99 protein-coding genes and 1 pseudogene (2 of these 100 running past the window's edge) are annotated in these 112,261 nt (G+C 67.1%); 54 read left to right on the plus strand and 46 right to left on the minus strand.

The features are described 5' to 3' along the window. Positions 1–866 carry the 3' portion of a carbonic anhydrase gene (locus ACLB1G_RS17070; protein ID WP_491628428.1) on the plus strand. Its footprint begins 247 nt before the window's first position, so the window shows 866 of its 1,113 coding nt (coding positions 248–1,113); its start codon lies off the left edge, out of view; the stop codon is at positions 864–866. A 6-nt stretch (positions 867–872) separates the two neighbouring features. Here ACLB1G_RS17070 and ACLB1G_RS17075 read toward each other — a convergent pair whose 3' ends face one another. From ACLB1G_RS17075 to tsaE, 3 genes are read right to left on the minus strand one after another with little or no spacing between them, the layout of a single operon-like run. Continuing rightward, positions 873–1,715: a D-hexose-6-phosphate mutarotase gene (locus ACLB1G_RS17075; protein WP_491628429.1), complete on the minus strand. Its 843-nt coding sequence runs from the start codon at positions 1,713–1,715 to the stop codon at positions 873–875. 14 nt (positions 1,716–1,729) lie between these two features. Further along, positions 1,730–3,193, minus strand: a complete 1,464-nt coding sequence (locus tag ACLB1G_RS17080) for an N-acetylmuramoyl-L-alanine amidase (protein WP_491628430.1) — start codon at positions 3,191–3,193, stop codon at positions 1,730–1,732. Beyond that, positions 3,157–3,642 carry a tRNA (adenosine(37)-N6)-threonylcarbamoyltransferase complex ATPase subunit type 1 TsaE gene (gene tsaE, locus ACLB1G_RS17085; RefSeq protein WP_491628431.1) on the minus strand — a complete coding sequence of 162 codons (486 nt, stop codon included), beginning with the start codon at positions 3,640–3,642 and terminating at the stop codon, positions 3,157–3,159. The genes ACLB1G_RS17080 and tsaE overlap by 37 nt, the downstream gene beginning before the upstream one ends. A gap of 91 nt (positions 3,643–3,733) precedes the next feature. Between tsaE and queG the strand changes: the two genes are divergently transcribed. Further along, a complete protein-coding gene (queG, locus tag ACLB1G_RS17090; RefSeq protein WP_491628432.1) occupies positions 3,734–4,840 on the plus strand; it encodes a tRNA epoxyqueuosine(34) reductase QueG in 1,107 nt (368 codons plus the stop codon). Here queG and ACLB1G_RS17095 read toward each other — a convergent pair. From ACLB1G_RS17095 to ACLB1G_RS17115, 5 genes are all read right to left on the minus strand, one after another. Continuing rightward, on the minus strand, positions 4,829–7,879 hold the full coding sequence (locus ACLB1G_RS17095; protein ID WP_491628433.1) for a sensor histidine kinase: 3,051 nt from the start codon (positions 7,877–7,879) through the stop codon (positions 4,829–4,831). The genes queG and ACLB1G_RS17095 overlap by 12 nt on opposite strands. A 69-nt stretch (positions 7,880–7,948) precedes the next feature. After that, entirely contained in the window at positions 7,949–8,137 is a 189-nt protein-coding gene (locus ACLB1G_RS17100) for a hypothetical protein (RefSeq protein ID WP_491628434.1), read from the minus strand. Beyond that, positions 8,127–8,399, minus strand: a complete 273-nt coding sequence (locus tag ACLB1G_RS17105) for a BrnT family toxin (RefSeq protein ID WP_491628435.1) — start codon at positions 8,397–8,399, stop codon at positions 8,127–8,129. The genes ACLB1G_RS17100 and ACLB1G_RS17105 overlap by 11 nt, the downstream gene beginning before the upstream one ends. Positions 8,400–8,454: 55 nt before the next feature. Then, a complete protein-coding gene (locus ACLB1G_RS17110; protein ID WP_491628436.1) occupies positions 8,455–9,042 on the minus strand; it encodes a response regulator transcription factor in 588 nt (195 codons plus the stop codon). A gap of 10 nt (positions 9,043–9,052) precedes the next feature. Continuing rightward, complete coding sequence (locus ACLB1G_RS17115) at positions 9,053–11,059, minus strand: sensor histidine kinase (RefSeq protein ID WP_491628437.1); 2,007 nt, start codon at positions 11,057–11,059, stop codon at positions 9,053–9,055. Between the two features lie 129 nt (positions 11,060–11,188). Here ACLB1G_RS17115 and ACLB1G_RS17120 point away from each other — a divergent pair, with 129 nt between their 5' ends. Next, on the plus strand, positions 11,189–12,175 hold the full coding sequence (locus ACLB1G_RS17120) for a TRAP transporter substrate-binding protein (RefSeq protein WP_491628438.1): 987 nt from the start codon (positions 11,189–11,191) through the stop codon (positions 12,173–12,175). Between the two features lie 286 nt (positions 12,176–12,461). Here ACLB1G_RS17120 and ACLB1G_RS17125 read toward each other — a convergent pair whose 3' ends face one another. Together ACLB1G_RS17125 and ACLB1G_RS17130 are read right to left on the minus strand one after the other, a co-directional pair. After that, positions 12,462–13,850, minus strand: coding sequence for a TRAP transporter large permease (locus ACLB1G_RS17125; RefSeq protein ID WP_491628439.1), 1,389 nt, complete (start codon positions 13,848–13,850; stop codon positions 12,462–12,464). After that, positions 13,847–14,482 (minus strand): TRAP transporter small permease, encoded by a 636-nt coding sequence (locus tag ACLB1G_RS17130; RefSeq protein WP_491628567.1) that lies wholly within the window; start codon positions 14,480–14,482, stop codon positions 13,847–13,849. The genes ACLB1G_RS17125 and ACLB1G_RS17130 overlap by 4 nt, the downstream gene beginning before the upstream one ends. Positions 14,483–15,105: 623 nt before the next feature. Between ACLB1G_RS17130 and ACLB1G_RS17135 the strand changes: the two genes are divergently transcribed. The 3 genes from ACLB1G_RS17135 to ACLB1G_RS17145 all read left to right on the plus strand — a co-directional run bounded on the left by ACLB1G_RS17135 (position 15,106) and on the right by ACLB1G_RS17145 (position 16,743). Beyond that, positions 15,106–15,624, plus strand: coding sequence for a methylated-DNA--[protein]-cysteine S-methyltransferase (locus tag ACLB1G_RS17135; protein ID WP_491628440.1), 519 nt, complete (start codon positions 15,106–15,108; stop codon positions 15,622–15,624). Continuing rightward, positions 15,600–16,502 carry a site-specific tyrosine recombinase XerD gene (gene xerD, locus ACLB1G_RS17140; RefSeq protein WP_491628441.1) on the plus strand — a complete coding sequence of 301 codons (903 nt, stop codon included), beginning with the start codon at positions 15,600–15,602 and terminating at the stop codon, positions 16,500–16,502. Before ACLB1G_RS17135 ends, xerD begins: the two co-directional genes overlap by 25 nt. A gap of 70 nt (positions 16,503–16,572) precedes the next feature. Beyond that, on the plus strand, positions 16,573–16,743 hold the full coding sequence (locus tag ACLB1G_RS17145; RefSeq protein WP_491628442.1) for a hypothetical protein: 171 nt from the start codon (positions 16,573–16,575) through the stop codon (positions 16,741–16,743). A 48-nt stretch (positions 16,744–16,791) separates the two neighbouring features. Here the strand turns inward: ACLB1G_RS17145 and ACLB1G_RS17150 are convergent, their stop codons facing one another. Both ACLB1G_RS17150 and ACLB1G_RS17155 read right to left on the minus strand, forming a co-directional pair. After that, positions 16,792–19,908, minus strand: a complete 3,117-nt coding sequence (locus ACLB1G_RS17150) for an efflux RND transporter permease subunit (RefSeq protein WP_491628443.1) — start codon at positions 19,906–19,908, stop codon at positions 16,792–16,794. A 3-nt stretch (positions 19,909–19,911) separates the two neighbouring features. Next, positions 19,912–21,114: an efflux RND transporter periplasmic adaptor subunit gene (locus ACLB1G_RS17155; protein ID WP_491628444.1), complete on the minus strand. Its 1,203-nt coding sequence runs from the start codon at positions 21,112–21,114 to the stop codon at positions 19,912–19,914. Between the two features lie 216 nt (positions 21,115–21,330). Between ACLB1G_RS17155 and ACLB1G_RS17160 the strand changes: the two genes are divergently transcribed. Further along, a complete protein-coding gene (locus ACLB1G_RS17160; protein WP_491628445.1) occupies positions 21,331–23,394 on the plus strand; it encodes a putative bifunctional diguanylate cyclase/phosphodiesterase in 2,064 nt (687 codons plus the stop codon). Here the strand turns inward: ACLB1G_RS17160 and ACLB1G_RS17165 are convergent. Continuing rightward, positions 23,391–25,664, minus strand: a complete 2,274-nt coding sequence (locus ACLB1G_RS17165) for a glycoside hydrolase family 31 protein (RefSeq protein ID WP_491628446.1) — start codon at positions 25,662–25,664, stop codon at positions 23,391–23,393. The genes ACLB1G_RS17160 and ACLB1G_RS17165 overlap by 4 nt on opposite strands. Positions 25,665–25,800: 136 nt before the next feature. Next, entirely contained in the window at positions 25,801–26,814 is a 1,014-nt protein-coding gene (locus ACLB1G_RS17170; protein ID WP_491628447.1) for an endonuclease/exonuclease/phosphatase family protein, read from the minus strand. Positions 26,815–26,852: 38 nt separating this feature from the next. Between ACLB1G_RS17170 and ybaK the strand changes: the two genes are divergently transcribed. The 8 genes from ybaK to ACLB1G_RS17210 all read left to right on the plus strand — a co-directional run bounded on the left by ybaK (position 26,853) and on the right by ACLB1G_RS17210 (position 32,520). Then, a complete protein-coding gene (gene ybaK, locus ACLB1G_RS17175) occupies positions 26,853–27,344 on the plus strand; it encodes a Cys-tRNA(Pro) deacylase (RefSeq protein WP_491628448.1) in 492 nt (163 codons plus the stop codon). Positions 27,345–27,405: 61 nt separating this feature from the next. Further along, positions 27,406–28,011, plus strand: a complete 606-nt coding sequence (gene plsY, locus ACLB1G_RS17180; RefSeq protein ID WP_491628449.1) for a glycerol-3-phosphate 1-O-acyltransferase PlsY — start codon at positions 27,406–27,408, stop codon at positions 28,009–28,011. A 91-nt stretch (positions 28,012–28,102) separates the two neighbouring features. After that, positions 28,103–28,750, plus strand: coding sequence for a DsbA family oxidoreductase (locus ACLB1G_RS17185; protein WP_491628450.1), 648 nt, complete (start codon positions 28,103–28,105; stop codon positions 28,748–28,750). A gap of 105 nt (positions 28,751–28,855) precedes the next feature. Beyond that, positions 28,856–29,914, plus strand: coding sequence for a sensor domain-containing diguanylate cyclase (locus ACLB1G_RS17190; RefSeq protein ID WP_491628451.1), 1,059 nt, complete (start codon positions 28,856–28,858; stop codon positions 29,912–29,914). Between the two features lie 22 nt (positions 29,915–29,936). After that, positions 29,937–30,227: a DUF427 domain-containing protein gene (locus ACLB1G_RS17195; RefSeq protein ID WP_491628452.1), complete on the plus strand. Its 291-nt coding sequence runs from the start codon at positions 29,937–29,939 to the stop codon at positions 30,225–30,227. Continuing rightward, positions 30,228–30,971, plus strand: coding sequence for an AAA family ATPase (locus tag ACLB1G_RS17200; RefSeq protein WP_491628453.1), 744 nt, complete (start codon positions 30,228–30,230; stop codon positions 30,969–30,971). Further along, entirely contained in the window at positions 30,964–32,199 is a 1,236-nt protein-coding gene (locus ACLB1G_RS17205; RefSeq protein WP_491628454.1) for a metal-dependent hydrolase, read from the plus strand. The genes ACLB1G_RS17200 and ACLB1G_RS17205 overlap by 8 nt, the downstream gene beginning before the upstream one ends. Positions 32,200–32,340: 141 nt before the next feature. Next, the gene (locus ACLB1G_RS17210) at positions 32,341–32,520 is read left to right on the plus strand and encodes a hypothetical protein (RefSeq protein WP_491628455.1); all 180 of its coding nucleotides are present in this window, start codon (positions 32,341–32,343) and stop codon (positions 32,518–32,520) included. Here ACLB1G_RS17210 and tsaD read toward each other — a convergent pair. Beyond that, positions 32,517–33,557: a tRNA (adenosine(37)-N6)-threonylcarbamoyltransferase complex transferase subunit TsaD gene (gene tsaD / locus ACLB1G_RS17215; protein WP_491628456.1), complete on the minus strand. Its 1,041-nt coding sequence runs from the start codon at positions 33,555–33,557 to the stop codon at positions 32,517–32,519. The genes ACLB1G_RS17210 and tsaD overlap by 4 nt on opposite strands. A gap of 190 nt (positions 33,558–33,747) precedes the next feature. On the opposite strand from tsaD, the gene ACLB1G_RS17220 reads away from it, so the two are divergent. Beyond that, entirely contained in the window at positions 33,748–34,074 is a 327-nt protein-coding gene (locus ACLB1G_RS17220) for a Rieske (2Fe-2S) protein (RefSeq protein ID WP_491628457.1), read from the plus strand. Between the two features lie 3 nt (positions 34,075–34,077). On the opposite strand, the gene ACLB1G_RS17225 is transcribed toward ACLB1G_RS17220, so the two are convergent. Further along, complete coding sequence (locus tag ACLB1G_RS17225) at positions 34,078–35,136, minus strand: 3-deoxy-7-phosphoheptulonate synthase (RefSeq protein ID WP_491628458.1); 1,059 nt, start codon at positions 35,134–35,136, stop codon at positions 34,078–34,080. Positions 35,137–35,218: 82 nt separating this feature from the next. Here ACLB1G_RS17225 and ybiB point away from each other — a divergent pair, with 82 nt between their 5' ends. From ybiB to ACLB1G_RS17300, 15 genes and pseudogenes are all read left to right on the plus strand, one after another. After that, on the plus strand, positions 35,219–36,214 hold the full coding sequence (gene ybiB, locus ACLB1G_RS17230) for a DNA-binding protein YbiB (RefSeq protein ID WP_491628459.1): 996 nt from the start codon (positions 35,219–35,221) through the stop codon (positions 36,212–36,214). A gap of 151 nt (positions 36,215–36,365) precedes the next feature. Continuing rightward, entirely contained in the window at positions 36,366–37,574 is a 1,209-nt protein-coding gene (locus tag ACLB1G_RS17235; RefSeq protein WP_491628460.1) for a BaiN/RdsA family NAD(P)/FAD-dependent oxidoreductase, read from the plus strand. A 136-nt stretch (positions 37,575–37,710) separates the two neighbouring features. Further along, positions 37,711–37,923, plus strand: a complete 213-nt coding sequence (rpsU, locus tag ACLB1G_RS17240) for a 30S ribosomal protein S21 (protein ID WP_008451879.1) — start codon at positions 37,711–37,713, stop codon at positions 37,921–37,923. Between the two features lie 130 nt (positions 37,924–38,053). Continuing rightward, positions 38,054–38,503: a GatB/YqeY domain-containing protein gene (locus ACLB1G_RS17245; RefSeq protein WP_491628461.1), complete on the plus strand. Its 450-nt coding sequence runs from the start codon at positions 38,054–38,056 to the stop codon at positions 38,501–38,503. A gap of 108 nt (positions 38,504–38,611) precedes the next feature. Further along, positions 38,612–40,408: a DNA primase gene (dnaG, locus tag ACLB1G_RS17250; RefSeq protein ID WP_491628462.1), complete on the plus strand. Its 1,797-nt coding sequence runs from the start codon at positions 38,612–38,614 to the stop codon at positions 40,406–40,408. Positions 40,409–40,620: 212 nt separating this feature from the next. Further along, on the plus strand, positions 40,621–42,864 hold the full coding sequence (gene rpoD, locus ACLB1G_RS17255; protein WP_491628463.1) for an RNA polymerase sigma factor RpoD: 2,244 nt from the start codon (positions 40,621–40,623) through the stop codon (positions 42,862–42,864). Between the two features lie 569 nt (positions 42,865–43,433). Further along, positions 43,434–44,432: a helix-turn-helix transcriptional regulator gene (locus tag ACLB1G_RS17260; protein WP_491628464.1), complete on the plus strand. Its 999-nt coding sequence runs from the start codon at positions 43,434–43,436 to the stop codon at positions 44,430–44,432. 134 nt (positions 44,433–44,566) lie between these two features. Then, positions 44,567–45,310 (plus strand): hypothetical protein, encoded by a 744-nt coding sequence (locus ACLB1G_RS17265; RefSeq protein WP_491628465.1) that lies wholly within the window; start codon positions 44,567–44,569, stop codon positions 45,308–45,310. A 309-nt stretch (positions 45,311–45,619) separates the two neighbouring features. Continuing rightward, the gene (locus tag ACLB1G_RS17270; protein ID WP_491628466.1) at positions 45,620–45,742 is read left to right on the plus strand and encodes a hypothetical protein; all 123 of its coding nucleotides are present in this window, start codon (positions 45,620–45,622) and stop codon (positions 45,740–45,742) included. Positions 45,743–45,782: 40 nt separating this feature from the next. Further along, on the plus strand, positions 45,783–46,343 hold the full coding sequence (locus ACLB1G_RS17275) for a response regulator transcription factor (protein WP_491628467.1): 561 nt from the start codon (positions 45,783–45,785) through the stop codon (positions 46,341–46,343). 91 nt (positions 46,344–46,434) lie between these two features. Continuing rightward, complete coding sequence (locus ACLB1G_RS17280; protein WP_491628468.1) at positions 46,435–47,337, plus strand: GlxA family transcriptional regulator; 903 nt, start codon at positions 46,435–46,437, stop codon at positions 47,335–47,337. A 105-nt stretch (positions 47,338–47,442) separates the two neighbouring features. Further along, positions 47,443–49,584, plus strand: a pseudogene (locus ACLB1G_RS17285) (xanthine dehydrogenase family protein molybdopterin-binding subunit). 113 nt (positions 49,585–49,697) lie between these two features. Continuing rightward, positions 49,698–50,153 (plus strand): (2Fe-2S)-binding protein, encoded by a 456-nt coding sequence (locus ACLB1G_RS17290; protein WP_491628469.1) that lies wholly within the window; start codon positions 49,698–49,700, stop codon positions 50,151–50,153. Beyond that, the gene (locus ACLB1G_RS17295) at positions 50,150–50,689 is read left to right on the plus strand and encodes a hypothetical protein (RefSeq protein ID WP_491628470.1); all 540 of its coding nucleotides are present in this window, start codon (positions 50,150–50,152) and stop codon (positions 50,687–50,689) included. The genes ACLB1G_RS17290 and ACLB1G_RS17295 overlap by 4 nt, the downstream gene beginning before the upstream one ends. A gap of 284 nt (positions 50,690–50,973) precedes the next feature. Beyond that, positions 50,974–51,909 (plus strand): polysaccharide deacetylase family protein, encoded by a 936-nt coding sequence (locus tag ACLB1G_RS17300; protein ID WP_491628471.1) that lies wholly within the window; start codon positions 50,974–50,976, stop codon positions 51,907–51,909. A gap of 4 nt (positions 51,910–51,913) precedes the next feature. On the opposite strand, the gene ACLB1G_RS17305 is transcribed toward ACLB1G_RS17300, so the two are convergent. From ACLB1G_RS17305 to ACLB1G_RS17395, 19 genes are all read right to left on the minus strand, one after another. Then, positions 51,914–53,545, minus strand: coding sequence for a flavin monoamine oxidase family protein (locus tag ACLB1G_RS17305; protein WP_491628472.1), 1,632 nt, complete (start codon positions 53,543–53,545; stop codon positions 51,914–51,916). 195 nt (positions 53,546–53,740) lie between these two features. Beyond that, entirely contained in the window at positions 53,741–55,168 is a 1,428-nt protein-coding gene (locus tag ACLB1G_RS17310) for a chemotaxis protein CheW (protein ID WP_491628473.1), read from the minus strand. 1 nt (position 55,169) lies between these two features. Then, entirely contained in the window at positions 55,170–57,620 is a 2,451-nt protein-coding gene (locus tag ACLB1G_RS17315) for a methyl-accepting chemotaxis protein (protein WP_491628474.1), read from the minus strand. Positions 57,621–57,881: 261 nt separating this feature from the next. After that, positions 57,882–58,235, minus strand: coding sequence for a DUF192 domain-containing protein (locus tag ACLB1G_RS17320; protein WP_491628475.1), 354 nt, complete (start codon positions 58,233–58,235; stop codon positions 57,882–57,884). Continuing rightward, positions 58,226–59,965 carry an apolipoprotein N-acyltransferase gene (locus ACLB1G_RS17325; RefSeq protein WP_491628476.1) on the minus strand — a complete coding sequence of 580 codons (1,740 nt, stop codon included), beginning with the start codon at positions 59,963–59,965 and terminating at the stop codon, positions 58,226–58,228. Before ACLB1G_RS17325 ends, ACLB1G_RS17320 begins: the two co-directional genes overlap by 10 nt. Next, positions 59,962–60,516, minus strand: a complete 555-nt coding sequence (locus ACLB1G_RS17330) for a hypothetical protein (protein ID WP_491628477.1) — start codon at positions 60,514–60,516, stop codon at positions 59,962–59,964. Before ACLB1G_RS17330 ends, ACLB1G_RS17325 begins: the two co-directional genes overlap by 4 nt. Positions 60,517–60,526: 10 nt before the next feature. Beyond that, positions 60,527–61,234, minus strand: a complete 708-nt coding sequence (locus tag ACLB1G_RS17335; RefSeq protein WP_491628478.1) for a TadE/TadG family type IV pilus assembly protein — start codon at positions 61,232–61,234, stop codon at positions 60,527–60,529. Further along, positions 61,231–62,037, minus strand: coding sequence for a tetratricopeptide repeat protein (locus tag ACLB1G_RS17340; RefSeq protein WP_491628479.1), 807 nt, complete (start codon positions 62,035–62,037; stop codon positions 61,231–61,233). Before ACLB1G_RS17340 ends, ACLB1G_RS17335 begins: the two co-directional genes overlap by 4 nt. 9 nt (positions 62,038–62,046) lie before the next feature. Further along, positions 62,047–62,916 carry a type II secretion system F family protein gene (locus tag ACLB1G_RS17345; RefSeq protein WP_491628480.1) on the minus strand — a complete coding sequence of 290 codons (870 nt, stop codon included), beginning with the start codon at positions 62,914–62,916 and terminating at the stop codon, positions 62,047–62,049. Positions 62,917–62,928: 12 nt separating this feature from the next. Next, on the minus strand, positions 62,929–63,789 hold the full coding sequence (locus tag ACLB1G_RS17350; RefSeq protein WP_491628481.1) for a type II secretion system F family protein: 861 nt from the start codon (positions 63,787–63,789) through the stop codon (positions 62,929–62,931). Next, on the minus strand, positions 63,782–65,779 hold the full coding sequence (locus tag ACLB1G_RS17355) for a TadA family conjugal transfer-associated ATPase (RefSeq protein ID WP_491628482.1): 1,998 nt from the start codon (positions 65,777–65,779) through the stop codon (positions 63,782–63,784). The genes ACLB1G_RS17350 and ACLB1G_RS17355 overlap by 8 nt, the downstream gene beginning before the upstream one ends. A 3-nt stretch (positions 65,780–65,782) precedes the next feature. Continuing rightward, positions 65,783–67,132 carry a type II and III secretion system protein family protein gene (locus tag ACLB1G_RS17360; RefSeq protein ID WP_491628483.1) on the minus strand — a complete coding sequence of 450 codons (1,350 nt, stop codon included), beginning with the start codon at positions 67,130–67,132 and terminating at the stop codon, positions 65,783–65,785. A 4-nt stretch (positions 67,133–67,136) separates the two neighbouring features. After that, positions 67,137–68,153 carry a Flp pilus assembly protein CpaB gene (gene cpaB / locus ACLB1G_RS17365; protein ID WP_491628484.1) on the minus strand — a complete coding sequence of 339 codons (1,017 nt, stop codon included), beginning with the start codon at positions 68,151–68,153 and terminating at the stop codon, positions 67,137–67,139. A gap of 12 nt (positions 68,154–68,165) precedes the next feature. Next, positions 68,166–68,357 carry a hypothetical protein gene (locus ACLB1G_RS17370; RefSeq protein WP_491628485.1) on the minus strand — a complete coding sequence of 64 codons (192 nt, stop codon included), beginning with the start codon at positions 68,355–68,357 and terminating at the stop codon, positions 68,166–68,168. An 18-nt stretch (positions 68,358–68,375) separates the two neighbouring features. Beyond that, positions 68,376–69,053 carry a hypothetical protein gene (locus ACLB1G_RS17375; protein ID WP_491628486.1) on the minus strand — a complete coding sequence of 226 codons (678 nt, stop codon included), beginning with the start codon at positions 69,051–69,053 and terminating at the stop codon, positions 68,376–68,378. Continuing rightward, complete coding sequence (locus tag ACLB1G_RS17380) at positions 69,041–69,853, minus strand: hypothetical protein (protein ID WP_491628487.1); 813 nt, start codon at positions 69,851–69,853, stop codon at positions 69,041–69,043. The genes ACLB1G_RS17375 and ACLB1G_RS17380 overlap by 13 nt, the downstream gene beginning before the upstream one ends. After that, positions 69,853–70,653, minus strand: a complete 801-nt coding sequence (locus ACLB1G_RS17385; protein ID WP_491628488.1) for a hypothetical protein — start codon at positions 70,651–70,653, stop codon at positions 69,853–69,855. Before ACLB1G_RS17385 ends, ACLB1G_RS17380 begins: the two co-directional genes overlap by 1 nt. Next, the gene (locus tag ACLB1G_RS17390; RefSeq protein WP_491628489.1) at positions 70,638–72,020 is read right to left on the minus strand and encodes a pilus assembly protein TadG-related protein; all 1,383 of its coding nucleotides are present in this window, start codon (positions 72,018–72,020) and stop codon (positions 70,638–70,640) included. The genes ACLB1G_RS17385 and ACLB1G_RS17390 overlap by 16 nt, the downstream gene beginning before the upstream one ends. Positions 72,021–72,060: 40 nt before the next feature. Beyond that, complete coding sequence (locus ACLB1G_RS17395) at positions 72,061–72,324, minus strand: Flp family type IVb pilin (protein ID WP_491628490.1); 264 nt, start codon at positions 72,322–72,324, stop codon at positions 72,061–72,063. Positions 72,325–72,867: 543 nt separating this feature from the next. On the opposite strand from ACLB1G_RS17395, the gene ACLB1G_RS17400 reads away from it, so the two are divergent. From ACLB1G_RS17400 to gudD, 6 genes are all read left to right on the plus strand, one after another. Continuing rightward, positions 72,868–73,890 (plus strand): OmpA family protein, encoded by a 1,023-nt coding sequence (locus tag ACLB1G_RS17400; protein ID WP_491628491.1) that lies wholly within the window; start codon positions 72,868–72,870, stop codon positions 73,888–73,890. A 79-nt stretch (positions 73,891–73,969) separates the two neighbouring features. Next, the gene (locus ACLB1G_RS17405) at positions 73,970–74,221 is read left to right on the plus strand and encodes an AbrB/MazE/SpoVT family DNA-binding domain-containing protein (protein ID WP_491628492.1); all 252 of its coding nucleotides are present in this window, start codon (positions 73,970–73,972) and stop codon (positions 74,219–74,221) included. Next, positions 74,215–74,535, plus strand: a complete 321-nt coding sequence (locus ACLB1G_RS17410) for a type II toxin-antitoxin system PemK/MazF family toxin (protein ID WP_491628493.1) — start codon at positions 74,215–74,217, stop codon at positions 74,533–74,535. Before ACLB1G_RS17405 ends, ACLB1G_RS17410 begins: the two co-directional genes overlap by 7 nt. 88 nt (positions 74,536–74,623) lie before the next feature. Beyond that, positions 74,624–75,712 carry a histone methylation protein DOT1-like protein gene (locus tag ACLB1G_RS17415; protein ID WP_491628494.1) on the plus strand — a complete coding sequence of 363 codons (1,089 nt, stop codon included), beginning with the start codon at positions 74,624–74,626 and terminating at the stop codon, positions 75,710–75,712. Positions 75,713–75,744: 32 nt separating this feature from the next. Next, complete coding sequence (locus tag ACLB1G_RS17420; RefSeq protein WP_491628495.1) at positions 75,745–76,788, plus strand: LacI family DNA-binding transcriptional regulator; 1,044 nt, start codon at positions 75,745–75,747, stop codon at positions 76,786–76,788. Positions 76,789–76,886: 98 nt separating this feature from the next. Then, positions 76,887–78,221 (plus strand): glucarate dehydratase, encoded by a 1,335-nt coding sequence (gene gudD / locus ACLB1G_RS17425; RefSeq protein WP_491628496.1) that lies wholly within the window; start codon positions 76,887–76,889, stop codon positions 78,219–78,221. On the opposite strand, the gene ACLB1G_RS17430 is transcribed toward gudD, so the two are convergent. Beyond that, the gene (locus ACLB1G_RS17430) at positions 78,218–79,099 is read right to left on the minus strand and encodes a LysR family transcriptional regulator ArgP (RefSeq protein WP_491628497.1); all 882 of its coding nucleotides are present in this window, start codon (positions 79,097–79,099) and stop codon (positions 78,218–78,220) included. The two genes, gudD and ACLB1G_RS17430, sit on opposite strands and share 4 nt — an antisense overlap. 86 nt (positions 79,100–79,185) lie before the next feature. On the opposite strand from ACLB1G_RS17430, the gene ACLB1G_RS17435 reads away from it, so the two are divergent. Next, a complete protein-coding gene (locus ACLB1G_RS17435; protein WP_491628498.1) occupies positions 79,186–79,788 on the plus strand; it encodes a LysE/ArgO family amino acid transporter in 603 nt (200 codons plus the stop codon). A gap of 241 nt (positions 79,789–80,029) precedes the next feature. Further along, complete coding sequence (locus ACLB1G_RS17440) at positions 80,030–82,318, plus strand: putative bifunctional diguanylate cyclase/phosphodiesterase (protein WP_491628499.1); 2,289 nt, start codon at positions 80,030–80,032, stop codon at positions 82,316–82,318. Positions 82,319–82,377: 59 nt separating this feature from the next. Here the strand turns inward: ACLB1G_RS17440 and ACLB1G_RS17445 are convergent, their stop codons facing one another. Continuing rightward, complete coding sequence (locus ACLB1G_RS17445; protein ID WP_491628500.1) at positions 82,378–83,700, minus strand: NRAMP family divalent metal transporter; 1,323 nt, start codon at positions 83,698–83,700, stop codon at positions 82,378–82,380. Positions 83,701–83,888: 188 nt separating this feature from the next. Between ACLB1G_RS17445 and ACLB1G_RS17450 the strand changes: the two genes are divergently transcribed. Further along, positions 83,889–86,147 (plus strand): TonB-dependent receptor, encoded by a 2,259-nt coding sequence (locus ACLB1G_RS17450; protein WP_491628501.1) that lies wholly within the window; start codon positions 83,889–83,891, stop codon positions 86,145–86,147. A 178-nt stretch (positions 86,148–86,325) separates the two neighbouring features. Next, a complete protein-coding gene (locus tag ACLB1G_RS17455) occupies positions 86,326–88,035 on the plus strand; it encodes a methyl-accepting chemotaxis protein (RefSeq protein WP_491628502.1) in 1,710 nt (569 codons plus the stop codon). A gap of 13 nt (positions 88,036–88,048) precedes the next feature. Here ACLB1G_RS17455 and ACLB1G_RS17460 read toward each other — a convergent pair whose 3' ends face one another. Beyond that, entirely contained in the window at positions 88,049–90,136 is a 2,088-nt protein-coding gene (locus ACLB1G_RS17460; protein ID WP_491628503.1) for a TonB-dependent receptor plug domain-containing protein, read from the minus strand. 149 nt (positions 90,137–90,285) lie between these two features. On the opposite strand from ACLB1G_RS17460, the gene ACLB1G_RS17465 reads away from it, so the two are divergent. After that, a complete protein-coding gene (locus tag ACLB1G_RS17465; protein WP_491628504.1) occupies positions 90,286–91,422 on the plus strand; it encodes a sensor histidine kinase in 1,137 nt (378 codons plus the stop codon). Then, entirely contained in the window at positions 91,419–92,213 is a 795-nt protein-coding gene (locus ACLB1G_RS17470; protein WP_491628505.1) for a LytR/AlgR family response regulator transcription factor, read from the plus strand. The genes ACLB1G_RS17465 and ACLB1G_RS17470 overlap by 4 nt, the downstream gene beginning before the upstream one ends. A gap of 20 nt (positions 92,214–92,233) precedes the next feature. Here ACLB1G_RS17470 and ACLB1G_RS17475 read toward each other — a convergent pair whose 3' ends face one another. From ACLB1G_RS17475 to ACLB1G_RS17485, 3 genes are all read right to left on the minus strand, one after another. After that, positions 92,234–93,877: a sensor histidine kinase gene (locus tag ACLB1G_RS17475; RefSeq protein WP_491628506.1), complete on the minus strand. Its 1,644-nt coding sequence runs from the start codon at positions 93,875–93,877 to the stop codon at positions 92,234–92,236. Positions 93,878–93,985: 108 nt separating this feature from the next. Further along, positions 93,986–94,396 (minus strand): type 2 periplasmic-binding domain-containing protein, encoded by a 411-nt coding sequence (locus ACLB1G_RS17480; RefSeq protein ID WP_491628507.1) that lies wholly within the window; start codon positions 94,394–94,396, stop codon positions 93,986–93,988. Between the two features lie 15 nt (positions 94,397–94,411). Further along, the gene (locus ACLB1G_RS17485; RefSeq protein ID WP_491628508.1) at positions 94,412–95,629 is read right to left on the minus strand and encodes a porin; all 1,218 of its coding nucleotides are present in this window, start codon (positions 95,627–95,629) and stop codon (positions 94,412–94,414) included. A gap of 302 nt (positions 95,630–95,931) precedes the next feature. Here ACLB1G_RS17485 and argJ point away from each other — a divergent pair, with 302 nt between their 5' ends. Genes argJ through ACLB1G_RS17500 form a run of 3 tightly spaced genes read left to right on the plus strand, consistent with a single transcriptional unit; the run spans position 95,932 to position 98,446 of the window. Then, positions 95,932–97,170, plus strand: coding sequence for a bifunctional glutamate N-acetyltransferase/amino-acid acetyltransferase ArgJ (argJ, locus tag ACLB1G_RS17490; RefSeq protein ID WP_491628509.1), 1,239 nt, complete (start codon positions 95,932–95,934; stop codon positions 97,168–97,170). Further along, entirely contained in the window at positions 97,170–98,042 is an 873-nt protein-coding gene (locus tag ACLB1G_RS17495; RefSeq protein WP_491628510.1) for an ATP-binding protein, read from the plus strand. The genes argJ and ACLB1G_RS17495 overlap by 1 nt, the downstream gene beginning before the upstream one ends. Beyond that, on the plus strand, positions 98,039–98,446 hold the full coding sequence (locus ACLB1G_RS17500) for an NUDIX domain-containing protein (RefSeq protein WP_491628511.1): 408 nt from the start codon (positions 98,039–98,041) through the stop codon (positions 98,444–98,446). The genes ACLB1G_RS17495 and ACLB1G_RS17500 overlap by 4 nt, the downstream gene beginning before the upstream one ends. Before the next feature lie 24 nt (positions 98,447–98,470). On the opposite strand, the gene ACLB1G_RS17505 is transcribed toward ACLB1G_RS17500, so the two are convergent. Beyond that, a complete protein-coding gene (locus ACLB1G_RS17505) occupies positions 98,471–99,448 on the minus strand; it encodes a VirK/YbjX family protein (RefSeq protein WP_491628512.1) in 978 nt (325 codons plus the stop codon). 336 nt (positions 99,449–99,784) lie between these two features. On the opposite strand from ACLB1G_RS17505, the gene ACLB1G_RS17510 reads away from it, so the two are divergent. The 5 genes from ACLB1G_RS17510 to ACLB1G_RS17530 all read left to right on the plus strand — a co-directional run bounded on the left by ACLB1G_RS17510 (position 99,785) and on the right by ACLB1G_RS17530 (position 103,971). After that, entirely contained in the window at positions 99,785–101,398 is a 1,614-nt protein-coding gene (locus ACLB1G_RS17510) for an ATP-binding protein (protein WP_491628513.1), read from the plus strand. Further along, positions 101,388–101,996, plus strand: a complete 609-nt coding sequence (locus tag ACLB1G_RS17515) for a response regulator transcription factor (protein WP_491628514.1) — start codon at positions 101,388–101,390, stop codon at positions 101,994–101,996. The genes ACLB1G_RS17510 and ACLB1G_RS17515 overlap by 11 nt, the downstream gene beginning before the upstream one ends. A gap of 64 nt (positions 101,997–102,060) precedes the next feature. Then, complete coding sequence (locus ACLB1G_RS17520) at positions 102,061–102,813, plus strand: hypothetical protein (protein WP_491628515.1); 753 nt, start codon at positions 102,061–102,063, stop codon at positions 102,811–102,813. A 100-nt stretch (positions 102,814–102,913) separates the two neighbouring features. Further along, on the plus strand, positions 102,914–103,231 hold the full coding sequence (locus ACLB1G_RS17525) for a hypothetical protein (RefSeq protein WP_491628516.1): 318 nt from the start codon (positions 102,914–102,916) through the stop codon (positions 103,229–103,231). After that, positions 103,231–103,971, plus strand: coding sequence for a DUF4386 domain-containing protein (locus tag ACLB1G_RS17530; protein WP_491628517.1), 741 nt, complete (start codon positions 103,231–103,233; stop codon positions 103,969–103,971). The genes ACLB1G_RS17525 and ACLB1G_RS17530 overlap by 1 nt, the downstream gene beginning before the upstream one ends. Positions 103,972–104,002: 31 nt before the next feature. On the opposite strand, the gene ACLB1G_RS17535 is transcribed toward ACLB1G_RS17530, so the two are convergent. Further along, positions 104,003–104,851: a glycosyltransferase family 2 protein gene (locus tag ACLB1G_RS17535; protein WP_491628518.1), complete on the minus strand. Its 849-nt coding sequence runs from the start codon at positions 104,849–104,851 to the stop codon at positions 104,003–104,005. A 47-nt stretch (positions 104,852–104,898) separates the two neighbouring features. Here ACLB1G_RS17535 and ACLB1G_RS17540 point away from each other — a divergent pair, with 47 nt between their 5' ends. The 3 genes from ACLB1G_RS17540 (at position 104,899) to ACLB1G_RS17550 (ending at position 108,923) form a co-directional block, all read left to right on the plus strand. Further along, positions 104,899–106,137, plus strand: coding sequence for an O-antigen ligase family protein (locus ACLB1G_RS17540; protein WP_491628519.1), 1,239 nt, complete (start codon positions 104,899–104,901; stop codon positions 106,135–106,137). Then, positions 106,134–107,180, plus strand: a complete 1,047-nt coding sequence (gene waaF, locus ACLB1G_RS17545; RefSeq protein ID WP_491628520.1) for a lipopolysaccharide heptosyltransferase II — start codon at positions 106,134–106,136, stop codon at positions 107,178–107,180. Before ACLB1G_RS17540 ends, waaF begins: the two co-directional genes overlap by 4 nt. Positions 107,181–107,321: 141 nt before the next feature. After that, on the plus strand, positions 107,322–108,923 hold the full coding sequence (locus tag ACLB1G_RS17550) for a sensor domain-containing diguanylate cyclase (protein ID WP_491628521.1): 1,602 nt from the start codon (positions 107,322–107,324) through the stop codon (positions 108,921–108,923). Between the two features lie 172 nt (positions 108,924–109,095). Here ACLB1G_RS17550 and ACLB1G_RS17555 read toward each other — a convergent pair whose 3' ends face one another. The 3 genes from ACLB1G_RS17555 to ACLB1G_RS17565 all read right to left on the minus strand — a co-directional run. Beyond that, positions 109,096–109,908, minus strand: a complete 813-nt coding sequence (locus tag ACLB1G_RS17555) for a hypothetical protein (RefSeq protein WP_491628522.1) — start codon at positions 109,906–109,908, stop codon at positions 109,096–109,098. 120 nt (positions 109,909–110,028) lie between these two features. Next, positions 110,029–111,804 carry a methyl-accepting chemotaxis protein gene (locus tag ACLB1G_RS17560; protein ID WP_491628523.1) on the minus strand — a complete coding sequence of 592 codons (1,776 nt, stop codon included), beginning with the start codon at positions 111,802–111,804 and terminating at the stop codon, positions 110,029–110,031. 126 nt (positions 111,805–111,930) lie between these two features. Then, a protein-coding gene (locus ACLB1G_RS17565; protein ID WP_491628524.1) for an arsenic transporter crosses the window boundary here: on the minus strand, positions 111,931–112,261 show its 3' end. Its footprint extends 950 nt past the window's final position; only the last 331 of its 1,281 coding nucleotides appear in the window; the start codon falls outside the window, past its right edge; it ends in the stop codon at positions 111,931–111,933.

Raw genomic sequence — 112,261 nt, forward strand, 5'->3', positions numbered from 1 at the left:
TGTCCGAGCGCGAGCGCGAACAGCAGGCTGAGGCCGAGCTGTCGGCCCGCATCGCCGAACGGCTGGCCATCATGCGCGCCAACCAGGCCGCGCGCGTGGCCCAGCAGGCCAAGGCCAAAAAGGCCGCCGCCGCCGCCGAGGCGGCCAGCGCCGCCGCAGCAGCAGCGGCCGCCGCCAAGCCCAAGGTTTACAGCGACCGCTGGTCCTACGAAGGGGACACCGGCCCGGCCCACTGGGGCGAGATCAACCCGGCCTGGGCCAAGTGCGGCAGCGGCAACCGCCAGTCGCCGATCGACATCCGCGACGGCATGAAGGTGGACCTGGAGCAAATCGTGTTCGACTACCATCCCTCGTCCTTCAACGTGACCGACAACGGCCACACAGTGCAGGTCATGGTCGGCGGCGGCAATTACCTGACGGTGCAGAACCGTACCTATGAGCTGGTGCAGTTCCACTTCCACCGCCCGTCCGAGGAACGCATCAACGGCAAGATGTACGAGATGGTGGTGCACCTGGTGCACAAGGACCTGGAAGGCAAGATCGCCATGCTGTCGGTGCCGCTGGAACGCGGCCGCCAGCAGCCGGTGGTGCAGACGGTGTGGAACAACCTGCCGCTGGAGAAGTTCGACACCCTGGCGCCCAACGCCGTGCTCGACCCCATGGAACTGCTGCCGCAGCGGCGCGACTACTACACCTACATGGGATCGCTGACCACGCCGCCCTGCACCGAGGGCGTGCTGTGGATGGTGATGAAGGAGCCGGTGCAAGCCTCGCCGGCCCAGATGGCGCTGTTTGCGCGCCTGTATCCGATGAACGCGCGCCCGCCGCAGCCGGGTAACGGCCGCATCATCAAGGAATCGAACTGAGGGCGTTCAGCCCACGCTGATGCGGGTGGCGCCGCGCCAGCTCTGGCCGGCGCCCAGCGGGCGCTGGTCGCAGATGGCCGGCTCTATGCACACGAAGCGCAGGTATTCGTCGTCGGCCAGGTCCACCAGGGCTGCGGCGTCGGCCTGGCCCGGATTCCACACCACCCAGTTGACGAAGCCCTGCTGGTCCAGGCGCAGCGTGGCGTCGGCCGTGTTCAGGGTCAGGTTGGGCGTGGCCTGGTACAGGCGGTCGTGCTTTTCCAGGAAGTGCAGGGCGGGGAAATCCTGGGTGCGCGTGTTCAGGTGGTGGTCGGTGTACTGCACGTGCTGCAGGCCGCTGATGCTGGTGGCGGCCAGCTGGCCGACCTCGTAATAGGTGTGCAGGGCGCAGCCGAAATCGAAAGCCGTGTCGCCGGTGTTGCGCACCGTGTAATCCATGTCCAGCGCGTCGCCGTGCAGGGTGAAGCGCAGGCTCAGGGCGAAGGCGTGCGGCCAGGCTGCACGCAGCTCGTCCGGGACGTCGGCCGGGGCCAGTTCGAACTCCAGCCACGATTTTCCCCCGTCGCCGCCGCTGCCGGCCAGGCGCCAGGTCGACACGCGTGCGAAGCCGTGCCGCAGGCCGGGGCCGCGCACGTTAAATTGCGGGAAGATCACCGGCACGCCGCCGCGTATGGCCTTGCTGCCGTCCAGCGGGGTCTGGCGGCTGACGAACAAGCGCTCCTTGCCGTCCGCCGTCTTCCACGACAGCAGGTGGGCGCCGAAATGCGATACCGTGATTTCGGCGCCATCGGCGGCCGTCAGGCGCACCGCGGACAGCGCGCCGTATTCCGTGTTGCTTGCTTCTGCCATGTCTTCTCTCTCTCTCAAGTCAGCCGGTTCTTTGCCAGCGGTGGATTTTTCGCGAAGTAGCGCCGTATGCCCTTGACGATGGCGTCGGCGATCTGGTTCTGGTAGCCGTCATCGAGCAGCTTGGCCTCTTCCTCCGGGTTGGAAATGAAGGCGGTCTCGATCAGGATGGAGGGAATGTCGGGGGCTTTGAGCACGGCGAAGCCGGCCTGCTCGACCGCGCCCTTGTGCAGCCGGTTGATGCCGCCGATTTCGCTCAGCACGGCCTTGCCCAGCTTCAGGCTGTCGTTGATCTGGGCCGTGGTGGACAGGTCGAACAGTACGCTGGCCAGCTGGCGGTCATGGTTTTTCACGTTCACGCCGCCTATGGTGTCGGCCAGGTTTTCCTTGTCCGCCAGCCAGCGCGCGGCCGAGGACGAGGCGCCCTTCTCGGACAGCACGAACACCGAGGAACCGCGCGCGGTCGGCTGCACGAAGGCGTCGGCGTGGATGGACACGAACAGGTCGGCCTGCACCTTGCGCGCCTTTTCCACCCGGGTGCCGAGCGGCACGAAGTAGTCGCCGTCGCGCGTGAGCATGACGCGCATGTTGGGCAGCTCCTCGATCTTGCTCTTGAGGCGCTTGGCGATGGCCAGCACGATATCCTTCTCGCGGCTGCCGTTCTTGCCGGCCGCGCCGGGATCCTCGCCGCCGTGGCCGGGATCGAGGGCGATGGTCAGCATGCGTACCAGCTTGCCGTTTTTACTGTCGGCGGCGCGCTCCACGGCCTGCAGCTCGCGCTTGATCTCGGCCCTGGGGTCGGCCTTGGCATCGGCCCTGGGATCGGGCTTGAGCTCGGACTTGAGTTCATCCAGCGTGGGCTGGGGCGCGGCCGCCAGGCGCTCGGCCTCGGACGGCTTGAGCGGCAGGTCGGCCTTGGGCAGGCCCGGCGGCGGCTGCTGGCCCGGCGCCGCGCCGGGCGCCGCCACGCCGTCGCCGGACCAGTCATGCTTTTCTATCATGGCTGCCAGCGGGTCGGCCGGCTTGACCGGATACAGGTCGAAGATCAAGCGGTGCTTGTATTCGCCGGCCGGGGCCAGGGTGAACACCTGCGGCTTGACCTCTTCCTTGAGGTCGAACACCAGCCGCACCACGTTGGGCCGGTTCTGGCCCACCCGCACCTGGCGGATGTAAGGATCGTTGGACTGTATCTTGGCCACCAGGCTTTTCAGGGTGGGATTGAGTTCCAGTCCCTCGATATCGACCACCATGCGCTCCGGATCCTTGACGATGAAGTGGGTTGCCTTGAGCACGCTGTCGTTTTCCAGCGTGACGCGGGTGTAGTCGTCGGCCGGCCACACGCGCACGGCCAGGATCTGGGCCGCCCAGGCGCGGGCCGGCGCCAGCAGCGACAGCAGCAGGGTGGCGCCGGCCTTGAGGACGGTGCGCCGCGATCGTTGCGCGCTCACGGCTGGGGGACGAAGTGGAGGCGTTGCAGGCATGACTGACCCAGAGCGGTGGACGCCCACAATTCTACATCACGGCCATGGCCCGCGACGCTCAGCTGGATGTCCAGGTCGGGCGGCGGCAGCAGCATCCCGGCCTTTTCCGGCCACTCGACGATGCAGATATTGTCGCCGTCGAAGTCTTCGCGGAAGCCGGCGTCCAGGAATTCCTCCGGGCTGCCCATGCGGTACAGGTCGAAGTGGATCACGTTGACGGCGCGCCCGTCCAGCTGCACGCGGTAGGGTTCGGACAGGGTATAGGTCGGACTCTTCACGGTGCCGGCGTGGCCGGCCGCATGCAGCAGGGCGCGCGTCAGGGCGGTCTTGCCGGCGCCGAGGTCGCCGTGCAGGTGTATGGACATGCCGGGCGCCAGTGCGCGCGCCAGGGCGGCGCCCAGGGCGGCGGTGCGGGTTTCGTCGTGGAGGTGGGCTGTAAAATGCTGCATCGAATAGAATACCGTCTGTCTGTCCAATCCGGCGCGCGCGGCGCGCTGGTTCTGCCTGTAACCGCCGCATTGTAACCGCCCGTCCGCGACCATGTCCTCGTCCCTCCCCAATTTAACCGAACTGGCGGCCCGCATCAAGCGCTGGGGCGTGGAGCTGGGCTTTGCCGAACTGCGCATCGCCGACATCGACCTGTCCGCGCACGAGGCCGGGCTGCAGGCCTGGCTGGACGCCGGCATGCACGGCGAGATGGACTACATGGCCGCCCACGGCATGAAGCGGGCCCGTCCGGCCGAGCTGGTGCCGGGCACGGTGCGCGTGATCAGCGCCCGCATGGATTACCTGCCGCAGTCGCTGCCGCCTGAGTGGAGGGAGCGCGAAAGCGCGCGCCTGGCCGATCCCGGCGCGGCCGTGGTATCCATCTATGCGCGCGGGCGCGACTACCACAAGGTGCTGCGCGCCCGCTTGCAGCAGCTGGCCGACCGCATCCGCGCCGAGGTGGGCGAATTCGGCTATCGCGTGTTCACCGACTCGGCGCCCGTGATGGAGCTGCCGCTGGCGGAAAAGGCCGGCCTGGGCTGGCGCGGCAAGCATACCTTGCTGATCAGCCGCAGCGCCGGCTCCATGTTCTTCATGGGCGAGATCCTGGTCGACCTGCCGCTGCCGGCCGATGCCGCCACCGGCGCCCACTGCGGCCAGTGCAGCGCCTGTATCTCGGTGTGTCCGACCCGGGCCATCCTGGGACCGGGGCGGCTGGACGCGCGGCGCTGCGTGTCCTACCTGACCATAGAACTCAAGGGCGCCATTCCGCTCGAGCTACGGCCCCTGGTCGGCAACCGCGTGTACGGCTGCGACGACTGCCAGACCGCCTGCCCGTGGAACAAGTTCGCCCAGCGCGCGGCGCTGCCCGACTTCGAGGTGCGCAACGGCCTCGATGGCGCCTCCATGCTGGAGCTGTTCGCCTGGAGCGAGGAAGAATTCAACCGGCGCATGGAAGGCAGCGCGATCCGCCGCATCGGCCACCAGCGCTGGCTGCGCAATCTCGCGGTCGGCCTGGGCAATGCGGCCGCCTCCGGGGCGCGCGGCGACGCCGCCATGCTGGCGGCCCTGCGCGCGCGCCTGGACCACCCCTCGGAACTGGTGCGCGAGCATGTGGCGTGGGCGCTGGCCTGCCACCTGGACCCTGCTTCAGCCGAATAGCTTGCGCAGCCAGGAGCTGCCGGCGCCATCGTAGGCAATGGCGGCCGGCACCCCCAGCGTGACCGCCGTGCCGCCGTCCGCACCGGCGCCGAACTCGAACTGGGCGCCCAGGCGCCGCGCCCGTTCGCGCATGCCCTGCAGATCCCAGTGGCGCACGCCGTCAGCGCCGGCCGCCGCGCCTGCGCCATGCGCCCCGCCCGTGTTGCTTTCCCCAGCACGTCCATCACTGGCCACCGTCACGCGGAAGCGCTCCACGCCATAATCCAGGCTGACCTCGACCCGGCCGGCGCCGGCGTGGCGGAAAGCGTTGCGCAGCGCCTCGCGGGCGATGGCGCACACTTCCTCGGCTGCCTGCGGCTGCAGGCCGGTGTGCGCACCTTGCACCCGCAGCAGGAAGGCGGTGTCGGGATGCTGCTCGCGCAGCAGCTGGCTTTCCATGCCCAGGGCCTGGACCAGGTCGATGCCGCGCCCCTCGCGCAAGCCCTGCGCCTGGGCGCGGCCCTCGGCCAGCACCTGGTCGGCCTGGTCCAGCAGCGGCTCCAGGCCGGCGCGCGCGCCGCCGTCTTCCGGCAGCACGCTGCCATAGGCTTGCAGGCGCAGCACCAGGCCCTGCACGGCCTGCAGCAGGCTGTCATGCACGGTGCTGGCGCTGCGGTCGCGCTCCGACATGCGCGCCAGCAGGCGCTCGTTGACGCGGCGGGTGGCGGCGCGCAGGCGGGCGCGGTACAGCGCGGCCAGCAGCAGCGCCGCCGCGGCCGCACACGGGATGCGGAACCACCAGGCCTGGTGCCAGGCCGGCGCAATGCCGAATTCCAGCAGCGCTTCCGGCCCCATTACGCCATCCTCGTTGGCGGCGCGCACCCGGAAGCGGTGCCGGCCCGGCGCCAGCCCGGTGTAGTAGGCGGTGCGGCGCGCGCCGGCCTCCTGCCAGCCCTCGTCCACGCCGTCCAGTTGGTACTGCACCCGTATGTGCTCGGGCCGGCCCAGGCCGGGCGCGGCGAAGTCGATCTCGATGTTGCGCGCCAGCGGCGGCAGCTCCAGGCCGGGGCGGGCGCCGAAAGCCAGCGCGCCGCTGGACAGGCGCTTGACCTGCGCCATAGGCGGCACCGGGTTATGCCGCAGGGCGGCGCTGTCCAGGGTGACGATGCCCTCGGTGGTGGCGGCCCACAGGCGGCCGTCGGGCTGGGCGGCCAGGCTGGCCAGGCGCAGGTCGAGCGCGGCCTGGCCGGGGTAGCCTTCCACCACGTCGTACAAACGGTAGCGCAGCGGCGTGCCGGGATGGTCGACGGCGGCGCGCCAGTCGTCGCGGCGGATGTGCACCAGGCCCTTGCCGCCGTTCAGCCAGCGGTCGCCGTCGGCCGTCACGGCCAGGCCGCTGACGTTGCGCAGCACCTCGGGCTGGGCGGCCGCCAGCAGCTGGAAGCGGTCCTGGCGCAGCACGGCCAGGCCCTTGACGCCGCCCACCACCACCTCGCCGCCCTGGCTGAAGATGCCGGTGACATAGCCGGCTTCGGACACGTCGTAGCGGGTCAGCCTGTCGTTGTCGTAGAAGTTCACGCTGCCGTCGCCCGAGCCCAGCCACAGCTGGCCGGGACCGGCGGCGGCCAGCAGGAAGATGCGCGGCGGAAGGTTGTAGTCCTTGCGCGACTTCCAGCGCCCATCTTCCCAGGCCTGCAGCCCCAGTTCGCCGGACACCATCCACAGTCGCCTGCCGTCGTCCACCAGGCGGTACACCTGCAGGTCCATGGGCTTGCCGTCCGGTCCCGGCGGCAGGGCGATGGTGGTGGTCTTGCCATCCTTGCGGCGTTCGATGCTGCGGCGGGTGGCCAGCAGCAGTTCGCCATCCAGGCCGGGCTGCACCAGCTGGTAGCGGCCGTGGCGGTCGGGCAGGGGTGCGGCGCCGGGCCGCAGCTGCCAGGCCTGTTCCGATTGCAGGTCGGCGGCCCACATGCGGCCGTCGCCGTCCAGCGCCATGCTCAGCATGTTGCTGGGGTTGGGCAGGCGCACCGGCAGCAGGGCGTTCTCGCGCAGCCGTTCCAGCCCGGTCTGGGTGGCGATCCACAGGTTGCCCTCGCGGTCCTCCAGCATGGCGGTGGCCAGCAGCGAACCCATTTGCAGCGGCTGGTCGAACTTGTCGCTGGCCATCAGCGAGGGTCGCAGTTCGCGCTCCTGGCGCTGGCCGGCCCTGGCCATCAGGCACAGGCCGCGCGGACATTGCAGGGCCCACAGGTTGCCGTCGCGGTCGAACTGGCCGGCCCAGCGCGATTCCTGCTGGTTGTAGCGTTCGGCGCGCGGCTGCGGGGTGGCGCTGGCGATAGCGGTGGGCTGGGGCACCAGGCGCAGGCGGTCCGGTTCGGCCAGCCACAGACGGCCGTCGGGAGAGGCCAGCAGGGTGGCGCGGCTGTGCCGCATGCCGGTGTCGATAAAGCGGCCGCTGGCGCGGTCCAGGCGGAACAGGGTGTCGCTGCCGGACACCCACAGCTGGCGGTACTGGTCGACCAGCACGGTGGTGGTGGCGCCGGACGGCAGGCCGCGTCCCTCGGCGATCTTCGTCCAGGCGCCGTTCAGATAGTGGTGCAAGCCATACGGACCGGCCGCCCACAGGCTGCCGTCGCCATCCACCGCCAGCGACTCCACCGGCCCGATGGCTGAATCCAGGGGCGCCAGCTGTTCCAGCTCGCCGTTGGCGTGCAGCACCGAGACGCCGCCGCCGATGTAGCAGATCAGCAGGTCGCCGTTGGGCTGGGCCAGCAGGGTATAGATGCGCGGACGCGGCAGTTCGGCGCCGTCGCCGGTGACGTAGCGCTCGAAGCGCACGCCGTCGAAGCGGTACAGGCCGACCGGAGTGCCCAGCCACAGCCAGCCGTCCGGAGTCTGCGCCATGGAAGTGATGGACGGCGGGGCGCCATCGCGGGTGCTCCAGATGGTGTGGTTGAAGTCCTGCAGCCTGGTGGCGGGATTCAGGGCGGCGGCCGGCCGCGCCAGCGCCAGCAGCAGCGCCAATCCAGCCAGAAGAAGCAGACGTAGTGACAAGATCATCCCGCGTAGTGATGGACACGCCGCCCATTATAGGCAAACTCGCCCATCGCGAGACCGTTCACAGGTGTTTCAAGGTTTTACGGCAAGCTTGCGCACGAGCTGCGGGATCAGGTGGTGCTCACCGGGCCGGGTGATGACGCATTTGGCAAAATAAGCGTCGACGGCAGCGTGGTCCCTGACGTCATAGGGTTCGTCATCGTCCTGGACCACTTCCTCGGGCGCCAGTGCGACCAGCCCCTCAATTTGCTCATCGGTCAAGTTGCGTGGATCTGAAATATTTGCGGCTTTCATATCGTTCTCCGTAACGGCAGGAAATGACACGGGTGGAATCGCCAATTTGCTGCCAGACCAGCACCACGACTTTACCCTTGAACAAGCCCATGCTGCGCAGGCGCTGCTCGTGGGGCGTGAAATCCGGGGACGTCAGCATATCGGAATCGAACACGGCGTCGAGTTCTGCGAAATCGATGCCGTGTTTCCTGAGGTTCTCGCGCCGCTTGTTTTCGTCCCATATCAGCATCCAGCCATGGTGTCATTCCATGCTAGGCCGCCTACTGTGATAAATCAAGCAAGCCTTACTTGAGCAGGCCGGCCAGCTCGACGGCGGTCTTGACCTGCATCTTGTCGAAGATGTGGGCGCGGTGGACTTCCACCGTGCGCATGCTGATGCCCAGCTGGTCGGCCACCACCTTGTTCATCTTGCCGGCCAGGATCAGGTCCAGCACTTCGCGTTCGCGCGCCGACAGGGTGGCCAGGCGCGCGTGCACCTGGGCCATCTCACCGGCGCGGCGCGATCCGGCCAGGCCTTCCTGGACCCGGTCCATCAGCTGGTTGTCGTTGAAGGGCTTCTCGAAAAAGTCGAAGGCGCCGCGCTTGAGGGTGTCCACCGCCATCGGCACGTCGCCGTGGCCGGTCAGGAAGATCACCGGCATGCGCTGGGTCAGCCCGCGCGCGGCCAGCTGGTCGAACACCGCCACCCCGTTCATGTCCGGCATGCGCACATCGAGCAGCACGCAGTCGCCGTCGGTCTCGAACTGGCCCAGCTCCACGTGCGCCAGGAACTGCAGCGCGCCGTCGTAGGTGCGGGCCGGAATGGCGCGGGTCGAGGCCAGCCAGGCCAGCGAATCGCGCATGGCTTCTTCATCGTCGACGATGTGCAGCATAGGGGTCTCCTTAAAGGACAGCGACGGCGGCGATGGCCGGCAGCGTGAATGTGAAGATGGTACCGCCTTCCGGGTTGGCGCGGTGGGCCAGCGTGCCGCCGTGGAATTCCAGCGCGCTGCGGCACACGTTCAGGCCCATGCCCATGCCCTCGGCCTTGGTCGAGAAGAAGGGCGAGAACAAGCGCTCGGCCACGCCCTGCGGGATGCCGTGCCCCTGGTCGATCACGGCCACCGTGACCTGCTCGGTGGCGGCGTCGTGGCTGGCCACCACGCGCAGCAGGCGCCGCCCGACGGGCGCATCCTGCATGGCTTCGATGGCGTTGCGGGTCAGGTTCAGCAGCACCTGTTCCAGCATGGTGCGGTCGGCCGACACGTCCGGCAGCCCGGCCGGGATCTCGGCGCGGAATTGCACATAGGCCTTGCGCGCCTGCAGCTCGATCAGGGTGCGGATATCCTCCACCAGCGCCGCCATGGCGATGGCCTGGCGCTGCGGCTCGCGCTTCTGCACGAATTCATGCACGCTGCGGATGATTTGCCCGGCGCGCCGGGCCTGGGCCCCGGCCTGCTCCAGCGCCGGCTGGATGGTGGCGGCGGCCAGCGTGCCGTCGCCCTCGCGGGCGCGCGCCAGCAGGTTGAGGGCCCCGGTGGTGTAGCTGGAGATGGCGGCCAGTGGCTGGTTCAGCTCATGCGCCAGCATGGAGGCGATCTCGCCCATGGTCGACAGGCGCGCCGCCGTCTGCAGCTTTTCCTGCTGCTGGCGGTTCAGTTCCTCGACCCGCCTGCGGTCCGAGATATCGAGGATGGAGCCCATCCAGCCGGTCTGCTTGCCATCCTTGTCCACCAGCGGGGCCTCGAACACAAGCACCGGCACGCGCTCGCCGTTGGGGCGCTGGAAGATGGTCTCGAACTGCGGCTCGGCGCGCCCGGCCAGCACTGAGGCGAATCGCTGCTCGTATTCGGCCATGGCTTCCGGCGCCCAGTAGGGCATGGGTGGCAGCTTGCCGACGATTTCCTCGGCCGGATAGCCGACGATGTGGCAGAAGGCCGGGTTGACATAGGTGATGCGGCCATCCAGGTCGCGTGCGCGCAGGCCGGTCACCAGCGAATTTTCCATCGCGGTGCGGAACGCCATCTGCTGGCGCAGCGCGCTTTCGGCCGCCAGTCGGCGCGAGATGTGGCCCCACAGCGCCAGCAGGCTCCATAGCAATCCCAGCGACAGCACGATGACCGAGCCGACCAGCAAATTGGGCAGCAGCTTCGGTTCGCTCTTGACGCTGTCGGTGACCAGGGTGACCGAGGCGCCCGGCAGGTCGAGCGCGCGCTTGTGGGTGTAGACGCCGTGGCCCGGCCCGGCGGCGGCGCGCCGCGCCAGCACCCTGTCGTCGCGGTCCACCAGCGAGACCTGGTTGTCCTGGGCGAACCACCACGGCACCATCTCGTCCAGCAGGGCGCTGGTCTGGTAGGTGGCCACCAGGGTGCCCAGGTAGTCGGCGCCACGGTACAGCGGCACGTGGTAATCCATCAGCACCGCCGACGGCGCCGCCGCCTGGTCCGGCGTCTGCGCCTCGGGCTGGGTGTAATAGGAGCGTTTGGTCTCGCGCGCCAGTTCGGCGGTGGCGCGCGAGGCGGGGCTGAGCTCCACCGGCAGGTTGTCGCTGCCGGCCACGACCTTGCCCTGCGGGTCCAGCCAGGTCACGCGCAGCAATTCGTGGCCGTTCTTGAGCAAACGCGCCATGCGTTCGCGCTGGCGCTCGCGCGGCAGCGTGCCGGCGCCGATTTCCAGCGCCAGCGCGCGCAGGCTTTCCTCGTCGCGCCCGAGCTGGAAGCGGATGGTCTGTTCCACCCACAGGGTATCGGCGATCAGCTGTTCCTGGCGCTCGTTGCTCTCCATCTGGCGCGCCTGCCATGGCAACCATATCAGGATGGCCAGGAAAAACAGCACCAGCACCATGGGCAGCAGCCAGCGCAGCGGATTGCTCATTTTCAGGCGGCGCAGCAGGGTAGGCGGTTTGGTCATGGGCGCTCAGGGTAAAGCGTGGCAGGGGCGCTGCCATTGTGGTTATCCACAGTTGCCGACCTTGCGGCGAGTCGTGAGAATCCTTCAGGATAGAACAATAGTGTAGTTGAAAACCACCATGGAGACCTCATGAAACTGAAAGCCACCCTGCTCGCCGTCGGCGCCGCCCTGAGCCTGAACGCCTTTGCGCAAGCACCCATCGTCATCAAATTCAGCCACGTGGTGGCGGCCGACACGCCCAAGGGCCAGGCCGCCGAGCGCTTCAAGCAGCTGGCCGAGAAAGCCACCAATGGCCGCGTCAAGGTCGAAGTCTATCCGAACAGCCAGCTGTACAAGGACAAGGAAGAACTGGAAGCGCTGCAGCTAGGCGCGGTGCAGATGCTGGCGCCCTCGCTGGCCAAGTTCGGTCCCCTGGGCGTGAAGGAGTTCGAGGCGTTCGACCTGCCGTACATCTTCCCCTCCAAGACCGCGCTGTACAACGTGACCGAGGGCGAGATCGGCAAGAGCCTGCTGAAGAAGCTGGAGCCGAAGGGCATCACCGGCCTGGCCTACTGGGACAATGGCTTCAAGGTGATGTCGGCCAACCGTCCGCTGCACAGCGTGGCCGACTTCAAGGGCTTGAAGATGCGCATCCAGTCGTCCAAGGTGCTGGACGCGCAAATGCGCGCGCTGGGCGCCAATCCGCAGGTGCTGGCCTTCTCCGAGGTGTACCAGGCCTTGCAGACCGGGGTGGTGGATGGCACCGAGAATCCGCCGTCCAACATGTACACCCAGAAGATGCACGAGGTGCAGAAGCACGTCACGGTATCCAACCATGGCTACCTGGGCTACGCGGTGATCGTCAACAAGAAGTTCTGGGACGGCCTGCCGCCCGACATCCGCGCCGCCCTGGACAAGGCCATGAAGGAAGCGACCACCTTCGAGAAAGCCATCGCCCAGCGCGACAACGACCTGGCGCTGGAAGAGATCAAGAAGGCCGGCAAGACCACCATCTACACCCTGAGCGTGAAAGAGCAGGCCGAATGGCGCAAGGCCCTGCTGCCGGTGCAGAAGGACATGGAAAGCCGCATCGGCAAGGACCTGATCTCCGCCATCAACAAGGAAGCGGCCAAGTAAGTCAAGGCGCTCCAATGACAACGGCAGGCTGCGCGCCTGCCGTTTTTTTTGCGCCGCGTTGCCGCGCCGTTATCGCGTGCCCACCGCGGTGTCAGGTCACCGCGGTGTCAGATCTGCCAATGGTACATGGGCCTGCCATGATAAGCGGACTCATGTACCAATGGCAGATCTGACACCTTGGGTGGACACCTTGGGTGGACAATAAGCGGACTCATGTACCAATGGCAGATCTGACACCTTGGGTGGACACCTTGGGTGTGGACACCCTGGGTGGACACCAGCGAGGCTACATCAACCCCATGGCTTTCGGCAGCCAGAGCGACAAGCCGGGCCAGTAGGTGACGATCACCAGGAACACGATCATGGTGATCAGCCACGGCATCACGGCCACCGTCAGCTCCGAGATGCTCATCTTCGAGATGCCGCTGGCCACGTACAGGTTCAAGCCCACCGGCGGGTGGCACAGGCCCACTTCCATGTTGGCGTCGATCATGATGCCGAAGTGGACGGCGTCGATGCCGAGCCGGATCGCGGCCGGGTGCAGTATGGGCGCCATCACCAGGATGATGGACGAGGGTTCCATCACGTTACCGGCAAGCAGCAGCAGTATGTTGGTGAAGAACAGGAAGCCGGCCTGGCCCAGGTCCTTGGCCAAAATCCAGTCCGCCATCGCCTGCGGAATGTTTTCGTGCGCCATCAGGAACGAGAACAGCACGGCGTTGGTGATGATGTACAGCAGCATGGCGCTCAGGCTGGCCGATTTCTTCAGCACTTCGGGCGTCTTGGACAGGGGCATGTCCTTGTACACGAACACCGAGATGATGAAGGCGTACACGGCGCTCATGGCGGCCGCCTCTGTCGGCGTGAAGATGCCCTTGGTGATGCCGCCGATGATGATCACCACCAGCATCAGCCCCCACACGCTCTTGCGGAAGGCGGTCCAGCGCTGGCCCCAGCCGGCCTTGCGCATGCGCGGGTAGTTGTTCTTCTTGGCCAGCACCCAGGTGGTGCCGCACAGCATGACCGTCAGCAGGATGCCGGGGAACAGGCCGGCAAGGAACAGCGCGCCTATCGAGGTGTTGGTGGAAATCGCGTAAATCACTTTCGGGATCGACGGCAGCATCAATATGCCCAGCGAACCGGCCGTGATGATGACCCCGGCGCCGAACTGCTTGGGATAGCCCTGCTTGACCATGGCTGGCAGGATGATGGAGCCGATCGCCACCACGGTTGCCACCGAGGAGCCGCACACCAGGGCGAACATGGCGCAGGCGATGATGCCGGCCAGCGCCAGGCCGCCGTGCCAGTGCCCGATCAGGCTGGTGGCGAAGGCGATCATGCGCTTGGCCACGCCGCCATGGGTGAGGAAATTGCCGGCCAAAATGAACAGCGGGATGGCCATGATCTCGAATTTCTCGATGCCGCTGAACAGCTTGAGGGCGACCGCCTCCACCGGCACCTGGGTCAGCAAATACATGAACATCAGCACCGTCAGGCCCAGCGCGATGGAAACCGGGATCCCGGTCAGCATCAGCAAAATCAGCAGGGCAAACACGATGCCCACCTTGCCGCCCAGGATGCACAGGCCCAGCAGCAGCCCGGCCAGCACGGCCAGGATGGTGCCGGCCTTCTTCTTGGTCCAGGCGGGGATTTCCGGCATGGTCACGGTGCTCATCGCGCACCTCCATGGGCCGGCGCGGCGGCAAACAGGTCATCCTCGTCGTCATCCAGGCCATCCACGTGGGCTTCGTTGTGGTGCGGCAGCTCGCCATGGCGCAGGAAGGTCCAGCCGACCTGCATGAAGCGGAAGCACATCAGGTAGGACCCCATGGGCACCACGGAATAAATGAACCAGGTCGGCCACTCCAGGTCCGGCGTGGTCGGGCCTTCGGGCACGTCGGTCACGTCCCAGCCCAGCAGGTGGAAGACGGCGTAATGCATGCCGTTTTCCCACACGAAGCGCAGGCCCAGGGTGCCGATGATGCCGGTAAACAGCATGCCGCACACCAGGGCCAGCATCACGGTGGCGCGCCGCCAGTCGGCCGGCAGCCGGTTCACCAGCACGTCCACGCCCACGTGCACGCCCATGCGCACGCCGTAGGCGGCGCCGAACTTGGCCATCCACACGAACATGATGATGGCCAGCTCCTGGGCCCATTCGAAGTGCAGCGATAGCAGGAAATCTTGCACGAAAGGAATCGGCAGGCCTGTTCCATAACGGTGCACGACGGAGAAGAAGATGAGCAGCGTGGCGCCTCCCATCAGGAAGGTGATGATCCACTCTTCCAGGTGATCCAGCAATTTCATGAACATGGTTTGTCTCGCTATGTTGTTGAACTCCGGTCAGACGCCGGGCTTGCCGCTAACATAACAGCTACGTAACCATGGGCAATTAGGGGTAGTACTAGGTGTGGTTTTTGCTGCATCGCAGCAGATATATCTCCCATTACCACAACTTATGACTGCTGGCGAGAGGGTTTTTTTTGCCTCCGTACGGCTCTCTCAAAAGGCGCAAAAAAATGAGAAAAACGTAAACAGATGCGCTATGATGGCGTCGCTTTCAGGGAAATACAGACGAGAACAAATCACCGCCCGGAAGCTCGCCGCACAGAATTGTAGGTGGGGAGTGTGTAGAAAACGGTTGTCAGAAAACCGGCATATATTGAGGAGACACACGTTTTACAGAATGTCGTTGCGATAGCGACTGCAGGCCGCCATAAGCGCGCTACGGGAGCAGGCAAACGACCGGGAACGTGAAGCAGGATTGAAAGCGCATCGCGAGATGCGCTTTTTTTTATGCCTGCGCCGTACAATAGCCGCTGGAAAGCCACCGCTGCTGTGGCTTGCATGCAACAAGTAAACGCAACATGTTGGTGCAAGAATACAACAGTGGCTAAGTGCTAAGTCCTATTTTGGTGCATACAACTGTGATGAAAATACAACGGGATCAGGAGTACGCGGCCATCGTGCCGTTGCCATTCGGAAAACTAGGCGTGCGGACCGCAGGCGATGTGGTGGCCGAACTGGCCTATCTGCCGCCCGATGTGGCGGTGTTGGCGCCGCGCGACGCACTGGCCGAGCGCGCCGCGGCCCAGGCTGAACGCTACTGCCTGAACCCGGACTACATATTCGATCTGCCGCTGGCGCGCCACGGCACCGCCTTCCAGCAAAAGGTGTGGGACACCTTGCTGAGCATTCCGCGCGGCGAGGTGCGCACCTATGGCGAGCTGGCCCGGCACCTGGGCTCGGTGGCGCGTGCGGTCGGCCAGGCCTGCGGCGCCAACCCTTTCCCGCTGGTGATACCCTGCCACCGGGTCACGGCCGCGGACGGCCTGGGCGGCTTTGCCAACAGCGACGATCCCCACGGCTACCTGCTGGGTGTGAAGCGCTGGCTGCTGGCCCACGAAGGTTCGCGCGAGTACGCATGGCAGCAGACGACCTTGCTCTGATCGACGAGTTCTGCGACAGCCTGTGGCTGGAGGACGGCCTGTCGAAAAACACCCTGGCGGCCTACCGGCGCGACCTGGGCCTGTTCTCGCACTGGCTGGCGCAAACGCGGCCCCAGGTGGGCGGCCTGCTGGGTGTGACCCGGCCCGACATCCAGGCCTACCTGGGCGCACGCGCCGGGCAGGGCAAGGCCACCTCGGCCAACCGGCGCCTGTCGGTGTTCCGCCGCTTCTACCAGCTGGCCCTGCGCCAGAACAAGGTCAGCGCCGACCCCTGCCAGGCGGTGGCGGCGGCGCACCAGCCCATGCGCACCGTGCACACCCTGAGCGAGGCCCAGGTCGAGGCCCTGCTGGCCGCGCCCGATATCGCCACGCCGCTGGGCCTGCGCGACCGCACCATGCTGGAACTGATGTATGCCAGCGGACTGCGGGTGTCGGAACTGGTGGCCCTCAAGACCCTGGAAGTAAGCCTGAACGATGGCGCGCTGCGCATCACCGGCAAGGGCGCCAGGACCCGCATGCTGCCCTTCGGCGCCCAGGCCCAGCAATGGGTGGAGCGCTACCTGCGCGAGGCCCGCGGCCAGATCCTCAATGGCCAGGTGGACGACGCCCTGTTCGTCACGGCGCGTGGCGGCGCCATGACGCGCCAGATGTTCTGGGTCGTGGTCAGGAAGCACGCCCAGCGCGCCGGCATCACGGCGCCGCTGTCGCCGCACACCCTGCGCCACGCCTTCGCCACTCACCTGCTCAACCACGGCGCCGACCTGCGCGTGGTGCAGCTGCTGCTGGGCCACGCCGACATTTCCACCACCCAGATCTATACCCACGTGGCGCGCGAGCGCCTGAAGCAACTGCATGCGCAACATCATCCGCGCGGCTGAAAAACTTGCGCCGTTCACGACTGCGTCATAATGTGCGGTAAGCAGCATCCATCCACCATAGGGGTTTTCCATGGCAAAAACGAATTTCCAGTATGAAAAGCGCCAGCGTGAGTTGGAAAAGAAACGCAAGGCCGATGAAAAAGCCAGGCGCAAGGCGGAGCTGAAGAACAATCCGCAGGCCGGCGAAGAGCCGGGAGAGCCCGAGGAACAGGGCGCAGGGACGGCGCCGCAGGAAGAATAAGGGAGTGCCATATCGTCCCCGCCAGCGCGGGGACGCCTCAGGCAATCTTCAGGCCGCTTCCGGTCGGGAGGGCTGCGCCTCGGCCGGCTCCGCGTGGGGGGCCTTGCCGAGGTAGCGCTGGGCGCGCCGGCCCAGGTTGTCCAGATAAGTGTAGGCCACCGGCACCACCACCAGCGTCAGCAGGGTGGAGGTCAGCACGCCGCCGATCACGGCGCGGCCCATGGGGGCCTGGGTCTCGCCGCCGTCGCCCATGCCGATGGCCATCGGCAGCATGCCGAACACCATGGCCAGGGTGGTCATCAGGATGGGCCGCAGGCGCACCTGGCCGGCCTCCATCAATGCTTGATACTGGGTCATGCCGGCGCGCTGGCCGTGGTTGGCGAAGTCCACCAGCAGGATGGCGTTCTTGGTCACCAGCCCCATCAGCATGATGAAGCCGATCACGGAAAACACGTTGAGCGTGCTGCCGGTGGCCAGCAGCGCCACCAGCACCCCGATCAGCGACAGCGGCAGCGACATCATGATGGCCACCGGCTGCAAGAAGCTGCCGAACTGCGAGGCCAGCACCAGGTAGATGAAGATCACCGCCACGCCCAGGGCCGTGATGGCGCCCGACATGGTTTCCTCCATTTGCTGGGCGTTGCCGGCCACGTCGAAGCGCACCCCGGCCGGCAGCACGATATCCTTCATGGCGCGCCGCACGTCGGCGTCCACGTCGCCGCTGGGGCGGCCCTGGGTGCCGGCGTACACCGCCACCCGGCGCTGCAGGGCCTGGCGCTTGAGCACCTGCGGGCTGAACGAGGGCACGAATTCCACCACCTGGCGCAGCGGCACCATCATGGGCTGGCCGTCCGGCCCCAGCCTGCTCGAGGCCAGCGACAAATCGGCCAAATCGGCCACCTTCTGCCGGCCGGACTTGGGCAGCTGCACGTTGACGTCGTAGTTCTGTCCATCGTCGGCCAGCCAGTGGCTGATGGTGTCGCCCGCCACGAAGGGGCGCAGGGCGGCGCCGACCTGCTGCACCGACAAGCCCAGATCGCTGGCCAGCTCGTTGTTGATCTTGACCGTGGTGGACGGGCTGGCGCCTTCCTGGCTGTATTCCAGGTCGACCAGGCCGGGGATCTTGCGCATCTTGTCCATCAGGCGGTGCGCCACGTCGTCCAGCTGGGCTTCGTTGGTGCCCAGGATGGCGATGAAGATGGGCTTCTGGCCGAACGCCAGCGTGATGCCGGGAATGGAGGCCAGGCGCTCGCGCACGGCTTTTTCCAGCTCCTGCTGGCTGCGCTTGCGCAGCTTGCGGTCGGTCAGCTTGAGGTCGACCTGGGCCGTGTTGCGGCCATCCCAGGTGCCGGCCACGGTGGCCATGCTGTCGATCTCGGGGAAGGCCTTCAAGGCTTGCTCGACCTGACGGACCTTGCCGTCCACGTACTCCAGGCTGGAGCCGACCGGGGTCTTGAAGTGGATGTTGATCCAGCCCTCGTCGGTTTCCGGGAACATTTCGCCGCCGATCTTCGGCACCAGCAGCAGGCTGCCGGCAAACAGGGCGAAGGCCAGGGCCAGGGTCAGCTTGCGCCAGCGCAGGGCCAGCGCCAGCACGCCGCCGTACCACACGTGCAGGCGCTCGACGCCGCGCTCCAGGCTGGCCATGCAGCGGCCCAGCCAGGGCACATACTTGAAGCGGTCCTTATCGGGATCCGGCCAGACCGAGGACAGCATGGGGTCCAGCGTGAAGCTGACGAACAGCGACACTAGCACCGCCACCGCCACCGTGATCCCGAACTGCAGGAAGAAGCGGCCTATGATGCCCTGCATGAAGGCCACCGGCACGAACACGGCCACGATGGCAAAGGTGGTGGCCATCACGGCCAGGCCGATCTCGTTGGTGCCATCCTCGGCGGCCTGGCGGTGGCTCTTGCCCAGGCCCAGGTGGCGCACGATGTTCTCGCGCACCACGATGGCGTCGTCGATCAGCAGGCCTATGCACAGCGACAGCGCCATCAGGGTCAGGAAGTTCAGCGTGAAGCCGAAATACTTCATGGCGATGAAGCTGGCCAGCACCGAGATCGGCAGGGTCAGGCCGGTGATGATGGTGCTGCGCCAAGAGTGCAGGAAGAAGAACACGATCACCATGGTCAGCACGGCGCCTTCCAGGATGGTCTCCTTCACGTTATTGAGCTGGCTTTGCACGCGTTCCGACTGGTCTTCCAGCACGCGCAGGTGGATGTCGGACGGCAGCGACTGCTGCAGCTCGTGCGCCACGCGCTGGATGCCGCGTCCCACTTCCACCACGTTGGCGTCCTGCACCTTGGTGATTTCCATGCTGATGGCGCGCCGGCCGTTCAGGCGCGAGATCGATAGCTCCTCGGCCTCGCCGTCCACCACGGCCGCCACCTGCTCCAGGTAGACCGGGCCGCTGGCGCGGCGCGCCACGATGATCTTGTTGAAGTCGCGCGCCTGCTTCATCTTGCCCTCGACCCGCACCAGCTGCTCGGTGGCGCCGTAGGCGATGCTGCCGGCCGGCAGGTTGGTGTTGGTGGCCTGGATGGCGGCAATCACCTCATCGACGCCGACGGCCTGGGCCCGCATGTCGTCCGGGCGCAGGCTGACCAGGATCTGGCGCGAGGCGGTGCCGCGCAGCTTGACCTGGCCCACGCCGGCCACGGCCTGGAAGCGCTTGACGATGTACTGGTCGGTCATGGTGGACAGTTCGCGCAGCGTGTGGGCGTCGGCGGTCAGGGCCAGGGTGGCCACCGGGCGCTCGTTGTCGCCTTCCTCGCGCACGATGAACGGGTCCTTGGCCTCCTTGGGGAAGCGCGGCCGCACCTGGGCCACCTTGTCGCGCACGTCCTGCATGGCGCGGTCCATATTGGTGGACAGCTCGAATTCGAGGTACACCCCGGCGCGCCCCTCCCACGAGTTGGCGCGTATGGTCTTGATGCCGCTGACGGTGTTGACGGCTTCCTCGATGGGGCGGGTGATGTCGTTCTCGACCGCTTCCGGCGAGGCGCCGGGATAATTGACCTCGATGGCGGCAAACGGGAACTGCACATTGGGCATGCTCTCCACGCCCAGGCCGCGGTAGGAAAATACGCCGAGCACCATCAGGCCTATCATGACCATGGTGGCGAACACCGGGTTGCGGATGCTGACTTTGGTGATCCACATGGCTCAGCCCTTGGCCGGGGCCGCAGCGGAGGCGGCCGGCAGCTTGACCCGGCTGCCCGGCTTGACGCTGTCCAGGCGCGCGATGATGACCTGGTCGCCGGCCTGCAGGCCGGCGTTGACCTCGGCCAGGCCCTCGTCCTCGTTGCGCAGGCCCAGGGTGACGGGCTGGGCCACCACCTGGCCATGCTCTATCTTGTGCACCAGCGGGCGCTCCGGCGTGCCGCGCAGGGCGGCCAGCGGCAGCAGCGGCTTCTCGGCCGAGCGTTCGGTGACGATGCTGCCCTTGGCGAACATGCCGCCCAGCAGCACGCCTTCCTCGTTGGGCACGCTGATGTAGACCAGCATGGCGCGCGAACCGGCCTCCGTGGTCGGGTTGATGCGCGCCACCTTGCCGTGGAAGTCGCGGCCGGGGAAGCCGTCGACGCGGAAGCGCACGTCCTGGTCCACTTTTACGCGCGGGATTTCGGCGGCCGGCACCTGGGCTTCCAGCACCAGCTCGGACAGGTTGACAATGGTGTACACCGGCATGTCGGGCGCCAGCTTTTCGCCGGGCTGCACGTGGCGTTTGCTGACCACGCCGGACAGCGGCGCGCGTATCACGCCGTCATCGAGCGCGATGCGGGCGATCTCCACCTGGGCGGCGGCCGACTTCACGCTGGCGCGCGCCAGGTCCACCGCGTTCTGGGTGGTGTCGTAGGCCGTTTGCGAAATGTATTTCTGCTTCAGCAGGGCCGCGCTGTTGGCTTCATTCTTGGACGCCATGGCCAGCCGGGCCTGGGCTTCGTCCAGGGCAGCCTGCTGCTGGGTCAGGCGGGCGCGCAGGTCGGCCTGGTCGATGCGGGCCAGCACCTGGCCCTGCTGCACGCGCATGCCTTCGCGCACGGCGGTGAATTCCACCTGACCGGATACCTTGGACTTGATGGTGGCTGAACTCAGGGGCGTCAGCGAGCCGGACAGGGGCAAGCTGAGCGCCAATGAACGGGTGGCGATGGCCGCGACGTCGCCGCTGGCCAACTCGAACACGGGGGCTACCTCTTTACTGGCGGCGGCCGGCGCCGGCGCAGTGGCCGCCGGCCGGTGCAGCCAGGCCCAGCCGCCGGCCAGCACCGACAGGACGGTCACGGCCAGCAGGGGCGCGCGCCAGCGGCGCGCGTGGGTGGCGTGGGCGGAGGCGGGCGCAGCCAGGGGCAGGGTTTCGATTTTCATGGTGTGGGAATGCGGTGCAAAAGTTTGCATGCTGGCACTGTATGGATATTCAAGACCGGCGGCAGCCGGAATGCGACAGGCGGCGTAAACACGGTGCTGAACTGCAGAAAGCAGCAGATGGCAGGTCATGGCGCTTCCTTGATGAAAGTCAAAGACGCGCATCCACCAGCGGCAAAAATGGGCCATGCCGCAGGGCGCAACCACGACGGAGGCAGGGTGGCTGAAGGTGCAGACGAAGCGGACATGGAGACGGCGCCCATGCTGTCCGCCCACACGGAGGCGCTATACGAACGTTCGTGCGACGCCATGCTGATATTGCGCGATGGAAGGGTGCTGGCCGCCAATCCGGCCGCGCTGGCCTTGTTCGGCTGCGGCGCGGCCGAGCTGCTGGGCCGTCCGCTGGCCGATTTCTCGCCCCTGAACCAAGCCGGCATGCTGTCGGCGCCGCTAGCGGCCGTCCATGCGGCGCTCGCCGCGCGGGACGGCAACGGCCGCCACGAATGGCGCTACGTGGCCCTGGATGGCCGCGTGTTCTGGGCCGAGGTCACGCTCACGGCGCTCGGCGGCCCGCTGTTGTTTGCCGTGCTGCGCGATATCTCCGCCCGCAAGGAGGCCGAGCTGCACCTGGCGTTGGCGGCGCAGGTGTTCGAGCACAGCCGCGAAGCCATCGTGCTGGCCGACCGCGATCGCCGCATCGTGGCCGTCAACCGCGCCCATGGCGCCATCACCGGCCATACCCCGGCCGAGGTGCTGGGCCAGAGCCTGATGCAATACCGCCTCGGGATCGAGGACGAGACCCTGTACCGCCAGGCCTGGGCCGACGCCGCGCTGCACGGCAACTGGCAGGGCGAGGCCTGGGCCGTGCGGCGCGGCGGCGAGCGCTATCCGGCCTGGCTGGCGCTGGCCGCCATCACGGCCGGCGACGGCGGCAGCTATATGCTCACGCTGTCCGATATCGGCGACCGCAAGCGCAGCGAAGCCCATACCCGCCACCTGGCCGAGCACGACTTCCTGACCGACCTGCCCAACCGCGTGCTGCTGCTGGACCGCCTCAGCCTGGCGCTGACGGCGGCGCGCCGCCGCAACAGCATGCTGGCCATCCTGTTCCTGGACCTGGACCGCTTCAAGGGCATCAACGACAGCCTGGGCCACCACGTCGGCGACCTGCTGCTGCAGGAGGTGGCGGCGCGCCTGGTGCGCTGCGTGCGCGCGGTGGACACGGTCAGCCGCCAGGGCGGCGACGAGTTCGTGATCATCCTGGCCGACATCGGCGGCATCGGCCAGGCCGCACATGTGGCGGCCACGGTGCTGCAGGCTATCGCCCAGGAATTCGTGCTGGACGGCCACCGCCTGCAGGTCAGCACCTCCATAGGCGTCAGCATCTACCCCAACGATGGCGCCGACATCGACACCCTGATGAAAAACGCCGACCTGGCCATGTATCACGCCAAGCAGGGCGGGCGCAACGGCTTCCAGTTCTTCAATCCGGAGATGCACGCCCAGATCGAACGCCGCGCCGGCTTCGAGAACGAGCTGCGCCAGGCCCTGCAGCGCCACGAGTTCACCCTCGATTACCAGGCCGAACTGGATCTGGCCAGCGGCCTGACCATGGGCGCCGAAGTGCTGCTGCGCTGGCGCCATCCGGTCCATGGCCTGCTGCTGCCCGAGCGCTTCATGGCGCAGGCCGAGGAGGGCGGACTGATGGTGGCAATCGGCGACTGGGTGCTGCGCCAGGCCTGCCAGGTCGCGCGGCGGCGCCAGCAGGCGGGCATGCCGTTGGTAGTGGCCGTCAACCTGTCGCCGGCCCAGCTGCTGCACAAGGGCCTGGTGGACAGCGTGCGCGGCGCCCTGGCCGACAGCGGATTGGCGCCGGCCCTGCTGGAGCTGGAAATCACCGAGGCCAGCCTGATGAAGCAGGGCGGCGCCGCGCTGTCCAACCTGCACGCCCTGCACGCGCTGGGCGTGCACCTGACCATGGACGACTTCGGCACCGGCTACACCCGCCTGGGCCAGCTGAAGGATTATCCGGTGAACAAGCTCAAGATAGACCGCTCCTTCATTGCCCAGCTGGACAGCGGCGGCCCCGGGCGCATCGGCAGCGAGGCCATGGTGGGCGCCCTGATCGCGCTGGCCCGCAGCCTGGGACTGACGGTGGTGGCGGAAGGGGTGGAGACGGCGCGCCAGCTGGCCGTGCTGCGGCGCCTGGGCTGCCAGCGCTACCAGGGACGGCACGCGGCGCAGGCGGCGCCGCAGGCCTTGCAGGGGCTGGCCGGCGGTTAGCGGCAGCCGGCCAGCGATACCGCCAGTGCCGCTCCGTCATAGCTGACCAGCTGCCGGGTGGCCGCATCGCCGCCGCACTGTACGGCAAACGCCTGGCGCGCCGGCATGCCGGCAAAGCTACCTTGGCGCCGGGCGAAGTCCAGGCGCTGCGCGGCCTGGTTCCAGGACAGCTTGAGGATGCTGTACTGGCCCTCGCGGTAGGCGTGGCCGTCGCCCGCGTCGTCATACAGTTCATAGCTGCCGTCGCGGCCCGGGTAGACCCGCAGCTCGACGGGTTCCGTGCTGGGCGCATCCGCATATTGCTTGACCGGACCCAGCGGCAGGATGCTGCCGGCGCGCACGAACACCGGGATGGTTGCGATGCCGGCCCTGGCGCTGACGGTCTGGCCGCCCGCCAGCCGGGCGCCGCTCCAGAAGTCGTACCAGTCCTCCTTGCCCGGCAAGTAGACGCCGCGCGCGTCCGCCTTGGCCTGCAGCACCGGCGCCACCAGCAGCGCCTTGCCGAACATGTACTGGTCGGCCAGGCGGATGGCATAGGGGTCGTCGCGGAAATCGAACACCATGGCCCGCATCAAGCTGCCTTGCCGGCTGGTGACGTCCCACGAGGCCGAATAGATATAGGGCAGCAGCCGGTAGCGCAGGCGGTCGTACTCGGCCAGCAGGGCCGAGGTGGCGCTGTCGAAGGCGTACAGTTCCTTGCCGGCGCCGGTGCCGTGCACGCGCAGCATGGGGGTGAACACAGAGAACTGGTACCAGCGCGTAAACAATTCCGCGTAGGCCGGGTCTTGCGGCTTGCCGCCGAAAAAGCCGCCTATGTCGGACGACCAGTAGGGTATGCCGCTCAGGCTGAAGTTCAGGGCCGCCGGCACCTGGCGCTTCAGGGTTTCCCAATTGCCGTGGATGTCGCCTGACCAGGTCACGGCGGCGTTGCGCTGCTGTCCGGCGTAGGCCGAGCGGGTCAGGATGAAGGGGCGCTTGCCGCCCTGGTCGCGCCGCATGCCGTCGTACACGGCCGTGGTATGCAGCAGCGGATAGGCATTGTAGACCTCAGCGCCCGGTCCGGCCGCCGTCTGCAGCGTGCGCATTTCGCCCCAGGCGCCGCCCAGTTCGGCCTCGGAGGCGTCCAGCCACCAGCCATCGAAGCCCGCCTTGCCCAGCCGCTCCATGATCTGGTGCCAGTACAGCGCGCGGGCCTGCGGGTTCCAGGCGTCATACCAGCGGCCCTGGCCGGCCGGGTAGACATTCGGATAAACCTTGGGGAACAGGCCGCCGATCCGGTCCAGCGCCGCCGCGTTTGCCGTGCCGGTGTCGAACCGGGCCCAGACCGACACCATGGCATGCAGGTGCTGGCCGTGCAGTTGGCTCAGCATGCCGGCCGGGTCCGGGAAGCGCGCCGGGTCCATCTGGTGCGAGCCCCACTGGCCCTCGGTCCAGTACTGCCAGTCCTGCACCACGGCGTCCAGCGGGATGCCCAGTTCGCGGTAGCGGCGGGCGACGCCCAGCAATTCTTCCTGCGAGGTGTAGCGCTCCTTGGATTGCCACATGCCCCAGGTCCAGCGCGCCATCAGCGGCGCGTCGCCGGTGAGCGCGCGGTAGCCGGCGATGACCTGGTCCACTTCGGGGCCATAGATGAAATCGTAGTCGACCCCGCCGCCCGCCTCGGAACGTATCACCAGCGGCGCCGGCGCCGCCGCCTGGCCCACGTCGACGTCGGTGACCGAGGCGTTATGCCACAGCAGGCCGTAGCCGCGCGGCGAGACCAGCATGGGAACGGCCACGTCGCGGTTGGCCTGCTGCAGGTGGACGGTCGACTCGGCGTAGTCGAGCATGCCGTTCTGGTGCTGGCCCAGGCCGAAGTACAGCGAGTCGGTGCGGAAGGCTTGCTGCACGCCGCGCCGCAGGTCGCGCGCGCCTTCCTCGGCAATGGGCTTGCCGTCGCGGGTTTCGAAGCGCAGGTGGCCGTCCGCGCGCGCGATGCGCACCTGCATGGCGGGCGTGGCCAGCAGGTAGCCGTCCGCGTCTTCGGACCAGGTGTATGGCGTGGCGGCCGGCGCCGCGATGACGGCCGGGTTGTAATTGCCGGCGTAGCCGTCCGGGCCGAAGCGCACGTGGATGGTACGCTCGCTGCGCGGCTCCACGCTCAATATCCCGTCGGAAGTCGTGAGGCGCAGGCCGCTGCTGCCAGCCTGGGCGCCGGTGACCTGGCCGGCCTGCGCGCACGTGCCGATGGCGCCCAGCAGGGCGCCCGCGATGATGGTTGCTCTGAACAAGTTTGTCTCCTGCCGCTGCGATATCGCACGGTGTTCTGGTGGTTGCCGGCTGGCGGCAGCCAAGGTAGCACGGGGCGGGAGACTGCGGAGGAGCGATGCCGTTATTTCATCGGGCGATACCGGAAGCGCGCCGGCCTCAGGCCGCACCCGCACCGTACAGGCGCAGCCGCACCAGCACCTGGCCGTGGTCGGACGCTTCCGGCCGCTGTGGCTGCAGGTGGTCGTTCAGGTAGCTGACATCCAGCACTTCGCCGATGGCGTGCGGCGCATCGGGATGGAAGGCGTCCGACACCAGCACATGGTCGATGGTGCTGTAGCGGCCCTCGTGGACGTTGGTGTAGCCGGCATGCCGCAGCCAGTCCTGGCGGCGCTGGATGCGGCCGCAGTCGTACAGGCGGCCGCTGCTTTCCTTGCCCGGCTGGCAGGCTGCGCCCCCGCCCAGCACGATGGTGGTGGTGACGGCGTCCAGGGTGTCGTTGAAGTCGCCCAGCACCACGCAGGGGCGGCCGCTGCGCTGCAGTCCGCTCAGCAGGGCGCGCAGGGCCACGGCCTCGGTACCGCGCCGCACCAGCGAGCGCAGGTGGGCCTGGGCGTATTCCAGCGGATCGTGGGCGCAGTCGGCGCCGGCTTCCGTGGCCGGGCCGCCGCGGTAATCGGGCCGGCGCGATTTCAAGTGGACCACCAGCACGTCGGCCACGCTGCCGTCCGGCAGGCGCACCAGGGCGTGCAGCGGGGCGCGCGCATAGCGGCCGGCGTCGCGCTCGCTGCCATGCCCGGCCGGCAGCGCCACGCCGTCCGGGAACACGGCGTAGGCCACCGGCGGCGCCGCGAATGGCAGGCGCGACACCAGGGCTACCTGCGGCGCCAGGCGCGCCTCGCCGGTGGCGGGATCGGGGGCGGGATCGAAGCCGGCCAGGTGGGCGTCGCGGTAGCGGACGCTGTGCGACAGCACCTCGCGCAGGGCGGCCATGGAAAAGATTTCCTGCAGGCCGATCACGTCGGCGTCCAGCTGGTCCAGCTGGCGTGCGGTCCAGGCGATCTTGGCGTCGTATTCGGCCTGCGTCAGCGGGGCGAGATTATCGTACAATTTCGCGCCCGGCTGGGAAAGGTTGCAAACATTGAAAGTGGCAAGCCGAATTTCTTGCTGCATAATATGGAACTCCCGATAGATCACTTAGCGTAGCACGCATGGCCAAAAAAGAGCACATTTCCGAGACCCCCGCGACCCAGATGCTGCGCAAGCACAAGGTTGCGTTCAGCGAACACCCCTACGCCTACGAGGAGCACGGCGGCACCGAAGTGTCGGCGCGCGAGCTGGGTGTGGACGAGCACCACGTGGTCAAGACCCTGGTCATGCAGGACGAGGCGGCCAAGCCGCTCATCGTGCTGATGCACGGCGACCGCAAGGTCTCGACCAAGAACCTGGCGCGCGGCATAGGCTGCAAGTCGGTCGAGCCGTGCAAGCCCGAGGTGGCCCAGCGCCACAGCGGCTATCAGGTCGGCGGCACCTCGCCGTTCGGCATCCGCAAGGCCATGCCCATCTATGTGGAGGAAAGCATCCTGGCGCTGGAAACCATTTATATCAATGGCGGCCGGCGCGGCTACCTGGTCGGCATCGCGCCGGCCGTGCTGAGCGAACTGCTGCAGGCCAGGCCGGTGCACTGCGCCCTGGCCGACTGAGGCCGGCGCGTGTATAGTCCGCCTGGCCCGGCATGCCGGGTTGTCAACTTTTGAGGAAACAATGAATACTGTATTACTGACCGTGGCCGCCTACCTGATCGGCTCGATCTCGTTTGCCGTGGTGGTGAGCAAGCTGTCCGGCATTGCCGATCCGCGCACCTATGGCTCGAAAAACCCCGGCGCCACCAACGTGTTGCGCAGCGGGAATAAAAAAGCCGCCATCCTGACCCTGCTGGGCGACGCCGCCAAGGGCTGGGTGGCGGTGTTCCTGGTCTCGCACTTTGCCGGCCGCCTGCAGGTGGGCGACTGGACCATCGCCCTGGTGGCCATCGCCGTGTTCCTTGGGCACCTGTGGCCGGTGTTCTTCCGCTTCGTGGGCGGCAAGGGCGTGGCCACCGCGCTGGGCGTGCTGATCGGCCTGGACCCGTGGCTGGGCCTGGCGACGCTGGCGACCTGGCTGGCGGTGGCCTTCGCCTTCCGCTATTCCTCGCTGGCGGCCCTGATCGCGGCCCTGTTCGCGCCGTTCTACTATGGCCTGCTGTTCGGCACCGATCCGCAGCTGGGCGCGGTGGCCGCGATGAGCGCGCTGCTGATCTTCCGCCACGCGAAAAACATTTCCAACCTGCTGGCCGGCAAGGAAAGCCGCATCGGCAGCAAGGCCAAGTAAACGCCCCTGGTATAACCCTGTCCACGGCGGGCTTGATTTCGAGTCCGCCATCGCCATATGCTGCTGTTGACAAGAACAGCGTAAGGCCGCCATGACCACTCCCCTGAAAATCGACGTCGTCTCCGACGTTTCCTGCCCCTGGTGCGCAATCGGCACCCACGCCCTGCTGCAAGCCCTGCGCAACATCGGCGGCGAAGTGGCCGTCAACCTGGAATTCCAGCCCTTTGAACTGAACCCCAGCATGGGGCCGGAAGGCCAGGATATCGATGAACACCTGAGCGAGAAATACGGCTCCACCCCCGAGCAGCAGGAAGAGGCGCGGGCCCGCATCCGCGCCCGCGGCGCCGAGGTGGGCTTCGACTTCGCCATGGGCAAGCGCAGCCGCATCTACAACACCTTCGACGCCCACCGCCTGCTGCACTGGGCCCACCTGGAGGGCAAGCAGCTGCAACTGAAGCTGGCCCTGTTCGACGCCTATTTCACCAAGGGCGAAGACCCCAGCTCGCGCGAGGTGCTGGCGCGCGTGGCCGGCGAGGTGGGGCTGGACGCGGCCCGCGCGGCCGAGGTGCTGGCCTCGGATGCCTACGCGGCCGAGGTGCGCCAGGCCGAGGACTTTTTCCACCGCCACGGCATCAACTCGGTGCCGGCCGTGATCATCAATGAGCGCCACCTGATCTCGGGCGGGCAGCCGGCCGCCGTGTTCGAGCGCGCCCTGCGCCAGATCGCCGCCGGGACCTGAGCCGCCGCCATCCGGCCACCACGCGGCGCCGCGCGGCCACTATCGCGGCGCTCCCGTTTTGCGCTACACTGGTCAGAATGACCATGCCGCTGAAGGGGAGGGCCCATGCTGGCCGCTGAACAAGAACAGGCGCCTGGCGTCATCCAGCCTGCCGGTGCGCGGGTCGCCGGTGATCCATCGCGCCTGGCCGCACTGCACCGCTACCAGGTGCTCGATACGCCATCCTGCCAGGATTTCACCTTCCTGACCGAGCTGGCCGCCAAGGTCTGCGACGTTCCCTATTCCTTCATCTCGCTGGTGGACGCCGACCGGGTCTGGGTCAAGTCCTATACCGGCCTGCCGGTGGACGAGATGCCGCGCGACCAGTGCTATTGCTCGCTGGCCGTGTTGGGCGACGGCGCCACCGAGATCCCCGATCTCAGCCTGGACCAGCGCACCGCCCACATGCCGCTGACCGTCAACGCGCCATACCTGCGCATGTACAGCGCGGTGGCCCTGCTGTCCTCGGACGGCTACGCCATCGGCACCCTGTGCGTGATGGATACGCGGCCCGGCCGCCTGGGCGAGCAACAGAAGCGCATGCTGCAGCGGCTGGCGCGCCAGGTGATGGCCCTGATCGAGCTGCGCGCCAACGAGCGCGCGCTCAAGGCCTCGGTGCACGAACTGGAACTGCTGGCCACCACCGACGAGCTGACCGGCTTGTACAACCGGCGCGCCCTGCTGGCCAAGCTGAAATTCGAAACCGCGCGCGCGCGCCGCTTCCGCACCCCGCTGGCCGCCGTGATGGTGGACGTCGACCACTTCAAGCGTGTCAACGACCGCCATGGCCACGCGGCCGGCGACATGGTGCTGCGCAACCTGGGCCGCATGCTGCGCGAGTCGGTGCGGGTGATCGACATCCCGGGCCGCTACGGCGGCGAGGAACTGTGCGTGGTGCTGCCCAACACGCCGCTGGAGGGCGCCTGCAAATTCGCGGAAACCCTGCGCCTGCGCATCGAAACCCAGGTGCACGAGCTCGACGGCGAGCTGCTGCGCGTCACGGCCAGCCTGGGCGTGGCCGCCTTCAACCACCAGGACATCAACGACGCCGAAAGCCTGCTGCGCCATGCCGACGAGGCCCTGTACCGCGCCAAGCGCGGTGGCCGCAACCGGGTAGAATGCTGATACCACATCCGGGAGAGTGAGCATGCCTACAGCCATCTGGAACGGCGCCGTGATCGCCGCAGCGCAGGACGACGAAGTGCAGATCGTCGAGAACAACGTCTACTTCCCGCCTGCCAGCGTCAGGCAGGAATACCTGCGCCCCAGCAGCCACACCAGCAAGTGTCCATGGAAGGGCCAGGCCAGCTACTACAGCCTGGAAGTGGACGGCCAGCGCAACGACAACGCCGCCTGGTATTACCCGGCGCCGTACGACGCCGCCAGCCAGATCAAGGACCACGTCGCCTTCTGGCGCGGCGTCGAGGTGCGCCGCTAGATGGCGCTGCAGGCCAGGCCCTATCTGCAGCGCGTCAGCGCCGATTTTGGCGACGATGTCGATTTCAGCCGCCATCCTTATTCCGTGGGGGCGGTGCGCACCCTGTCCAGTATCGATTTCCATCCCAGCGTGACTTTCTTTGTCGGCGAGAATGGCGCCGGCAAGTCCACCATGCTGGAAGCGATCGCGCTGGCGCTGGGCCACGGCAATGAGGGCGGCACCCGCAACGTCCGGCTCAACACCTCGCGCGAGAGTTCGCCCCTGCATGCCTCGCTGCGGCTGTCACGCAGCTTCAAGAAGCCGCGCGACGGCTATTTCTTCCGCGCCGAGAGCTTCTTCAACGTCGCCTCCTACATGGACCAGGTGAATTACCTGGAGGGCTACGGCGGCCGTTCGCTGCACGCCGGTTCGCATGGCGAAGCCTTCATGGCGGTGCTGCTGCACAAGCTCAAGGGCCATGGCCTGTACCTGATGGACGAGCCGGAGGCGGCGCTCTCGCCCAACCGCCAGCTGGCGGCGCTGACCGCCATCCACCAACTGGTGCAGCAGGAGTCGCAATTCATCATCGCCACCCACTCGCCGATATTGCTGTCCTATCCGGACGCCAGGATACTGCTGTTCGACAGCGGCGGCATCACCGAGGTGGCTTACGAGGATACCGAGCATTACGCTGTCACGCGCGACTTCCTCAACCACTACCCACGGCGGCTGGAACAGCTGCTGGCGCCGGATCAGGATGGATAACCTCACCCATACCATCATCGGCTTCGGCGCGGGCGAGCTGGTGCACCGCAGCCTGGCGGCGGAACAGACGCCGGCGCGCCAGCAAACCCGGCACCGCCTGCTGCTGCTGGCCTGCGCCCTGGCCAGCAATTTTCCCGACCTCGATCTGCTGCTGACGGGACGCCTGGCGCAGCCGCTGGGCTATTTGCTCGAGCATCGCGGCCATACCCATACCTTGCTGTGGGCCATACCGCAGGGCCTGCTGCTGGCTGCCCTGCTGTGGCTGCTGTGGCCTGGGGCGCGCGCCCTGCTGCGGCACAGCCGCCCGGCGCGGCGCGGCCTGGCGTGGCCCGGCCTGGCCGCCAGCATCGCCGCCGGCCTGCTGCTGCACCTGCTGATGGATTACACCAATTCCTACGGCGTCCATCCCTTCCATCCCTTCGATGGCCGCTGGTTGTATGGCGACATGGTGTTCATCGTCGAGCCCTGGTTCTGGGTGACCATAGGCGCGGCCATGGCTTTCGTCATGCGCTGGCGCGGCCTGCGGATTGCCGGGTTCGGGCTGCTGGCGCTGGCGCTGCTGGCCTTTGTCCTGCAGGGCTACCTGGGCTGGACCTCGCTGGCGGCCCTGCTGCTGGCAGCCGCCGTGTGCGGCTGGGCGCAGTGGCGCAGCGGCCCGCACGGCAGGGGCGGGCTGCTGCTGGCGCTGCTCTTGTCTGTGGGCTTCATCGGCGTGCAGGAACTGGCCTCGTCGGCGGGACGGCGCCAGATCACGGCCGCGCTGCAGCGCATCGACCCCGCCGCGCGCGTGCTGGACGTGGCCATGACGGCTTTCCCCTCGCAGCCGCTGTGCTGGGCCTACGCCTCGGTGGAAACCGACCAGGCGGCCGGCACCTACCGGCTGCGGCGCGGCGTGGCCAGCATCGCGCCGGACTGGCTCGCGCCTTCCGCATGTCCGGCCGCGCTGCTGGAGCGGCGTGCCATGGCGCAGCTGGCGCCGGGCGTGCTGCAAGCCGATAGCGCCTCTGCCGGGATCGCCCTGCTGCGGCGACTGCGGCAAGCCGACTGCCGGGTCGACGCCTGGCTGCGCTTCGGCCGCCTGCCCGCGCTTACCGATCATACCTTGTCCGACTATCGCTTCGCCGCCACCCCGCGCGGCAACTTCTCCGACCTGGCGTTGAAAACCCCGGCAGGGGACTGCGGCGGCGTGCCCGGCTGGGGCTATCCGCGCGCCGACCTGCTCGATTAAAAATAGTGCAGCCGCTGTCGTTATTTCACCAGTTTGGTACGCGTAAAGTGGGCTTGCTCACATATGGCTGCTGAAAAAGCTGGCACGGCAATTGCATCCGGCCATGGAATCGACGATGATGGGTCAAAAGGGAGAGACATCATGAGCACCACCAACACCGCCACCAAACCGGCTGCCGAACACTTTCCGGACGAGCACCGCCCGCGCAGCGAGCGCATCGCCGCGCGTGGCGTCCATCTGGGTAACCAAAAGCTGAAGTATGTGCTGCCGCTGGTCGGCCTGGCGCTGCTGGCTTCCGTGGCCTTCGCCGCCCAGGGTTAAACCACCCGCAGCTCTTCCAAAGGCCAGCGCGGCCGCACATTGAAGGAATAGTCGCGCTTGGCCGCGTCCGGGTTGATTTGCAGGCGCATGGCGCCGGCAAAGGCGATCATGGCGCCGTTATCGGTGCAAAATTCCAGCTCCGGGTAATACACCTGGAACTTCTTTTTCGCCGCCGCCGCGTTCAGCGCGGCGCGCAGCTGGGCGTTGGCGCCCACGCCGCCGGCGATCACCAGGCGCTTCAGGCCGGTATGCTTGAGGGCCAGCACGCACTTGGCGGTCAGCACGTCCACGATGGCGTCCACGAAGCCGCGCGCGATGTCGGCCTTGTCCTGCTCGCAGATATTGGCCACCACTTTTTCCTCGTGGTTGCGGACCACCGTCAGCACGGCCGTTTTCAGGCCCGAAAAGCTGAAATTGAAATCCTTGGAGTGCAGCATGGGGCGCGGCAGCTTGTAGGCGTCCGGATTGCCGAACTCGGCCAGGCGCGAAATGGCCGGACCACCGGGATAGCCCAGGCCCAGCAGCTTGGCCGACTTGTCGAAGGCTTCGCCGGCCGCGTCGTCCAGGGTTTCACCCAGCAGGGTGTACTGGCCGACCCCGTCCACCCGCATCAGCTGGGTGTGGCCGCCCGAGACCAGCAGGGCGATGAAGGGAAATTCCGGCGGCCTGGAGGCCAGCAGCGGCGACAGCAAATGGCCTTCCAGGTGGTGCACGCCCAGCACCGGCTTGTCCAGCGCCAGCCCCAGGCTGCAGGCCACCGAGGAACCGACCAGCAGCGCGCCGGCCAGGCCCGGGCCCTGGGTGTAGGCAATGGCGTCTATGTCGTCCAGCGACTTGCCGCCGCCTTCCAGGGTCTGGCGCAGCAGCGGGATGGCGCGCCGGATGTGGTCGCGCGAGGCCAGTTCCGGCACCACGCCGCCATATTCCTCGTGCATGGCCACCTGCGAATGCAGGGCGTGGGACAGCAGGCCGCGCTCGGTGTCGTACAGCGCCAGGCCGGTTTCGTCGCAGGAGGATTCAACGCCAAGGACTATCATGGAAAGCAGTGCTATGTGGATGGGCAGTCCGCCATTGTAAGCCAAATGGGGGGGCGCCGTCCCGCCCCGCCTTGATGCGCCGCCATGCACCAGCGGCCCGCGCCGCGCACTGGCGCAGTGCGAAGTTTTGCCAAATGGTCAAAATTGGATGACAGGATAGTGCCTGAAAAGTTGGCACTTCTCTTGCTTCATGATGGTCTTGAGCATGACGCGGGAGGCGGCGATGTCGGGACAATGGAAACAGATCTGCAAACTGAAGGATGTGCCGCTGGAGGGCGTGCGGCTGGTGCCGCGCGGCCTGGCGTGGCAGGAATTCCCCGGTGTGGCCTTGTTCCGCACCGCCGAGGAACAGGTGCACGCGGTGCTGGAAAACGACCCCATGCGGCGCTACACGGTCAAGGTGCAGGATGGGCGGGTCTACCTGGACCTGGCCGAGCTGAACGCCCCGGCCAGCCGCGCCGAGGCGGCCCTGACCGGATGCTACGGGGTCACCACCCCGGCCCTGGCGTATTTATAAAGCTCAGGGACGCTGCAGCAGCTGGGCGTGGGCGTCGCGCAGCATTTTTTCGGTGGTGTTCCAGTCTATGCAGCCGTCGGTCACCGAGCAGCCATAGACCAGCTGGCCCAGGTCGGCCGGGATCTTCTGGTTGCCGCCCACGATGTTGGATTCGATCATCACCCCCACCAGCGACTGGTTGCCGTGCACGATCTGGTTGATGACGTCGGCCATCACCAAGGGCTGCAGCTCGGGTTTCTTGTAGCTGTTGGCGTGCGAGCAATCGACCACCAGGTTGGCCGGCAGCCTGGCCTTGGCCAGCGCTTGCTCGGCAATGGCGATGGAGACTGAATCGTAGTTGGGACGGCCGTCGCCGCCGCGCAGCACCACGTGGCCGTAGCCGTTGCCACGGGTACGCACGATGGACACGTTGCCCTGGGCGTTGATGCCCAGGAAGGAGTGCGGATGGGCTGAGGACAGGATGGCGTTGATGGCGATGCCGATGTCGCCATCGGTGCCGTTCTTGAAGCCGACCGGGGTCGACAGGCCGGATGACATCTCGCGGTGGGTCTGCGATTCTGTGGTGCGGGCGCCGATGGCGGTCCAGGCGATCAGGTCGCCCAGGTACTGGGGCGAGATGGGGTCCAGCGCCTCGGTGGCGGTGGGCAGGCCCAGTTCGCACACGTCCAGCAGGAACTGGCGCGCCTTTTCCATGCCGACGTCCACGCGGAAGGAATCGTCCATGTCGGGATCGTTGATATAGCCTTTCCAGCCGGTGGTGGTGCGGGGCTTCTCGAAATACACCCGCATCACCAGCAGCATGGTATCGGCCACCTCGGCCTGCAGCGCCTTCAGGCGGCGCGCATAGTCCAGGCCGGCCACCGGGTCGTGGATGGAGCACGGGCCCACCACCACGAACAGGCGCTTGTCCTTGCGGTCCAGGATGTTGCGCAGGGCGGCGCGGCCGGCCATGACCACGTCCGAGGCGCGGTCGGTCAGCGGCAGCTTGGCATGCAGGGCTTCCGGCGTCGGCATGGACGCGAAGGAAGTGACGTTGATGTTTTCGATATCGGGGGAAATCATGGGGCGGTCTTCTCTACGTGGATGGCTTTCCGGGGGACCATAGTGTAGCTGAATTGGGCTGAAATCGTTTAAGCTAGCTGCCATGACGACCTCCACCCCCTCCACGGAACCGTTCCCGGCCGCCCGCCTGATCAAGGAAATCGGACGCGGCAAGAACGGCGCGCGCAGCATGAACCGCGACGACGCCCACGATTTGTACCAGGCCATGCTGGACGGCCGGGTCTCCGACCTGGAGCTGGGCGGGGTGCTCCTGGCCATGCGCATCAAGGGCGAGTCGGTGGAGGAAATCGCCGGCTTCCTGGACGCGGCCGAAGCCTCGTTCGCGCCGCTCATGGCGCCGCCGGGCCAGTTCGCCCCGGTCGCCATCCCCACCTACAACGGCGCGCGCAAGATGGCCAACCTGACCCCGCTGCTGGCCATGCTGCTGGCGCGCGAGGGCGTGCCGGTGCTGGTGCATGGCGTGGCCCGTGATCCGGGCCGGGTGTCCACCGCCGAAGTGTTCGAGCAGCTGGGCGTGCTGCCGGCCGCCGACCATGCCGAGGCCGAGGAGCGCCTGGCCCAGGGGCAGGTGGCTTTCATCACGATAGATACGCTGTCGCCCAAGCTGGCCTATCTGCTGTCTCTGCGGCGGCGTCTGGGGGTGCGCAATTCCACCCACACCCTGGTCAAGATCATGCAGCCCTTTGCCGGGCCGGCGCTGCGGCTGGTGTCCTACACCCACCCGGAATACCTGGAAATGCTGGGCGAATACTTCAGCACGGCGGCCTTGCCGGAGCGCGGCGACGCCTTCCTGATGCGCGGCACCGAAGGCGAGACCGTGGCCAACGCCAACAAGGCCCAGCAGATCGACTGGTTCCACGGCGGCCTGCGCACCATGCTGGTTCCCAAGCAGACCCAGGTGATCGAGCTGCCGCTGCTGCCCGAGGAAAAGGACGCCGCCACCACGGCCAACTGGATCAAATCGGTGCTGGCGGGCGAGGTGCCGGTGCCGGCCTCGATTGCGGAACAGGTGGCGCAATGCCTGCTGGTGGCGCGCACGGTGCAGTCGCGGCAGCACGTCAGCGAACCCATCGCTTAAAGAGAGAGGGCGTTTCAAAATGAGCGTGGCTGGGCGCAGGCCAAGGCCGGGGCGGCGAAGGCAGTGCGCTTGCACGGCGAGGAGCTGTAACGACGCCATGGTCAATTGAAGCGTCCTCTAGCGTACAATCCCGCCTTTTTCGGAAAATAATATGGCGCAACAGTTCGATGTGGCGGTGATAGGCGCGGGCGCGGCCGGCATGATGTGCGCCGCCACGGCCGCCCGGCGCGGCCGCCGCGTGGTGCTGGTCGACCATGCGGCCAAGCTGGCGGAAAAGATACGCATCTCCGGCGGCGGGCGCTGCAATTTCACCAACATCAATACCGGGCCGCAACACTTCCTGTCCGAGAACCCGCACTTCTGCAAGAGCGCGCTGTCGCGCTACACGCCGCAGGATTTCCTCGCACTGGTGAAAAAGCACCGCATCGCGTACCACGAAAAGCACAAGGGCCAGCTGTTCTGCGACGACTCGGCCGAGCAGATCATCCATATGCTGCGCCGCGAATGCGAGGACGGCGGCGTGCAATGGCGCATGCCGGTCCAGGTGGAGGGCGTGCAGGCCGGCGAGGGCGGCTACCTGCTCGACACCAGCGCCGACCAGATCGCGGCGGCCAGCGTGGTGGTGGCCACCGGCGGCCTGTCCATTCCCAAGATAGGCGCGACCGACCTCGGCTACCGCATCGCCAAACAGTTCGGCCTGAAACTGGTGGAGACCCGCCCGGCCCTGGTGCCGCTGACCTTTGATCCCGCCGCCTGGGCGCCGTTCGTGCCGCTGGCCGGCATCGCGCTGGAAGTGGACGTGGAAACCGGCTCGCTCAAGGGCCGCAACCCGTCCGGCGCGCGCTTCCGCGAAGACTTGCTGTTCACCCATCGCGGCCTGTCCGGCCCGGCCATCCTGCAGATTTCGAGCTACTGGCAGCCCGGCACGCCCATCCTGGTCAACCTGCTGCCGGAGCTGGACCTGGCCCAGGCCTTGATCGAAGGCAAGACCACCATCAAGAAGCAGCTGGGCAATGTGCTGGCGCAGTGGCTGCCCTCCCGCCTGGCCGAGGGCTTGCTGCAGATCCAGGGCCTGTCGCCCGAAGCGCGCCTGGCCGATTTGCCGGACGCCGCCCTGCGCAAGCTGGGCGCCGCCGTCAACCAGTGGAGCCTGGCGCCCAACGGTTCCGAGGGCTACCGCAAGGCCGAGGTCACGCGCGGCGGGGTCGATACCCGCGAGCTGTCGCAGCAGAGCATGATGGCCAACAAGGCGCCCGGCCTGTACTTCATTGGCGAGACGGTGGATGTCACCGGCTGGCTGGGCGGCTACAACTTCCAGTGGGCCTGGGCCTCCGGTGCGGCGGCCGGCGCGGCGGTGTGATATAGTCCGCGCTCGTTGTTTTTGCGCTGCAAGCCGCATTCCAGGCCGATCCGGCAGCCAGGGAGGGGCTTTCTTTTTGCGCAAAAAGCTGCTATAGTCTCTTTCTCCCTCAACCTCAAACGGTTTGAATTTTTACATGACCACTATTCGCCTTAAAGAAAACGAGCCGTTCGAAGTCGCCATGCGTCGCTTCAAACGCACCATCGAAAAAACCGGCCTGCTGACCGAACTGCGCGCACGCGAGTTCTACGAAAAGCCGACCGCTGAGCGCAAGCGCAAGCTGGCTGCCGCTGTCAAGCGTCACTACAAGCGCATCCGCAGCCAACAGCTGCCGAAAAAACTGTTCTAAGATTGCTCACGCAAGCCTAACCCGGCAGGCCTCGCACTACGGGTTACCCTTGCGGCATCTGGAAAGATACCCGCTCCGGCCTGGCCGCGGCGGGTTTTCGCATTTTGCCACCGACATTTAAGGAATTGCCATGGGCTTGAAAGCACAAATCACCGAAGACATGAAAACCGCCATGCGCGCCAAGGAAGCCGGCCGCCTGGCCACCATCCGCTTGATCCTCGCCGAGATCAAGCGCAAGGAAGTCGACGAGCAGATCGACGTGAGCGATGAGCAGACTGTCGCCATCGTGGAAAAAATGATCAAGCAGCGCAAGGATTCCATCACCCAGTTCGAAGCGGGCGGCCGCGCCGACCTGGCCGACATCGAGAAGGCCGAGCTGGTCGTGTTGTCGGCCTACATGCCGGCCGGCCTGTCGGACGAGGAAATCGCCGCCGAGGTGGCGGCCGCCGTGGCCGCTTCGGGCGCCGCCGGTCCGCAGGACATGGGCAAGGTGATGGCCATCGTCAAGCCCAAGGTGGCCGGCAAGGCCGACATGACGGTGGTGTCGGCACTGGTCAAGAAGGCGCTCAGCCCGGCATAATCGTAGCGCCCGCCGCTGCGCGTTGAGATCGCTCAATACTGGTCCCGCGCTGCGGTATAGCCTGATTTGGAACAACCCCGCCGCAATTTGACGTGATCCCCATTTGACGTGATCCCCCAATCATTCATTGCCGACCTGCTCAACCGCGTCGATATCGTCGATGTGGTGGGGCGCTATGTGCAGCTCAAGAAGGGCGGCGCCAACTATATGGGGCTGTGCCCCTTCCACAACGAAAAATCGCCCAGCTTCACGGTCAGCCCCACCAAGCAGTTCTACCACTGCTTCGGCTGCGGCGCGCACGGCACCTCGATCGGTTTCCTGATCGAGTATTCCGGTATGGGCTTCGTGGACGCCGTGAAAGACCTGGCCCAGGGCGTGGGCATGGTGGTGCCTGACCAGGATGACAAGATTCCGCCGGCCCAGCGCGCCCAGCAGGCAGCCCAGGCCCTGGCCCTGACCGACGCCATGGCGCGCGCCTGCGATTACTTCCGGGCCCAGCTGCGCCAGGCCCCCACCGCCATTGCCTATTTGAAGAACCGCGGCCTGACCGGCGAAGTGGCGGCGCGCTTCGGCCTGGGCTATGCCCCGGCCGGCTGGGACAACCTGCGCGCCGTGTTCCCCGATTACGAGGCCGTGGCCCTGGCCGAAGCCGGCCTGGTGATCGACCGGGTCGACGAGGATGGCGGCAACCGCAAGCGCTACGACCGCTTCCGCGAGCGCGTGATGTTTCCCATCAAAAACACCAAAGGCCAGGTGATCGCCTTTGGCGGCCGGGTCCTGGACCAGGGTGAGCCCAAGTACTTGAATTCTCCGGAAACGCCTTTATTTTCAAAGGGCTTCGAGCTGTATGGCCTGTTCGAGGCGCGCCAGGCGATCCGCGACGCGGGTTATGTGCTGGTGACGGAAGGCTACATGGACGTGGTGGCGCTGGCCCAGATGGGGTTCCCGCAGGCCGTCGCCACCCTGGGTACGGCGTGCACCACCCACCATGTGCAGAAACTGCTGCGTCAGACCGACACGGTGATTTTCAGCTTCGACGGCGACAAGGCCGGCCGCCGCGCGGCCCGGCGCGCGCTGGAAGCCTGTCTGCCCCACGTGTCGGACGACAAGACCATCAAGTTTCTGTTCCTGCCGGCCGAGCACGACCCGGACAGCTATGTGCGCGAGCACGGCACCGAGGCGTTCGAACAGGAAATCCACGAAGCCATGCCGCTGTCGCAATTCCTGCTGCGCGAGGCCATCGGCGAGCACGACCTGAACAGCCCGGAAGGCCGGGCCCGGGTCCAGTTCGACGCCAAGCCCATGCTGCAGGCCATGGCGCCCAGCGCGCTGCGGTTGCAGATCGTGCGTGGCCTGGCCCAGTACACGCAGAGCACGCCCTCGGAAATCGAGGCCCTGTTCGAGCTGGCCAAGCCGGTCGCCACGGTCAGGAAGGCGCCGCCGCGCAGCGGGCGTCCGGTGCCGGTAGGGCTGGAGGCGCGCATCGTGCGGCTGCTGGTGGCGCACCCGCCGCTGGCCATGGAGGTGGACGAGTCGGCCATTGCCGCGTTCAGCTACTTCGGCCAGGAAGAGGCGGAGCGGCTGGCCTGGCTGGTGGCCTCGGCCCAGGCGCTGGGACCGCAGGGCGGCTTTGCCGCCTTTGCCCAGCACCTGAAGTCGGCCAGCGAGGAGTATGACGCCATCATTGCCGCCATCCTGCGCGAGCCGGAAGCGGAACTGGAGGCGGACCGGCTGTTCCTGAGGAGCGCCATCCGGCAAGTGAAGATGGATGCGCTGAAACAGGAATTGAACCAGCTGTTCGCGTCCGGGTTGTCGTCCGACGAGATCGGCGTGCGGTATAGGGAAATTACTTCGCAGCAAGATCAATTGCTGCGCGAGGCCGAAGCAGAACTGCGTCCGCGCTAGTGTGGCAGAGGGGAACGCACGGTTTCTGCCCCCTGGAAATTGAAAAGTCGCGTGCTATAATAAAACGCTAAGTGTTGTATGTTTTGGCATGGTTTTTGCGGTCCAGTCGGGGCCGACAAGGTGTAAGTCAGTCTGTAAGCAAGTGCAGTAAGCAGGGGTCCGCAAGGGCCAACTTTATCCTCAAGCAAGTCGTTGTGTAATCGAAAGCGCCTGTGCCAATCAAGAAACCTGAATCCCAAGCGGCTGTAAAGCCGACCAAAGTGACCGCCAAGGCCGCCAAGGCGGCAGACAAGCCGGAAACGCGCGTCGCCGCCAGCTCACCGCCGGTCAGCCAGACCACCGATGCCGCCACCCTGGCCGCCATCGACACGTCCGGTTATGTGCTGCCGTCGGTCAAGGTGCCGGGACGGCGCGGCCGCAAGCCCAAGGAATTCCAGCCCGAGAACGACGAGGTCGCCGCGCTGAACGCGGTCGAACGCGCCGAACTCAAGGCCGTGGACAAGGCCAAGGCCAAGGACCGCAAGGCCAAGGAAAAAGCCCTGCTCAAGGATGCCTTCTCGTCCGACACGGAAGCCTCCGAGGAAGAACTGGAGCGCCGCCGCCAGAAGCTGAAAACCCTGATCAAGTTCGGCAAGGAGCGCGGCTTCCTGACCTACGCCGAGATCAACGACCATTTGCCCGACAACATCGTCGATCCCGAAGCCATCGAAGGCATCATCGGCACCTTCAACGACATGGGCATTGCCGTCTACGAGCACGCGCCGGACGCCGAGACCCTGCTGCTGTCGGATAACGTCGCCACCGTCACCAGCGACGACGAAGCCGAGGCTGCCGCCGAGGCGGCCCTGTCCACGGTCGATTCCGACTTCGGCCGCACCACCGATCCGGTGCGCATGTACATGCGCGAAATGGGCTCGGTCGAGCTGCTCACGCGCGAAGGCGAGATCGAGATCGCCAAGCGCATCGAAGATGGCCTCAAGGACATGATACAAGCCATCTCGGCCTGCCCGGTCACCATCGCCGAAATCATCGCCGCCTCCGACCGCATCCGCGCCGACGAGATCAAGATCGACGAGATCGTCGACGGCCTGGTCGACGACAACGAGGAAGCTGCCGCCCCGGTCGCGGCCGCCCCGTCCGACGACGAGGAGGACGAGGAGGAAGAGGAAGAAGAAGAGGAAGAGGAAGAAGAGGAAGCCAGCCCGGCGGGCGCGGCGGCCGGCTACTCGGCCGAACAGCTGGAGCTCATGAAAGCCGCGGCGCTGGAGAAGTTCGACACCATCTCGCTTCAGTTCGACAAGATGCGCCAGGCCTTCGAGAAGGATGGCTACAACTCCAAGGCCTACGTCAAGGCCCAGGAAGCGATTTCCTACGAACTCTTGGGCATACGCTTCACGGCCAAGGTGGTGGAAAAGCTGTGCGACACCCTGCGCGGCCAGGTGGATGAGGTGCGCCACATCGAGAAGCAGATCCTGGACGTGGCGGTGAACAAGTGCGGCATGCCGCGCGCCCACTTCATCAAGGTCTTCCCCGGCAATGAAACCAACCTGGAATGGGTGGATGGCGAAGTCGAGGCCGGCCACGCCTACAGCGCCATCCTGGGCCGCAACATACCCACCATCAAGGAGCTGCAGCAGCGTTTGATCGACCTGCAGGCGCGCGTGGTGCTGCCGCTGCCCGACCTGCGCAACATCAACCGCCAGATGGCGGCCGGTGAAATGAAGGCGCGCAAGGCCAAGCGTGAAATGACCGAGGCCAACCTGCGCCTGGTGATTTCCATCGCCAAGAAATACACCAACCGCGGCCTGCAGTTCCTGGACCTGATCCAGGAAGGCAATATCGGCCTGATGAAGGCGGTCGACAAGTTCGAATACCGCCGCGGCTACAAGTTCTCTACCTATGCCACCTGGTGGATACGGCAGGCCATCACGCGCTCCATCGCCGACCAGGCCCGCACCATCCGCATTCCGGTGCACATGATAGAGACCATCAACAAGATGAACCGCATCTCGCGCCAGATCCTGCAGGAAACCGGGGCCGAACCCGATCCCGCTACGCTGGCGATCAAGATGGAAATGCCGGAGGACAAGATCCGCAAAATCATGAAGATCGCGAAAGAACCGATCTCCATGGAAACGCCGATCGGCGACGACGACGATTCCCACCTGGGCGACTTCATCGAAGACAACAACACCCTGGCGCCGTCGGACGCGGCCCTGCACGCCTCCATGCGCGGCGTGGTCAAGGATGTGCTCGATTCGCTGACGCCGCGCGAGGCCAAGGTGCTGCGCATGCGCTTCGGCATCGAGATGTCGACCGACCATACGCTGGAAGAGGTGGGCAAGCAGTTTGACGTCACGCGCGAGCGTATCCGCCAGATCGAAGCCAAGGCGCTGCGCAAGCTGCGCCACCCGAGCCGCTCCGACAAGCTGAAGAGCTTCTTGGAAGGCAACTAAGACTTGACGCGAAGGCACGCCAGCGCTTATGCTAGCGTGCTCTATTGCCGGGCTGTTAGCATATGCCGGGTAAAAGATACAGCATAATGCATTAAAAATAGTTTCAGGGCCTCTAGCTCATGCTTGGTTAGAGCAGCGGACTTAGCAAATTGTCACCTAAGACTCCTACGAGGACGGTGAAAATTGATTGGGTTGCCTTGGGGTAAGTTCACTCTGCCCCTTGGTAGAACTGCTCAAATTCGGGGAAACCTCTGTTGTCTCGGCAACGTGGCAATCCCGAGCGAAACTCCCGAGAGGGAGGACGTGTAGAGACTGTACGGGCAGGTCGTAAAGACAAGAGACAGTCCAGACCACAAACCCGAAAGGGGTGGCGAAAGCCATAGTTGGTAAGCATAATCCGTTGGTGCCGTGTTCGACTCACGGGAGGCCCACCAGACAGTAAAGCCGCAGCATGGAAACATGTTGCGGCTTTTCTTTATGTGCGATTGCAAGTTATTATTGGAAGTGCACAGGCAAGCAATTTATCAGCGCGAAATGCCTGGCATTCCGAATCTCGACTTTGATAAGCGATGAACCTGCAATCGAAGCTACTGCTCGACATCTACAACTGCGCCACCGATGCCAATGCCGCTGAGCTCAATGATTATGTGCTGAACAGAATCAAGTCGGTCATTGCATTTGATTCCGGGACTATCGCGGATTTGGAATACTCGGAAGAACATGGTTTCATGATCTCTGGGTTGTATCTGCACAAGGCACCTGTCGAAAAATTCCTGCAACGACGAGAGGTGATGGGCGTTGAGAAACTGGACACCGAAGGGCGGTTGCAGAGTCTGGATATCGTATATCAGGCAGCCTTCGCAAATCGTGGCCGCAGCGTGCGCGCGGACCTGACAGCGCTGCGATTCCAGACCGATATCGAAAAATATATAAAGCGTTACGACACGGCCCAGTCTCTTGTTTTCGTGTCGCCGCACACATCCAGTCCCAAGGCGACGACGGTTGCCCTTTGGCGTGCCGGCAAGCGGCGTGCCTATGACGACGTGCATGTGAACCTGGCGGACAACTTGCTACCGCATGTGCTGAAAGCACGCCAGATCAATCAGCAGCTAAAGCTTACGGCTCTTGATCAACGAGCTGATACCACGATTGCATTTTCGGATTATCACGGTTGCGTCCAGTTTATCGAACCCGCAGCCGTCCAGATGCTGCAACGTGAATGGTCCAATTGGGAACCTCCAGTCTTGCCGGCTGTATTAATGGAAAGGCTAGGGGCTGGCAATCCTGCTGTCTATGCAGGTACTGCTGTTCAGGTGAGGGCCGTGCGCCAGGAAGATATCCTGTGTCTCCTCGTTTCTCTGAGGCAGCCCCCATCCGCCACCCTGACCTCCGCCGAAATGCAAGTTTCTTCTTTGGCAGTGCAAGGCATGCAAAACAAGGAAATAGCGCGTGCGCTGGGTACGTCACCGGCGACCGTGCGCAATCAGTTGCATGCGGTATACCGCAAACTTGGCGTGGCCAGCCGGCATGGGCTGATCGCTGCGATGCATGGCAGGGGATGGGTGTAGGACATCTGTTCTATAGGCTGTGTCGTGTATTTTCGCTATGATTTCAAAAATTGCCCGATTAAAGCAATTTCAAGAGAGAATATTAGACTAATCAAAAGCCGAAGGGTGTCCTGGTGCTGGCAATTTAAAAAGCGATGAAACTTTCAAATATTATTGGTGGTGTTTTTGCTATTGCGCTGAGCGCATGTGGCGGTGGTGGTGATAATAATTCCTCAGGCGGAAACGGTTCAAATTCAACCGGCGTGCAGGCCGGCGTGCTGACTGAGGCCCAAATTATTGCTGATATTAAAGCAACAAACAGCAACTATGATGTAGGCCCGGACGGACGTCTTTCCAATGGGCGGCCGCCAGGAACTTGGCGATGGCCGTCTACTCCCAATCAGCATATTTTAGTATACATTCCTCCTGGAAACACTGCTGTCGAACAGGAACTGGCAAGAAAAGTCAACACTGCCATTGCCATTTATAACAGTAAATTAAGTGCTTATTTTGTTCTCGAGCCTGTAAATGCTCTGCCGGCAAGCGGCAATGTGATCCAGGTTGGTTACAATAATTCCTGGATTCCTCCGGGCAGCACTGATTACAATAGTTATTGTGCAAACGTATCCAATGTTGCTGGGGCTGGCAGCCTGATTACTCCAGATTCCAAGAACAATATCACAAATCCCGTATATATAAATCTGGGAAATAATCACTGTGACGTTACCCAGGATATCGTTAATCACGAGTTCGCTCACGCGCTGGGCTTTAACGTTCATTTCGATGTTTTTGGAAACACGAAATCTCCGGATAATTTCTGGGATGTGCTTGCCACTTTGTACGGCAATCCGCAGTCTACGATAGCCGAGAATCTCGTGATAAAACGCGCTGCGAAATGATCTGAAGAGCTGCACCATACTTGCTCGTCCGGATACAGGTGCGGTACCGCTCCGATCAGCGATAAGGCTCCCAGTCCGCAGTCGAATTTGAACTGCTGCGGCGAGTGTTCAAGTATGTTTTGTGCAGCCAGGTCACTCCCCTCCGGATCTCCTTCGACGGCGGTGGCCCGGACCATCGCCATGATGGCAGAAACCGAGGGTTTCTTGTCGCTTTCAATGGTATAGCCAATTCTATAATTGGCCCGCGCTGGCCCTCCAGCGCGGACGCGGCGCGGTTGGCCCGCTTCTTTCCATCTGAATAAGGACACCATGCCCAAGCTGCCTGGCAGCGTGCCGATCCGGCACACGATAGACGAGCGCGATGCCGATGGCGGCCATCCAGCCGCGCCTTTGTTGGTAGCTATCCATGCCAGCGCCCAGCGGTTTGCCTGAGGGGCAGGGAAGGCCGCACGCAGCGGCGGCGCGGATATCGGTGCAAGTGCTGCATGCCGAGGCCATCGTCAACGCCGGGCTGGTCGCTCTGCTGGCCGGCATTCCTCAGGTGCGCGCAGCCTGCGCGCCGGACGATGGCGCGCCGCCGGTCCGGGTGGTCATTACCGATTACGCCGACGCCATGGCGCGCTTGCCGCTGGCGCCGGCAAGGGGAGAGCGGGTGATGATCGTCAGCCAGCGCGAGCGCGAATGGGATGTGCGTCACGCCATGGCGGCCGGGGTGCACGGCTACCTGCCGCAACGCTGCGACGCGGCCGAATTGCACACCGCCCTGGAAGCGCTGAGCCAGGGCAAGCGCTATGTCAACCAGGAGTTGCTGGCGCTGGCGACGCAGAACCCGCCCGGCGACGGCCTGACGCTGCGCGAAAGCCAGGTGCTGGAATTGCTGGCGCTGGGATGCTGCAACAAGCGCATCGCGATCCGGCTAGGTATCGGTGTGGGTACCGTGAAAAGCCATGTCAGATCGGTGTTTACCAAACTCGGCGCGACGGCCAGGACTCACGCCGTTGTGCTGGCTACCCAGCGCGGCATGGTATCCTGAGTCTCCGCCCGGATTTTCTTTTTTAATAGGCGAGGCATCAGTGGCAGCCAGGATAGCGTTGGTCGTATTCCCCAAATTTCATATACTCGACTTGTCCATCCTGTCGGTGCTGGGCCTCGCCAACCACTACGCGCCGGGCGCCTATGAGGTGGACATCGTGTCCATGCAGGGCGGACTGGTGCACAGCATGAGCGGCGTCGGCATCGATACCAAGCCCTTCCTTGATCAGCACTACGACACCGTCATCGTCGCCAGCATGCCCGGCGTGCCCACCCCGTGCCCGGGCATGGTGGAACGGCTGCAGGCCGCTGCCCGCGATGCGCGCCGGGTGGCCGGCATCTGCACCGCTGCCTTCCTGTTGGCCGAAGCCGGCTTGCTGGACGGCCGCTCGGCCACCACCCACTGGTGCCATGCCGACACCCTGGCACAGCGCTATCCCAAGGTGCAGGTGGTGCCGGACAAGATTTTCATCCGCGACGGCAACATCTGGAGCTCGGCCGGCATGACGGCCGGCACCGACCTGGTGCTCGGCCTGGTGGAGGCCGACCTGGGCCACGACGTCACCCATCAAATCTGCAAAATGATGGTGCTCTACCACCGCCGCTCCGGCGGCCAGAGCCAGTTCTCGCTGCTGGCCGAGATCGATCCCAAGCAGGAGCGCATCCGCCGCGTGCTGACCTTCATCAAGGACAACCTGCGCGAACCGCTCAGCGTGCAGCAGCTGGCCGACCACGTCAGCTGGAGCCCGCGCCATTTCAGCCGCGCCTTCCAGGCCGAAACCGGCATGTCGCCGGCCAAGGCGATTGAAAAGCTGCGGGTGGAAGCGGCCAAGGCGCTGATCGACAGCGGCCACGCCTCGGCCGCGCGCATCGCCGCCCAGACCGGCTTTGGCGATGACGAGCGCATGCGGCGCGCTTTCCAGCGCGTGCTGGGCGTCTCCCCGCAAACACTGGTGCGCAAGGCACAGCCCGACAGGGTGTCCGTGGTGCGCTGACCCCTGCTATGGGAGAGGCCAGCTGGCCTGTTTTGCGGCTTTTTCGTCCGCTGGTGCTTGCAAGCAGTTCCTATAATCAATGGACATTGTGCCAAGGAGCCTTGCATGACCAATCGCCGCCTTTTCCTGCTATCCATGGGCACCGCCGGCGGCAGCTTGCTGCTGCACGTGGCCATCCCCAACGCCCGCGCCCGCGACGCCGCGCCGTCCACCGCGTGGGAACCGAATGCCGTCGTGCGCATCGGCGGCGACGGCAAGGTGCACATGACCATGCCCTACGTCGAGATGGGCCAGGGCACTTACACCTCGATTCCGATGCTGATTGCCGAGGAGCTGGAAGTCGACCTGAAAGACGTGGTGCTGGAACACGCGGGCGCCGACGACAAGCGCTATGTGAATCCGGCGCTGGGCTTCCAGGTGACCGGCGGCTCGACCACCATACGCGCCGCCTGGATGCCGATGCGCCAGGCCGGCGCCGCCGCCCGCATGGTATTGATACAGGCTGCCGCCAACCAGTGGCAAGTCGACCCCTCGGCCTGCCGCGCCGAGCACGGCATGGTGATCCACGCGCCTAGCAATCGCAGGCTGGCATACGGCAAGCTGGCGGCCAGCGCCGCCACGCTGCCCTTGCCGCCAGCCGAGTCCATCGTGCTCAAGCAGCCCAGGGATTCCGCCTGATCGGCAAGGCCGCGCGCCGCCTGGATACGCCAGGCAAGCTGAACGGCACCGCAGTGTTCGGCATCGACGTGCGCTTGCCCGGCATGAAAGTGGCAGCACTGGCCATCAGTCCCGTCTATGGCGGCCGCCTCGCCGGCCTGGATGAAGCGGCCGCGCTCAAGGTGGCGGGCGTACGCAAGGTGGTGCGCCTGGACGATTGCGCCGCCGTGGTGGCCGACAACTATGGCGCCGCGCACAAGGCCCTGTCCCTGCTGGCGCTGCGCTGGGACGAAGGTCCGAACGCCAATCTGGGCACGGCCGATATCGTGGCCGACATGCAGCGGGCCGCCCAGGCCGGCCGCGCCAGGGTGCGCAATGAGGGCAATCCGGAGCAAGCCTTCGGCAAGGCCGGCCGCGTGATCGAAGCCACCTATGAATTGCCGTTCCTGGCGCACGCGCCCATGGAGCCGATGAACTGCACGGTGCATGTGCAAGCCGACCGTTGCGATGTCTGGACCGGCACCCAGGTGGTCACGCGCGCGCGCCGTGGCGGCCAGGGTGACCGGCCTGCCGGAAGAGAAGGTGCAGGTCCACAACCATCTGCTGGGCGGCGGTTTCGGCCGCCGGCTGGAGATAGACGGCGTCGAGCGCGCGGTGCGCATCGCCCGCGACGCCGGCTATCCGGTCAAGGTAATCTGGAGCCGGGAAGAAGATATCCAGCACGATATGTATCGTCCTTATTTTTACGACCGCGTGCGCGCCGGCCTGGATGAGCAGGGTGCGCCGGTGGCGTGGTCGCACCACCTGACCGGTTCCTCGGTGCTGGGCCGCTTCCTGCCGCCGGCTTTCAACAACGGCTACGACCCGGAAACCGTGGATGGCGCCGAATCCCCGCCGTATGCGCTGCCGGCCATCCAGGTCGATTACACCCGCCACGAGCCGGGCGACATTCCCACCGCGTTCTGGCGTGGCGTCGGTCCCACCCACAATGTGTTCGTGGTGGAGAGCTTCATCGATGAACTGGCCGCCGCCGCCAATGCCGATCCGCTGCAATACCGGCTGGCGCTGCTCAAGCACAATCCGCGAGCGGAACATGTGCTCAAGCTGGCGGCGCAAAAGGCCGGGTGGCAAGGGCCGAAGAGCGCCCGTGGCGGCCGAGGCTTGTCGGTGCAGTTCGCCTTCGGCACCTATGTCGGCATGGTGGTCGATGCGCACATCGAGAACGGCGAGGTCAAGGTGACGCGCGTGGTGTGCGCGGTGGACTGCGGCGTGGTGGTCAATCCGGATACGGTGCGGGCGCAGATCGAAGGCGGCGTCATCTTCGGCATCTCGGGCGCGCTGTATGGCGACATCACCTTCAAGAATGGCCGCGTCGAGCAGAGCAACTTCCACGATTACCGCGTGTTGCGCATGCACGAAACGCCGGTGCTGGAAACCCATATCGTCGCCAGCAACGAAGCGCCGGGCGGCATCGGCGAGCCGGGCACGGCGGCAGTAATGCCGGCCCTGGCCAACGCCATCTACGCTGGCAGCGGCCAGCGCATACGCAAGCTGCCCATCGCCACCGCCTTAGAAGCCGTTTCAAAATGAGCAGGGCTAGGCGCAGGCCAAGGCCGGGGCGACGAAAACAGTGCGCCTGCACGGCAAGGAGCGGCAACGACGCCATGGTCTTTTTGAAACGGGTTCTTACGGGAGAAACAAGCATGATTTCACTCAACATCAATGGCGCCAACCTGCGGGTCGAGGCGGAAGCCGATACTCCCTTGTTGTGGGTATTGCGCGACGAGCTGCACCTGTCCGGCACCAAGTTCGGCTGCGGCATGGCGCTGTGCGGCGCCTGCACCGTGCATATCGACGGCCAGCCCACGCGTTCCTGCGTGATGCCCGTCTCGGCTGCGGCCGGCAAGAAAATCACCACCATCGAGGCGATCGGCGAGAGCGCCGTCGGCAAGCGCGTGCAACGGGCCTGGGCCGAGATCGACGTGCCGCAGTGCGGCTACTGCCAGTCCGGGCAGATCATGGCGGCCACCGCGCTGCTGAAGGCCATCCCCAAGCCCAGCGACCAGGATATCGACCAGGCCATGTCCGGCAATATCTGCCGCTGCGGCACTTATCCGCGCATCCGCGCGGCCATCCACAAGGCGGCGGGGCAGGCATGATGCGCCGCCTGGGTCTGATCTTGTGCATGGCGCTGGCGGGACCGGGCCAGGCGGCGCCCGGCCCGGCCGCCGGCGCGCTGTTCGATCCGGTGGCCAGCGTGGTGATGTCGCCGCGCTGCATCAACTGCCACCAGGCCGAGGCACCGCGCCAGAAGGACACCGGCGTGATCCATGCGCAGCAGGTGGTGCGCGGCAAGGACGGCCATGGTTCGGCGGTGCTGCAATGCGCGGCCTGCCACCAGGCCGGCAACACCGCGCAAGGCAAGGTGCCGGGGGCACCGAACTGGCACCTGGCTCCGCTCAGCATGCGCTGGCAGGGGCTGGACAAGAAGGCCGTCTGCCAGCAGATGCGCGACCCGGCCCGCAATGGCAACCGCAAGACCGGGGAGCAGGTGATAGAGCACATGAAAACCGATCCGCTGGTGCTGTGGGCCTGGAATCCCGGCAACCAGCGCACCCGGCCGCCTATGAGCCATGAAGAATTCGTGCAGGTGCTGGAAGCCTGGGCCAAGGCTGGCATGCCCTGTCCCGACTAGCCAGGGCACCGCCACCCCGGGCAGCCCTGGGACCGGCGCGCCATCAGGTAGCAATGACGGCGCGCGCATGGCCGCCCTTGATCCCTGCTGGCGTCCGTGCCAGTGCACGCCGGCGCAGGCGTAGGCCGCCAGCCAGTTGGCGTTTTCATCGATCACGGCCTTGCCCAGCGCGTGCAGCAGGTCACGCGCGCGTTCCCTGGACTTGCCTCGGACGCTGCGCTGCCGTATGGTAGCGCTGGTACCGGCCCTGAGCGCCGGCGTGGGCGCACCGATGGAGGATGGCATTGAAAACAACCCGGACACTCTGGGCGCGGCTGCTGGCCTGCGCCTTACTGGGCATGGCGCTATGGCTGCCGCAGGCCCAGGCGCAGTCGGTGGCATTCACCTTTGACGATGGACCGGACCTGGGGCCCACGCCTTTGCTGTCTCCACAGCAGCGCAACCAGGCCATGCTGGACGCCCTGGCCAGGCACCGGGTGCAGGCCGCGCTGTTCGTCACCGCTGCGCGCGGCGCCGTCACGCCCGAGGGACTGGCGCTGGCACGCCAGTGGGGCCAGGCCGGCCACTTGATCGGCAACCACACCATGACCCACCCCGACCTGCACCAGGTGCCACTGGAGCAGTACCAGCGCGAGCTGCTCGATTGCGACGCCATCATCCGTACCCTGCCCGGTTACCGAAAATGGTTCCGGTTTACCTACCTGCGCGAAGGGAACACGCCGGAAAAACGCGATGGCATGCGCGCCTTCCTGCGCCAGCATGGCTACCGCAACGCCTACGTCAGCCTGGACACTAGCGACTGGCGCCTGAACGCCAAGCTGGTCGAGGTGCTCGAGCGCGATCCCAAGGCCGACGTCGGGGCCATCAAGACCGCCTATCTGGGCCATGTGCGCCAGCGCGCCCTGGCTTACCGCGACCTGTCGCGCGCGCTGCAGGGACGCGACATCGCCCAGGTCATCCTGCTGCACCACAACCTGGCCAGCGCCCTGTGGCTGGGCGACGTGATCGCCATGTTCCGGGACATGGGCTGGAACATCGTCACGCCACAGGCCGCGTTCGATGACACGGTCTACCAGCTGGCCCCCGAGCGCAGCGTGGCAGGACAAAGCCTGTTGCTGTCGCTGGGGCGGCTGCTGGGACTGGGCAAATATCCTGGCGGCGAGCGCCTGGTGGACGACGGCGACTTCGAGATCGCCGCCCTCGAGGCGCAAGGCCTGTAGCGGCTCAGGCCGCCGACAGGCGCTGGTGGATGCGGGCGATCTGCTGCCAGGCCGATTCGATCGAGCCGGCCATCCAGCCGCCCAGGTAGCTCATATGCTCACCGGCCAGCAGGGTGCGGCCTTCGCCTTCCCACAGGGTGTTGTAGTAAGCCTCGCGCGCCTCCGGGGTCCAGTGGCTGGTGGCGCCCAGGTTGTACTTGACCAGGTGCCAGGAGATCGAGAAGCCGTGCTCGTAGGCCTGGCGGTACTCGCCGGGGAAGATTTTCTCGCCGGCCGCCAGCGCGTACTCGATGCGTTCCTTGGGCGTGCGCGCGCTCATCTTGGCGCCTTCCGCCCCGTAGCTGAAGTAGCCCAGCAGCGTGCCTTTCTGGCTCTGGTAGCCGGTGGAGGGCACCGAGATGGTGTTGATGCCGGCGATGTCGGTGAAGATGTGGCCGCCGTAGATGCCATGGTTGGTCTCCCAGAAGCGCTCCTTCATCTGCAGGCCCATCTTGCACAGCGGCGAGTAGGTGGGGCCGGACATGGCCTGCACGAACTTGGGCGAGAAGTCGTTCTCTATGCCGCGCAGCACCGACAGCGGGATGGTGCACAGGCAGTAGTCGCCGCTCACCACCGAGGCCTTGCCGGTGGCCGTGTTCCTGACGTGGACTTCGACCTTGTCCTTCAGGTTGACCAGCCTGGTCACCTCGGTGTTGTAGCTGATGCTCCTGGCGACCCGCTTCTCGAAGGCCTTGGCGATCATGTCCATGCCGCCCACCGGCTGGAACATGGTCTTTTGCTGCAGGAAGGTGCTGACCGACTTGTACATCAGGCCCAGCTTGGACTGCAGCAGGTCCGAAAAGCCGAGCGGATCGGAGGCCACGCCGGGACCGGGCGAGAGGCCGGCGCCGGGATTGACCTTGTAGCCGCGCCCGTCGGTACCCTTGTAGCTGAGGTCCTTCTTGTCCAGGTAGCCCTCGTTGACCAGGTAGTCGATCAGCAGCTGCTTGTCCTGCGGCGTCACCTTCTCGTCCATGAGGCCGGACTTGAGCGACTTGGCCAGCAGCTCGTCGACGTAGCCGCGCATGTCGGCCTTGACCTCGAACATGCGCAACCGGGTCTTGTTCAGCGGGCCGGCGGCGTTCTCGTTGTAGACGTAGGCGGCGTCGTTGTCGTTGTTGAACAGCTCCAGCGCGACATTGAATTCGCTGGTGTAGTGCAGGGTGGAATAATGGTTGAAGGGGATGCGCCAGGGGCCGAGGTTGATGTACTGGCCGGGGTCGAATTCGCATACCTGCTTGTGGCCGCCCAGCTCTTCCAGCACCTTGCCGCGCCGCGCGGTCTGTATGCGGCCGCCGGCGAAGTCGCGCGCTTCCAGCAGCTTGACGGTGTAGCCGGCCTTGCCCAGCTCGTAGGCGGCCGTCATGCCGGCAATGCCGGCGCCCAGCACCACCACGGTCTTGCCCTTGCCGCTGCCTTGGAGCAGGGGCGGCGTGCTGACGCGCGAGGCGATGTCCATGCCCCAGGCCTTCATGGTGGCCAGCAGCATGCCGGCGCCGCCCAGGGCCAGGGCCTTGACGAGGAAATCGCGCCGGGTCGGCGCGTTGTCGGGCAGGTGCTGCAGATCGGTGGCGGTGGCGCTGTGCGGATTCGACATGGGGCTCCCAAAGGTTGAGTGAACGAACTGCTGGTGCAGCTATTCACGCAAGAGCCATGCCATCTGTTTTTGTGCCGATATCGGCGCCCTAGCTGCGGAAAACGGCCCAGGAGGGCCAGCACGCGGTGCGGGCGGCGCACCGGCGCGGCGCATCCGTGGCCGCGCTACGAACAGGCCTGGCCCTGCCGGGCCGTCTCAGGACGGGGAGCGCAGCAGGCTGGCCGGGTCGGCGATGCGGTAGGTGCTGTGGCCGCCTTCCTCGGCCAGTATCAGCAATTCCACCAGTTGGCCGCCGCGCTGCATGCGGGTCAGCTCGGCGCTGCCCGGCGTGATCATGGACACCACGCGGTCCACCGCCAGCGCCACCGGCGCCGCATCGGCGCCGGATCGCAGGACCACCAGCGGCACGCTGCGCGGCCGCGCCGCCGCGGCCGATGCCTGGCGCAGGTCGTGCAAAGCGATGGCGGCGCCGCGCCAGTTGAAGGTGGCGGCCGGCGCGCCGGCCTGCGCCGGGACGCAATCGTCCGGCGCCGCCTGCAGCACTTCCTCCAGTGCGCCTATGGGCAGCGCCAGCCTGCCGCCGGCCTCCAGCACCACATAGGTTTGCTCGTTGCGCTGCCGGCCTCCGGCTTGCGCCTCATCCTGCAACTCCTGGCCCAGCGAGGCCTCCGGATGCATGGCGAACAGCGCTTCGGTGTCGACCAGGCGCAGGGCGCCGGCTTCGTCTCCATGCTCTTCCTCGCTGATGGTCAGGCAGGGCAGGCCGCCCGCCGTGCCGCTGCGCACGCCTTGCACATCGGCGGGCAGCTGGCGCAGTTCGCGCACTTCGTGGATGGGCAGGCCCAGCGCGTGCTGTCCCAGGCGCAGCACCGCCAGCAGCGGCGCCGCCGCAGCGGCCGGAGCGCCGCCCAGCAGGCGCGCCAGTGGCGCCACCGGCAGGTGGCTGCCGCGCCACTGGCACATGGCCACGCCATAGCTCCCCAGCACGCGGTCCTGCGGCGGCATGGCGATCACTTCCGCCAGGTGGTCGGCGCGCAGGGCCAGGCGCTGGCCGCCGGCGTCCACCAGGGCCCAGGTGTGGCTGGCGCCGCTGTTGGCCGCGCCGCCCGCGCCTGCATAGTCCTGATTCTCATCCTCCTGGTCCACGCCGCTGCCCGCGCACCAGCTGCGCGCCAGGCCGAACAGGGCGTCCACGTCCAGCAGGGCCAGGGTGCCGCCGTCGTCGGGCAGCACGGCGGCGCTGTGGAACAACTGCTCGGGGTCGTCGTCGTGGCACAGACGCACGATGGCGCTGGCTGGCAGCGCCGCCAGCGGTTCCAGGGTGTCGACCCGCAGCGCGGCCATGCGCGCGCCGGACTGCAGGATGATCACGCGCCGCAGCAGGCGGCCGGAGCCGGGGTCGGCCCCGGCCAGCGCCACCCAGCAGGCGATGTCGATGACCGGCACCGGCCGTTGGTCCACCGCCAGCATGCCCAGCAGGGCGCCCTGGCGGCGTGGCAGCGGCGCCAGCGCGTCCGGCGCGGACAGGGCGCGTAGCACGCAGCCGGCCGGTATGCCGATGCGCGCCGCGCCTATCCGCACCACCACATGCGGCGCCAGCGCGCCGTTGGCGTGGGCATCCATCTCAGCTCCCCGCCGTCATGCGCTCCAGGTCCTGCAGCAGCAGCGACACGTCCTTGGTGGCCGATGCCTGGGCGGCGGTCGATTCGTGGATGCTGGCGATCGACTCGCGCGTGGTGGCCACCGACTTGACGATGCGGGCGAAGGCTTCCTCCACCTCGTGCGACAGGCGGCCGCCCTCGTCCACGCGGTTGACGGTCTGGTTGATCAGCTTGGCGATCTCGCGCGCCGCGCTGGCCGACTTCTCGGCCAGCTTGCGCACCTCGTTGGCCACCACCGAGAAACCCTTGCCATGCTCGCCGGCGCGGGCCGCCTCGATGGCGGCGTTAAAGGCCAGCAAATGGGTCTGGCCGGCGATGTCGCCGATGGCGTCGACAATCTCCTGCATCTCGCGCGAGGAAGTCTGGATGGCCTGGTTGGCGGCGCGCGCCGATTCCACCAGGCGGCCGCCATCCTGGGCCTCGCTCTGGGTCTGGCCGGCCAGGCCGCTGGAGCGTTCGGAGCCGCGCGCGATCTCGTTGATGGAGCTGGACAGGCCATCGAGCACCTGGGCGATGGCATGCACCTTCTGGGTGATGGCCTGTTCGCGCCGCACCTGGTCGGTGATGTCCATGGCGAACTTGACCACCTTGTAGGGCTTGCCGTTCAGGTCCAGGATGGGATTGTAGGTGGCCAGTATCCAGACTTCGGCGCCGTGGCGCGCGCGGCGGCGGAAGCGGCCCGACTGGTACATGCCCTGCGACAGGTTGGCCCAGAAGTTGCGGTACTCGCTGCTCTGCACCAGCTCCGGCTCGCAGAACATGCTGTGGTGCTGGCCCAGCACGTCGTCCTCGGTATAGCCCAGGGTGCGCAGGAAGTTGGCGTTGGCCGAGATCACCTGTCCGCGCAGGTCGAACTCGATCACGGCCTGCGAACGGCCGATGGCGTCCAGCTTGCCCTTGATCTCGGCGTGCAGGCGCTTCTGCTCGGTGATGTCGGTGGCGAACTTGACCACCTTGTAGGGCTTGCCGTCGGCGTCGAAGATGGGGTTGTAGGACGCCAGTATCCAGACATCCTTGCCGGTCTTGGTATGGCGGCGGAATTCGCCGGCGTGGAACTCTCCCCGGCCCAGGCGCTCCCAGAAGGTGATGTACTCGGGGGTGTGGACGTAGGCCTGCTCGCAGAACATGCGGTGGTGCTGGCCGCGGATTTCCTCCAGCGCGTAGCCCATCACGTTGAGGAAGTTGTCGTTGGCGGCCAGCACCCGGCCGTGCAGGTCGAATTCGATCACGGCCTGGACCCGGTCCATGGCGGCGTTGCGGCCGGCGAAGTCGGCGTTGCGGGTCTTGGCCTCGGTGACGTCGGTGGCGAACTTGACCACCTTGACCGGCTTGCCTTCATCGTCCAGGATGGGATTGTAGGTGGCCTGTATCCAGATTGGCCGGCCATCCTTGGCCAGGCGCTTGAATTCGCCGCTGTGGTAACCGCCGGCGGCCAGGTGGCGCCAGAAGCCGTGGTATTCGGTGGACTGGCCGAAGGACGGCTCGCACAGCAGGGCGTGCGGGCGGCCCTGCAGCTCGGCCAGGGTGTAGCCGAAGGCGTCCAGGAAGTTCTCGTTGGCCTCCAGGATGCGGCCTTCCAGGTCGAATTCGATCACGGCCTGGGCCCGGTTCATGGCTGCTACCTTGCCGTCCGCCTCCAGGCCGCGCTGCACGGCATGGGTCACATCGGAGGCGTATTCGACTATCTTGACCGGCTTGCCGTTCGGGCCCAGCACCGCGCTGCAGGAAGCGCTGATCCAGATGCGCTTGCCGTCGCGGGTGCGGCGCTTGCAGCGGCCGAAGTGGTGGCCGCCGGCCGCAAGCTGCTGCCAGAAGTCGGCGTATTCGGGCGAGCTGGCTTCGTCGTGGTCGCAGAACATGCGATGGTGCATGCCCAGCACCTCGTCGCGGCTATAGCCAAACAGTTCCAGGAACCTGTCGTTGGCCGACAGGATGGTGCCGCTGAGGCTCAATTCCATCACGGCGTGCACGCGGTCGATGGCGGCCAGCTTGCCATCCTGGTCCGCCGAGTGGATCTTGCTCTCGGTGATGTCGCGCGCCAGCTGTATCACCTTGACCACCTGGCCGCTGGCGTCGTACACCGGATTGTAGGAGCCCAGCAGCCAGAGCTGGCGGTCGTCGCTGGCCAGGCGCAGGTATTCTCCGGTGTCGGACCCGCCCTGGGCCAGGCGGCGCCACAGGTCGGCGTGGGCCGGGCTGGCGGCGTAATCCGGGGTGCAGAACAGGCCGTGCTCGTGGCCGGTGATGTCATCCAGGCTGTAGCCGGTCAGCTTGAGGAAGTGCTGGTTGGCGTCCAGCACCTTGCCGTCCAGGCTGTATTCGACCAGGCACTGGGTGCGGTTGATGGCGTCCAGCACGGCGCTGGCCCGCTGCGGCATGGCGGCGGCGGCCGGCAGGGCGGAAAGATCTGTCATGGTAGGTAATCCTGGCAAAGGCCCCGCGGCGGCGTGGTTCGCTCAGCGAATTGGCTGGCAGCGGAAGAGGGCACGGGCGCGTAGCGGCGCCGGAAGCTGCCGCGGCACGGGATGGGGCGCCACGACGGAAGATGACGCTAGTGTAGCACCTTGGGTATTGCCCGCAAGCATTTGTTGTGCAGGCGCGACTTATCCCTCGCGTTTCCCTGCGGACCGCGCCGGCGCGCGTACTGGCAAGTTGAAAGCCGGATGGCGCGCGGCTCAGTCGGTGCCGGCCAGGCTGGCGGCGGCCAGCTGGGGCCAGTGCTGGCCCGGCGCCAGGCCGTGGCGCCGGGCGCCGCCGCTGGCCAGCTCCAGGCAGCTGTGGGCGCGGCGCAGCGCCGCCGCCCGCCAGGGCGGGACGCCTTCCGACACCGACAGGATGGCGCCGTCGCGGTCCAGGAACACCACGTCGATGGCGAAGCGCATCCAGGCCGTGTGGATATTCGAGCAGGGCAGCAGCAGCAGGGCTTCATCGGGCGCCAGTGCGCGGCGGCCCAGCAGTCCGACCAGGCGCTGCAGGAAACTGCGCGCGATGGTGATGCGCAGGCCGTTCAGCTGTATTGTCATGGGCATCGCCGCCTCCATGCGCAGCAGGACAAGATGGACAACATGGCCAGCAGCAGCGGCGCGTCGCCGGTGCGCATGTAAGGCGTGGCGCCATCGCGCAGCCCGGCGCGGCCGGTCAGCACGCCGGTGGCCTGGTCCGGCAGGGCGTCGACGATGGCGCCGGACGGGGAAATCAGCACGCTGGGGCCGCCGTTGGACGCCTGTACCACCCAGCGTCCCGTTTCCAGCGCGCGCAGCTGGCTGGCCTGGGTGTACTGGGCGGCCGCGTAGCTGCCGCGTCCCCAGGCCAGGTTGTTGAGGATGGCCAGCAGATGGGCGTCGCGGGCCTGGCGCGCCAGGTAGGGGCCAAACTGGTTTTCGTAGCAGATGCCGATCGCCACGCGCGCGCCGGACCGCTCCAGCCGCAGCGGCGCCTGGCCGCGCGCGCCGGGCAGCAGGCCGCCGAACTGCACATTGAGGCGCTGCGCCAGCCAGTCCATGGACTGCGGCATGCGCTCGCCCAGCGGCACCAGCTCGGCCTTGTCGTAGCGGTAGACGGGGGCCAGGCCAAGCGTGGCCCGGTCGGGCCGCGCCAGGCCGCGATGCGCCAGGCCACTTCCGGCATGGCCTGGCCACGCAGGGCTGTCCCTGGCGGGACTGTCGCCGGCCGCCACACCTTGCAGCGCGAAGGCGCTGTTGCTGCTGGCCCCGATCAGGCCGGGCCGTGGCACGGCGGCGGCCATGGCGCCCAGCAGGATGGCGCCGTTGCGTTCGGCCAGGGCCTGCCACTCGGCCAGCATGGCGGGCGGCATGGCGTCCCATTCGATGGGCAGGGCGGTTTCCGGCAGCACGGTGAGGTCGGCGCTGCCGGCGGCCGCCAGGTGGCTGTACAGGGTGTGGGCGCGCAGCACGGCTTCCCGGCCGCTGCGCTCGTCGGGCTGCAGGTCGCCCTGCAGGATGCGGATGTCCAGGGTGCCGGCGTCGCGGGTCCAGGCGTGCTGGCGCAGCAGCTGGCCGCCCAGCAGCAGCGCGCCCAGCGCCAGCAGCCCGATGGCGGCCTGGCGCGGCGGCCAGGCGATGCGCGGCCTGACCATCTGGCATGGGCGCCCAGCCATGCGGCCATGCTGTGCGCTTCTGCCTTGCGCGCCTGTAGGCAGCCACTGCGCCAGCACGGCCGCGCTCATGGCGTTCAGGAAGCCCAAGCCGTGCACCCCCGCCAGCGCGGCGTAGCCGGCCAGCGGTCCGCTGGCGTGGGCGGCGCCGCTGGGCAGCATGGGCATGCCGCCCAGCAGGTGGGCGCGCAGCCAGTCGCACAGGGTCCAGGCGCTGGCGGTGGCGGCGGCGCGCAGCCAGGGCCGGCGCTCGCCCTGCAGGGCGCCGATGGCCAGCGCGGCGGCGGCCGGATACAGGGCCAGGTAAGCGATCAGCAGCGCGCCCAGCGTCAGCGACAGCGCGGCGCCCGCCTCCGAGGTGGAGGCCAGGCCGGGCACCACCCACCACAGGCCGGCGCCGAACCAGCCCAGGCCGAAGGCCCAGCCGCAGGCGGCGCGCTGCAGCGGGCGCAGGGCTGGCAGCAAATAGAACAGGCCGGCCAGGCAGGGCGCGGCAAACCACCAGGCCTCGGCTGGCGCCAGCGACATGCTCATGGCGGCGCCCAGCAGCATTGATACCGGCAGCGCCTGCGCGTACGCGTTGCGCGCGGCGCCGCGCACCTGCAGGATGGCGCCGCCACCGGCCGGATGGGTGATGCCGCTCATCGTAGGGCGGCCAATTCGCGCGTCAGGGCGGCGATGTTCATGTCGTGGCGGTGCAGGATGTCGGCGGCGGCCTGGCGCGCGCGCGCCGCTTGCAGCGCTTGCCGCTCGGCCCGCAGTTCGTCCTCCAAAATGGCGCGGCGGCCGCCATCGAGTTCGCTTTGCTGCGCACGGCTGATGACCGGGAAGCTTGCCGCTGCGGCCAGGGCACGCGTGCCCGCCTGGCCGCCCAGCGTGTGCACGGCGCCGGCCTGGCCCGGGCCGGCGCTGGCCGGCATGGCCTGGCCCTGGCCCGCGGTGGCGCGCGGGCTGTAGCCTGTATTGCCGGCGTTTGCTGCGGCCCCGGCGCTGGCGCCTGTAGCGCGGCCGCTACGGCCAGCCCCGCCAGCCGCACTGGCGCCTGCAGCGGCTGCAGGCATGGCGGCCACGTTGCTCAGCACTTCCATGCCGCTGGCGGCGTCGATGTGGCGGTGGATGTCGGCGCGCGCGCCGCCCGTGGCGGTGGCAAGCAGGATGGCCAGCAGGCTGGCGCCGGCGGCGCAAGGGATAGTCATGGGACCCTCCTCAGTTGAAGTTGGAGGCCACCGGCGGCACCGTCATGCGCACCACGGCCTGCGACACGATGGGCACGCCGCTGCGCGCATAGCACAGGCGGTCGGCGGCGCTGGCCCCCGAGGTCACGCTGTTGAGCACCCCGGTCACCAGCGCGTCGATGATGGGGAACACCATCACGTAGCAGTGCCGCACCTGGACCTTGAGCAGCAGGGCGTCCGAGCGGCGCTGCTGCGAACGGCTGCCGACCGGATTGCTGCTGGCCAGGCCGTACACGGGAATGGTGGTGGCGCCGTTGCGGGCCACGCCAAAATCCTGGAACGAGGCGCGGGTGGGATTGAGGCTGGTGAAGCTGCTGAAGGTGGTGGTGATATCGGCCATGGCGCTGGCATAGGCCACGCCCATGACCTGGGCGTAGTTGCCGGCGCTGACGTCGCGCAGCCCGCCGCCGCCGGCCGCGCCCAGGCCGCGCGCCACGTACAGCGGCGCCAGCGCGGTGGCGTAGGCGCGCCGCATCTCGCCGCGGTCGCCGCCGGAAGCGGCGCCGGCGCGCGCCACCGACAGCGCGGCCAAGTTGACGGTGTTCTTGGCTAGCATGAACATCCCCATCTGCATCACGGCCATCAGCAGCGGCACCAGTACCAGGAAGGCGGTGACGTAGAACTCGATGGTGGCTGCGCCGCGCTGGCGCGCGCGCAGCGTGGCGCGGCCGCGCATCATGGGTTTTCCACCGGGGGCCGGGAGGAGGCCGCGCTGGCGGTGGCCGTGGACGCGCCGGGGACGGCGCTGGCAGGGGCGGTGGCCGGCGCAGGCTGAATCTGCGCAGCGGTCGGCGCGGACGCGGATGCGCTTGCCGTGGCCGGCGCGCTGGCGCTGCCGGCGGCGACTGGCGCCGGGGAATCGGCTGCCGTGCCGCCGGCCGCCACCGGCGGGCGCAGCGTGACCGGCGCGGCCGAGGCGCGCGCCGCCGGGGCGGCGGCCACGGCGGGTGGCACCGGCGCCGTGACCGGCGGCGCCGGCGCCGGGCCGGGCGCGGCCGCCGCCTGGGGCCGCGCCAGCGCGGCCGGCGACGGCATGGTTTGCTCCACGTCCTGCAGCAGCGAGGTCAGGGCGCGCCGGTTGTCGGCCGAGACCTGGCCGCTGGCCACGGCGCGCCGCGCCGCATCGCCGAACTGGGCCAGGTGCGCCAGCGCCAGGTTGGCGTAGGCCTTCTGCAGGCTGGGATCGAGCGCCAGCGCCTGTTCGAAGGCGCGCTGCGCATAGGCCGGCTGGTTGGTGCGCAGGTAGACGGTGCCGAGCCGGTACCAGCCCGGCGCGCTGTCGGGATAGGCCGTCACCAGCCGCACGTACAGGCGGCCGGCGCTGGTCAGGTCGCCGGCCGCGATGGCCTGCTCGGCCAGCGCGCCCAACTCCTCCATCTTGGCCGGAATCGGCGCATCGGCCACCGGCGCGGCCGGCCGGGTGGCGCAGCCGGCCAGTCCCAGGCACAACATCAGGGCGGCGCTGTGTAGTCGTTTCATCATATTCCTCGTTCAGTGAAAGGCGGACATCATCTTGATCGCGATAGGGAAGCCCAGCACCACGAAAGTGCAGGGGAAGATGCACAGGATCAGGGGACCCAGCATCTTGACCGGCGCCTCCATGGCCATCTTCTCGGCCCGCGCGAAGCGTTCATTGGTGCGCTGGGTCGATTGCGCGCGCAATACCGCGCCCAGGCTGGCGCCGGTCTTCTCGGCCTGCACCAGGGTGGTGGTGAGCGAGGTGACGGCGTTGGTGTCCATGCGCTCCTCCAGCATGCGCAGGGCGTCGACCCGGCCGCGCCCCGAGCGCACCTCGCGCAGCAGGCGGGCGAAGGCGCGCCGCAGCGGGCTTTCCGGGGTCTTCTCGACCGCCACCGTGATGCCCACGGTCAGGTTGCAGCCCGATTCCACGGCCAGGGTCAGCATGTCCAGGAAGTTGGGCAGGTTCTTGATCACTTCCAGCTCGATGCGCTTGACGCGGTCGCGCATCCAGATGTCCAGGTACACGTAGCCGAAGGCGGCGCCGGCCAGCGGCAGCACCAGGCTGCCCTTGTGCAGCATCAGGCACATGGCCAGGGCGAACAGCATGAACACCAGCGCATAAGCCACCTTTGCGGCGAACCACTGCTGCGGAGACAGCGCGTAGTCCAGCTCCACCTTGCGCAGCTTGCGGATGGTCTTCTCGCGGTATTCCACGCTCAGTCGCGGTCCCAGGTAGAAGGCCAGCACCTCGATCAGCGGCCATACGGCGCGCAGCAGGCCCGGCGGCTTGTCGGCATAGGTGCGGTCCTCGCTCTGGACCGCCGTCAGCACCCGGTAGAAAAACACCGCCAGCGCCGTCACGGCCAGCGCGAACAGGGCCGGCAGCAGGATATCCATCATGGCATGGCCTCCTTACACGTCGATGGTGACGATCTTGCGTATCAGGACGAAGCCGGCCAGCAGCAGCATGGCGATCACGCCCAGCACCGCGTAGCCGTACCAGGTGTTGAACAGCGGCGCCATGGCTTCCGGCTCCATCTCGGACAGCACCCACATCAGCAGCAGCGGCAGCGAACCGACGATCCAGCCCTGCATGCGGCCCTGCGAGGTGAGGGCGTCGATCTTGTCCTCCATGGTCAGCTTGCGGCGCATGGTCTCGGACAGGCGCTCGAGCGACTCGGTCAGGTTGCCGCCCACCTCGCGCGCGATGCGCATGCAGGTGGTGAACATGGTGTATTCCTGCGAGCGCACGCGCCGCTCCAGGCCTTCCAGCACCTCGTCCATGGGCACCCCCATGCGCAGCTCGCGCACCACCAGGCCGAATTCCTGGCGCGAGGGCAGCGGCAGCTGGTCGGCCAGCAGGCCCAGGGCCTGCTGCAGCGACAGGCCGGAACGCAGCGCGCCGACCAGGGAATCGAGGGTGTCCGGCAGCTGCCGTATCATGGCCTTGCGGCGCTTGACGGTCAGGCGCTTGTGCACCAGCCTGGGTCCCAGCAGGCAGGCCGCCGCCGCCAGCCCTGCCAGCAGCGGATTGCCGGTCAGGAGCAGCAGGGCCAGGGTCACCAGCAGCATCACGGCCAGGCTGACCCGGGTCAGCTGGCGCGCCTCCATGAAGATGAACATCTCGGACAGGCCGGCGCGGGTCTGTTCCAGCACGTTCTGGCGGTAGCTCTGGGCAAAGCGCCGGCCCAGCGTCCACAGCGCCAGGCTGGCCATCACGGCGCCCAGCGCGAAGCCCAGCGCCAGCAGGGTGGGCAGCATGCCGTCAGCCATGCGCGCCTCCCTCGGCGCGGCCGAACAGCGACAGGTCGACCGGCACGCCCTGCTCGCGCAGGTCCTCGTAGAAGGTCGGCACGTAGCCGGAGGCCTGGAACTGGCCGCGTACCCGGCCGTCCTCATAGAAGCCGCTGCGGTGGAAGCGGAAGATTTCCTGCATCTGGATCACGCCGCCCTCCATGCCGGTGATCTCGGTGATGCTGGTGACCTTGCGCGTGCCGCAGGCGTAGCGGGTCTGCTGCACCACGATCTGCACGGCGGCCGCGATCTGTTCGCGGATGGCGGCCGCCGGCAGGTCCATGCCGGCCATCAGCACCATCACCTCCAGGCGCGACAGCATGTCGCGCGGGGTGTTGGCGTGGGCCGTGGTGAGCGAGCCGTCGTGGCCCGTGTTCATGGCCTGCAGCATGTCCAGCGCCTCGCCGCCGCGGCACTCGCCGATCACGATGCGGTCCGGCCGCATGCGCAGCGCATTCTTGACCAGCTCGCGGATGGTGACCTGGCCGCGTCCCTCCACATTGGGCGGGCGCGCCTCCAGGGTCACCAGGTTGTCGTGGTACAGCTTGAGCTCGGCCGCATCCTCGATGGTGACGATGCGCTCGTGCGGCGGGATCAGGTTGGAGATCACGTTCAGCAGCGTGGTCTTGCCGGAGCCGGTGCCGCCCGAGATCACGATGTTCTTCTTCTGCTCCACGCACACCTGCAGGAAGGCCACCATGCGCTCATCCAGGGTGCCGTAGGCCACCAGGTCCTCCACCTGCAGGCGGCGCTTGGCGAATTTACGGATCGAGATGGTCGGACCCTTGAGGGCGATCGGGCGTATCACGATGTTGACCCGCGAGCCATCCTTGAGGCGGGCGTCGCACAGCGGCGAGGATTCGTCCACCCGGCGCCCGATCGGCGAGACGATGCGCTCGATCACGCCCATCAGCGCCTTCTCGCTGCTGAAGGCGATGGCCGAGCGGCCGGTGCGGCCGGCCCGTTCGATGAAGATGTCGCTGGCGCCGTTGACCATGATCTCGGTCACGCTATCGTCGGCCAGCAGGTTTTCCAGCACGCCCAGGCCGACCGCCTCGTCCAGCACGAAGCGCGTCAGTTCCTCGCGGTCCAGGCCGGGATCGAGGTCGAGGCGGGGCAGCAGTTCCGCGATCAGCTTGCTCGCCACCACGCGCAGCTCGGCGTCGCCCATGCGGGTGACGTCCTGGCGGCGCAGGTCCAGGGTCTTGATCAGTTCCGCGTGCAGCAGGCCGGCCGCCTGCGACAGGGCTTGCTGGCGCGCCCGTTCGGCTTCGCTGGCGGCATCGGTGCGCGCCTGCACAGCCCCTGCTGCGGCGCCCGCCGCAGCGGCGCCCGGCACTGTCAACGCCGTTGCGCCGGGCGCGGCATGTCCCGTGGCCGGCCGCAGGCCGCCGGGCGCGGCCGCCGGTGCGGATGGCCGCGAAGGCAGCGGTGCGGCGCCACCCGGCGTGGCGGCGCCCGACGTAGCGACGCCCGGCGTAGCGACGCCCGGCGTAGCGACGCCCGACGTGGCTGCACCCGGTACGGCGCCCGGCCAGGCGGCGCGCGGTGAGGCCTCGCCCGACGAGGCGTCGCGCGAAGTGGCGGCGCCCGTCCGGCCAGCTCCCGGTGCGGCTGCCCCAGGCCAGGCGCCGCCGGGCGCCGCCGTACCGCCCAGCGGCGCGCGCGGCGGCGGCGCGGCTGGGCGGCCCGCTTGCTCCAGCGCCTTCACGCGCAGCAGCTTGCCGCCTATGCTGATGCTGTCGTCCACCCGCAGCGGTCCGTAGCGTACGATGCGCTCGCCGTTGATGAACACGCCCGACAGCGAGGCCAGGTCGGTGGCGCTGACGCTGCCGTCCGGCTCGCGCGCCAGGCGCAGCGCGCGCTTGCCGGCCGCCGCCCCCAGCGGCAGCGGCGAATCGGGCTGGGCGCCGAGGATGGCGGCGCCTTCCAGGAAGCATTCCCGGCCTTCGTATTCCAGTGTGATCATGGCTTACTCCGTCACGCTCAGCCTGGCGCGCGGCGTGGCGCCCAGCTGATGCTCGTGCATCTTGTGTTCGATGTCCTGCAGCTTGTCCTTGTTCAGGTCTTCCGGATCGAGCGCGCCCGGGGTGGCCCGCACCAGGCGCGGCGTGATCAGGATGGCGACGTCGCGCTGCGATTGCTCGCTTTGCTTGTTGCGGAACAGGCCGCCCAGCAGCGGGACGTCGCCCAGGCCCGGCACTTTCTGGTTGTCGCCGGTGGCCTCGTAGGCGTACAGGCCGTTCAGCACCACCGTCTCGCCATCGCGCGAGTTGAACTCGGCGCTGGAGCGGCGCTTGAGGATGCCGGGGATGCCTTGCACCGTGACGGCGCGGTCTATGCTGCTGACCTCGATGTCGACCTTGGCGTAGATGGCGCCGCTCTTGTCCGTCACCGGCGTCACCTCCAGGATGATGCCGTATTCCTTGAACTGCACCGCCAGCGCGCCCAGCGTGTTCTGCACCGGAAGCGGGATCTCGCCGCCGGCGATGAAGCGCGCCTTGGAACCGCTGCGCGTGCTCAGGCTGGGCGCGGCCAGCATCTGGGCGTCGCCATCCTGCACCAGCAGGTTGATGCGCGAGGTGATGGCCGAGGCCAGCGTGATGAAGCCCTTGGGCGGCCATACATTGGTGGTGATGCCGCTCATGTCGATGCCGGACCTGGCCGGATCGGGGATGTAGCGGAAGGTCTTGTTGCTGGCGATGTCGGCGATCAGGCCGGCCGCCGGGCCGTTGATGGCCGAATCCCAGGCGATGCCCAGGTCGCGCGCGCCGCGCTTGGTCAGTTCCACCACCTTGACGTCCAGGTGCACCATCTGCTCCCAGCCCACCTTGCCGATGAAGTTGACCACCTGGTCCGGGTACATCTTCTGGATGGCCTGGGCCCGTTCCTGGTTGCTGTCGCTGACCATTTCGCCTTCCAGCACGATGCGCGAGCCGGCGATGCGCGCATGGACGTTCTCCACCGAGGACAGCAGCCGGTTGACGTCGTCCAGCGTGCGTTTCAGGTCGGCCTCCAGCACCCGCACCGTCAGTTCGCGCTGGGTGCCGTCCTTGAGCCACAGGTGCAGGGTGCTGTTGCCGGGTTTTTCGGCCAGGATCAGCAACTGGTTGGCGGCCACCGCGGAGGCCGAGATCACCTTGCCGTCGCCGATGGCGATGCGGCCCGGCGACAGCGGCAGCACGCGCGCTTCGCCGCTGAACAGTTCCAGTTGGTCGGGGATGGTGGCGCTGCCGGTGTCGGCGGCGGGCGCCGCCTCCAGGCATGCCAGGGGCAGCATGGCCATGCAGATGGCCATGCACAGGTTCTTCAGCGTTTTCATGGGATCAGGGTTTCATGGTCGTGGTGGAAGCCGCGCCGGACACCGGCGGCGGCGTGATGCCGAGGCGGCTGCGGACGTCGCCGGCGTCGGGCGCCGGGCGCGCTTCCTGGGCGGCGGCGCGTGGCGACAGGCTGGCCACCAGGGTCTTGCCGACGTCGGCCTGCACCTTCTCGGCGCCGCCGTTGCCGCCTATGATCATCTCGACCTGGTCGGCGCCGCCGCCGGGCGCGCCCACCACCTGCTTGAAGCTCACCTCATCCAGCACCGGGTGGGCCGGCGCCGGGGCCTTGTCCTCGGGGTTGCGCAACACCGCCGTCAGCTGGCCCAGCTTCTGGCCCAGCAGCACCTGCTCGGCCTGGGCCGGCGGCAGCTTCAGGGTGACGGTGGTGAAGTCCATGGCTACTTCGTGCTGCTCGCCGTCCGCGCCGCGCACGGTGCGCTTCTGGGTGGTCTTGCCGGTGGCGATCACCGGCACCGATTGCAGCAGGGGGCGTACGTGCAGCATGTCCTTGCCGCCGCCCGCGCCGTATGAATGGCTGGTGCGGCCCGGGCCGGTGAACATCAGGTCGATGATGTCGCCCGGGACCAGCATGCCGGAGATGGAGCTGATCTCGTCGACCGGGAAGGTGATGGCGCGCTCGCCCTTTTCCACCGTGGTCGAGAGCGCCGCGCGGTCCATGCGTTCGAGCGCGCCGCGGTCGATCGGATCGCCCGGCTTCATGGGCACCATCAGCTTCTGTCCGGCCACCTGTTCCAGGTCGTCCGGCACCAGCACGGTGCTGGACAAATAGCGCTGCGGGATGGAGCGCACCGCCAGGTTGTCCTCGCTCAGGGTTTCGCCGGCCGGGATCTCAGTCTTGGCCACGATCACCTGCTTCTTCTCGTAGGAGCTGGCCAGCTTTTGCTCGGCGTTGGCCAGGTAGCTGCGGAAGTAGTATTGGGCGCCGGCGAAGCACAGCACGCCAAGCGCGATGGCGCCACCCAGCAGCAGCGTGTTTTTCGAGATTTTTTTCACGATCATGTCACCATGGGGTTAAAACACGGACACCAGCAGGCTGTAGGCGCGGAAGAAGCAGCGCACCGCGCGCGCCAGGTATTCGGCCAGCGGCATGTTGCCGGACAGGGCCTGGGGTACGAACAGCAACAGCGCCATCACCACGGTGACCAGGATGTATTCGGTCATCGCGTGGCCGCGCTGGCGCGGGGGAAAAACCATGGTTGTCATGCATGCTCCTGTATTTAGTCATCGGTTGCGTATCAAGGTGTTCATCATCAGCATGGCGCCGTTGCGCTGCGGGCTGACGGTGGCGTCGAACTGCTGTTCGCCGCGGTTGGCCGCCAGCAGCACGCCGTCGGCCGATGTCTGCATCACGTGGCGGGTCCAGCCGCGCGCCTTGAGCGCCGCCTCCAGGGCCTGGGCGCTGGCCTCCACCGAGCGGCTGGAGAACGCAATCACCTGCTGCGACAGCTTGCCCTGGTCGGTCGAATCGATCACCGAGACCGCCGTCATGGCGGCCGGCAGCGGCACCGCCAGCGTGGGCGGACGGGCCAGCTGGGGCGAGGTCAGCGCCACCACCCCTTCCAGCCCGGCGCCGGACGGGCGCACCTGGAAGCTGCGGTGCTCCGGGCCCAGGGTCTGGTTCAGCACGGTCCAGTCGCCCACCTGGCTGCGCGTCACGCTGCCGCGCACCCGGCCGCGCTCCCAGGCTGACTGCACCTGCTGCAGCAGCTGCTCGGCCGGTTGCGTGGTGCTGAAGCGGCGCAGCTGCATGGGGGTGCCGTTGACCACCATGCTGTCGCCCAGGGCCGACAGCGCCAGGCTGTCCGGCGTATCCTGCCAGCCGGCCAGCGCCGGATCTGCCGCCAGGGCGCCCAGCAGCGCCGCCAGGCATGGCAACGCCGTCCGCTTCACTGGTAGCATGGCCCGGCCCCGTTGTAGGCGGCCTGGTTGCGCGGCTGGCGCAGGCGGTCGGCCGGCACGATGTCTGGGCAGATGCGGCCCAGCGCCAGTTCTTTCATGTCCGGCTCGATGACCGACACCATGGTGGTCAGCACCCCGACCGCGCCGCTGATGTCGCCCAGCCGTCCGGCCGCCACGTAGGCCCGGCTGCGCTCGGCGGCCTGGCGCGGATCGGCCGCGTCCCACTGCTCGTTGACGATGGAGGCGCTTTCCTTCAGGTTCAGGTTGAACTTGTTCCATGGCTCCGGCAGCGTCGCCACGTTGGCCAGCGCCACGCTGACCGTGCTGGTGTTGACGCCGCCGGCCGGCAGCGGCTCGCCGCCGCTCAGGGCGCCCAGCAGCGGCCCCAGCGAACCGGCGGCGCCGTTGACGGCGGCCGCCGCCTTGCCCGGCAGGCCGCCGGCCGCCATGCGCAGCTGCACGTCGCTGGGGTTGGCGAGCAGGCGCTGGCGCCCACGGTGGTCGTACCAGACCGCGCTCTGCCGGCGCCAGTTGTTGCCATTGGCATTGCCGTCGTTGTCCTTGTAGGCGGCGCGGTCCAGGTTGTACAGGCGGGCGCGCATCTGGCCGGCCAGGCGGGCGTCGCTGAGCTGGCCGGCGCCCTGCGCGGTGCGCTCCCAGGCCGCGTAGCGCGCGGCCTGGATGGTGGTGGCCTGCAGGTCGTGGAATTTGCCCAGATACCAGATGCCGAGGAAGAGCAGGGCGCTCACGCCCACCACCACCACCAGCTCCACCATGGCCTGGCCGCGTGCACGCCGCATCAGCGCGCCCCCGGCTCGGCGAAGGCGTTGGCGGCCAGCTTCTCCCCTATGCTGGCGCGTTCCACCTCGGTCACCAGGTCGGTGTCGGCCAGCGGGCTTTTCTGGCGCTGGTAGGCCACGATGGCGGTACCGTCGATATTCACCAGCGCGCCGCCCTTGGTGTCCAGGATGCACAGGTCCTTGAGGCCGGGCGCGTCGCCGGGACCGGGCGCCATGCATTTGTAGGCGCGCCCGTTGATCTGTTTGGCCACGGTGAAGACGCTGGCGGCCTTGGTATCGGGACCGGGCGCCGGCTGCGGGTCGTTGTCCTGCACCACGCGCTCGCCCTCGGCGGTGACATCGATGTGGCGGCTGCGCTGCGGCGTGCCCACCGTGGTGCTGCTGGTGTACGAGATCTTGCTCTCGCAGCCGTTCTGCGGGGTGGCGTTGTGCACGTCCAGCAGCCAGCCTTCCTCCTGTTCGTAGAAGCTGGCGCCGTCGCTGCGGTAGGTCTTGCGGCTCATGACGTAATCCCTGGGGATGCCCGCCAGCGGCTTGACCGGGGTGCCGGCCGCGCGCGCGGCGGTGGCGCACAGCTCGTAGGTGGCGCGCGCGATCGCCGTTTCCTTTTCCACCGACAGCGGCTTGGTGGACACCACCAGCTCGTAGCTCTGGCCCGCGCCCTTGGCCGGCGCCGGCTTGGCCGCGGCCGCCGTCCTGTCGGCGCCGTTGGCGTTGGAGTCACCGCAGGCGGCCAGTACCAGCGCGGCCACGCCCGCCAGCGCGCCCGCCGTCAGTCTGCCGCTTATTTTGATACGCATGTTCCACTTCCTCCCAATAAAGCATTAATCGATGGCAGCCCCTTGGCGGTATCGGCGGTGATACGGGCGCCACGGCTGTCGGTGGCCATGAAGGCGTGCCAGTACGGATTGAACAAGCCGGCCTTTTCCTGGGCGCCGTCCTGGCGCGCCACCGGGCGCTCGAAGGCCACGCAGGCCTCGGACAGGGCGTACACGCCGGCGTCGCGGCCCTGGTACTGCGGATCCTGGTCCAGCACAGCGCCATTGAACAGCGCCGTCTGGGCCCGGCCGGCGCTGCGCGCGGTGGCGATATTGGCGCCGGCCACCACCACTTCGATGGCGAATGGCAGGCGCGGGTCGTCCTTCTGCAGCTGCGGCGCCTCCAGGTCGCGGTAGCCGGGGAAGCGCAGGCGCACGTTCTTGGCATAGGTATTGCTGTTGGCGGCGCTGCGCGCCAGCTGGCCATCGGAGTCATTCCATTCGTTGGTATTGCCGTGCACGCCGATGCCGTTGGCGCGGCCATTGCCGTAGGCCTGGGCGCCGCCCCAGGCCACCGGGGTCCTGGTCATCCACTTGCCCTTGAAGTAGTTGTAGGTGGTGCGCAGCTCCATCGAATCGAGGCCTTTCCAGGCGTCGTAGTCGATCAGGTCGGTGCCGCCCTGCTTGCGGATTTCGACCACCGGCTTAAAGCCGAATTTCCAGTCGCGTTCCTGCACGAAGCCGTCGCGCGAATTGAGCGTCACTTCGCGCAGCCGCGCGCGCTCGTCGCGGTTGCCCATGTTGCGCCGTCCCGGGCTGTAGTTGCGGGTAAAACCGGCCCAGTCGCGCAGGTTGAGCGCCACCAGGGCCTTGCCGCCGGTGCTGACCGCCGCGCCATTCTGCTGGGCCACGTTGAAGGCCAGCTCCTGGGCCGCCAGCGGCGCCAGGCCGTCGAAGGCGACCTGGGCGGCGTGCTCGGCGTTGGTAAGGCCGCGCAGCGCAATCTCGGCCGGCGGCACCACGCGCTGCATGGTCTGGTCGACCCGGCTCAGCACCTGCTGCACGGCGCGCACCTCGACCGCGACCGGTGGGATGAAATTGGTGATCATGCTGATGTTGCTGACCAGCTTGTCGAGATAGCCTACCCAGGAGCGCAGGCTGACCGATTGCGCGATGGTCACTTCGTTGACGACCATGGCCCGGTTCATATAGGCCTGGAAGTTCAGATTGCGTGCCTGCCAGAGCGCCCCGCTGTAGGCGGCGGCGTCGGCAGCGTTCATCGCACGCATCTTGGCATTGGTGACCTGGCCCGAGTTGAAGGCGACCAGCATCATGCCCATCATGGCGGCGGCGAAGCCGAGGAACAGCACCATCGATTGCCCCCGTTGCCTGTGAACGTACAAAGCCATCGTCCGCTCCATGTTCTGTATGTGGATATCCCCGTGCGGCTTACTTGGTCGAGGCGCTTTCGAAGTCTTTCAGGCCCTTGGCCTTGGCGCGGTTGTTGGAATCCGTGCCGCCGTTGTCGGCCAGGGTGCGGGCGCCGCCGCTGGCCTGGCCGGCCAGGGTGGAGGCCGCGATCGAAGTCTGGCCGCGCACCACGTCGCCAAAGGCGGTGTACACGCCCACTGCGCCGATGGCGATCAGGGCCACGATGATGATGTATTCGGTCATGCCTTGACCGCGCTGCGATTTCAGGGAGAGACGTTGCATAGAAAACTCCATAGGTAAAGGATGAGTGACTAATGGTTACTTTGGCTGCGCAGCCAGGACGTATCTTATTCCGGAGTTCGCGCGACGATAAAGCGCTTTTTTGGTTCCGTTTCCAGTCGAAAATTTCCTGATCGTATCGTACGCACAACACAAAAATGCTTGAGTTAGACTTCGCCGTTTTTCTTTTTGTGACACTATTTCCTGATGTTAAAAAAATAACTTTCCTCTCAGATAAGTTCCTCCGTCACAGTAACGTTTTGACTTGTTTCCTTACTTTTCATGTGAAAGTGACGCAGTCAGTGCAGAGTCCGCTTTTGATAGCGATTGCTTTGTAAAACGACAATTGCGACGGTGCGATTTGATGTAGATCGAATTTTGTGGTATATGCAGCATCAATAGCCCCGGGTGTGAGTATTGGTTAGTATTCGCAAAAAATTTACCTACATAAATAAAGAAATTTTTTTGTGTTTGTTGTATTTTTGCTTCATTTTTCCGCAGTTTTCATGCGTACCTTTCATTTTTATTTGCAGGAGTATCGATTTCATGCGCTTTTTTCCGCTGCTGATGATCGCCGTGGCCGGCCTGGTGCTGGCCGGCTGCCACAAGAAACCCGACACCCCCGCCGCGTCGGCCCCCGCCGCCTCCACAGCGGCCATGGCGCCCGCAGTCCCGGCCGCGCCAGCCAGCGCCCCCGCCCCGGCCGCCTTCGATCCGGCCAGCGTGCCGCTGTCGAGCGCCAAGCTGCCGCCTTTCCCCTATATGGACTGGCCGCCCGCGGTGCAGGCGGGAGGCAAGAACCAGGTCGTCGACGCCGAGTTCGACCGTGGCTACATCGCCATCGGCCAGCAGTTGCGGGCGGTGGAAGGGCGCATCAACGTGCGCTCCTTCTACAATTCGGACGCCAAGCTGACCGAGTTGGCCGCCTTGCGCAACTATGAGAACGCCATCACCGAACTGGGCGGTGTCAAGCTGCCGGCTGCCGATCCCTCCAGTCCCGCCTTCATCGAGGCCAATGGCGGCGACCGCTACCAGATCGAACGCACCCGTTTGCACTTGCCCGACATCCGCTACGGCTACACGGCCTACCTGATACGCCGGCCGGACACCAATATCTGGCTCAGCCTGGGCATCAGCGACTCGCGCACCCTGGTCACGGTGATACAGGAGAAGGCCATGAACCAGACCGTGGGCCTGGTGACGGCGGACGACATGGCGCGCGAGCTGGGCGCCAAGGGCAGGGTGGCGCTGTACATCAATTTCGACGTGGACCAGGCCACCCTGCGCGCGGACGGCCAGCCGGTGGTGGCGGAAATCGGCAAGCTGCTCAAGCAGCAGCCGGAGCTCAAGCTGTCCATCGAAGGCCACACGGACAACAGCGGCAACGCCGCGCACAACAAGCAGCTGTCGCGCCAGCGCGCCGAGACCGTGCTGGCCCGGCTGGTGGCCGGCGGCATAGACCCGGCGCGCCTGTCGGCCGCCGGCTACGGCGCCGAACAGCCGCTGGCCGACAACGCTAGCGAGGAAGGCCGGGCCAGGAACCGTCGGGTGGAGCTGGTCAAGCGTTAAACATGGCCAAAGATGCGCTGGCTAAGAACGCGGGTTCGTACTAACATTGTATGAACCTAGCCTGGAGGTACAGCCCGAGATGAAAACGTCCATTCGAAAAATGGGAAATTCCCAGGGTGTTCTGCTGCCCAAGCCAGTTCTCGCCCAGGCCGGCATGGAGCTCGGTGAGGTGGAGATGACGGTGGAGGACAATGCGATCGTCATCCGCCGGCCGCAAAAAAAGGTGCGTGAAGGCTGGGCCGAGGCCAGCAAGGACATCGCGGCCGCCGCCGATGACGCGCTGGTCTGGCCCGAATTCCCCAACGACGGTGATGAAAAGCTCGTATGGTGAAGCGTGGCGACATCTGGCTGGTGCAGCTGGACCAGACGGTGGGTAGCGAGATCCAGAAAGCCCGGCCGTGCGTCATCATTTCGCCGCCGGAGATGCATGACTACATACGGACGGTCACGGTGGCGCCGATGACCACAGGCGCGAAGCCGGCCCCTTACCGCATACCGGTGACCTTCGATAAAAAGACTGGGTTGATCCTGCTGGACCAGCTGCGCAGCGTGGACAAGGTCAGGCTGTCGAAAAAATTGGGCAAGCTCGGTCCGGCCACGCTGAACGCCACGCTGCTGGTCTTGCAGGAAATCTTTGCGGTCTGAGCAGCGTCCGCCACAGAGTCCAGCCCGCCAGCTTGCGGCCTGGCGGCGCCCCGGGTAAGCTGTTGCCATCCCACTAACGCGCCCGCCCATGTCCGCACCGCCCCGTTTCCGCCGCGCCGCTGTTCCGGTCATGCCGGTGCAGGCGTTCCGCTGTCCCGAGGATATCCTGGAGGCCATGCTGCAAAGCGTGCAGGATGGCGCTGTCCATCCGCGTCCGCCGCTGCAGCCGGTAGCCGGCACGGCCCTGCTGCGCTTCATTGAAATCGGCCTGGCCCTGCGCGCCTGCGCGCGCGACCCGGCACGGCGCGATTACCTGGTGCGGCGCCTGCTGCCGCACCGCAGCCTGATCGTCGGCCCGCTGCCGGTCAACCTGCAGGCGCGCGGCATGTTGCCCGAGATGGCGCCCGCCGAGCAGGCCGCGCACGGCTTCCGCGCGCTGGAAGACGTCAGCGACGGCGAACTGCGCGACTGGGTGATCGCCGACTGCGGCATGATCTACGGCGAACTGGAACGGCACGAACTGGACAACTATTTCGACCTGGTCGCGCCCCACCTGGCGCCCGGCGGCCTCATGTTCGACCTGGGCAGCGGCCTGGGCAAGGTGGTCATGTCGGCCGCCGTCAGCCTGCCGTTCGCGCGCTGCGTGGGCGTGGAGCTGCTGCCCTACCGCCACCGCATCGCCACCCGCCGCCGCCAGCTGCTGCTGCAACTGGCCGCTAAGGGGTTGCAGGCGTTGCCCCGCCCGCTGCGTGAAGGCGATACGCTGCGCCTGCCCGGCGGGCGCAGCGCGCCAGCCAGCCATTTGCTGGCGCTGGCCGGCCGCATCGCGCTGCTCGAGGCCGACATGTTCGACGCCGACCTGCGCCAGGCCAGCCTGGTGTTCCTGTACAGCACCTGCTTCGCCCCCCTGATGGGCGCCCTGGCAGACAAGCTGGCGCGCGAAGTGCCGGAGCATTGCCTGGTCACCACCACCACCTATCCGCTGCAGCACCCGGCCTTCGAGCTGGTCGAGAATGCCGCGCCCGACAGCGCGGCCTGGACCTCGCTGTTCGTGTACCGCCGCGTGGGGCGGCCCGGGCCCTGTGCGCCGTCGGCGCCGCCGTCGCTGCATGTGCCTGATGCGCAGGAGTGGAGCGCCAGCGTGCACGCGCTGCTGGCCAGCCTGGATGGCGGCTGATGGTAGCGATGTCATGATGCTACAATCCGCCCATGAGCCATGATACCGCCCCCCTCCCGCGCCGCAAGAAGGGCAGTGGCCTGACCCTGACCGATGTCGCCAGGATCGCCGGCGTGGCGCCCATCTCCGCCTCGCGCGCGCTGCGCAACCCGGATGCGGTCTCGCCCGCGCTGCTGCAGAAGGTGAGGGCGGCCGTGGAGCTGACCGGCTACGTGCCCAACCTGGTGGCCGGCGCCCTGGCTTCGCGCAACAGCAAGCTGGTGGCGGCCGTGGTGCCGACCCTGGTCGGTCCCGTATTCCAGGACATGGTGCAGGCCCTGACCGAGACCTTGGCCGCCTCCGGCTACCAGGTCATGCTGGGCCAGAGCGGCTACCAGCATACGCGCGAGGATGATTTGCTGGACGCGATCATTGGACGCCGTCCGGCCGGCGTGGTGCTGACCGGGGTGATGCGCTCGCCGCAGGCGCGCCGCCGCCTGCTCAACGCCGGCTTCCCGGTGGTGGAAACCTGGGACCTGACGCCCACGCCCATCGACATGCTGGTCGGCTTCTCGCACGAGCGCATAGGCACGGCCGTGGCCGAGTTCCTGCACGCGCGCGGACGGCGCCGCGTGGCAGTGGTCAGCGGCGCCGACGAGCGCAGCCAGCGGCGTAGCGCCGCCTTCACCCGGCGCGCCCTGGAACTGGGCATGGCGCATGCGGGCGAGACCGCCATCCCCGCCATCAGCGTGACCCCGCCCACCACCCTGGGCGCGGGCCGCCGCGCCATGGTCGAACTGCGCGACCGCTACCACGACATCGACGCCGTGTTCTGCAGCTCGGACCTGATGGCCCAGGGCGTGATGCTGGAAGCCCAGCTGGGGCAGGTGGCGGTGCCGGAAGAACTGGCGGTGGTGGGTTTCGGCGACCTCGGCTTCGCGCGCGACCTGCACCCGGCCCTGACTTCGGTGCACGTGGATGGCGCCGCCGTGGGCCGCATCGCGGCCGAATTCATCCTGGCGCGCATGCATGGCAAGGAAGTGGCCGAGCCGGTGCGCGACCTGGGCTTCCACATCGTCGAACGCGCCAGCACCTGACGCTTGCAATGACGCAACGAACCTCACACGGCGCTTGCTTTGATGCGATGGCAGCGCTACCATAAAATGATTGCGCTAACATCGAGAGCCCCGCCACTATGACCTTGAACGATACGCCCCGCATCACCGCCATGCGCGTGATCCCCGTCGCCGGCCGCGACAGCATGCTGCTCAACCTGAGCGGCGCCCACGGTCCTTATTTCACCCGCAATATCGTCATCCTCAGCGACAGCGCCGGCCGCACCGGCGTGGGCGAGGTGCCCGGCGGCGAAAAGATACGCCAGACCCTGGAGGATGCGCGCCCGCTGGTGCTGGGCCAGCCCGTCGGCCACTACCACGCCATCCTGAACGCGGCCCGGCGCGCTTTCGGCGAGCGCGACGCCGGTGGCCGCGGGCTGCAGACCTTCGACCTGCGCGTGGCGGTGCACGCCGTCACGGCGCTGGAATCGGCCCTGCTGGACTTGCTGGGCCAATTCTTGGGCGTGCCGGTGGCCGCCCTGCTGGGCGAAGGCCAGCAGCGCGACGCCGTGAAAATGCTGGGCTACCTGTTCTACATAGGCGACCGGCGCCGCACCAGCCTGCCGTATGCCGACGGCGCCGGGGAAAGCGATGACTGGCTGCGCCTGCGCCACGAGGAGGCGCTGACGCCGCAGGCGGTGGTCCGGCTGGCCGAGGCGGCCTACCAGCGCTACGGCTTCCAGGATTTCAAGCTCAAGGGCGGCGTGCTGCGCGGCGAGGAGGAAATGGAGGCGGTGCTGGCCCTGGCCGAGCGCTTCCCCCAGGCCCGCATCACGCTGGACCCGAACGGCGGCTGGCTGCTCAAGGATGCCATCCGCCTGTGCCGCGACAAGCACGGCGTGCTGGCCTACGCCGAAGACCCGTGCGGCGCCGAAAACGGCTATTCCGGCCGCGAAGTGGTGGCGGAATTCCGGCGCGCCACCGGCCTGCCGACCGCCACCAACATGATCGCCACCGACTGGCGCGAGATGCGCCACGCCATCCAGCTGCAGTCGGTCGACATTCCGCTGGCCGATCCGCACTTCTGGACCATGCAGGGCTCCGTGCGGGTGGCGCAGATGTGCCACGAGTGGGGCTTGACCTGGGGTTCGCATTCGAACAACCACTTCGATATCTCGCTGGCCATGTTCACCCAGGTGGCGGCCGCCGCCCCGGGCGAGATCACCGCCATCGACACCCACTGGATCTGGCAGGACGGCCAGCGCCTGACCCGCGAGCCGCTCAAGATTGTCGACGGCATGGTGCAGGTGCCCAGCAAGCCCGGCCTGGGCGTGGAGATCGACCTGGAGCAGGTCGAGGCGGCCCACCAGCTGTACCTCAACATGGGCCTGGGCGCGCGCGACGATGCCGTCGCCATGCAATTCCTGATCCCGGGCTGGACCTTCAACAACAAGCAGCCGGCCCTGGTGCGCTAGTCCAGCAGCCACTTGCGCGCCGTGGCCACGATACTGGCCGACAGGGCGCGCGTGGCAGGGGTCTGGATATCCCAGCTGTGCCAGTACAGCGGCACGTCCAGCCAGTAGCCGGGCGCCAGGTCCACCAGGCTGCCGCTGTCCAGCTGGGCCGCGCATTGTTGGACTGGCAACATGCCATAGCCCAGCCCCGCCTCGATGAAGCGCACGAATCCCTCCGAGCTGGACAGGGCGTGGTGGGGATAGGCTTCCTCAAATCCCAGCCGCAGCTTCAGGAATTGGGTTTGCAGCGTGTCCTTGCGGTCGAAATTGAGCACCGGCGCCTGGCGCGCCGCCGCCACCGTCATGCCGTCCGGGAACCAGCGCTCCCGGAACGCGGGGCTGGCCACGCACATGTAGCGCATGGCGCCCAGGGCCGTGGCGCTGGTGCCGGCCACGGTGGCGGCCTCGCTGGTGACGCAGCCGTAGACCCGGCCTTCGCGCAGGCTGGACAGGGTATGGTCCTGGTCGTCCAGCCGGATCTGCAGTAAAAGTTTCCCTTCCAACATCAACGGCTGTACCGCCTCCTGCAGCCAGGTGGCGGCGCTGTCGGCGTTGACGGCGATGGCGATCTCCTGCCACTGGCCGCCGCCTGGGCGTCGCAGGGCCGCCTCCAGCAGCTTGACCTGGCGGTAGTGGGCAATCAGGCGCTGGCCGGCCTCGGTTGCCGCCGGCGGCTGGGAGCGCACCACCAGCAATTCGCCGGCCCCGTGTTCCAGCATGCGGATGCGCTGCGAAACGGCCGACTGGGTGATGGACAGGGCCGCAGCCGCCTTGTCGAAACCGCCATGTTCGACCACGGCGTCCAGCGCCGCCAGCCCCCGGTAATCCACGTGACTCATTAGCTATCCTAATATTTGACAAGAATGATTCATTATACTTATATAAGACGGAAAGGTAAGCTGAGCTTTTTTTAGTGGATGGCGAGATGGAATTGACGGCATTTTTAAAAGGCGCGGGCTTGGGCGCGGGCCTGATCGTGGCGATAGGATCGCAAAATGCATTCTTGCTGAGGCAGGCGCTGAAAAAGGAATTCGTATTTACCTGCACGATGATCTGCATTATCTGCGATGTGATTCTGATTGGCGCCGGCGTGGCCGGCATGGGCGCCGTCATTAATAGCATGCCGGCGCTGCTATCTGCCATCAAAATATGCGGGGCAGCTTTCCTGTTCTGGTATGGATTACGTGCGGCGAAATCCGCCCTGACTCCGGCTGCCATGCAGGCGGGTGAACAGGATATCTCTGGCCGGCGCGCTGTTCTTACGGCGATGCTGGCGGTCAGCATATTAAACCCCCATGTTTATCTGGATACCGTGGTGTTATTGGGATCCATAGGCGGGCAACAGCCCGGCAATGGCCGCTGGTATTTTGCGCTGGGCGCCATCTGCGCCTCGGTGGCCTGGTTTGGCAGCCTGGGCGCCGGCGCGCGGCTGCTGGCGCCGCTGTTTGCCAGGCCGGCGGCGTGGCGCTGGCTGGATGCCGTGATTGCGGTCGTGATGTGGAGTATCGCGGCGTCGCTGCTGTTATGAAAATAAACTTGAAATTGGCTTTTTTATGCCATGTTCTGGCATGAAAAGGGTAAAAACATGCTGCAGAGTAAAGGAATTCGCTCAATATTGCATGGTAATCATGACTTTTGTGTGTGAGAGATGTGCCATGCGGCAATATATCTTCGCCAGCTTGCAGCTGTTCCGCTTACAATCATGAAGGTTCCCGGTGCCTGCCACCGGGTGTGATAATCAGCGTAGCCCGGCCCCGAGCGGCATAGTCATGAGCGCGGACCCCCACCTCTTCATGCTGGTGTCCCTGGTAGCGGACGCCATCCTCAGCGCGATACTGCTGTTCCTGTGGCTGATGCAGCGCAAGGAAAAGCACGCTTTATTCTGGGCTGCCGGCCAGTTTTCCGTCATGGCCGGCACCGCCATCTGGTTTTTGGGACCGCCATCCTGGCCGCGCCATATTGCCGCCGCCTGCATGCTTGCTTGTGCCGTCATGGGTTATTGGGCTGGCACCGGGTATTTTCTCGGGAATTTAAAACACAGGCATGTCAAGCCGGCCTTGCTGGTATTCCTGATATTGGTCCTGGTATTATCGCTGGAATGGATAATCCATGATGCCTGGGTGGTGCCGGGTACATCCGCTATATTGGGCGCCGCCATTTTATGGGCCGGTGCAAGGCTGGCATATAAAGGCAGCCGTTATCGGTTGCTGGGCGCCACGCTGATTGCGCGCGGTGTTATCGACCTGGCCAGCGCGGTGGCCCTGGGACCGGATTCCTATGGGTTATGGTTTATTGCGGCGGCCGTGACCAAAACCCTGTCGATGCTTTGCCTGATATACGCGGTACAACATGAAATCCAGCAGCGCTATGCCTTGACCATCGACAGCCTGAGCGACGGTTTCCTGATACGCGACCGGCGCGGCTACATCCACGTGGCCAACGAACGCTGCGCCCGGCTGCTGGGCTACCGCCATGCATCCGAACTGATAGGCGCCCATGTCACGCAGCTGCTGCCACACGCCACCGAGGCGATGGTGGACGACTATTTCCGCCGCTTCGAAGCGGCCCAGGGCCGCTATCCCATGGTCGAAACAGCGCTGTACACCCTGCATAACGGCGCCCAGCTGCCGGTGGAAATGCTGGCCTCGCCATATATCGAGCGCGGCCAGCTGTATTGCATGGTGCAGTTGCTGGACATCACGGAACGCAAGAAGAAAGACGATCTGCTGTACCGGGCCGCCCGCTATGACGCCGTGACCGGCTTCTACAACCGCAACGGCCTCAACCATGAACTCACGTCATTGATCGGCACGTCCGCAGCAAACCAGGAGGAATGTGCGGTATTGTTCATTGACCTGGACAAGTTCAAGCGGGTCAACGATTCCTTCGGCCATGCCGCTGGCGACCAGCTGCTGTCCCAGATGGCGCGCCGCCTGCATGGCTTGCTGAGCGCCGGCGATCTGCTGGCCCGCTTCGGCGGGGACGAATTCATCGTCGTGCTGCCGGGGCTGGCGCCCGGGGCGGCGGCCCGCGCCGCGCAGCAGTGTGGCGCGGCCATCCTCGCCTCCCTGTCCACCTGCTTCGAGTTGTCGCACCACGCCATCGGCGTCTCGGCCAGCATAGGCGTGGCCTGCTATCCGGAGCAGGGCGCCGATGCCGACACCCTGCTGCGCAACGCCGATATCGCCATGTACGAGGCCAAGCGGGCCGGACGCGGCGAACTGCGCTTCTTCAATGACGCCATGAACGCGGCCGCCAAGGATGCCCTGGTGATCGACGGCGCCCTGCGCGGCGCCATCGAGGCCGGCGAATTCCATCTCGTTTACCAGGCGATCACGGATGCCCACAGCCGCCAGGTGAAAAAAGTGGAAGCCCTGCTGCGCTGGCGCAGTGCGCTGCTGGGCCCGGTCGCGCCGGACCGCTTCATCCCGGTGGCCGAGGATAGCGGCATGATCGTGGAACTGGGCACCTGGGTGCTGAACGAGGCTTGCCGCCAGGTGGCGGACTGGCGCGGTGCGCTGGGCGAGGTCATCATCAGCATCAATGTCTCGGCCTGGCAGCTGGTCGATCCCCGCTTCATCGCCCTGGTCGAGCATGCGCTGGGCAGCAATGGCTTGTCGCCGCAGCAGCTGGAGCTGGAACTGACCGAGCGCGTGCTGATCGATGACGGCCCCAACGTGCGCGCCGTGCTGGAGCGGCTGCGCACCCTGGGCGTCAGCATTTCGCTGGATGACTTCGGCACTGGCTATTCCTCGCTCAGCTACCTGACCCAGTTCCAGCTCAACACCCTCAAGATAGACCGCGCCTTCGTGATGGACATCGAACACAGCGAACGCAGCCACAACCTGGTGCAAGCCATCATCGCCATGGGCCACAGCCTGGGCTTGCAGCTGGTGGCCGAAGGCGTGGAAACGGCGGGCCAGGCCGCCATCCTGGGAAGCATGGGCTGCCACTACTTGCAGGGCTACCATATTTCCAGGCCCATCCCGCCGGAAGCGCTGCAGCGCCTCGCGGCCGCCAAGAGCGAACCGCTGGTGGCCGAGGATTTCTCGATCTGAGACGATTTGCCGTGATCGTCGCGGCTTCCGCGCGCAACTTCGGCCTATGGCGCCGCCGGCTAGTCCGCGGCTCCGGTCGCGGCCAGCACCAGCATGGCCAGCACGGCCAGCGCCATCAGGCCGGTGCACAGCCAACCCAGCACCCGCAGCAGCGGTGAAATGGCCAGCTGGCCCATCACGGCCGGACGCACCGCCAGCAGCATCATGACCACCATCACCGGCACCGCGATCACGCCGTTGATGACGGCCGACCAGTACAGCGCCCGCATGGGATCGACCGGGGTGAAGCACAGCGCCGTGCCGATGGCAGTGGCGCCGATGATGATGGCGTAGAACTTGCGCGCCTCGGCCAGGTCCAGTTCCAGGCTGTTTTTCCAGCGCATGGCGCCGGCGATGGCGTAGGCGGCCGAGCCGGCCAATACCGGCACCGCCAGCAGCCCGGTACCGACTATGCCCATGGCGAACAGGGCGAACGCCAGCTGGCCCGCCACCGGACGCAGGGCGGAGGCGGCCTGGGCCGAGGATTCGATCTGCGTGACGCCGTGCGCGCGCAGGGCCACGGCGGCGGTCAGGATGATGAAGAAGGCCACCAGGTTGGAAAAGCCCATGCCGATCACGGTGTCGGTCTTGATGCGCGACAGCTGGTCCCGCGCCTGGCGGCCATCGTCGACCAGGGGCTGGGCGTCGGGATCGGCGCGCAATTCCTCCACCTCCTGCGAAGCCTGCCAGAAAAACAGGTAGGGGCTGATGGTGGTGCCGAAGATGGCCACCACCGTGGTGATGTACTGCGGCTCCCAGCGCAGGGTAGGCAGCAGGGTCTGGTGCAGCACCGTTGCCCAAGGCACGTTCATCACCAGCGCGGTGGCGGCGTAGGCCAGCAGCGCCAGGGTCAGCCATTTCAGGATGCGAACGTAGCGCCGGTAGGGCAGCATCACCTGCAGCACGGCCGATAGCGCCCCGCACAGGGCCGCATACAGCTGCGCCGGCCCGCCCAGCACCAGGCGCAGCGCCTGGCCCATGGCGGCGATGTCGGCCGCGATATTGATGGTGTTGGCGACCAGCAGCAGGAGCACCAGGGCGTGCAGCAGCCAGGGCGGAAAATGGCGGCGGATGTTGGTGGCCAGGCCGCGCCCGCTGACCCTGCCGATCTGGGCCGCGATCATCTGGATCGCCACCATCAGCGGAAAGGTCAGCAGCATGGTCCACAGCATGCCGTAGCCGAACTGGGCCCCCGCCTGGGAGTAGGTGGCGATGCCGCTGGGGTCGTCGTCGGCCGCCCCGGTCACCAGTCCGGGGCCCAGCTTGGCCAGCCATGGCTGCCGGGCCGGCGGCGCGGCCGGTCCGGTTGCGGACTGTGCTGGAACGGATTCGATGGCGGACATGGCGCTGGCTCCGGTGGCAATGGCGCCATGGTAGGCGCGCCCGGCGGCCGGCTCTGTACGCTTCCGAACGCAGCCAGGTGTTGTCGAGTCATCAAACTGTCATTGCATGGTCACGCTTTGGTCATATGCCGTTTCTACAATCTTGCAAGTTTTTCCTCCCCCATCCAACGCAAGAAAGAAGAACAGCCATGTCCGCCACCTTACGCCTTAAACCGCTGTGCCTGCTGGTGCTGCAAGCCCTGGCCTGCCACGCCGCCCTGGCCGCCCCTGTCGACGACGGCGCCGATGGCGCCGTGGCTGCCGCCGCCGGCGCCCCCATCCAGACCGTGGAAGTGCTGGGCCAGGGCCAATCGCGCCAGGTGCAGAACATCAACCACGCCGAGCTGGCCAAGCTGGTGCCAGGCACCAGCCCGCTCAAGGCCCTGGAAAAGCTGCCCGGCGTGAATTTCCAGTCGGCCGATCCATTTGGCGCCTATGAATGGTCGACCCGCTTCAGCGTGCGCGGCTTCAACCAGAACCAGCTGGGCTTCACCCTGGACGATATCCCGCTGGGCGACATGAGCTACGGTAACAACAACGGCTTGCACATCAGCCGCGCCATCTCCTCGGAAAACGTGGGCCGCGTGTCGGTCTCGCAGGGCGCCGGCGCCCTGGGCACGGCCTCGACCAGCAACCTGGGCGGCACGGTGCAGTTCGTCACCCTGGACCCCACGGACCAGCAGGGCGTGACCTTGGCCCAGACCCTGGGCAGCGACAGCACCTCGCGCACCTTCGTGCGCCTGGACAGCGGCCTCTTGAACGGCGGCGCCACCAAGCTGTTCATCAGCGGCACCCGCCAGCGCGCCGACAAGTGGAAAGGATCGGGCCCGCAGGACCAGGACCAGTTCAATTCGCGCCTGGTGCACCGCTTCGGCGATCACCAGCTGGCGCTGTTCTACAACCATTCCGACCGCAAGGAAACCGACTACCAGGACCTGTCGCTGGAAATGGCCCGGCGCCTGGGCTACGACTGGGATAACTACGCACCCGACTGGCAGCGCGCCGTCAACGCCGCCAAGGGCATCTACACGGGCGGCGTCACCAATATGGACGACGCCTACTACCTGGGCCGCGGCCTGCGCAAGGATGACCTGGGCGGCCTGGCCCTGAGCCTGCGCCTGGGCGAACACACCGACCTGAAAACCACGGTCTACCACCACGGCAACCAAGGCCAGGGCCACTGGTACACCCCGTACACGGCGTCCTCGGCCAGCGTGCCCATCGCCATCCGCACCACCGAGTATTCGATAGGCCGCGACGGCGTGGTGAGCGACCTGAACTGGGACTTCGGCGCCCACAGCGTGGCGGCCGGCTTCTGGGGCGAGCGCAGCCTGCATACCCTGACCCGCAACTTCTACGCGGTGGCGGACGGCAGCGACACCAACCACTTCCTGAGCAACCCCATGACCAATGTCAGCGGCCGCTTCCAGCAGGAATTCACCACCACCACCACCCAGTTCTACCTGCAGGACACCTGGGCCTCGGACGACGGCAAGCTCAAGGTCAACGCCGGCTTCAAGAGCCCCAAGGTCACCATAGACGCCGTCAACCTGATCGCCAGCAGCCGCGCCCAAGGCACGCTGACCGCCTCCAAGACCTTCCTGCCGCAGGCCGGCCTGAACTACAACCTCAGCCGCGACGACGAGCTGTTTGCCTCGGTGTCGAAAAACATGCGCGCCTTCCAGCCGGGCGTGAACGGCCCGTTCTCGCAGACCCAGCAGGCCTACGACCTCGGCATCGCCAAGCTGAAGCCGGAAACCTCGGTCAACGTCGACCTGGGCTACCGCTACAAGCGTCCCGGCCTGCAGGGTTCGCTGGCCGTCTACCACGCCGGTTTCGACGACCGCCAGCTGAGCGTTGCCGCCTGCGCCGGCATCGTCGGCTGCCCCAGCACCTTCGTCAACGTTGGCAAGGTTGAAACCAAGGGCCTGGAAGCGGTGGCGGTGTGGAAGATCAGCCGCGAATTCTCTTGGTTTAACACCTATACCTACAACGATTCCAAGTACAAATCCAACTACCTGGACAACAACAAGCTGGTGCAGGTGAGCGGCAAGCAGGTGGTCGATACCCCGCGCACCATGTTCAATACCGAACTGGGCTACGAGAACGCCGACTGGTTCGTGCGCGGTGGCGCCAAGTACACCGGCAAGCGCTACTACACCTACCTGAACGACGCCGGCGTGCCGTCCTACTGGCTCGCCAACCTGTCGGCCGGCTACAAGTTCCGCACCACCGGCATGGTCAAGGAACTGAGCCTGCAGCTCAACGTCAGCAACTTGTTCGACAAGCAGTATTTCAGCACCATAGGCTCGAACGGTTTCGTGGTGTCCGATCCCGGCGGCAATTTCGCTACCTTGCTCTCGGGTGCGCCGCGCCAGTTATTCCTCACCCTGAACGGCAAGCTGTAAGAGCCTGCTTCAAAACGGCCATGGCGTCGTTGCGGCGCCTCGCCCTGCCCGCTTTGAAGCAGGCTCAAGCGGGGGGGAGCCGGGGCGTGTTGCGCGCAGGACACAGCCTTGGCGGCGCGCTGGCATCCCCCAGCGCAACGCTGCATACTGGCTGTCCATAAGAGCATGGGGAGCCGCTATGAAATGGTTTTATGATCTCAAGATTGCCACCAAGCTGATCGTTGCCTTTGGGGCGGTGCAGGTGCTCACGCTGATACTGGGCGTGAGCAACCTGATGTCCATGGGCCGCGTCAACCAGGCCTCCACCGACCTGGCGGAAAACTGGATGCCCAGCGTGCAGGCCATCATGACCCTGCGTGCCGACGTGGCCGAGATGCGGCGCTGGGAACTGGCCCACATGCTCAACGACGAAGCCGAATCCAAGGCCAATTACGACAAGCGCATGGAAGACACGCTGGCCGCCGTCAAGAAGGACCGCGAGATCTACGCCAAGCTGATTTCCAGCCCGGAGGAGCAGGCCACCTACGATGAATTCGGCAAGCGCTGGGACGCCTTCATGGCGGACCACAACAAGATGATGGAATTGTCGCGCGCGCACAAGGTCGACGAGGCGCGCCAGATCGCTTCCAGCTCTTCGTCCACCGCCATCACCCAGCTGACCGAGACGCTGAACAAGCTGGTCAAGATCAACGTGGACGGCGGCGACCAGGCCAGCGACCAGGCCAGCGCCACCTTCCAGCAGGCCCGCATTACTTCCATCATCCTGCTGGCGGCCAATATCGCGGGCGGCATGCTGATGGCGCTGTGGGTGGCGCGGGTGGTGGCGGCGCCGCTGCGCGAGGCCGTGTCGCTGGCGCGCAATGTGGCCGACGGCGACCTGAACCGCAACATCGAGGTCAGCTCGGCCTGCGAGACCGGCCAGCTGATGCAGGCCCTCAAGGACATGACCCACAACCTGCAGCGCCTGGTGGCCCAGGTGCGCATCGGCACCGACACCATCGCCACCGCGTCCGGCGAGATCGCCAGCGGCAACCAGGACCTGTCCTCGCGCACCGAGCAGCAGGCCAGCTCGCTGGAGGAAACCGCATCCTCGATGGAAGAACTGACCTCGACCGTGAAGCAGAACGCCGACAATGCGCGCCAGGCCAACCAGCTGGCGGCATCGGCCTCGGCGGTGGCAGTGCGCGGCGGCGACGTGGTGGGACAGGTGGTGGGCACCATGGCGTCCATCAACGATTCCTCGCACAAGATCGTCGACATCATTTCCGTGATCGACGGCATCGCCTTCCAGACCAATATCCTGGCCCTGAACGCGGCCGTGGAGGCGGCCCGCGCCGGCGAGCAGGGCCGCGGCTTTGCCGTGGTGGCGGGCGAGGTGCGCAACCTGGCCCACCGTTCCTCGGCGGCGGCCAAGGATATCAAGGCCCTGATCAACGATTCCGTGGAAAAGGTGGAGAATGGTTCGCGCCTGGTGGGCGAGGCCGGCAGCACCATGGAGGAAATCGTGGCCAGCATCAACCGCGTGACCGACATCATGAGCGAGATCACGGCCGCCAGCGTGGAACAGAGCCACGGCATCGAGCAGGTCAATGTGGCCATTACCCAGATGGACCAGGTGACCCAGCAAAACGCGGCCCTGGTTGAGGAGGCCGCCGCTGCGGCCGAGTCCATGCAGGAACAGGCCGCCCGCCTGAGCGAGGTGGTGGCCGTGTTCAAGCTGCACGACATGCCCGCCGCTGCGCCGCTGCGCCGTCCGGCGCCCGCGGCCAAGACCAAGCCGCCAGCGCCGCCCGCCAAGCCGGCTCTGGCGGCTGTTCCAGCCCGCTCCACCATGAAGCCGGCCGGCACCAAACAGGTGGTGGACGGCGATGAATGGGAGACTTTCTAGCCCCTGCAACCGTCTACAGCGGGGTCTCCAGCACCAGCCTCAGGCCGATACGGCTGGTTGTGGTGGTCAGCGATTGCAGGCTGGCGCCGCCATAGTCATAGTCGCGCCCCTGCAGCTGGTCCTGGTGCAGGGTGTTGAGCAGCGAGAAGCGCAGCCGCATGCCGCCATCCCAGGCGTATGAGGCGTGCGCGTCCAGCGTGCGCGTGACGCCGGTATAGCTGCGCAGCGCGGCGCTGATGCGCACCGTGCCGCCGGTCTGCAGTCCGGCATTGACGCCCACGGTCCAGCGCCGCGCCGCGCGCCAGTCCAGGCCCAGGTTGGCGCTCAAGGGAACCTGTCCGGCCAGCCGGTTGTCCGGTCCTGGCGCTGCATCCAGGCGCGACCAGTTGCGCGCCGCGTTGGCGCGCAATTCCATGTCCGCCGCGTGCGCAAACAGCTGGCGCAGCGCCAGCCTGGCGTCGAACTCCAGACCTGCCACGCTGGCGTTGCCGCCGTTGTAGGAGGTGCTCACCCAGGCGGCGCCGTCCTGGAACAGGCGCTGCACCGTCACGTCGCGCACCCGGCGCGCATAGCCGGACAGGCTGAGCACGCCATCCTTGCCGGCATACGACTCATAGGCCGCGTCCAGCCCCCAGGCCAGCTCGGGACGCAGGGCCGGATTGCCCTGCTGGTCGGGATAGACCGGGCTGTTGCCATTGTTGACCGTGTAGCGGCGTGGCAGCAGGTCGCGCGTGGGCGGCTCCTTGTAGGTGCGCGACAGGGCCAGGCGCAGCTGGTCGCGTCCATCCAGCTTCCACAGCAGCTGCGCCACCGGGCTCCACACGCCGGCGCGGCGCCGCATGGCCGCCATCGCCGGGCCGCCGGTGCGCGTGTCCAGCCCTTCCCAGCGCAGGCCCAGGGATAGCTGCAGGCGCGTGTCCACCTCCCATTCGTCCTGGACGTACAGGGCCAGGCGACGCACCCGGCCCTGGTATTCCTGCACCAGTGGCGAGGCCGCGCCGGACGGCGTGCTGTCGTCCTGCCGCCGCAGTTCCCGGCGGCGCGTCTCGGCGCCGTCCCAGCCCAGCGCCACGCTGTGACCCGCGCCGATGCGCGCCAGGTATTTGCCGCTGCTGGTGAGGCTGTCGTCGGCCGCCGTGGAAGCCACCCGGCGCGTGAACAGCGGCTGCTCTTCCAGGCTGGCGCCGTGGAAGACATAGTCCGAGCGGCGGTGGTTGTAGTCGCCGCCCAGCCTGGCCGTGAGCTGGGCGTCCGGGTCCAGCTTGCGGGTCCAGGCCAGGTTGCTGCGCGCGAAAGCCGTGTCCGCCGTGATGCCGTAATCATTGTGCGGATAGGCCGTGCCGGCGCCGGCCAGCGCGCTCTCGCGGGCCGCACCGTGCGACTGGCTGCGGTACAGGTCCAGCAGGCTTTGCCAGGCCAGGGTGTCGCCGTTGTCCAGGGTCCAGTTCAGGCGCGGCGCCAGGCTGAGTTTTTTGGTGCGGCCCCGGTTGTCCTGCGCGGTGGAGCGCAGCGCGGCGCCGCTGCGCTCCACCGTGATGGGCGTCTCGCGGTAGCCGGTGTCGCTGAGCGCGCCCGACAGGCTGTACGACAGGGCGCCGCGCTTGCCGCCGGCCTGCAGCGAGGCCGAGGGGCTGGCGCGGCCCTGCAAGTCTTCCAGCGCCAGCTTGAGGTCGCGCCTCGTGCGCGCGCCCTTGCGCAGCACGATGTTGATGGTGCCCGCCATGCCCTGTGCGCTGTATTCGGCCGATGCCGAGCGCAGGATTTCGATGCGCTCCACCAGATCGGGCGCGATGCTGTCGATGTTCATGCCGGGCGGCGCCGGTTCGCCGTTCACCAGCAGCTGGGTGTAGCCGGCGCCCAGCCCGCGCATGCGGACCTCGCCGCCGCTGACGGTAACGCCGGGCTGGCGTTTCAGCACCGCACCCAGGGTGGTGTCGCCGTACTGTTCGAGGTCGGCGCGGCCGACCACGATGCGGCCCGCCGTGTCGTCGCGGCGCAGGGCTTGCGCCCCGGGCGCGGTGATGTCGACGCGCTGCAGGTCCTGCGCCTGGGCGCCGGTTTGCAGCATCAGCAAAGTTAGCAAGGTGTGGCGCGAGCCCATGTGAGATGGAAGGAAGTTGATCGGCGGCGCAGAGTATTGCGCAACCCGCCATGCCGGATGCAAACCGTGTGACGAGCGGCCGGTACGCCGTGACGAAAGTGCCGGCGGCGCTGCGCCCGGCCTGCGCCGCGCTGGTATACTCGCCCCCCATGTATGCTTCCAACCACCGCGCGGGCCTGCGCTGGCGCACCGTATTGCTGGCGATCGCGCTGAACCTGCTGGTGTGGCTGGCCGTGTGCGCCATCGGCGCGGCGGCGGTGCACGCCGACCAGCTGCGCCAGCACGTGGGACGTGGCTACGTTTGGCTGCTGCGCGCCTGGATGCTCAACCATGCGCTGATGGCGGTGTTCAGCACCGGCCTGTTCCTGGCTTTCCTGCGCTGGCCGCAGATGCTGGCCAGCGCGCGCCGCCTGCTGCTCGGCTATGTCCTGGTGCTGCTGGTGTTCCTGCCATGGGAGGTGGCCTACGTGGCGCTGGCGGACCTGCTCAAGTCCGGCCTGCGGGTCGGCATGGAGCCCTGGCTGGAACAGCTGCGCGGCGAGGGCGGCTTCACCATCTTCCTGGAATTCGCCTGGACCAGCGGCACCTACCTGGCGGTGGCGGCGGTGTGCATCTGGCGCGCCGGGCAGCGGCGCGAACGGGCCTGGCGCCAGGCCCAGAATGACAACCTGCGCCTCAGCCTGGAATTGGAGCAGCAGCGCATGCTGGCCCTGCGCGCCCAGCTGGAACCGCATTTCATCTTCAACGCCCTCAATGCGATCAGCGCCCTGGTGCGCACCGGCGACGAGGCGCTGGCGCTGGGGGGCATCCACCGCCTCAGTGAACTGCTGCGCTATGCGCTGGCGGCCGGCACCCGCGACTGGGCCAGCGTGGGCGAGGAGCTGGCTTTCCTGCGCGACTACCTGGCCCTGCAGCGGCTGCGCTACGGCGCGCGCCTGCGGGTGCAGCTGGAGGCCGACGAGGGCGCGCTGGCCGATGGCGACTGTCCGCCGCTGCTGCTGCAGCCGCTGGTGGAAAACGCCTTGCGCCATGACCTCGATTGCCATGAAGACGAGAGCGACATCCGCATCGCCGTGGCGCGCGAGGGCGACATGCTGTCGATCCGCATCGGCAATCCCGTGGCGGAGGCCCTGCCGCGCAATCCCGGCCTGGGCCTGGGACTGGCCAACACGCGCGCGCGCCTGGAACTGGCCTATCGCGGCGCGGCCACGCTGCACACCGGGCGCGCCGGCGGCCGTTTCGAGGTGGCGATCCGCATGCCGCTGTACGCGGCGCAGGCCGCATGACGGCCGCCGCCAGCCCGGCCCTGCGCGTCCTGGTCGTGGATGACGAGGAACCGGGCCGTATCAACCTGCGCTACGCGCTGGCGCGCCATGCGGGATGGAGCATCGCCGGCGAATGCGCCAGCGCCGCCGCCGCGCGCGAGCTGCTGCAAACGCACCCGGCCGACCTGGTGTTGCTGGACATCCAGATGCCGCGCGAAAGCGGCATGGACCTGGCGCGCAGCCTGTGCCTGCTGGAGCGTCCGCCCCTGATCATCTTCGTCACGGCCTACAACAGCTATGCGGTGCAAGCCTTCGAGGTGCACGCCCTGGACTACCTGCTCAAGCCGGTCGACGACGAGCGCCTGGCGCAGGCCCTGGAGCGCGCCCGCGCCATGCTGGCCCAGCGCCGCCTGGCCGGCTTCGTGGAGGCCCAGCGCGCCTATCTGGCGGCGCAAGACGACCCGCAGCCGCAGCCGCCATACTGGCAGCAGCTGTCGGTGCGCTCGGTGGGCCGCATCGAATGCGTGCGGCTCGATGAGGTGCTGTGGCTGGAGGCGGAGGGCAATTACGTCCGCCTGCACCTGGCGCGGCGCCAGGTGCTGTACCGCATGCCGCTGAGCCGCCTGGAGCAGCACCTGGATCCGGCGCGCTTCGTGCGCGTGCACCGGCGCGCCATCGTCGCCGCCGGGCAGGGCGCCTGCCTGTCGGTGACCGGCGACGGCAGCTACCGTCTGGCGCTGCGCTGCGGCGCCACGGTGGATGTCAGCGAGCGCCATGCCGGCGCCGTGCGGGCCCGCCTGGGCGACGCCTGAAGCGCCGCAGACGCCTGAATTTACGCCTGGGACCGCTGCGGCGACACCTTGGGCAAGGTCATGCGCACCGTGGTGCCCAGGCCCGGCGCCGATTCCAGCGCGATGCGCCCACCCAGCGCGCCGGTGACGATGTTGTACACGATGTGCATGCCCAGTCCGGTGCCGCCCTGGCCCATGCGGGTGGTGAAGAAGGGGTCGAACACATGGCGCAGCACCTCGTCCGCCATGCCGGCGCCGTTGTCGGCAAAGCTCAGCGTGACCAGTCCGCCCTGTTCCTGTTCCTGCGCCTCGATGGTGATGACGCCGGCCTGGCCCGGCTGGAAAGCGTGGGTGAGCGCGTTGTTGAGCAGGTTGTTGAGGATCTGGTACCAGCTGCCGGGATAGGAATCTAGCATCACCCCGGGCAGGATGCGCACCTGCACCGTGCAGTCGGCCCGGCGCAGGCGCGGCAGGTAGGTGGCCACCGTGTCCTGCACCGCGCCCAGCAGGTCGAAGCAGCGGCGCTGGTCGCTGGTCTGGTCGACCGCGATTTGCTTGAAGGAGGAAATCAGCTCGGCCGCCTTCTGCAGCGAGCCGGCGATCAGGTTGCTGGCCATGCGCACCTCCTCCAGGTGGGCGTTCAGCTCCGACCTGCGCAGCGCCCCGGCCGCCACGTGGGCCTCGAAATCGGCCACCCGGTCGCGCAGGGCGGTGGAGGCCAGCAGGCTGTTGCCGATCGGGGTGTTGAGCTCGTGCGCGATGCCGGCCACCAGCGACCCCAGCGAGGCCATCTTCTCGGACGCCAGCAGTTCGTGCTGGGTGCGCTGCAGGGAGTGTACGGCGGCGTTCAGTTCGGCATTGGCCTGTTCCAGCTCGGCCGAGCGCTGCCTGACCCGGGTCTCCAGCGACACGTTCAAGTCCTTCAATTCCTCCCGCGAGAGGGCCAGCCTGCGCTCCGACTGCTGCAACTGGGCGATGCGGTCCAGCAGGGCGGCGCGCATGGTGTTCAGGGCGCGCGCGAAGGCCGCCACCTCGTCGCTGCCCACCGCTTCCAGCTCCTGGCTGTAGTCGCCGGCCGCCACCAGCTGCGACTGCGCCATCAGTTCGCGCAGGCGCCGTCCTATGCCGTGGGTGAATGCGTACAGCAGCACCAGGGCCGCCATCAGGCCGATGGCGCCGATCATCCCGCCCTGGCGTATCACTTCCTCGCGGGCCTGGCGCAGCTCCATGGTGGAGAGGCCAAAGTTGATGCTGCCGACCCGGTTATCGCGCAGCAGCAGGGGCGCGCGTGCATGCAGCAGGCCGCCATCCATCAGGGTGCGCACGCCCTTGAAGGCCTTGGCCTCGGGGTGGCCGTCCAGGTCGGGCAGGACGGCCGGGCGCTGGCCGGCCTGCACCAGCGGCGTGCCGGCCTGGTCCAGCACCACGATGTAGCGTACGAAGCTGTCGTCGGGGTCGGCCAGCATCTCGGCCAGGTAGCCGCGCAGTTCGGCCAGCCTGCCGCTGGCGGCGTAGGGACTGAGGGAGAGGTTGAGGGTGGTGGCGTATTCCTGGGCCACCCGGTCGGCGCTGCGGCCGACCGCGCGCGCCATCAGGCGCTGGCTGTTCCAGGCCAGCAGGGACACGGTCAGGACCAGGATCACGGCGCAGAGCAGCAGGAACCGGGCGCGCAGCGGTAAGCTCAAAACATACACTCCTTGCAATACGGTGTGACCGCAGTGGCAACGCCAGGAGTGCATGCGCGGGCCAGCGCCGCCCGGGCAGGGCGGCGCCGGGGACCTGCCTCCTGGTGCTCAAGGCAGGGTCAGGATCACTTTCACGCTGTCATCCACTGCCGATTTGTCAATATAACCGATTGCCTTGGGATCGGCAGCAACTGCTTTCTTGACTTCGGCGCTGTTGGCGTATTCCTTGGGCGGGGTGGCCTTGCCGGTAAATACCAGCTTGGACCACAGGGCCTTGACCTGGGCCGTATCCTTGTCGGCCACCTTGCGGTAGAACTCGGCGCGGATGGGCGAGCTCTCCGGCTGGTCCACAGGGGTGAACAGGTTGGATTTACCAAGGAAGAACTGGGACGCCTGCTCCGAGAACATGCGCGTGGCCGGGTTCTGCTTGGAGACGATGACGACGACTTCGGCCGAGGCGGGCAGGGCGGCGGCGCCCAGGACCGACAGCACGAGGGTAGCGATGGTGGCTTGTTTCATGGCCGCTCTCCTTTCCTAGAACACGAAGTCGAGCGCGGCGCCGACCACGGTGACATTGTCCTTGTACCCGGCGGCCGGGGCGTAGATCAGGGTGCCGCTCTTGGCCTTGGGCTTGACGCGGTCGACCTGCACCTTCAGGGCCAGCGACTTGGCGAAGTCCCAGCGCACGCCGAGGGTGTCGGTGTCCTGTTCGGCTGGCGTGACCAGGCCGGCGACGGCGGCGTTCAGGGCCGGGATCTTGCCCAGGGTGGACGGCACGGCGACGCTGCTGCCGTCGCCCTTCATGGAAGCGTGGGTGTAGTAGGGCAGGATCTTGCCGAAGCGGTAGCCGGCCATCAGGTACCAGGCGTTGGTGTCGGACAGGTAGACCTTGTCCTTGGCGCGGCGCTGGGCGTACTCGGACTGCAGCACGATATTGTTCCAGTCCATGGTCATGCCGACCGAGGTGAAGCCGATTTTCTTCCCGCCTGCGAAGCTCAGGTCGTTGGCCAGCGTGCCGAAGCCGGCGCCCGCCAGGGTCTTGGCCAGGGTGTTGAACGACAGCAGGTCATTGATTTCCATCTTGGCCTGGGCGTGCGCCACGCGCACCACGAAGGGACCGTATTCGCCGGACAGGCTGACGCCGTAGTCGGGCGCGCGGTAGGTCGAAGTCGGACCGTTGTTGCTGGCCACGAACAGCTTGCCGCGGCTCACGCCCACGAAAGCCTGGGCGGTGAAGTTCAGGTCGCCAAAGGCGTGCTGGTAGTTGAGGTCGGCGCCGTCCGAGTTCTCGATCGGGTTCTGGCTGTACAGTTCCACCGGCGGACGCATCATGGTGTTGGCGTAGCCGACGTTCTGGTAATCGGAAATCAGGAAGGTGGGCACCACCACGCGGCCCACGCGCACGCTGATCTCGTCGTTGACCCGGGCTTTCAGGAAGGCCCAGGTCAGGTCGGTGGTGAAGGCGGGGCTGCTGGACTTGCGGGTCAGCACTTGCGCCGTGCCCGACAGCCAGTCATTGAACTGGTAGGTGGCTTGCAGGCCGAGGTTGGTGTCCAGGCCGATGCGGGCATGGTCGCCCACGCCGTCGGCCTGGTTGTAGCGGGCGAACTGGGCCTGGTCGGTGTCGCCCTTGGCGACGCCCAGGGTGCCGAAACCGCTGATGCTGAGTTTGCCGTCGTCCAGCGCGCCGGCCTGGGCCTGCATGGCTGCGGCGGCGGACAGCACGGCTGCCACTAAAAGTTGCTTGTTCATATGGTCGATGTCCTTGGATTTTTGATGAAGTCTTGTTGTCGTGACATGCGGGGCTTGGGCATATGGGTCACACCTTAGTGCAATTGCTCTAGAGCATCAAACCAAATCGCAAAAAAAGATCGCTCGTGCTTTAAAACCGTTGTTTTCACATCTGAAATAGCAAATTATCTAATTGATTCAGTAACTTGTATGATGTCCTTCAAGTGTATTCTGGATAAGTTTGACATTTGCTCATGGTGACCGCGCCGCGGCCTCAGGGATTACAATAGCGGCTCCCCTTTTCCACCCGTGAGTACAGAGATATGGCCGTCAATTCCCCCCTGCCCGTCGCCGCTGAACTGAAGCCGGTCCCCGGTATCGAGATCGGCTATGCCGAAGCCGGCATCAAGAAGCCGGGCCGCAAGGATGTGCTGGTGCTGAAACTGGCGCCGGGCGCCACCGTGTCGGGCGTGTTTACCCTGAACCGCTTCTGCGCCGCGCCGGTGCAGATCGCCAAGGCCAACCTGGAGGCGGTGCGGGCCGGCGGTGCGCCGATTGCCGCGCTGCTGGTCAACACCGGCAACGCCAACGCCGGCACCGGCGAGCTGGGCCTCTCGCTGGCGCGCGACACCTGCGCCGCACTGGCCGGCCAGCTGGGCGTGCAGCCGTCGCAGATCCTGCCGTTCTCCACCGGCGTGATCCTGGAGCCGCTGCCGGCCGATAAAATCAAGGCCGCGCTGCCGGCCGCCGTCGCCAACCTCAAGGCCGACAACTGGTACAACGCGGCCGAGGCCATCATGACCACCGACACCCAGCCCAAGGCCGGGTCGCGCACGGTGCAGATCGCCGGCCACACGGTGACCATGACCGGCATCAGCAAGGGCGCCGGCATGATACGACCCAACATGGCCACCATGCTGGGCTACCTGGCCTTCGACGCCAAGGTGGCCCAGCCCGTGCTGGACCAGCTGGTGAAACACGCGGCCGACCACTCGTTCAACTGCATCACCATCGACGGCGACACCTCGACCAACGATTCCTTCATGCTGGTGGCCACCGGCGCCGGCACCCTGGAAGTGAACTCCGTGGACAGCCCGGAATACGCGGCCCTGCGCGACGCCGTCACCGAGCTGTCGCTGTTCCTGGCCCAGGCCATCGTGCGCGACGGCGAAGGCGCCACCAAGTTCATCTCCATCGTGGTGGAGGAAGCGGCCAGCGTGGAGGAAGCGCGCAAGATCGCCTACGCCATCGGCCACTCGCCGCTGGTCAAGACCGCCTTCTTCGCCTCCGATCCGAACCTGGGCCGCATCCTGGCCGCGATCGGCTACGCGGGCGTCGACGACCTCGATGTCGCCAAACTCAATCTCTACCTGGACGACGTGTGGGTGGCCAGGGATGGCGGCCGCAACCCGGACTACAAGGAAGAAGACGGCCAGCGCGTGATGAAGCAAAGCGAAATCACGGTGCGCGTCAAGCTGGCGCGCGGCGCGGCGTCCGCCACGGTGTACACCTGCGACTTTTCGCACGAGTACGTGTCCATCAACGCCGACTACCGCTCCTGATGTCGGCCGCGCTGGAACAATTCCTGGCGCGCGCCGAGGCCCTGCTGGCGCGGGTGGAAGCCATTTTGCCCCCGGCCGCGCCGGCCGTGGACTGGAGCGCCCACGCGTTCCGCTGGCGCCGCCGTCCCGGACAGCCGGGCTGTTTGCAGGCGGTGGCCCATGTGTCGCGCATCGGCCTGGAGGACTTGCACAACATAGGTCCGCAGAAGCTGCAGATCGAGCAGAACACGCGCCAGTTCGTGGCCGGCCGTCCGGCCAACAATGTGCTGCTGACCGGGGCGCGCGGCACCGGCAAGTCGTCGCTGATCAAGGCCTGTTTGAACCAGTTCGCTGGGCAAGGCCTGCGCCTGATCGAGGTCGACAAGGCCGAGCTGGCCGACCTGCCGGACATCGTCGACCTGGTGGCGGGCCGGCCCGAGCGCTTTGTGATCTTCTGCGACGATTTGTCGTTCGAGGAAGGCGAGAGCGGCTACAAGGCGCTCAAAGTGGCGCTCGACGGCAGCATCGCGGCGCAGTCGGACAATGTGCTGATCTACGCCACCTCCAACCGCCGCCATCTGCTGCCCGAGCGCATGTCGGACAACACCAGCTACAAACACGACGAGGATGGCGATCTGCATCCGGGCGAGACGGTGGAGGAAAAGATTTCGCTGTCCGAGCGCTTCGGCCTGTGGCTGTCGTTCTACCCGTTCAAGCAGGATGACTACCTGGCCATCGTCGGCCACTGGCTGGCCTCGTTCGGCTGCAGTGAGCAGCAGATTGCCGACGCGCGCGGCGACGCCCTGCGCTGGGCCCTGCAGCGCGGCTCGCGTTCCGGCCGCGTGGCCTGGCAGTTCGCCAAGGACCACGCCGGCCGCCAGGAGCCGGCATGAAGCCTGTCGATGTGGCGGTCGGGGTGCTGGTCAAGCCGAATGGCGACGTGCTGCTGGGCCAGCGCCCGGCCGGCAAGCCCTACGAAGGGTATTGGGAATTCCCGGGCGGGAAAGTCGACCCGGGCGAGACCATCCTGGCGGCGCTCAAGCGCGAGTTCCTGGAAGAGCTGGGCCTGACCGTGCGCAGCGCGCAGGAGTGGTGCGGGGTGGAATACGTCTACCCGCACGCCCACGTGCGGCTGCATTTCTACATCAGCCGCGACTGGGAAGGCGAACCGCAAAGCCTGGAAGGACAAGCCTTCGCCTGGCAGGGCGCGGTAGGCGTGGAACCGCTGCTGCCGGCCACCATTCCGCTGCTGGAATGGCTGGAACACATCCGCCACGACCCGGCGGCGCTGCCGTAAAACCGCGGGGTTAGCGCGCGTTGTTCAAGCCAGCGCCGGCAGCAGTTCGTCCTGGTCCTGGTTGGCGGCCACGGTGGCGTAATCCTGCGCCAGCAGCGTCGGTACGGCGGCAAAGCGTGGCGCGCGCAGGCTGGCGCGCAGCTGGGCCACGCAGCTTTCCAGGGTTTCATGGCGCTTGCGCGCCTCGGAGCGTTTCTTGGATGGGATGGCCGCCATGTCCGGCGACGCGATGGCCTCGCATGGCAGCAGCCAGTCGCCATCCGCGCGCCGCACCGCTTCCAGTTCCTGCCACAGGGCGTCGTAGTCGGCGTGCACCTTGCCCTGGCGGGTGGCGCTGCGCACCGCGCGGTTGTCATTGCCGACCAGGCGCAGCTCGGCGCAGCCATAGTCGTGGCCCAGCTGGCGCAGCAGGCGCACCATCAGGTTCTTGGGCCGCATGCCGTGCAGTTCGCGGGTGGCGTCCTTGATCAGCTGCAAGCCGTCGCTGCCGCGCGGTCCCTGCATGCAGCCGACCCCGACCACCATGCCGCGCTCGCCATGGAAGAAGGAGAAGGCGCAGGAGTAGACCACGGTGGCGCCCTGGGTCAGTTGCAGCACCAGTTCGCCCTCGCGTTCCATGGGTTCGATGGCTTGCAGGCGCACCTGGTAGGGCAGGCCGGACTTGCCGTCGATCTCGGCCAGCAGCACGCCGCCGCGCGCGGCTTGCACCACGGTCGGTCCCAGGCCGTGGCGGAACACGAAGCGGTAGTGGTCGTGCAGCACGGCCAGGCGCTGGCGGTGGCCCAGGGTCGTGCTCAGGTAGGGACGATAGACCTTGTACACCAGGCGCGGCCGGGCCTGCACCAGGTCGCCGAACAGCGGATGCGAATTGAGCAGCCGCAGCCAGTCGCCGGTGACCGGCGCGTGCAGGCGCGCGCGCAAGGATAGCTTGATGCGTTCACGCAGGCGCGTGAATCCGCCGTATCCGGCCAGGCCGGAACGTATGGTAATGGACTGCGACATCGTCTCTGTTCTCTATTCGGGTGTTACCAGGGCAGCGGAGGTGTATATCAGTTGCGGCAGCTGCGATGGCGGCGCGTGTTCCGGCACGGTGGCTGGGTGCGGACACGGATACCCGGGGAGGGCGATGCCGTCATGAAAGGGGAGGTGCCTTATGACAAAAGCGATGGTACGGGCTTTGTAACGTAATGTAAATCAGTAAATTGCCTTACGGATTACCCTCATACTATATTGCAGCATAAATCCATGTATATAAAACAAAAAATGGCATCCCCTAGGGGAAACACGTAGTTGTAAATCATGACAGGTGTAAAGATCCGCCCTGAGAGGCGCTACAAAATGATACAAGCGGGCCACCTGCGCTATCCAGCCTTCATCGCGCTGTACCTGCTGTTCGACTGGGCCACCTATGTCGATCCGCTGTACGGCCTGAACATCACGCCCTGGAATCCGGATCCGGCCCTGGGCCTGGTGTGCTGGCTGCACTGGGGCTGGCGCGCGGCGCCGCCCTTGTTCCTGGCGCTGCTGGGCGGCGAGGTGCTGGTGCGCGGCATGCCGGCCGGACTGGGCATGACCGTGCTGGGCTGTTTGTGGCTGACGGCCGGCTATGGCGCCATCGGCGCCGCGCTGCGCCGCAGCTTTGGCGACGGCGCCGTGTTCGACCGCCGTGGCAGCCTGGTGCGCTGGCTGGCCATCGTGCTGGCCGGCAGCGCGCTCAACGACCTGGTATATATCTCGCTGCTGCGCGCCGGCGGACTGATCCCGGCCGGACAGTTTGGCGTGGCGCTGCTGCGCTTCGGCATCGGCGACATGGTGGGCGTGGTGGTGTCCATGCCGCTGATCTGGATGCTGTCCAGCGCCGCCGGCCGCCAGCGTTTGCGCGCCGCCGTGTGGCGGGCCGAAACCCTGGGCTACCTGGGCCTGGCCGTGTGCGTGCTGTACTCGGTGTTCGGCTCCATCGCCAGCGCCGAATTCAAGCATTTCTATTTCCTGTTCCTGCCCGTGATCTGGGCCGCCGCGCGCCATGGCCTGTGCGGTGCCGCGCTGATGGTGTTCCTGCTGCAGGCCGCCATCGTGGCGCTGTTCAAGTGGAGCCATGCGCCGCACATCAATGTGCACGAGCTGCAGCTGCTGGACGCCGTGCTGGCGCTGGTGGGATTCTTCATCGGCATCGTGGTGGACGAGTTCCGCCAGGTGGCCGCCGAATTGCAGCAGTCGCTGCGCCTGGCCGCCGCCGGCGAGATGGCGGCAGCCCTGGCGCATGAGCTGAACCAGCCGCTGACCGCCCTGGGCGCCTACGGCAAGGCCTGCGAACTGCTGCTGGCGCGCGGCGACCAGGGTCCCATGCTGGGCGAGGCCATAGTCCGCATGGTGCAGGAGGCGGGCCGCGCGGCCGAGGTGGTGCGCCGCCTGCGCGACTTCTTCCGCACCGGCGCCATGCGGCTGGAGGCGGTCGAGGCCGCGCCGCTGGTGCAGGGCGTGGCGCAGCAGTTCCGCGCCCAGTGCCACGAGCACGGCGTGCAGCTGCAGGTGGGGCACATCCCGCCGCTGGCGGTGCTGGCCGACCGCCTGCAGATCGAGCTGGTGCTGCGCAACCTGCTGGCCAATGCCTGCGAGGCGGTGCAGGAGCGCGACGGCGGGGCGCGCACGGTGGCGGTGTCGGCCGACGTGCTGGCGGCCGCCGGCGGTCCGGCCCAGCTGCGCCTGACCGTCACCGACAGCGGGCGCGGGGTCTCGCCGGCCCAGGCTGCGCGCCTGTTCCAGCCCTTTGTGTCCTCCAAGGCCAGCGGCCTGGGGTTGGGCCTGGTGCTCAGCCGCGCCATCGCCGAGGCCCATGGCGGCGCCCTGTGGGCCGAGGTCGCGCCCCAGGGCGTGTTCCGCCTGCTGCTGCCGCTGGCGGCCGGCCAATCTTCTTCAACCGACGCAACGCAAGGAGCACAGCGTGCAGCATGACCTGACCATTTTCATCGTCGACGACGATCCCTCGGTGCGCGATGCGCTCGGCCTGCTGCTGGGCGTGCGCGGCTACCGGACCGCCATGTTCGCCAGCGGCGAGGCCTTCCTGCAGGCCTGGCAGCCATGGTGGGCCGGCTGCATGCTGGTCGACATCCGCATGTCCGGCATGGATGGCCTGAGCCTGCAGCAGGAGCTGGCGCGGCGCGGCTGCCGCATCCCCGTCATCATCGTCAGCGGCCATGCCGACGTCGCCATGGCGCGCGCCGCCTTCAAGGCCAATGCCAGCGACTTCCTGGAAAAGCCCTTCGACGACGCCAAGCTGATTGCCGCCATCGACGAGGCCCTGTCGCGCCAGCAGGACCAGCGCGAGCAGGAGGCGCGCCGCGAGCGCGGCGCCAGCCTGTTGTCGGCCCTGACCCCGCGCGAGCGCGAGGTGATGGACCTGGTGGTGACCGGCGCCCACAACCGCGACATCGGCCCGGCGCTGGGCATCAGCGTGCGCACGGTGGAAGTGCACAAGGCGCGCCTGATGGGCAAGCTGGGCGTGGACAACGTGGCCGACCTGGTGCGCATCAGCCTGCTGGACCGGTCCTGACTGGGAGTTGTTTAATCGATAAGGTGGTATGATGTGCCCTCATACCGTCACCTGGAGGAATGCCATGCAACGTGTACTGATCTTCCTCAGCGTGCTGGGGGTGGTGCTGTTTGGCGGACTCCATGCGCTGTCCTATGCCGACACGCCGCTGGTCGAGCGCGCCGCCCGGGAAGTGCTGCGCATCGAGGTCGAGCGCCGGGTGGGCGACAAGATCGATGCGCTGTCCGGCGCCCGCATTGCCGGGCTGGCGCGGCGCGTGCTGGGCGACGCCGACGCCGAACTGGCGCTGCAGCGTGCGCGGGCCGGCGCGGCGCAGCAGGTGGCGCAGGTAGTGGACCGGATGCTCGATCCCGCATGCGAATGCCGCAAGCGCCTGGCCGGCTACCGCGCCGCCATCGAGGACGCCAGGCTGGGCGCGCTGGGCGCTGCGCGCGACCGCATGCTGGTCCTGATCGAAGCGTCGTACGCCCATGTGTCGCAACAGTTGCTGCGCGAGGTGCGCATCTTCACGGGCACCAACGCCGTGATGTTCGCGCTGCTGGGCCTTGCCGCCGGACGGCGCGGCCGCGCCGGCGCGGCGCCCCTGCTGCTGCCGGCCACCGTGCTGCTGGGCTCGGCGGCGCTGTGCGCCGGCTTCTACCTGTTCGGCCAGGACTGGCTGCACACCATCGTCTACGGGCGCTACGTGGGCATGGCCTATGCCGCCTACGCCGCGCTGCTGGGCGCGCTGCTGGCGGATATCCTGCTGAACCGCGCGCGAGTCAGCAGGCAGGTGCTGGGGATGGCGGACGGCGCGCTGCCAGCGGCCGCCTGTTGACATGCAGGCGCGCCGCACGGGTGCGGTTTGGGAAGCTGCCGCCGGCTCGCGCCGGCCGCGCACTGATACAATGGCGTCACCGCTTGCCGACCGCCGGAGAATGATGATGACTGTCTTCCGCCTTGCTTCCACTCCCCTGGTACGCCAGCTGGCGCTGGTGGCGCTGTGCACCATGGCGATCCTGCTGCTGCCGCTGGCGGCCATGCAATTTACCCGCGAAGTGGACTGGCAAGCCAACGATTTCGTGGCGGCCGCCGTGCTGCTGGGCGGTGCCGGCACCGTATACGTGCTTGCCGCGCGCCTGTTGCGCACTGGTCGCCAGCGCCTGCTGGCCGCCGCCCTGTGCGCGCTGGCGCTGCTGCTGGCCTGGGCCGAGCTGGCGGTGGGCGTGTTCGGCACGCCGCTGGCCGGCAGTTGATGGGCGCCGCCATCTCCGGAAGGCAGGCGCAGGCCTGGGCGCGCTGGGCCGGCTTGCTGTACCTGGTCATCATCGTCATCGGCCTGTTGGGCGAGGCCCTGGTGCGCGGCACCCTGGTGGCGCCCGGCGATCCGGAAGCCACCGCCAGCCGCATCCTGGCCAACCAGGGCCTGTGGCGGCTGGGCGTGGGCGCGCAGGACGTGCTGCTGCTGTGCGCCGTGGCCATGACGGCGATCTGGTATGTGCTGCTGCGGCCGGTGCAGCGCGAACTGGCGCTGGCCGCCATGTTCTTCGCGCTGGTCTCGCTGGCGGTGGAAAGCGTGAGCGCGCTGCACCTGCATGGCGTGCTGATACCGCTGTCGGATGCCGCCTACCTGCGCTGCTTCGATGCCCGCCTGCTGCACCTGCAGGCCTACCAGGCGGTGGTGGCGCACGCCCATGCGTTCGGACTGGCGCTGCTGTTCTTCGGCGTCGAATGTCTGACTGTCGGGCTGCTGCTGCGACGTTCCGGCTACTTCCCCAAGGCCATCGGCTTGCTGATGCAGCTGGCCGGCGCGTGCTACCTGGTCAACAGTCTGGCCATGGTGCTCCATCCGCCGCTGCAGGACTGGCTGTTCCCCGCCATCCTGTTGCCTTGCCTGGTGGGCGAGGGCGCTTTCTGTCTGTATTTGCTGTTCAAGGGGCTGGACGTGGCGGCTTGGGACGCACACCCCGGGGTCAGATCTCTCGTTAGTCCATGAGCTCGCCGTTCGAAGCGAACTCATGTCCGAATTAGAGATCTGACCCCGGGGTGGCGGGGGTGGCCAGCTCGCGCAGGCCGCGCTCCGCCTGCGTGGTGCGCTCGGCCGCCCGCCGCAGCACCACGGCGCGGTTGCTGCTCTCCTGGTCGCGCCGGTTTTCGCGGTGCCACAGGTGCAGCACCTCGGTGGCGTAGGCGCCGTCCTTGCGCATCACGCCCGCGTTGTACAGGCGTACCACCAGGTCGGAATCCTCGTGACCCCAGCCCAGGAAGCTTTCGTCGAAGCCGTTCACCAGGTCCAGGTCGCTGCGCCACACGGCCAGGTTGCAGCTCTTGATGCGGCGCCAGGTGAAGCAGGTGCTGGTGCGGCCCCAGTCCGGCAAAGTCAGCAGCATGGGCGCCACCTTGTTCAGTCCGCCCTTGAAACGCCAGGCCAGCAGCTCGGCCGGGCCCAGGCGCTGCAGGGCGATGCGCTGGACCAGCGCGCGCGCCGTGGCTTGTTCATTTAGCAAGATACGGCTGCCCTGCACCAGGTGGCCGCGCTGCGCCAGGCGGCGGTGCTGGCGGATGAAACCGCGCTGCGGCACGCAATCGCCATCCAGGAAGATGATGTAGTCGCCGCGCGCCTCCAGGGTGCCCAGGTTGCGCACCCGGGCCGCGCGGAAGCCCAGGTCCTCCTGCCACACATGGCGCAGCGGCACCGGCGAACGTTTCGCCAGCGCCTGCACGCATTCCTGCGTGTTGTGGCCCGAGCCGTCATCAGCGATAATGATTTCAAATGCCAGATCGTCCTGGTCGAAGCAGGCCTCCACCACGGCGGCCAAGGCGTCGGGGCGGTTGTACGTGGTAATGATGACGGAAATGGTTGATGCTGCTTGCATAAGGTCAGGTCGGCCGTGTGTTGTCCTGCAGCAATCCTACAGAATACATGAATAATACCCTATCGACCCTGTCCTTCCGTCCCCTCCTAGTCGCCGGCCTGATCTTCCTGCTGCCCTGTTCCGCCCTGCTCAGCAGCGCCGGCGTCGGCCTGTGCAGCTTCGGCTTCCTGCTGGCCGCCATCGTGTGGTGGCGCGAGATACGCCCTGTGCTGCAACCCTGCCTGCCCGAGGTGCGCGGCGTGCTGATCGCCTTCGGCCTGGCGCTGCTGGTGCCGCTGGCCGGCCTGCTGCTGCGCGAGGGCGCCATGCTGCGCGACCTGGAGAAGCCCTCGCGCATGCTGGCTGCCGCTTCCGTCATGCTGGTGGTGCTGCTGGTGCGCCCCAGCCGCAAGGCGCTGTGGTGGGGCCTGATCGCGGGCACCGTGGTGGGTGCAGCCTACATCGCCTGGCAGCGCTGGCACCTGGGCATAGAGCGCCCCGGCGGCGGCATCAACTCCATCACCTATGGCGACGTGGTGCTGTGCATGGGCCTGCTGTCGCTGGCCGGCACCCTGGATTTCCAGGGCCGCCAGGCCGTGTGGCCGGGACTGGGCGCGCTGGCCGGCCTGGTCGGTTCGATCGCCACCGGCACCCGCGGCGGCTGGATCGCCCTGCTGTGCGCCGCCGTCCTGTTCATCCAGTATGGCCATGTGCTGCGCGGGCGCTTCCGCAAGGGCTTGCTGTTGGCCTCGCTGGTGCTGTTGGTGAGCACTTACTTTATCCCCCAGACGGGCGCGCGCGACCGTATCCACCAGGGCGTCAGCGACGTCGAGCAGTATTTCGACGGCGGCAACCGCGTCACCAACATCGGGGTGCGCTTCGAGCTGTGGCGCGGCGCCGCCGCCATCATCGCGCGCCATCCGCTGCTGGGCGCCAGCGACCGTACGGTGCGCGCCGAGCTGACCGAACTGGTGGGCGAGAAAAAAGTCGATCCCTATGTGCTGGGGGTCGAGCACTTCCATAACGAGATCCTGCAGGTGCTGGTGTATGGAGGCGTGCTGGGCCTGCTGGTGTGGGGCGCCACCGTCATCATGCCTTTCCTGTTCTTCCTGCGCATGCTGCGCGGCCATGCGACAGCGGCGCCGGGACGGGTGGCGCCGGCCCTGGCCGGCCTGCTGCTGGTGGTGAGCTTCTTCAGCTTCGGCCTGACCGAGGTAATCTTCTGGTCGGTGCGTGGCGCCATCTTCTACGCCCTGATGCTGTTCCTGCTGATGGGCCTGTGCCTGAACGCGAGGGAGCAGGCATGAGCGCGCGCACCCTGGTCATTTCGCCCAACTGGATAGGCGACGCCGTGATGGCGCAGCCGCTGCTGGCGCTGCTGCGCGCGGCCGCGCCGGACCGTCCCATCGACGTGCTGGCCCCACCGGCGGTGTCGCCCGTATGGCGCCAGATGGCCGAGGTCGACCAGGTGCTGGAAACCCCGTTCCGCCATGGCGCCCTGCAGCTCGGGGAGCGCTGGAAGTATGCGCGCGAGCTGCGCCGGCGCGGCTATGCGGACGCCTACGTGCTGCCCAACACGCTCAAGTTCGCGCTGATCCCGTGGCTGGCCGGCATCCCGCGCCGGGTCGGCTACAAGGGCGAGAGCCGCCATGGCCTGATCAACGTCATGCACCATGACGAGACGCCGCCGCGCCCCATGGTGGCATTCTATGCCGCGCTGGCGGGCGCGCCGCTGGCGCACCTGGACGCCGCACGGCGCGCCGCGTTGCCGCGTCCGCGCCTGTCGGCCAGCGCGCGCCAGATCGCCGATGTGTGCGCGAAGACCGGGGTCTCGCCCGCACGCCCCTTGCTGGTGTTCGCTCCCGGCGCCGAATTCGGCGTCGCCAAGCGCTGGCCGGCCGCCCATTTCGCCGGTCTGGCGCGCACCGTGCTGGCGGACCACCCTGATGCCCAGGTCGCGCTGCTGGGCTCCCCCAAGGACAAGGAAGCCTGCGGCGAGGTGCTGGCGGCGCTGCCCGATGCGCCGCCCGGTGCGCTGTTCAACCTGGCCGGCGCCACCAGCCTGGGCGAGGCCATTGCCCTGATCGCGCAGGCCGCCGCCGTGGTGGCCAACGATTCCGGCCTGCTGCACATTGCCTCGGCCCTGAACCGCCCGGTGGTGGCGCTGTACGGCCCCACCGATCCGGACCATGCGCCGCCATTTTCCGATCTGGCGGCCTCGCTCTCGCTGCGGCTGGCGTGCTCGCCGTGCCGCCAGCGCGTATGCCCGCTGGGCCACCAGGACTGCATGGTCAAGCTGGAGCCGCAGCTCGTGTGGCGCAGCCTGCAGCCCATGCTGGCGCCGCGCTGAGAACCCGGCGTCGCGGCCTATTCCTGCTCATGTTGAAACGGGTTCTGAAGCAATACGCCGCGCCGGTCACATGCCGGTATAAAAATTGCTGTATAAAGCACTTTTACCCAGGGTTGCGCGTTTGGAGCGGGCTCTCTAGCGATGTTTAAACGGTTTTCGATTACCTTCTGGGCCACGGTCTTTGTCGGCGTGGTCTGCGTGTCCCTGGTGGCCATCGATGGATGGCGCAGCTGGAACGCGCGCGCCGAACATTTGCTGGACATGGAGCGGGTCACGTCCAACCTGGCGCGGTCCATGGCGCAGCAGGCCAACGACACCATCAAGGCCACCGACGTGGTGCTGGCCGATATCGTCGAACGCATCGAGACCGACGGCAGCGGCAAGGAGGCGCTGGCGCGGGTGCAGGCCCAGATGATGGCGCAGCTGGACAACCTGCCGCAGCTGGCGGGACTGGCGGTGTTCGACAGCGAGGGCCGCTGGATGGTCAACTCACGCGCCCTCGCCACGTCCGCCGCCAACAACGCCGACCGCGAATACTTCGTCTACCACCGCGAGCACGCCCAGCGCGGTGCCCACGTCGGCCTGCCGATCAAGAGCCGCTCCAATGGCAAGTGGATCATTCCGGTGTCGCGCCGCATGAACAAGTCCGACGGCGGCTTCGGCGGAGTGGCGGTGGCCACCCTGGACGTCGATTACTTCCGCCGCTTCTACCAGAGCTTCGACATCGGCAAGCGCGGTTCGGTGGCGCTGCTGTCGAACGAGGGGGTGATCCTGCTGCGCCGTCCGTTCGGCGACGAATTCATCGGGCGCGACATCCGCGCCAGCGAAATGTACAGCGCCTACCTGGCCGCCGGCACGCACAGCACCGGCAGCTACGTCTCGCCGCAGGACGGCGAACTGCGGCTGGGCAGCTTCCAGCCGCTGGAGAACTATCCGCTGTACGTGACGGCCGCCCTGTCCAAGGAGGAGATGCTGGAGCGCTGGCGTTCCGACACCTTCCTGCATTCGCTGGGCGTGATGCTGCTGGCGGTGCTGCTGGGCTTTTTCGGCAAGCGCCTGGTCGGCCAGATCGGCCTGCGGCTGCAGGCCGAGACCGAGCTGCTGCAGACCCGCGACGCGCTGGAAAGCGTCAACCGCACGCTGGAGCGCCAGGCCATGCAGGACGGCCTGACCGGGCTGGCCAACCGGCGCCAGTTCGATGTCACCCTGGGCAATGAATTCAGCCGCGCCATGCGCTACCAGACCACGCTGGCCTTCATCATGATAGACGTCGACTACTTCAAGCAATACAACGACTTGTACGGCCACGGCGCCGGCGACGATTGCCTGCGCGCGGTCAGCAAGCTGATACGGGCCGTCACGCCCAAGCGGCCCGGGGACCTGACAGCGCGCTACGGCGGCGAGGAAATCGGCATCCTGCTGCCCAACACCGACGCCGAAGGCGCGCGCGCCGTGGCCGAGCGCATCCGCACCGCCATCGGCGAGCTGCGCCTGGCGCACAGCGCCAGCCCGTTCGGCTATGTCACCCTGAGCGCGGGCGTGGCCACCCTGCGCCCGCAGCGCGGCGTGCACTTGGCGTCCATGCTGGTGGAAGCGGCCGACAAGGCCCTGTACGCGGCCAAGTCGGCCGGCCGCAACCGGGTGGTGGCGGGCGGCGTGGATGCTGTCCCGGACGCGGCGCCGGAGGCGCCGTCCAGCGCTGCCTCCAGCGCCGTTGCAAACACCCCAGGCCCGTCACCGTGACGCCCTGGGGTGTGGCCGCGGTGGATGGCGCGGCCACGCTCAACGCGGGCTGGCCGCTGGTGCAGCCTGCCGCCGGGGGAGGCCGGCGCTTCCAGCCTGGCCGATGCACCAGCCATGGAGCGTTCCAGCCCGTGCATCCCCGGTCACGGCCTGCGGCGTGCCTGCTCGCGGTTCAGCGCGACACCGGTCCCGGCCGCAGCAGCGCCAGGCTGGCCAGCCAGCCGATCACGGGCGAGGCGCCGAAGCCCAGCACCGGATGGGGGTAGTTGGCGTAGGCGCCGGCCAGCACCAGGCCGCACCAGAAGGCCGCCAGCGCCAGCGGTGCGGCCGCTGGCGGGGCCTGGCGCGCCGCCAGCAGGAAGGGCAGCGGCAGGCTGGCCAGGGCCAGCATGGCCAGCAGCCCGAGCGGCGTCGAGGCATGCAGGCTGTGCGCCACCAGGCCCTCCACCCAGGGGACGGCGGGCAGGGTATCGGGGCGGGCCAGGGACCAGGCCGCCAGTAGCCAGGCCAGCAGGCACACCGGCCACAGCCGGCGAGCCGCTCGCTTGCGCACCAGTACGATGGCCGCCAGCGCTGCCGCCAGCGCCAGGCTGGCGGCGCCATCCCATCCCAGTCCCAGGGCCAGCACCACGCAGGCGGCGGCGGCCGTTTCGCGCCAGCCGATGTCTCCCTCCGCCAGGGCTGCCATGAACAGCGGCGCCGCCAGCGAGGCCGGATGCAGCAGCAAGGGGCCGGCGCGCAGCCAGCGCCGCGCGCCTTCGATATCGGTACCGGCGCAAGCGACGGCAAGCGCCAGCACCACCATGGCAGCCAGCACCCAGCCGCGCGGTGGCGGGCGCCAGCGCAGCAGGCCATGGAGGATGGCGCCGATAACGAATGCGCCCGCCTGCATCTGCAGGGCGCGTGGCGGCGCGCCGGCGGCGGCCATGGCGGCCAGGCTGGCGCCGCAGCAAAACAGGACGTGTGCCATGAGGCGGTAAGGCATGCCGGGTTCCTATCGGTGTGTGGTGGTTGCCTATGCTAACACCAGCCTGCCAGGTATCCCTGCTTCGCCGCCGGGCGGCTGACTCGTCCCCCGGCTACCAGCACCCATTGCTTGCGCTGCTCAGAATTCCTCCCATTCGTCGCCATTGGCGTGGGCGCCTGCTCCTGCGGCGGGTTTGGCCGCCGCAGGCCTGGCGGCGGGACGCGTGGCTGCCGACCGCGCCGCCGGACGCCTGGCCGGTGTGGCGGCATGGGCGGGGGCCGCCAGCGCCGGCTTGGCGGGGCTGGCCGCCGGCCTGGCTGGCGCGGCGGGCGGGGCCGCCATCGCGCCGGCGCGCGCTCCATCGGAGGCCAGCTGGAACACACTGACCACGCGCGACTGGTTGGCGGCCTGCTCCTGCAGGGCCTCGGCGGCGGCAGCCGCCTGCTCGACCAGCGCCGCGTTCTGCTGGGTCACGGTATCCATTTCGCTGATGGCCTGGTTGATCTGCTCGATGCCGCGTATCTGCTCGTCGCTGGCCGCCGCGATGTCCTGCATGATGTCGGTCACACGCTGCACGCTGGCGACGATTTCCGTCATGGTGCTGCCGGCTTCCGCCACCTGGCGCGAGCCTGCCTCCACCTTGCCGACCGAATCGTCGATCAGCTCCTTGATCTCCTTGGCCGCCGTGGCGCTGCGCTGGGCCAGGGTGCGCACCTCGGACGCCACCACCGCGAAGCCGCGCCCCTGCTCGCCGGCGCGCGCCGCTTCCACCGCCGCGTTCAGCGCCAGGATGTTGGTCTGGAAGGCGATGCCGTCGATCACGCCGATGATGTCGGCGATATTGCGCGAGGAGGTGCTGATCGACTCCATGGTCGACACCACCTGGTTCACCATCTCTCCACCCTTGACCGCCACCGCCGATGCGGTGGCCGCCAGCTGATTGGCCTGGCGCGCATGCTCGGTATTCTGCTTGACGGTGCCGGTCAGCTCTTCCATCGAGGAGGCGGTTTCCTCCAGCGAGCTGGCCTGCTGTTCGGTGCGCCGCGACAGGTCGTGGTTGCCGGTCGAGATCTCGGTGCTGGCGGTGGCGATGGTGTCGGCGCCTTGCCGCACCTCCGTGACGATCTTCACCAGCGCATCGTTCATCTCGTTCAGGGCCGCCAGCATCTGCCCGGTCTCGTCGCGCGAAATGCCTTGGATGCCGCTGCGCAGGTCGCCGCCGGCCACGCTGCGCGCGATGCGCACGGCGCGCCGCAGCGGCAGCACGATGGCCTGGCTCAGTATCCAGGCCAGGGCCATGGCCAGGATCACGGTCAGCAGGCCGCCGTAGACCAGGATATTGCCGGTGCGGGTCTGCAGCGCCTCGGCCTCGGCCGCGCGCGTGGCCATCAGCGCGTTTTCCGTGTCGCTGATTTCCCTGAGGATGGCGCGCATGCCGTCCATGCCGGCGCGTCCGCGTCCCTCGCGTTCGAAGGCCAGCAGAGGGTCTATGCTGCCGCCGTCATTGGCCTTGGCGCGCAGCGCCAGCACCGGCTCCACCGCCTTGCTGAACCAGTCCGCCTGCGCCTGCTCCAGCTTGCGCAGGCGGTCCTGCTGGGCCGGATTGTCGGCGGTCAGCTTGCGGGCTTTTTCCAGATGATCCTTGAAGGCGGCCTGGCCGGCCTGCAGCGGCGCCAGCGACGCCTGCTCGCCGGTGAGCGCATAGCCGCGTTCCCCGGTCTCCATGTTCAGCAGCGCTTCCAGCAAGTCCTGGGTTTCCGCCATCACCTGGTGCGTGTGGTTGTTCCACTCGTTGGCGCGGGACAGATGCGAAAAATTGGTGTAGGCGGTCACCAGCAGGATGACCAGGATGAGGACCACCGCGCTGAAGCCGAGGTAGAGTTTGCGTGTGATGCTGATATCGGAAAGCCGCATGCTGGAGTCTCCTGCATTGCATGGTAAAAGTGATGCGGCGGCCCCGCCGCAGGGGAAAACACTCTAGCACTTTTGCCGGCTTCGCGATGTATGGTGCTGCATGCGCGCCACAGGGCGCGCATTTGTTCAGGACAGGCGCAGCGCCAGCGCCGCCAGCGTCACCAGCAGCACCGGCACGGTCAGCACCACGCCGGCGCGGAAGTAGTATCCCCAGGAGATGTGGATGCCTTTGGCGTCCAGCACGTGCAGCCACAGCAGGGTGGCCAGGCTGCCGATGGGCGTGATCTTGGGACCGAGGTCGCTGCCGATCACGTTGGCGTACACCATGGCTTCCTTGACCGCGCCGGTGGCGCCGGCCGCGTCCACCGACAGTGCGCCGATCAGCACCGTGGGCAGGTTGTTCATGATGGACGACAGCACGGCGGTCAGCAGGCCGGTGCCCATGGCCGCGCCCCAC

Source organism: Duganella kummerowiae, from assembly GCF_053572355.1.

What these genes read in the sequence shown, in the direction of transcription:
- ACLB1G_RS17075 (WP_491628429.1), bottom strand. Translation starts at nt 1,715, where the DNA reads ATGGCAGAAGCAAGCAACACGGAATACGGCGCGCTGTCCGCGGTGCGC.
- ACLB1G_RS17080 (WP_491628430.1), bottom strand. Translation starts at nt 3,193, where the DNA reads ATGCCTGCAACGCCTCCACTTCGTCCCCCAGCCGTGAGCGCGCAACGA.
- tsaE (WP_491628431.1), bottom strand. Translation starts at nt 3,642, where the DNA reads ATGCAGCATTTTACAGCCCACCTCCACGACGAAACCCGCACCGCCGCC.
- queG (WP_491628432.1), top strand. Translation starts at nt 3,734, where the DNA reads ATGTCCTCGTCCCTCCCCAATTTAACCGAACTGGCGGCCCGCATCAAG.
- ACLB1G_RS17095 (WP_491628433.1), bottom strand. Translation starts at nt 7,879, where the DNA reads ATGATCTTGTCACTACGTCTGCTTCTTCTGGCTGGATTGGCGCTGCTG.
- ACLB1G_RS17105 (WP_491628435.1), bottom strand. Translation starts at nt 8,399, where the DNA reads ATGCTGATATGGGACGAAAACAAGCGGCGCGAGAACCTCAGGAAACAC.
- ACLB1G_RS17110 (WP_491628436.1), bottom strand. Translation starts at nt 9,042, where the DNA reads ATGCTGCACATCGTCGACGATGAAGAAGCCATGCGCGATTCGCTGGCC.
- ACLB1G_RS17115 (WP_491628437.1), bottom strand. Translation starts at nt 11,059, where the DNA reads ATGACCAAACCGCCTACCCTGCTGCGCCGCCTGAAAATGAGCAATCCG.
- ACLB1G_RS17120 (WP_491628438.1), top strand. Translation starts at nt 11,189, where the DNA reads ATGAAACTGAAAGCCACCCTGCTCGCCGTCGGCGCCGCCCTGAGCCTG.
- ACLB1G_RS17125 (WP_491628439.1), bottom strand. Translation starts at nt 13,850, where the DNA reads ATGAGCACCGTGACCATGCCGGAAATCCCCGCCTGGACCAAGAAGAAG.
- ACLB1G_RS17130 (WP_491628567.1), bottom strand. Translation starts at nt 14,482, where the DNA reads ATGAAATTGCTGGATCACCTGGAAGAGTGGATCATCACCTTCCTGATG.
- ACLB1G_RS17135 (WP_491628440.1), top strand. Translation starts at nt 15,106, where the DNA reads ATGAAAATACAACGGGATCAGGAGTACGCGGCCATCGTGCCGTTGCCA.
- xerD (WP_491628441.1), top strand. Translation starts at nt 15,600, where the DNA reads ATGGCAGCAGACGACCTTGCTCTGATCGACGAGTTCTGCGACAGCCTG.
- ACLB1G_RS17145 (WP_491628442.1), top strand. Translation starts at nt 16,573, where the DNA reads ATGGCAAAAACGAATTTCCAGTATGAAAAGCGCCAGCGTGAGTTGGAA.
- ACLB1G_RS17150 (WP_491628443.1), bottom strand. Translation starts at nt 19,908, where the DNA reads ATGTGGATCACCAAAGTCAGCATCCGCAACCCGGTGTTCGCCACCATG.
- ACLB1G_RS17155 (WP_491628444.1), bottom strand. Translation starts at nt 21,114, where the DNA reads ATGAAAATCGAAACCCTGCCCCTGGCTGCGCCCGCCTCCGCCCACGCC.
- ACLB1G_RS17170 (WP_491628447.1), bottom strand. Translation starts at nt 26,814, where the DNA reads ATGCAGCAAGAAATTCGGCTTGCCACTTTCAATGTTTGCAACCTTTCC.
- ybaK (WP_491628448.1), top strand. Translation starts at nt 26,853, where the DNA reads ATGGCCAAAAAAGAGCACATTTCCGAGACCCCCGCGACCCAGATGCTG.
- plsY (WP_491628449.1), top strand. Translation starts at nt 27,406, where the DNA reads ATGAATACTGTATTACTGACCGTGGCCGCCTACCTGATCGGCTCGATC.
- ACLB1G_RS17185 (WP_491628450.1), top strand. Translation starts at nt 28,103, where the DNA reads ATGACCACTCCCCTGAAAATCGACGTCGTCTCCGACGTTTCCTGCCCC.
- ACLB1G_RS17190 (WP_491628451.1), top strand. Translation starts at nt 28,856, where the DNA reads ATGCTGGCCGCTGAACAAGAACAGGCGCCTGGCGTCATCCAGCCTGCC.
- ACLB1G_RS17195 (WP_491628452.1), top strand. Translation starts at nt 29,937, where the DNA reads ATGCCTACAGCCATCTGGAACGGCGCCGTGATCGCCGCAGCGCAGGAC.
- ACLB1G_RS17200 (WP_491628453.1), top strand. Translation starts at nt 30,228, where the DNA reads ATGGCGCTGCAGGCCAGGCCCTATCTGCAGCGCGTCAGCGCCGATTTT.
- ACLB1G_RS17205 (WP_491628454.1), top strand. Translation starts at nt 30,964, where the DNA reads ATGGATAACCTCACCCATACCATCATCGGCTTCGGCGCGGGCGAGCTG.
- ACLB1G_RS17210 (WP_491628455.1), top strand. Translation starts at nt 32,341, where the DNA reads ATGAGCACCACCAACACCGCCACCAAACCGGCTGCCGAACACTTTCCG.
- tsaD (WP_491628456.1), bottom strand. Translation starts at nt 33,557, where the DNA reads ATGATAGTCCTTGGCGTTGAATCCTCCTGCGACGAAACCGGCCTGGCG.
- ACLB1G_RS17220 (WP_491628457.1), top strand. Translation starts at nt 33,748, where the DNA reads ATGATGGTCTTGAGCATGACGCGGGAGGCGGCGATGTCGGGACAATGG.
- ACLB1G_RS17225 (WP_491628458.1), bottom strand. Translation starts at nt 35,136, where the DNA reads ATGATTTCCCCCGATATCGAAAACATCAACGTCACTTCCTTCGCGTCC.
- ybiB (WP_491628459.1), top strand. Translation starts at nt 35,219, where the DNA reads ATGACGACCTCCACCCCCTCCACGGAACCGTTCCCGGCCGCCCGCCTG.
- ACLB1G_RS17235 (WP_491628460.1), top strand. Translation starts at nt 36,366, where the DNA reads ATGGCGCAACAGTTCGATGTGGCGGTGATAGGCGCGGGCGCGGCCGGC.
- rpsU (WP_008451879.1), top strand. Translation starts at nt 37,711, where the DNA reads ATGACCACTATTCGCCTTAAAGAAAACGAGCCGTTCGAAGTCGCCATG.
- ACLB1G_RS17245 (WP_491628461.1), top strand. Translation starts at nt 38,054, where the DNA reads ATGGGCTTGAAAGCACAAATCACCGAAGACATGAAAACCGCCATGCGC.
- ACLB1G_RS17260 (WP_491628464.1), top strand. Translation starts at nt 43,434, where the DNA reads ATGAACCTGCAATCGAAGCTACTGCTCGACATCTACAACTGCGCCACC.
- ACLB1G_RS17265 (WP_491628465.1), top strand. Translation starts at nt 44,567, where the DNA reads ATGAAACTTTCAAATATTATTGGTGGTGTTTTTGCTATTGCGCTGAGC.
- ACLB1G_RS17270 (WP_491628466.1), top strand. Translation starts at nt 45,620, where the DNA reads ATGCCCAAGCTGCCTGGCAGCGTGCCGATCCGGCACACGATAGACGAG.
- ACLB1G_RS17290 (WP_491628469.1), top strand. Translation starts at nt 49,698, where the DNA reads ATGATTTCACTCAACATCAATGGCGCCAACCTGCGGGTCGAGGCGGAA.
- ACLB1G_RS17295 (WP_491628470.1), top strand. Translation starts at nt 50,150, where the DNA reads ATGATGCGCCGCCTGGGTCTGATCTTGTGCATGGCGCTGGCGGGACCG.
- ACLB1G_RS17305 (WP_491628472.1), bottom strand. Translation starts at nt 53,545, where the DNA reads ATGTCGAATCCGCACAGCGCCACCGCCACCGATCTGCAGCACCTGCCC.
- ACLB1G_RS17310 (WP_491628473.1), bottom strand. Translation starts at nt 55,168, where the DNA reads ATGGATGCCCACGCCAACGGCGCGCTGGCGCCGCATGTGGTGGTGCGG.
- ACLB1G_RS17315 (WP_491628474.1), bottom strand. Translation starts at nt 57,620, where the DNA reads ATGACAGATCTTTCCGCCCTGCCGGCCGCCGCCGCCATGCCGCAGCGG.
- ACLB1G_RS17320 (WP_491628475.1), bottom strand. Translation starts at nt 58,235, where the DNA reads ATGCCCATGACAATACAGCTGAACGGCCTGCGCATCACCATCGCGCGC.
- ACLB1G_RS17325 (WP_491628476.1), bottom strand. Translation starts at nt 59,965, where the DNA reads ATGAGCGGCATCACCCATCCGGCCGGTGGCGGCGCCATCCTGCAGGTG.
- ACLB1G_RS17330 (WP_491628477.1), bottom strand. Translation starts at nt 60,516, where the DNA reads ATGACTATCCCTTGCGCCGCCGGCGCCAGCCTGCTGGCCATCCTGCTT.
- ACLB1G_RS17335 (WP_491628478.1), bottom strand. Translation starts at nt 61,234, where the DNA reads ATGATGCGCGGCCGCGCCACGCTGCGCGCGCGCCAGCGCGGCGCAGCC.
- ACLB1G_RS17340 (WP_491628479.1), bottom strand. Translation starts at nt 62,037, where the DNA reads ATGATGAAACGACTACACAGCGCCGCCCTGATGTTGTGCCTGGGACTG.
- ACLB1G_RS17345 (WP_491628480.1), bottom strand. Translation starts at nt 62,916, where the DNA reads ATGATGGATATCCTGCTGCCGGCCCTGTTCGCGCTGGCCGTGACGGCG.
- ACLB1G_RS17350 (WP_491628481.1), bottom strand. Translation starts at nt 63,789, where the DNA reads ATGGCTGACGGCATGCTGCCCACCCTGCTGGCGCTGGGCTTCGCGCTG.
- ACLB1G_RS17355 (WP_491628482.1), bottom strand. Translation starts at nt 65,779, where the DNA reads ATGATCACACTGGAATACGAAGGCCGGGAATGCTTCCTGGAAGGCGCC.
- ACLB1G_RS17360 (WP_491628483.1), bottom strand. Translation starts at nt 67,132, where the DNA reads ATGAAAACGCTGAAGAACCTGTGCATGGCCATCTGCATGGCCATGCTG.
- cpaB (WP_491628484.1), bottom strand. Translation starts at nt 68,153, where the DNA reads ATGATCGTGAAAAAAATCTCGAAAAACACGCTGCTGCTGGGTGGCGCC.
- ACLB1G_RS17370 (WP_491628485.1), bottom strand. Translation starts at nt 68,357, where the DNA reads ATGACAACCATGGTTTTTCCCCCGCGCCAGCGCGGCCACGCGATGACC.
- ACLB1G_RS17375 (WP_491628486.1), bottom strand. Translation starts at nt 69,053, where the DNA reads ATGCTACCAGTGAAGCGGACGGCGTTGCCATGCCTGGCGGCGCTGCTG.
- ACLB1G_RS17380 (WP_491628487.1), bottom strand. Translation starts at nt 69,853, where the DNA reads ATGCGGCGTGCACGCGGCCAGGCCATGGTGGAGCTGGTGGTGGTGGTG.
- ACLB1G_RS17385 (WP_491628488.1), bottom strand. Translation starts at nt 70,653, where the DNA reads ATGCGTATCAAAATAAGCGGCAGACTGACGGCGGGCGCGCTGGCGGGC.
- ACLB1G_RS17390 (WP_491628489.1), bottom strand. Translation starts at nt 72,020, where the DNA reads ATGGCTTTGTACGTTCACAGGCAACGGGGGCAATCGATGGTGCTGTTC.
- ACLB1G_RS17395 (WP_491628490.1), bottom strand. Translation starts at nt 72,324, where the DNA reads ATGCAACGTCTCTCCCTGAAATCGCAGCGCGGTCAAGGCATGACCGAA.
- ACLB1G_RS17400 (WP_491628491.1), top strand. Translation starts at nt 72,868, where the DNA reads ATGCGCTTTTTTCCGCTGCTGATGATCGCCGTGGCCGGCCTGGTGCTG.
- ACLB1G_RS17405 (WP_491628492.1), top strand. Translation starts at nt 73,970, where the DNA reads ATGAAAACGTCCATTCGAAAAATGGGAAATTCCCAGGGTGTTCTGCTG.
- ACLB1G_RS17410 (WP_491628493.1), top strand. Translation starts at nt 74,215, where the DNA reads ATGGTGAAGCGTGGCGACATCTGGCTGGTGCAGCTGGACCAGACGGTG.
- ACLB1G_RS17415 (WP_491628494.1), top strand. Translation starts at nt 74,624, where the DNA reads ATGTCCGCACCGCCCCGTTTCCGCCGCGCCGCTGTTCCGGTCATGCCG.
- ACLB1G_RS17420 (WP_491628495.1), top strand. Translation starts at nt 75,745, where the DNA reads ATGAGCCATGATACCGCCCCCCTCCCGCGCCGCAAGAAGGGCAGTGGC.
- gudD (WP_491628496.1), top strand. Translation starts at nt 76,887, where the DNA reads ATGACCTTGAACGATACGCCCCGCATCACCGCCATGCGCGTGATCCCC.
- ACLB1G_RS17430 (WP_491628497.1), bottom strand. Translation starts at nt 79,099, where the DNA reads ATGAGTCACGTGGATTACCGGGGGCTGGCGGCGCTGGACGCCGTGGTC.
- ACLB1G_RS17435 (WP_491628498.1), top strand. Translation starts at nt 79,186, where the DNA reads ATGGAATTGACGGCATTTTTAAAAGGCGCGGGCTTGGGCGCGGGCCTG.
- ACLB1G_RS17440 (WP_491628499.1), top strand. Translation starts at nt 80,030, where the DNA reads ATGAGCGCGGACCCCCACCTCTTCATGCTGGTGTCCCTGGTAGCGGAC.
- ACLB1G_RS17445 (WP_491628500.1), bottom strand. Translation starts at nt 83,700, where the DNA reads ATGTCCGCCATCGAATCCGTTCCAGCACAGTCCGCAACCGGACCGGCC.
- ACLB1G_RS17450 (WP_491628501.1), top strand. Translation starts at nt 83,889, where the DNA reads ATGTCCGCCACCTTACGCCTTAAACCGCTGTGCCTGCTGGTGCTGCAA.
- ACLB1G_RS17455 (WP_491628502.1), top strand. Translation starts at nt 86,326, where the DNA reads ATGAAATGGTTTTATGATCTCAAGATTGCCACCAAGCTGATCGTTGCC.
- ACLB1G_RS17460 (WP_491628503.1), bottom strand. Translation starts at nt 90,136, where the DNA reads ATGGGCTCGCGCCACACCTTGCTAACTTTGCTGATGCTGCAAACCGGC.
- ACLB1G_RS17465 (WP_491628504.1), top strand. Translation starts at nt 90,286, where the DNA reads ATGTATGCTTCCAACCACCGCGCGGGCCTGCGCTGGCGCACCGTATTG.
- ACLB1G_RS17470 (WP_491628505.1), top strand. Translation starts at nt 91,419, where the DNA reads ATGACGGCCGCCGCCAGCCCGGCCCTGCGCGTCCTGGTCGTGGATGAC.
- ACLB1G_RS17480 (WP_491628507.1), bottom strand. Translation starts at nt 94,396, where the DNA reads ATGAAACAAGCCACCATCGCTACCCTCGTGCTGTCGGTCCTGGGCGCC.
- ACLB1G_RS17485 (WP_491628508.1), bottom strand. Translation starts at nt 95,629, where the DNA reads ATGAACAAGCAACTTTTAGTGGCAGCCGTGCTGTCCGCCGCCGCAGCC.
- argJ (WP_491628509.1), top strand. Translation starts at nt 95,932, where the DNA reads ATGGCCGTCAATTCCCCCCTGCCCGTCGCCGCTGAACTGAAGCCGGTC.
- ACLB1G_RS17495 (WP_491628510.1), top strand. Translation starts at nt 97,170, where the DNA reads ATGTCGGCCGCGCTGGAACAATTCCTGGCGCGCGCCGAGGCCCTGCTG.
- ACLB1G_RS17500 (WP_491628511.1), top strand. Translation starts at nt 98,039, where the DNA reads ATGAAGCCTGTCGATGTGGCGGTCGGGGTGCTGGTCAAGCCGAATGGC.
- ACLB1G_RS17505 (WP_491628512.1), bottom strand. Translation starts at nt 99,448, where the DNA reads ATGTCGCAGTCCATTACCATACGTTCCGGCCTGGCCGGATACGGCGGA.
- ACLB1G_RS17510 (WP_491628513.1), top strand. Translation starts at nt 99,785, where the DNA reads ATGATACAAGCGGGCCACCTGCGCTATCCAGCCTTCATCGCGCTGTAC.
- ACLB1G_RS17520 (WP_491628515.1), top strand. Translation starts at nt 102,061, where the DNA reads ATGCAACGTGTACTGATCTTCCTCAGCGTGCTGGGGGTGGTGCTGTTT.
- ACLB1G_RS17525 (WP_491628516.1), top strand. Translation starts at nt 102,914, where the DNA reads ATGATGATGACTGTCTTCCGCCTTGCTTCCACTCCCCTGGTACGCCAG.
- ACLB1G_RS17530 (WP_491628517.1), top strand. Translation starts at nt 103,231, where the DNA reads ATGGGCGCCGCCATCTCCGGAAGGCAGGCGCAGGCCTGGGCGCGCTGG.
- ACLB1G_RS17535 (WP_491628518.1), bottom strand. Translation starts at nt 104,851, where the DNA reads ATGCAAGCAGCATCAACCATTTCCGTCATCATTACCACGTACAACCGC.
- ACLB1G_RS17540 (WP_491628519.1), top strand. Translation starts at nt 104,899, where the DNA reads ATGAATAATACCCTATCGACCCTGTCCTTCCGTCCCCTCCTAGTCGCC.
- waaF (WP_491628520.1), top strand. Translation starts at nt 106,134, where the DNA reads ATGAGCGCGCGCACCCTGGTCATTTCGCCCAACTGGATAGGCGACGCC.
- ACLB1G_RS17550 (WP_491628521.1), top strand. Translation starts at nt 107,322, where the DNA reads ATGTTTAAACGGTTTTCGATTACCTTCTGGGCCACGGTCTTTGTCGGC.
- ACLB1G_RS17555 (WP_491628522.1), bottom strand. Translation starts at nt 109,908, where the DNA reads ATGCCTTACCGCCTCATGGCACACGTCCTGTTTTGCTGCGGCGCCAGC.
- ACLB1G_RS17560 (WP_491628523.1), bottom strand. Translation starts at nt 111,804, where the DNA reads ATGCGGCTTTCCGATATCAGCATCACACGCAAACTCTACCTCGGCTTC.